The following is a 115,343-nucleotide window of genomic DNA, read 5'->3' as shown; positions in this document are numbered from 1 at the left end:
TGTTCTGAAGCATTGATGATATATTCATTCGGCTCAAATCGTTTCAGACCCGCTGTAGCGATTTGGTTAAATGTTTTGATGTGATACATTATTCTCCTCCTCAAATGCTCTCATGACGTCGACAAGGCGCACAGCACCTTCTTTTGGCATCGCGTTATAAAGACTCGCCCTCAGACCACCGACGGAACGATGACCGCCGAGTTCGAGTAATCCGCGTTCAAGGGCAAATTGTTCAAAGCCCATGTCTCGATTACGGTCACCCGTCGTGAACGGGATGTTCGTTAAGGAGCGGCGTTCTCCCGATACGAGAGAAGAAAATACATTCGATTGTTCAAGGAACGAATAGACCGTATCGCTTTTTTCACGATTCAGTTGCTCCATCGCCTCGACACCTCCTTGATCTTCGACCCACTTGAGGACACGTTCTGCCGCATACATACTGAACGTCGACGGCGTATTGAATAACGTATCGACATGAGACGCGTAATGAAGATAACTTGGTAGCTCGATCGACTGAATCAAGTCGCGGCGTATGATGACGACCGTCAGTCCTGCTGGACCAATATTTTTCTGGGCACCAGCATAGATCATCCCGAAGCGCTCAACGTCGATGTGCTCGGCAAGAATGTTCGAAGAAGCATCCGCAATGAGTGGGACATCCGTTTCGGGTATAGTCGTGAATCGGGTTCCTTCAATCGTATTGTTTAATGTCACATGTAGATAGTCGACATCTTGAGCGAGTCTCGGTTCAAATGACATCCCACCCGCCTCATCTATGAGTGGATGGATGACGTCGACCTGCCCGAAGTGCCTAGCATCTTCCATCGCTTTTTTAGACCAAATCCCTGTATCGACATAGGCGAATCGATTTCGATTCCGTAAATTCATCGGGATCATGGAAAACTGCAGTGTCGCCCCACCTTGCAACCAAAGAACGGCATAGTTCTCAGGAATATGCATGAGTCTTCTGAGTCTTGCCTCGAGCGAGTCGACCACTTGTTGGAATGACTCTGAACGATGACTCGTTTCGATAATCGAGACCCCTTCATATTCGAACGTCAGGAGATGTTGTTGAATCTCTTGCATCACTTCTTTTGGTAGCATGCCGGGACCCGCAGAGTATGTATACGTCGACACGGTGTTTCCTCCTCTTTTGTCTGTCTAAGGGTGTACTCTTCCTTAAAAGAAGTGCCATTTCCTGCCTAAACAAAAAAATCACCCCGATTCGAACATCAGGGTGATTCAATCCAATTATTCTTCGTCCATCGATAGAACGGACATGAACGCTTCTTGCGGGACTTCGACAGACCCGACCATCTTCATGCGCTTCTTACCTTCTTTTTGTTTCTCAAGGAGTTTTCGCTTACGCGAGATGTCTCCCCCATAACATTTAGCCAAAACGTTTTTACGAAGTGCTTTGATTGTCGAACGTGCGACAATTTTTGTTCCGACGGCAGCTTGTACCGGGACTTCGAACTGCATCCGCGGGATGAGTGCTTTCAACTTCTCGACGATCACTTTTCCGCGCTCATACGCAAAGTCACGGTGAACGATGAAGCTGAGGGCATCGACCACTTCGTTGTTGAGCAAGATGTCCATCTTCACGAGACGTGATTGACGATAGCCGATCAACTCATAATCGAGAGACGCATACCCTTTCGTGCTCGACTTCAATTGATCGAAGAAGTCATAGACGATTTCACTCAGTGGGATCTCATACGTGATTTTGACGCGTGTCGTGTCGATATACTGCATATCGATGAACGTCCCACGTTTCTTCTGGCAAAGTTCCATGATGGCCCCGACATAATCGTTCGGTGTCATGACGGCCGCTTTGACGTAAGGTTCTTCAATCGATTCCACTTTTTGTTGTTCCGGCATCTTCGATGGGTTATCAACGTGGACGACTTCTCCTGAAGTTGTCGTCACGTGATAGATAACCGATGGTGCCGTCGTGATCAAGTCGATCCCGAACTCACGCTCAATCCGTTCTTGGATGATTTCCATGTGAAGCATCCCTAGGAATCCACAACGGAAACCGAATCCGAGTGCCTGTGACGTCTCAGGTTCAAACTCGAGCGCGGCATCAGAAAGTTGAAGCTTTTCGAGTGCCTCACGAAGGTCGTTGTAGTTGGCTGCATCGATCGGATACAATCCACAGTACACCATCGGGTTCATTTTACGGTAACCCGGAAGCTGACTCGTGGCAGGATTTTTCGCAAGTGTGATCGTATCCCCGACACGAACATCTCCGACTGTTTTGATTGATGCAGAAAGTGTTCCTACATCACCGACGTTCAATTCTTTGACCGAGACAGGTTTCGGTGTCGATACACCGAGGTCCGTTACTTCGAACGTCTTCCCTGTCGCCATCATTTGAACTTTATCTCCTACTTTGACCGAACCGTTGACGATTCGAATCGATGCGACGACACCGCGGTAGGCATCATAGTATGAGTCGAAGATCAAAGCTTGTAACGGTTCTGACGGATCACCTGTCGGAGGTGGTACGAGTTCGACGATTTGCTCGAGAATCTCTTCGATTCCAATCCCTGCCTTGGCAGAAGTCGGGACCGCATCGCTTGCGTCGAGACCGATGACGTCTTCAATCTCTTGACGGACGCGATCGACATCCGCTGACGGCAAGTCGATTTTATTGATGACCGGAATAATTTCGAGATCGTTATCGAGTGCTAAGTAAACGTTCGCAAGAGTCTGCGCTTCAATTCCTTGTGCCGCGTCGACGACGAGAATTGCACCTTCACATGCCGCAAGCGAACGCGACACTTCATACGTGAAGTCGACGTGTCCTGGCGTGTCAATCAAGTGAAGAATATACTCTTCTCCGTCTTTTGCCGTATAGTTCAATTTAACAGCGTTCAATTTAATTGTAATTCCACGCTCACGCTCTAAATCCATCGCGTCAAGCGTCTGCTCTTTCATCTCACGAGCCGTGAGTGCACCAGTTTTCTCAAGAATCCGGTCAGCGAGTGTCGACTTTCCATGATCGATGTGAGCGATAATCGAAAAGTTACGAATCTTCTTCTGACGATTCTCTAATTCTTGTTTATTCATATATGGGTTCACCTATCCTTCTCATGCATACCGTGTCATTATATCAAAATCCTAAAGTAATGTGTACGACCTACTACAACAATACCACATATAGTTTTCAGAATAATCATCAAGTGGTTGCTTTTCATATAACCGTTTGCTACAATTGTGCTTGTTCTGTTGAATGATTACTTGAAGTAATAAGAACATACACTTTCTTGTTTCAGGAGGTGACAAACAATGGCAAACATCAAATCAGCAATCAAACGTGCAAAAACTTCTGAAAAACGTCGTGTTGCGAACTCTCAAGAGAAAGCGGCAATGCGTACAGCAGTAAAACGTGTTGATGCTCTCGTACTCGAAGGAAACAAAGAAGCTGCTCAAGAAGCTTTCGTCCTCGCTACGAAGAAGCTCGACAAGGCTGCATCAAAAGGCCTTATCCACAAAAACAAAGCAGGTCGTGATAAATCACGCCTCGCAGCTCGTATCGCTGCTCTCTAATTAGAGACCAAACGAAACAGCCGCCTCCTACTCGGAGCCGGCTGTTTTTTTGTATACCATGACATAGTGAGGACCAATTCCAGGAATATCGAACGGTTCACCAATTCGTTCGAGACCATTCCGTTCGTAGAAGCGAACGGCCACTTCTCGGGCGTTACACCACCACGAGCTATCTAACTCTTCATGTAACGCCTGTAAGAAATGCGACCCGATTCCTTGTCCGGCTAGATCCGGATCCGTCGCCATTCCCCGAAGTTGATACGGCACCGACTCGCCTTCGATTTCTCTTGATGACAACATGACAGTCGCGACCGATTGCACGTGCTCTCTTTCGACCCAAGCAAAATGACGTGTCGTCGACGACTCGTCCCCTTCAAAATAACAAGTCTCAATCCCTTTACCTGGTCTGAGTACAATATGTCGAAGTGGAATCACATCTTGTAGTAATACTTGTTTCAATCCCATATTCTCACCTCACAATAAAGCCAGTTGACAAACGAGTGTATCGAATACGATTTGTTTATCACCACGACCTGTTTTCATCGCTTCATCTGCATCTGCAATCAACGTCAACGCTTGCGCGAGCTGCGCTTCTGAAAAATTACGACTCGCTTGTGTTGCTAGTTTGACGGTATATGGATGAGCACCAATTTTTGAAGCGATTTGTTTTTCTCCGTACCCCGCTTCTGTCAACTGCTTTGATAGATACATGTTTCGGTATTGCCTTGCTAACAACCCGAGAAGTCCAATCAGTTCTTGTCCTTGCTTCTCTAAGTCACGTACTAACCGAAGCGCCGTATCTGCGCGTCGTTTGACGAGGAGCTCGGACAGCTGAAACACATTATCTTCTAGCGTACGTGGTACCAAATCATTCACGATGTCAATCGGAATCATCGCTCCTGTTCCAGCATATAACTGTAGCTTTTCTAATTCTCGGACTAATTTTCCCCAGTCATCCTGACATAAGAACAACAGTCGCTCCATGGTCGCACGTTCCATTTTTTGTTGTTCCTGACTAAGCGTATCATTCACATAACGCATCAATTCTGCTTGGCTCGGCTTTTTCGCTTCAAGTACGATGGCCCGTTCTTTCAATCGTTTTACGATTTTTTTACGTTCATCGAGTTTTTCTGACTCGACAATGAGGACGAGGACCGAGTAAGTCGCAGGCTGAACGACATATTCGGCGAGACGGTCGACGTTATGCTTTTGCTTTTCTTTCGCTCCCGTCAAAAATTGGGCATTCTTGACGATGACTGTCCGAAATTCACTGAAAAAAGGGACCGTTTCCGCTTCATCGAGCGCAGTATCTAATGACGTCTCTTGGAGATCGAGTTGCATGACATCAAATTGATCACCGGATGGGTTGGCCGCCTTCACGATTCCACGTTCCCAATTCTCTAATAAATACTTTTCAGTTCCATGGAGAACATAGACGCTCGCTAGTTTACCATTATGTAACCACGGTTCATTCAAAACACACACCACTTTCACAATTTATTCTCATCTAAACATAGATTATCTTCGCATGATTCGCTATACTTATAAAGGAAGTATGATAAGGAGGGACCTAATATGCAAATCAACTCTGTACGCCCACCGAGTGAAAACCCGTTTGAAAATGACGTTCAATGCAAACGTAATGACGCGATCGACTCTGCGATCGGCTTCATCGTCCCATTTGGCTTTTTCTTCACGATTTTCTTCATCGGTGTCATCATCAAGTTCTTAAGCCTATAAGTTTTCAAACGATTGCCCCGGGGGAGCAATCGTTTTTTAGTGTATCATATTTATTCACGTGCTAGTCGATGATCCCCCGACACATTCTTTTTTCACAGATGATCATCCCATCGAGATCCGTTCGCAACAAGCGACGTCCGAAAATCCGGTCTAACGTCTCCTGATGTGGGTGGCCATAACGATTGTTCGCTCCGACGCTCGCAATCACCCATTCCGGATCGATTCGCTCGAGTAGCTCTTCCCCTGACGACGTATTCGATCCATGATGCCCTAACTTAAACACGTCGACATCCACCGTCGGTAAGTTAGTCTCTTCTTCTATAGGCAAATCCCCTGTCAATAAGTACCGCATGCCACCTACGTTCATATAGAGGCTGATCGAATGATCATTTTCATCTTCATGCACTTTAGTCGGTGAGACAATCCACATCCAAGACATCGGTCGATTTCCTGCCTCGAGATAGCGAATGGATGCCCCGTAATTCGTCGCCAACTGAAGAATCTCCTCACGCTTCTCCGCATTCGCCACTTCTTTCGATAACCAAATCTCCTTTACATGCACGAGCTTCAACAATCCTTCTAAACCACCGATGTGGTCATGGTCCGCATGCGTCAAGAGAACAAAATCAAGTGCACGCTCCCCACGCTTCCATATATATGGAGCCACAACGTCTGCTCCCGGGTCATACACTGTCCGTTTTTGCTCGTTGGGATCCTGAAAGACGCCGCCGACATCAATCACACCGATTGTGTCTCCTGACTCTACAACAATCGCATCGCCTTGACCGACATCTAAAAATGTCACCCGTGGAGACTCTGCCCATTCGGCCCAACCGGCAACGAGGATACACGTCAACATGGCCATACACCATCCGAACCATCGCTTCCGTTGGACAAGAAGTAAACTTCCCCAAATCCCAATCCATAAAGCGACTTGCTGCGGAAATGTCAATTCATGCAACGGTAGCCATGGTCGATTCATATCATGCATGGAAAATATTCCGTTGATGGCGTCTAGGATCACCATGAATATCGGTGCAATTTCTGGAACGACCCAAACAATCAGTGCGAGCGGCATCATCACCCATGAAATGCAAAACGCCATGATGATATTGAAAAGAGGTGCAGCGACGGATAGAATCGGTTGAACTTGCCAAAGGACAAATAATCCAAATAGTTGGGCAAACACGGACAACTCCAACAACCCGGTCCACAGTTGTCTCGTGACCAACAAGAAGAACGTCATCCCGACCGTTAACTGAAACCCTAAGTTTGAGAGAAGGTGTGGTTGAAAGGCAAGCATGGCAGCTGCGCACCAACTTAAGAGACGAATCGGGTCCCTTACCGATACACCAAATAAAGAAAGGATGAGCAACACATCTGCCACGAGGACAGCTCGTGCGACCGGTGGTGAAAAACCAGTCAGCCATCCGAACACCGTAATCGTCAATAGAATCAATACCGTCTTCGTCTCTCGTCGAATCGGGATTGGCCGAAACATTGCTCGAAGCGAGACAATCAGCATGGCGATATGCGAACCTGAGATGACGAGAAGATGCAGGAGACCCGTCACTCGATATGAGAAAGAAGTCTGTTCGTCGAGCATCCGGCTCTCACCGAACAGTAAGGCCTCTATGTATAGCGCGACATCGGCGCGATATTGTTGTTCAATCTGTTGGAGACGTCTTTCTTTCCACCTCAACATCCAACCGTCCATCCCCGCTGTCGGACGGCACTCGTCGATTCTCTTGATCTTTCCTTTAAAGGATAAGTCCGCGCTAGCCGCCCATTTCTGTTCGCCAAATCCCCCGATGTTCCGTAACGGCTGAAACGATTTCTACGAGACACGTCTCACCAGGTCTACCAATCGAGAGCTCTCTCCCTCGCAACACACCTTGATGAGTCCCCACGTTCCCATATAATCGGGTCGTCTTCCCATTCTCTTTACGACTCTCAATCGAGAACACGATTGTGTCTGTCGGTGTCCATTCTGCCGAATCGGCATGTAGCCATGCAATCAGGATGAGGAAAATGACACCGAGTTTCGCATATAGATGTTGTCCACCTCGAGACGCGACATATAACACACCGGAAACGATTGTGACGAGGTAGATTCCTTCAGTTAATCCGGTCACCATCACTATCGCAAATAATGGAAATAACGGCATCTCATGGTACCAATAAGTAAGGTTTCATACTTTCTAATGTTTTCTCCCCAAATCCTTTCACATCACCTAAGTCCTCGTATGTTTTAAAGGGACCATTCTCTTTCAGGTGGTTCAAAATCGCGTCTGCTTTTGCAGGACCAATACCAGGGACCGACATCAACTCGTCTTTCGTGGCACTATTCACGTGTACCCCATTTGCTTCTAACTCTGTGCTAGGTACCTCTTGTGCAATCGGCGCTTCTCCTTTTTTCGGTACGATGATTTTTACACCGTCCACGAGTAGTTGTGCCAAGTTCAATTGTTCCGGGTCGGCTTCATCAGTTAATACGGCCAATGAGAGAACATCGCCGACTCTGGCACCTTCTGGTACGGTATAGACGTTCGGAGACTCGACTGCGCCTGTGACATAGACGACGATTTCTAATCGTTCTACTGTCTCAGCCGGAACTACTTCTTCTGATTCTACGATGAATTCATCGACGACACGTTCATCTGGCTCTTTACTATAAAATAAATAACCAACACCTAAAAACAGGACGACGACAACACCGATGATGACCTGCTTCCACTTTTCCAAGACGATTCTCCCCCTGTTTCGACTATTGTATCTAGTATGCCGAATCCAGCGTGACTGCACTTGTCCCGTTCCAGGTCTTAATCCATTCTCAACGGAGTCGTTTGCTTGCCTGCAACGTACTTGACCTTCATACAATCTGAAAGATAATCGCTCATTTTCTTGCGACAATAGAAGAAGGGGCCCAACATTCGAAACAGCAAAAAAACCGAAAACCAATGGGTGGTCTTCGGTCCTTCTGCATGAGGATCATTACTCTTCCTCGAAATGCTGAACTTGGTCAGCGAGTGCCGCAGCCTGTCCTTCTAGTTCTTGCATCAACGTAAAGATTTGATCAAAGCTTGCTTGTTGTTCTTTCATCGAGGCCGCCACTTCTTCATTTCCAGCTGCCAATTCTTCTGTCACGCCCGATACTTCCTCGACACGACGCAACACGTTGTTCACTTCACTACTAGATGTGCGCATCTCTTGCTCAATTGTACGGACGAACGAGGCGACATGGTCTGTACGTTCATGGATGCGGTTGAACGCTTCCTTCGTCAAACCGAATGCTTCAAACTGTGCTTCTTGTTCGCGTTTTGATTCGTTCACCGTTTCTGTCAATCGTACGACTTCTTGTTGAATCGTCTCCACGACATGGAAAATCGAGCGGGTTGCCTTATTGCTCTCTTCGGCCAACTTTTTAACCTCGCTCGCCACGACCGCGAATCCACGTCCTGCTTCACCGGCACGTGCCGCTTCAATCGCTGCGTTCAAGGCGAGTAAATTCGTCTGGGCCGCCACGTCTTCCACGAGCTTCGCCATCGATTCGATCTCCGCCGTCTGTCTAGCAAAATGATCCATCCTCGTGACAAGCACTTCATTTCGTTCGCTCGAGCGATCAAGGATGTGTTCCTGATCCGTCAACGTCTCAATCCCGGCCGCCACTTCTCGTGTCATCTCAGTCGTTTCTTCTGTCGTCTGTTTCGTTTGATTCAAGCTCGTCTCGAATGACGTCGCCATCGTATGGACCGAGCTGAGCGTCTCTTGCAATTCATTGGCGATGGACTGCGCACCATGCGCCATTTCATCCACTGCGTTCGTGATGTTTGACGTCGTGCTGACAACCGCTTCATTTTCAGCCGCTGCCGTTTCCGTCATCCCATTCACCTTCATCGATGTCACACGAATCGAACCGATAACCGTTTGCAGAGATGCTGTCATCTCGCGCATCGCGCGTTCAAGTCGTCCGATTTCGTCATTGCGATTCGATTCTGGCAATGTAACAAGACGTCCTGAAGCGATGGCTTCTGCGACTTTCACGTTGCGCTCGAGCGGACGTGTGATAGAACGCGCGAAGAAGAAGTTGTAAATGCCTAGCGCTAAGACAACGAGAATCGTTAACAAGATTGAGATGAATAATAGACGCTCTGTTTCATTTGCCGCCTCTACTTGAAGTGCCTCGTAGAACGAACCGTTCTTAGCAATCAGTGTGTTGATATCATTTAACAACCCTTCGAGCTTGGCAGCTTGTATCCGCGCTCCAATCCCACCTTCTAATGCAGACTCGACATCGTCGTTCACTTGTTCATACTTCGTCGTGGCACGTTCTAGATGATTCGAAAACTCTGGAATCAAGTAAGACTGTTTTAATTCATCAAACGTTTTCGCATTCGATACACGGATTCGCTCAAGTTGGACGAGTGTTGATTGATTCGATTGTTCGCCAAGCGACGTCCAGAGCGACTGTTCTTGTAAGAGTGACGTCTCAAGCTGAGACAATTCAATCATCTGACTCCCGTACTGTTCATTGTAAGTCTGCAGACGGTTCAAGGTCGACAAGACATAACTCATCATGAGAACGATCAAGACGACGGTGAACACCGTTGAGAAGATAAACCGTTTACGTAAACTCATTTTAGTGTCCCCTCTTTCAGTTGACGTTCGACCGATTCATACTGAGTTGTCTCATTCTCATCCCATTGAATGCGACGAAGTGGCGCTAAGCCGACGCCTCCTTCTTCAATACCAAGGATGACATGATCGTTGAACGGCTGTGTCGTCACACGACCTGCGATTTCAACGATCGCCAAATCGACTTGTTTCAACATCGAAGTCACGACCGCATCAGGTGCAATCATCGATTGATCGCTATCGACTCCGATTGCCTTAATCCCATACTTTTCAGCAGTCTCCAATACCCCGACTCCCGTTAGGCCAGCTGCCGCATAGAGAACGTCTGCGCCCTCTTTGATTTGTTTCTCAGCTAGTTCGCGTCCAAGCTCGGGTGAGGCAAAGTCGTTCGAGAAATCAACGAGCATCTCGACATCCTCGTTTACGGATTTTGCTCCACGCTCAAATCCTGCCTCGAATTTCTGAATGAGTTCAATATCCATCCCACCGATAAAACCGATTTTATCCGTCTCTGTCTCAAGACCAGCTACCGCACCCGCGAGCGCACTGCCTTCTCCTTCTTCAAACGTGACATTTAAAACGTTCGGTAACGCTGACACGCCATCAATGAGGGCAAATTGTTGATTCGGATGTTCTGCCGCCACCGTCTCAAGATCTTCCTGACACGCAAAACCGAGACCGACAATCACATCATGTCCCTCTTTGACCAACTCTTCAAACCCTGCCTGATATGTTTCTGTCTCGGATAACTCACGATAGTCGACGAACCATTCGCCCGTCTCACGTAACTCCCCCATGCCACGCATCGCCGCATCACTGAACGATTGGTCCCCGAGACCAACATCCGATAGGACGACGCCCATCGTCTGACGTTCTTCAACAGCGGCAGTCGGGTCATCGATGACCGACTGACAACCGGACAACCACAGTGAAAAAGCTGTGATTGTACTGATGATTATGCTTTTCTTCATGTATTCCATACTCCCTCTCTCTATTGGTCTGACAACTCTTTTATCGACAGAGAAGACACGATTCTCCATCGTTATTTTTAAAAGTTGTGGGAATAAAATATCGGGATATCTGAGAATGTCAGATGTTTCAAAAGGGAATTTTTTCTAATTGTTGAATACACATATGAATGACTTTGATGACAAATCCGAAAGGAAGATAAAGGAAATGATAGAAAAGATCATTCGACATAGTTGGAACGTCATATCTGGATTATTTGTTCTCTTGTTGTCACTTTGGTTGAGTGGTCCTGGTATAGCAGAGACAGACACCCCACAATATCGTTGGTATTTCATGCTTTGGTTTGTACTATGGACGGTCGGTTTGATCTTACAGTTCAGACCACGAACGAAATGGTTCGGTCTATTCATCACGTTCGTGCCGACATTGTATTATTTTATTGCCGTCCTAAAAGCATTTGAAGTCATTTCATACTAGTCAATCATGTACAAAAATCAGAGCCATAGACGATGTCTATGGCTCGTGTCAATTATTCTTTTGATGCAGCGACCGTCGTATCCGCTAACTCTCGCTCCGGTGCAGGTGCCTTCGCGACATTCCCTTTACCGGCAAAGTTCTCGAGCAAGTCTTTCATATCGATACCCGAAGAGGCTTTCAACGTTTGTTGCAATGAAGCCATAAGGTCCGTTGCATATCCCGTCACTTTCCCTGCTCCACCGTTTTGACCACCGCCTGTGTCGACGACCGTAATTTGATCGATGTTGCCAAGTGGTGCCGCAATTTCCTTCGCATAATCCGGAAGCATTTTGACGACCATATCGAGAATCGCTGCCTGCCCATATTGAGCGAACGCCTCGGCGATTTTCTCTTTCGCTTCCGCTTCCGCGAGACCCGTCAAGCGAATGATTTCAGCTTCCGCTTCACCTTTCGCGCGTTCAGAATCGGCTTCAGCAAGACCAGCCAAACGAACTCGTTCCGCATCCGCTTTCGCTTGTGCTTCGATGCGATATTTCTCGGCATCTGCGCTTGCGATTTGACGTGCTTTATCCGCAGCGGCCGATTGTTCGATTGAGTAACGGTCCGCATCGGCTTTTTTCTTCACTTCTGAATCATACTGTTTCTCACGACGCATGATTTCTTTCTCTTCGAGCTCGATTTGCTTTTGACGCTCGATGATTTGAACTTGCATTTGTTGTTCTGTAACTTCTTGTTTCGCACGTGCTTCCTCGAGCTCGTACGCTTGGTCGGCCCGGGCTTTGGCAACGTCTTGCTCGCGACGGTATGCCGCAATCCGGAGCTGATTCTCTTTCTCTGCTTCTGCGATTTCTGATGCTCGTTCTAACTCTGCTTTTTTCGCATCTTTCATCGCTTCCGCCTGTTTGATGCGCGTTTCTTTATCCGCTTCCGCTGTGGCGATATCGGCATCACGCTTCACTTGCGCGATACGAGGTTTACCGAGTGATTCTAAATAACCATTTTTATCTCGAACATCTTTGATTGTGAAGGAGACGATGACAAGTCCCATCTTCGCTAAGTCTTGAGAGGCGACGCGTTGGACTTCTTGAGAAAACTTGTCTCGGTTTTTGTAAATTTCTTCTACCGTCATCGAACCAAGAATAGATCGCAAATGACCCTCTAATACTTCTTTCGCCTCGTTTTCTCGTTCAACTTTCGGTTTTCCGAGGAACTGTTCTGCGGCTGTCGCAATTTCACTGATTGACCCGCCGATTTTAATGATGGCCGTTCCGTCCGCCATGACCGGTACACCTTGTTCGGTATACACTTCAGGCGTTGTGACCTCTAGCTTGCTAGAGAGTAAACTGAGTGGTTCTGCTTGTTGGAACACTGGGAGGACGAACGTTCCTCCACCACGAATGATTTTGACACGGTTACCCGAGGTGTCGCTATGTACATTTTTCTTGCCTAAATAACTACCTGTTACAATCAACGCTTCGTCAGGTCCGACCGTACGGTATTTCAAAACGAATACAAACACGAGTGCGAGGATGATGACCCCGACGATGATGCTGACTAAAATAGCCGTATTCATAAGTTATTTCTCCTCTCGAATCGTAGGTTCGTCATATGTCATGACGATGGCGATATTACTTTTCACTTCAATAATAATGACGCGATGGTCCGTGGAAATCGATGTCCCATCTAAACTTTGAGCTGTCTTCAAAAGGGACCCGGTCACTGTCTCAATCATAACTTCACCGTATCCGCCTTCTGGGATCGGTACTGTCAACCGTCCGATTTGTCCTACCAACGCTTCATCTGTCAATCCGATTGACTCTTCAGCATTGGATAATGGTAACAACACGAACAAATAGAGAAGTGTTGTCAGAGCGAGCGACCCGACCAATGCGACAGCAAGTCCAATCACCGGTGACACGTGCGCCAATGCGTTTAAAATGAGTCCGATTCCAGCACCGAGTGCTAAAAACGATAAAATAACTGCAGGGTTAAACCAGCCTTCAAACATGTCAAAAGCATCAGAGAACATCATATAGATGAAGGTTCCAAAACCAGCGATGATCAACACCCACCAGTACAGTTGATCGATTGCCTCCATTACCACCCCTCCTGTCGACGTTGCTGTTCCATAAATAACATACGTCGAAGTTGTTCGACTTCAAGGGCGAGCTGATCCTCAATCTTATCCCATTCGGATAGGGACGACGTGGATAGATCGTTCGCTTCCCGAACTCGACCAATCGATTGTTCAATGCGCCGTCGATTATATACATCGACGAGTTCTTGACGTTCGAGTCGCATCCGGTTTAAAAAATATTCAACTTCTTTTTGAACCTGAACCACTTGATCCGTCACGTCCTCAGAAGAATCTTGCATCAGCAGCCGACGCACTCTCACTTGATGAGCCACTAATTTGGCAATTCTCGCTTCGAGTTCGAGAATGTGCTTGTACAATTCCTCTACCTCATCTTGATTCGTGTCATCGCGCCACCACACGTCCATCTCACCTCACTTTACTCTAATCACTTTCATATACGATAAAACCTCATCATCGGTTTCAAAAAATCATAAAAAAATGTAAAATGAATTTGCCAGACAGAAAGGAAGTGCTCATTTTGGGCAACCAAGTCATCAAGCTATCAACTGCTAATCAAGAAAAACTAAAAACCATGTATCACAAGTATGCAGTCACCCCGCCTCCTTACGCGACTTTCAGTGCAAAAACACCTGGATTTGTCGTCACGATTTATCAATCGGGTAAAGTGATGTTCCAAGGTAAAGATGCAGATTCCGAGGCAGTGAAATGGGGAACCCCTGCCAAGAAAAAACAAGCGTCTCCACCGAAGACGACATTACCTGAAGGCTTTTCGAATTGGTCTGTCGTCGGGAGCGATGAAGTCGGAAAAGGGGATTATTTCGGACCACTCGTCGTCGTTTCCGCTTTTGTATCACGCGACCAGATCGCACTCGTCAAAGAGCTCGGTGTCAAAGACTCAAAACAGCTATCTGATCCTGAAATCATCCGAATCGCTAGAGATTTACACGCAACCATTCCATATCAAAAGGCGACACTACACAACCCGACGTATAATAAGATGCAACGCACGATGACACAAGGCAAAATGACCGCCATCGCACATAACGCTGCACTTCATGCCTTGCTTGAAAAACTGGAACAGAAACCTGACGCCATCCTGATCGATCAGTTTGCCGAAAAGTCGGTCTACTATCAACATCTACGGGCAGAGCGCGATGTCGTCCGTGATGACGTCTACTTTTCAACAAAAGCGGAAGGACTACATGTCGCAGTCGCCGCCGCTTCCATCTTAGCCCGTGCCTTTTTCTTAAAAGAGATGGACAAACTAAGTAAACAAGCAGGATTGACCCTTCCGAAAGGGGCAGGGGCAAAAGTCGACCAAGTGGCCGCTCAGATCATCCGACGTCATGGACAGGAATATTTACAAAAGATTGCTAAAGTCCACTTTGCCAACACAAAAAAAGCAATAAACTTAAACGAACGTCGTCTGTAGAGGTTCGATTTCAAATATGATATACTCATTTTATGGTTAAATGAACTTAAAATTTTTGGAGGATAGCGTTCATGTTGCATTATAAAACCTATACAATCAGCGATGACCATCCTTGGGTCGTCTTCATTCACGGAGCCGGTGGAAGTTTGTCGCATTGGTATCGTCAACTTCGCCCATTCCGTAAGAAATATAATGTGTTGCTCGTCGATTTACGTGGACACGGCGGTTCATACGATGCCGAACAATCGCTCAAACAACCGTTGAACGCCTATACGTTCGATGTCGTCGCAAAAGACGTCATCGAGGTCATGGATCACTTAGGTATCGAAAAAGGTCATATGGTCGGACTTTCTTTAGGTACGATTGTGATTCAGGCGATGTTTGAACATTATCCGGACCGGATTGCGTCGGTCGTCCTTGGAGGTGCCATCGTCAAGTTCAACGTTCGTTCGACACTGCTCATTCGACTCGGTAGCCTCGTTCAAAATTTCGTACCCTATATGTGGTTATACAAATTGTTCGCTTGGATTTTACTGCCGAAAAAACGGCATAAAAAATCACGGATGATGTTTGTTCGTGACGCTGCGAATTTGTGTCAACGCGAATTTATTCGCTGGTTTAAGATGACTGAGAACATCAATCCATTATTAAATCAAATCACTTCGATTCAAACGAACGTCCCGATTTTATATATCATGGGCGATGAAGATTATATGTTCCTCGAAGCTGTGGAACGGACCGCAAAACACCAACCGACTGCCAATGTCGAAATCGTTGCAGACTCTGGTCACGTCGTGAATGTGGACCAACCCGAGCAATTCAATTCGTTGTCGATGAAATTCATCGATGATCAAATTCAAGCACGCTCTCTACAAATGAGCTGATTCAGGATGCCACCATACATCCTGAATTTTTTTCAGTTTATTTTCAGAAAATATTGATTATTACAAAAATAGGTGGTATTCTTTAGCAAATCCAACAAAGAGGAGATGCTTGAGATGTTCAAACCCGTACATATGAACAGCCTGCTGATTATTATTCGACTGAGGGACTGAAATCGTTTTGTTTTTGAAAAACGACTTTTCAGGCCCTTGTTCCCGTGGTAATCGGACAGGCGCCTGCACACGTAACTCGCGCCTATCCTAATTGGATAGGTTTTTTTATTGGCACATAGACAAAGAGGAGATGATGGAAGTGAAGCAGTATATGATGGATCGAATGGTAAAAATTTCAGCAGGGATGGCAAACGCCGTACTCGTCACGCTCGGTGTTGGTCTATTGATTGAGACGATCGGTAATTTGACCGGGATCGCGATGCTCGTTCAAATTGGGCAAGTTGCGAAATCTTTGTTGGCACCAGCACTAGGAGCCGGCGTTGCCTTTCAACTCGGTGGGAACACGCTCATCTTGTTTAGCGCCATGATTGCCGCAACGATTGGCGGTGCTGCTTTAAAAGCGACCGAAAGTGGACTCGTCCTCGTTCCAGGTCAACCGATTAGTGCATTGATTGCAGCTGCAGCATCAGTATGGCTCGGTAAACGCGTTCTCGGAAAAACAAAGTTCGACATGATGGTCGTACCCGTAACAGCCGTTCTCGGAGGTGGAATCGTCGGTGTTGCCGCAGCGGCAGTCACGACTCCTCTCATCAACTCCATCAGCCAAGGAATCACAGCGTCCGTTGAAACGTCACCAATCGCGACATCTCTCGTCATCGCCCTTGTCTTCAGTGTCATGCTCATGTCACCTGCTTCATCGGCCGCACTCGCCATCGCTCTTCAATTAGACCCTGTCGCCAGTGCTGCCGCATTGATTGGTTGTTCTGCTCAGTTTGTCGGATTTACATTGATGGCGTATCGTCAAACGGATCCAGGTGGTTTGGTCGCTTCCTTCTTTGTCACGCCGAAAGTTCAGTTCCCGAACATCATCAAAAATCCGCGAATCGTCGTTCCACCATTCATTGCAGCGATGATCTCAGCACCGATTGCCACGTTAATGTTCTCATTACAAGTGCCGTATGAAATCGCCGGTCTCGGACTCAACTCTCTCATTGCCCCGCTTCAAATTTTAGCAGTACAAGGAATGGACGCGTTTCTCATCTTCACGATGACGGGTGTTGTTCTTCCCGCACTCATTACCTGGGCACTTTATCGTGTCACGAGCCTCGTCGGTTGGACGAAGTTCGGTGACCTTGCCCTTGAAATTCAATGAAATAAGGAGCGCTGTCCAAATCGGACAACGCTCCTTATTTTTACGCTCGTACTTCAGCGCCGTGTGCTGCACGGACCGCTTCGACGATTGTTTCATATGCTGCTGTTACTTCATCATCTTGTAACGTTCGTGACGGGTCTTGGAACTTGAGTGAGAAGGCAATCGACTTCACTTCTGGTCCAACATTCTCCCCTGTATATACGTCAAACAAGACGAGGTCGATCAAGAGTGGACCTGCCGCTTCACGGATTGTTTGCTCCACTGTGCCAGCCGGAATCGAACGTGGCAAGACGAGTGCCAAATCTCGTGAAATCGATGGATAACGTGGCACGTCTTGATATAGAAGCATCTCTTCCCCATTAAGTGCCAATAGGTCGAGTTCAAACACATACACTTCTTTCATCCCGTAGACTTCTTTTGACGTTCCTGGATGCACTTGTCCAACATAACCGATGACGTCACCGTTCATCAAAATGTTCGCCGTGCGACCTGGATGCATATCCGGCATCGATACCGCTTCATACGTGACGTCAAGACGAAGTGTTTGAACCAACGTGTCGACAATCCCTTTCGCAACAAAGTAGTCGACCGGAATCCGAGTGCCTTGTGAACGATGATCCATCCAAAGACCTGTGACAACTCCCGCCACCCGTTCTTTTTCACGTGGTAACGTATCACCTTGCTCTGTATAGACACGCCCTGTTTCGTAGAGTGCGACGTTTGATTGTTGACGCGCCGTGTTATAACGTGCCGCCTCTAACAACCCAGGGATGAGTGATGTACGAAGTACAGAGCGCTCTTCACTCATCGGCATAGCTAGACGGACGAGTTGATCGGCTTGACCACCAAAACGTGTCGCATGTGCCTCACTCGTTAATGAATAGGTGATCGCTTGTGATAATCCGACACCTTGTAACATGCGGCGTGTCTTTCTGCGCAACACGTTGATTGCTGGTAAATAGCCTTTCGACTGAGATGCAGGTAACGTCGACGGGAGGCTGTCATATCCGTATAGACGCGCAACTTCTTCCGTGATGTCAGCTGGCAGCTCTAAGTCCGGACGACGAGAAGGGATATGGACACTCAATACATCATCGCCTTCTGTAGCTAGACCGAGACGTTCTAGAATACGTTCAATCGTTTGACGATCGAGTGTCATCCCTAAACGTTTATTGATGTAATCGATCGAGACTTCGATTTGACGAGCGCGTGACTCCTTTTCACCAGAAACAGTCGCTTCCCGAATCTCGCCTCCACCGAGCTCCACAATCAATTGAGCGGCACGGTCGAGCGCAAGCATGACACGTTCCGGGTCCACACCTTTTTCAAAACGAGCGCTTGAGTCAGAACGAAGACCGAGCGTACGGCTCGTCTTACGAACTGAAGCCGGATCAAAGTATGCTGACTCCAAGACGATATCTGTCGTAGAGGCGTCCACTTCAGTGTTCGCACCACCCATGACACCTGCGATTGCGACCGGTGTCTGACCATCTGTGATGACCATCATCGAAGCGTCGAGCGTACGTGTCACATCATCCAGTGTAACCATCTCTTCCCCATTCTCAGCCTGGCGGACCACAATCGATTGACCGAGTTTTTTCGCATCGAATGCGTGGAGCGGTTGACCAATCTCAAGCATCACGTAGTTCGTCACATCAACAATGTTATTGATTGGGCGAACGCCCTCTGCAATCAAGATGTTTTTAAGCCATTGTGGAGATTCTGCGATTGTGACTCCTCGTACTTCACGCGCCGCATAGTACGGGCAGTTCGGTGTAGCGAGTTCAATCGACACTTCAGACGCAGAAGAGGACGTGACATCTGCTTCTGGTAACGTGTACGGACGTTCTAGAATGGCCGCCACTTCATGAATGATTCCATAAAGGCTCAAACAGTCCGAACGGTTCGGCGTCAGGCCAAGCTCGATGACCTCATCATTTAAGTCGAGTAAGTCGAGTACGTCCGCTCCAACTTGGACATCTTCACGGAATGTGTGAATTCCGTCTTGCTCATCTTCTCGAATTTGCTTCTTCTCGAATCCGAGTTCCTCGAGCGAACAGATCATTCCTTGAGATTCGACACCGCGAAGTTTCGCCTTTTTAATTTTTAATCCCGGTAAACGTGCGCCAACTTTCGCCACGATGACGTGTTGACCTTCGCGTACGTTCGGTGCGCCACAGACGATTTGAACGGGATCACATTCGCCGATGTCTACTTTTGTCACGTTCAATTTATCCGCCTCTGGATGCTTCTCACATGAAAGCACACGACCGACGACAATCCCGGAAAGTCCTTCTGCACGGTTTGTGACACTTTCCACTTCAATCCCGTTTTTTGTGATCAAGTCGCCAAGTGTTTCTCCGCTCAAATCTGACACATCAATATATTGATTCAACCATTTTTTTGATAGTAACATCTGTCTTCCTCCTTAGAATTGCTCGATGAAGCGTAAGTCGTTTGTGTAGAAGTGGCGGATGTCATCGACACCGTGTTTGAGCATCGCCATACGCTCAACACCGATTCCGAATGCGAATCCTGACACTTTTGACGAGTCATAGCCTGCCATCTCTAACACATGTGGATGTACCATCCCGCCTCCGAGAATTTCAATCCAGCCGGTTCCCTTACAGACGTTACAACCTTTTCCTCCACACTTGAAGCATGAAATATCAACTTCAACTGACGGTTCCGTGAATGGGAAGAAGCTTGGGCGAAGACGAATTTCACGTGCCTCACCGAATAATTGCTTCACGAACACTTCAAGCGTCCCTTTTAAGTCTGCCATCGAAATCGACTCATCGACGACTAACCCTTCGATTTGCATGAATTGATGCGAGTGCGTCGCGTCATCTTCATCACGACGATATACTTTTCCTGGGCAAATGATGCGAATCGGTTTCCCGTTCGCCTCTAACATCGTCCGTGCTTGTACAGGTGACGTATGTGTACGGAGCAACGTTTCCTCGGTAACATAGAACGAGTCTTGCATATCACGTGCTGGATGGTCTTTTGGCAAGTTGAGCATCTCAAAGTTGTACAAGTCCGTTTCGACTTCAGGACCTTCTGCAATCGTGTAACCAAGTCCGACGAATAAATCTTCCATCTCGTCGATGATCTGTTGCAAGAGATGACTGTGCCCTGGGGCCGATGTACGTCCCGGGAGCGTCACGTCAAGCGTTTCCGCTTTTAACTTCTCTTCTAGCTCGATTGCCTTCACTTCTTCGATTCGAGCGTCGAGCGTCGTTTGAATCGACGTACGGACCGTGTTCGCCAATTCACCAATGACTGGACGTTCCTCTGCGGATAACTTACCCATCCCACGAAGTACCTCGGTCATCGGACCTTTTTTCCCTAAATATTTGATGCGGACGTCATTTAATGATTTTTGTGTGGATGCTTCTTTGATTTCTTCAAGTGCTTCCATTTGTAACTGTTCTAATTGCTCTTTCATGTGTTCACTTCCTCCTCTACATAAAAAAGTCCCTTCAGTCGTTGACTGAAGGGACGAATCATCGCGGTACCACCCTACTTGGCCAATAGTTGGCCCACTTGAGAGCATCGTTATCGAGATGCCAAACCGGTGTTGTCTCCAACACGACTCCAGAGTGAATTCAGCGACGATTCCGGCTTAGGCTCTCAGTCACGGCCCATGCTCCCTGAACGGAATCGGTCATTCGCTTACTATGTTCTTTCAACGTCATATCATATTCATCGATGTGTTTAACCTATCACGTTTTTCACGTGCTGACAAGATTATTGTAAAGCGATCCGATACATTAAAATACCAGCAGCGACCGCCGCATTGAGCGATTCTGCCTCACCGAGTACTGGAATATGGACACGTGTGTCGCACAGTGCCAACACATCGGCATGTACACCTTGTGCTTCATTTCCGATGACCAAAGCTACTTTGTCTTCAAATGCCACCTGCTCATACGATGTCGCTTTCGAAAGGGCTGTTCCATACACATGGAAACCATCTTCTTTCAGTTCAGGTAGTTTTTCAAGCAAGTCAACCGAAGTCACGTTCACGTGAAACAGGGAACCTTGAGTCGCACGAACGACTTTGGCATTGAACGGATCGACCGTCCCTTTCCCGAGGAGCACCGTATCAAATCCGGCTGCATCTGCCGTCCGAATCATCGTACCTAGGTTACCTGGGTCCTGTACCCGGTCTAACACGAGAACTTTCTTCATCTTACGCTCTACCGGTGTCATCTTCACGACAGCAAACACACCTTGTGTCTTTTCTGTCTCAGATAACAGGTCAGCGACATGATCAGATAACTCGAGCACCGGCATGTCCTCGATGCGCCACGTCTTTTTCGGTACGTACGACTCTGCCATGATGAGTTGTACGAGACGACCTGCTCGGATTGCCTCATCCACCAAATGCTCTCCCTCTACAAGGAATTGCCCGGTTTCTTGGCGTCCTTTTTTCGTCATCAATCGTTTTAATCGTTTAATCGTCTCGCTCTTCGTAGACGTTATCTTCGTCATATTATCCCTCTTTCAACCATTGGACCGTCTCGTGGTCTAAGCGTTTCGTTAATGCGACAACGAGTTCAATCGCTGCTTCGTAGTCGTCTTTATGGATGATTGACACGTTCGTGTGTAAATAACGAACAGGTACTGTCAACGCGATCGCCGGCATTCCAATCCCAGACAAATGGAAACGTCCTGCGTCTGTTCCGCCACCTGGTGTCAAATCAAGCTGATATTTGATGTCATTTTCTTTTGCTACCTCAACAATGAGGTCGACGAGACGTGGATTCGTCACGGTTGTTGCATCAAAGAAGATGACTTGAACGCCATCGCCGAGTTTTGACAACCCTTCTGCCGGTGTCATTCCTGGCGTATCACTTGGAATTCCTGTATCGACAGCAATCGCCACATCCGGTTGGACCAAGTTAGCCGCTGTAACCGCTCCACGCAATCCAACTTCTTCTTGTACCGTCGCACCTGTATAGATGACACCTGGGAATGCTTCTTCTTTCAGGCGTTTTGCAGCTTCAATGGCAATGGCACAACCGATTCGGTTATCCCAAGCTTTCGCCATCAAGAAGTTCTCATTTTTCATGACCGTGAATTCACAATGCGGGACGACCGTATCACCCGGACGAATTCCCCATTCGGCGACTTCGTCTTTTGATGTCGCTCCGATATCTAAGAACATGTCTTTGATTTCAACTGGTTTTTTACGTGCTTCAAGTGGAAGGACATGTGGTGGTTTCGCACCAATCACTCCCGGGATTTTTTCACCAGAACGCGTCACCACATCCATCCGTTGTGCCAATAGGACTTGGTTCCACCATCCACCAAGCGCTTGGAAACGTAGGAAACCACCTTCTTCCACACGCGTGACCATAAAGCCGACTTCATCCATGTGGCCTGCAATCATGACACGAGGACCTTCTGATTTTCCAGTCACTCGACCAAATAAACTTCCGAGACCGTCTTGTTCAAATGATTCGACATGTGGTTCAAGGTATTCACGCATTAATTGACGGACTTCCCCTTCATTTCCCGGGACGCCAGTTGCGTCTGTCAGACGTTTTAACATATGTAACGATTCATTCATACCAATCCGCTCCTTTTCCTTAATAGCCTAATTGTTGTCGCTCATGGTTCACTTCATTTTTGTTCATATACGCCATAAAAATGAGTTGTTCATTGAACCCAAGCGTATAGCCAAGTTCAAGATACGCTGCCATCAGCGTCTCGTACATCGCTTCTGTTTTCGAAAGACCAAAGTTCGTCACTTTTCGATAAATATCTAAAAAAGCATCAGTCGCATCAAGATATGAGCTCCCCGCAGGAAACGCGTCTCGTTCATATCCAAGTGCAAGGCCGAGTGACAGTAAGAAATGAATGCCGTCTACATATTCTTCTAAGATCACATCTTGAGGCGACGGTCCTTTCTTCGACCAAAACTTAAAGCTACGTGTTTCGTTAGCCAGTTCACCGAGTTCGACAAGCAGCGCCAGTAACCGTTCATCGAATTGATTGCCGGATAATCCATGTTGTGCTTTGATCCGCTCGTCTAATTCGCGCTGCCGATCAAACAATGTTGTCCAGTTCACCGGATGTTCCTCCTCTATCTCCACTTATAGCAGTACTAAAATCATTAAAGACCAGCCTACCGCTAAAATCAATACTTGTAATTGGAGCAGTTTTGGGGCATGAACGGTCTTTTTACGTGTCAAATGGAGACCGAACAAGGCACCGATGGCTCCTCCCGCATAGGCGTATAGCACATTGAAATCACCTTGGCCATGCGTATAACGTTTTGCCTGGATATAGGTGTATACGTTCAAGACGATCAGCGCAAGGGCAACGATGGCGACAACTGATTGATTCATACGTCCTCCTCCTTCTCTTAATTCTAAGAAATTCTGAAGAAAAAAGAAAGCGCCGAGAGAGTGTCTCGGCGCTGTCGATTGAACGATTACGCGTTCAATTTTGATTTAGCTGTTTCAGCGAGTGACGCGAATGCCTGTGCATCTGTCACAGCAAGCTCAGCAAGCATCTTACGGTTGATGTCGATTCCTGCAAGCTTGAGGCCGTGCATCATACGGCTGTATGAGAGACCGTTTGTACGTGCTGCCGCATTGATACGTGTGATCCAAAGACGACGGAAATCACGTTTCTTCTGACGACGGTCACGGTAAGCGTACATGAGTGACTTCATGACCTGTTGTTTTGCTACTTTAAATAGAATGTGTTTCGAACCAAAGTATCCTTTGGCAAGTTTAATTTGCTTTTTACGACGTTGACGAGTCGTATAACCGCCTTTTACGCGTGGCATATGGATTCCCTCCTAATTGTTTCTGTATTACTTCGCGATCATGTTGCGAATGCGTTTGAAGTCTCCAGCTGATACGATAGCGCCTTTACGGAGCTTACGTTTCGCTTTAGTCGATTTGTTTGCGAACAAGTGACTTGTGTAAGCGTGTGAACGCTTGAGTTTACCTGATGCTGTACGTTTGAAACGTTTTGAAGCACCGCGGTGCGATTTCATTTTCGGCATGAGTATTTCCTCCCCACTGAGAATCGATGATTAATCTTCTTTGTTCGGAGCCAGCACTAAGAACATGCTGCGTCCTTCCATCTTCGGCTTTTGTTCAACTGTTGCCAAATCGGCACATTCCGCTGCCATTTTGTCCAAAACACGTTTCCCGATTTCCGAGTGTGTGATGGCACGTCCGCGGAAACGAATCGAAGCCTTCACCTTGTTTCCTTTTTCAAGGAACTTGCGTGCGTTACGCAATTTTGTTTGGAAATCGTTGTCCTCGATTGTTGGACTGAGACGTACTTCTTTCATTTGGATGACTTTTTGGTTTTTACGCGCTTCTTTCTCCTTCTTCTGGAGTTCGAAACGGTACTTCCCATAATCCATAATTTTAGCGACCGGTGGATTCGCTTTGTCCGCGACTAAGACTAAGTCTAGTTCCGCTTCTTCAGCTAAACGTAACGCATCGTTACGCGATTTCACACCGAGTTGTGCGCCGTCTGCGCCAATGAGACGTACTTCACGGGCACGAATGTTTTCGTTGATAAAGAGCTCTTTGCTAATGGTTAGCACCTCCATCGTGCGATTGCACGAGATTTAGATTGACAAGACAACATGGCAATAAAAAAAGCGTCGGCAGTTTCCCACCCACACATCAGTTGAGGTCATAAAACGGCAGACGATGCCGATTGAACCAAGAACTTGATGGACCTGCCTGATGACTCTCAGACGAGGTGAAAAGCGGGTGCTTCTGCTTTGTTGTTTTTAATCACTATGTCATCTTAGCACTAGCAGGAAAAGATGTCAAGATATCGCGCATGAATAATTGGTAGCTCACACTTTTATGATGATACCAGTCATTCTCTCGTTTCGCAATACCTTTTCAAAGGGAATAATGAATTATCAAAGGAGGGATTTACATGAACTGGCGAAAAGACGTCTCGCGCGAACATGACTATCACGACCAGGTTCAGCAGATCGTCAGTAAAACGATGCAGGCGCATGGCTTAGAAGATGAAAAGTTGCAGGCAGTATTAACGGACTTATTAGAAGAGATGAATCGTATCACATTAAAGATTGTCGATGATCACGAGTCGGCTCAAAACTATATTCATAAACGATGGTACTAAATAGTGAGGAATTCTGTCTTTCTTATGTACCATGTAAAAACGTCCAGTTCCACATCAATGGAATTGGACGTTTATTCATGTTTACTGTGCGTAAACCATCTGTCCCCCGAGGTGCCCGGCGTATGCAAGAAGTCCCGCTCCCACGAGCGCAATCACAAAACTAAGTGTGATCCATAGCTTCCCTTTCGCACGATATCCAATGGCAAGCAAGACAACAGTGATGCCAAACGCGATCAAGCTGTACAAGGCAAAATGTTCATGGTTTTCAATCATCGCCTCTGTGACCGAAGGAAGGTTTGCTTCCGCATACTCCTCGGCACTGTCACCCGATAGAAATGCCACTCCGCCCGATATTAATCCAGCAACGAGCGTGACGAGTGCAAACAGTCGAAAACTTGTCCATTTGAAGCTAATCAAAATCAAAAGCGTCCCAAACAGTAGAAGACCAATCGGAGCGTGCACGAGCAATGGATGTAGCGGAACACCACCGAGCATAACGATTCCTCCCTAAGATTAAGATAATGGATGAAAGTTATTTACTTCGTGAGACGATTTTTTTACCCTGTTTTCCTTCTTTTCACAATGACACACAATTAATTCGTGAGCGACTTGAAGAAGTTACTGATTGCTTCAAACAATCTTGCGAAAAATCCTTGGACTTCCTCTTGTTCAAGGAAAGCCTGTACGTCTTGTCCTGCATCTTTTAATCCGTTACTGATCGCAGACCAATCCAGATTTGCTTGTTGCATGTTTTCAAATAGTGTCGTCAATTGGTCGAGTTGTCCTTCAGACAGCTGGACGTTGTTTTGATTCAACACTTGAATGACGATATCGCGAATCTCAATATTCGTCTCCGGCATTTGATTCGCGATTTCCGCTTTAATTTCATTCATGAGATCGGCTACATCCTCTTGACCGATCGTCTTTCCGATTTCAGACGTCACTGCCAACTCTTCCTGTGCAAGTTCTTTTCGTTCATCCGAAAGTTCAATCCCGGTTTCGGCCGCCGTTTGGTCATACGCTTTCATAATCCCTGTCAAAGCAGACGTACCCGTCACGTTGATTGGTGACGTGATATAGATGTCCGCATCCGTCACACCTGCTGTGACCAATGCGTTCGCATACATATCTTTCGTGACCCATGTCACATTTTCAGTTTGAATATCAAGACCTGTCCCGTCCGTCAATTTGATTCGTGCGGACGAATACATACCTCCCCCACGTTGCGCCTGTGGGACAGAATCTCCTAAATATTTTTCTTCATCCGCTGCCGTCGTGATAATCGGTTCGATTCCTTCTGGCGCGTCCATCCGTTCAAGTACCCATTTTTGTTGTTCTGAAGAGAGCGATTCCCCGAGCGTCACAATCGTGTCATTGACGATTGCCTCTGCCCCGACTTTCGGAAGTGCTCCTGTAAATGCGACTGCTCCAATAGTAAGTGCCAATACTGGCTTCATATAATTCATGAATCATCACTCCTTATTGTTTACGATACGTGCAGACGACAAAATACACATCCGTCTTTAGACCGAAAAAAGCCACCTTTCTAGATGGAAAGGTGGCTCCTTGCTTAGCGTGAACGGTTCGCGATCTCTTCTGTGAGTGATGCGATGAATTCGTCAAGTGATGCTGATACTTGTTCTTGTTGACCGTAACGGCGAATGTTGACCGCACGCTCATCACGTTCCTTGTCCCCAAGTACGAGCGTCATTGGAATCTTCTTCATTTGCGCTTCACGAATCTTATAGCCGAGTTTCTCGTCACGAAGGTCCGTTTCGACGCGAACCCCACGCTTGACGAGTTCCGCTTTGACTTCAGCGACATACTCATCATGGACATGTGATACCGGAATCAATTTCACTTGTACCGGTGCGAGCCATGTTGGGAATGCGCCTTTGTATTCTTCGATCAAATACGCAACAAATCGTTCCATCGTCGAAACGACACCACGGTGCAAGACGATTGGACGATGATCTTTCCCGTCTGGTCCTGTGTACGTCAAATCGAAACGTTCTGGGAGTAAGAAGTCAAGTTGAACAGTCGAGAGCGTCTCTTCTTTCCCGAGCGCCGTGCGTACTTGCACGTCGAGTTTCGGTCCGTAGAATGCCGCTTCTCCTTCTGCTTCAAAGTATGGAAGTTCGAGCTCGTCCATCGTTTCTTTCAACTGGCTCTGTGCCATTTCCCAAATTGCATCATTATCGAAGTACTTCTCTTTATCGGCAGGATCGCGATACGAGAGACGGAAACGATAATCTTTGATGCCAAAGTCAGCATACACTTCTTGAATCAAGTGAACGATGTCTTTGAACTCTTGTTTCATCTGTTCAGGTGTCACGAACGTATGCCCGTCGTTCAAGACCATGTAGCGGACACGTTGAAGTCCTGTGAGCGCGCCTGACATCTCGTAGCGGTGCATCCCACCAAGCTCAGCGATTCGGAGTGGAAGCTCACGGTATGAGCGTGGCTCATGTTTGTAGATTGTCATATGGTGCGGACAGTTCATCGGACGAAGGACGAGTTCCTCATTGTCCATCTCCATTTTCGGGAACATGTCATCTTGATAGTGGTCCCAGTGTCCAGATGTCTTATACAAGTCGACCGACCCAAGCACCGGTGTATATACGTGTTGATATCCGAGTTCGAGCTCTTTATCGACGATGTATCGTTCGACCGTACGACGAATCGATGCACCTTTAGGCAGCCACATCGGAAGTCCTTGACCAACTTCTTGTGAGACGAAGAAGAGGTCGAGTTCTTTTCCGAGTTTACGATGATCGCGTTCTTTCGCTTCTTCAAGAAGTCGCAAGTGCTCGGCGAGTTGTTCTTTCGTCGCCCAAGCCGTCCCGTAAATACGCTGTAACATCTTGTTGTCAGAGTCACCACGCCAGTATGCTCCAGCCACGCTCATCAATTTAAAGATTTTCAACTTCGAAGTCGATGGAACGTGCGGTCCGCGGCAAAGGTCGAAGAATTCCCCTTGATGATAGATTGTAAGTGTCTGATCGGCAGGAATGTCTTCAATCAACTCGATTTTGAGCGGGTCTCCCAGCTCTTTATAACGGGCGAGCGCTTCGTCACGTGAAACGACTTCACGAGTGATTTCTAAGTTTTCATCGACGATACGTTTCATCATTTTCTCAATCTCAGGAAGGTCTTCCTCATTGATTCGGCGGTCCATTTCGATGTCGTAATAGAATCCGTTCTCGATTGTTGGTCCAATCCCGAGATAGATGTTATTTTCTTCTCCATATAGACGCTTGATTGCCTGTGCCATCAAGTGCGCTGACGAGTGACGCATCAGATCGAGTCCGTCCTCTGAATCTGGCATGACGAGCTCGATTTTGCCGTCCTGTTCAATCGGACGACGGTAGTCGATAAGTTCTCCGTCTAGTTTTGCTGCGATTGCTTTTTTGCGAAGTCCCGGGCTGATTGAGCCTGCGACGTCTTCTGCCGTGACGCCGGCATCAAATTCTTTTACCGCGCCATCTGGAAATGTCAATTGAATCATGTACATCTGTCCCCTCTCAAAAAATGAATATAAAAAAAGCCCATCCCTCAAAAAGGGACGAGCTTTGATTCTCGTGGTACCACCCTCGTTCCCAAGCATCACGCTTGGCTCGAACACACGATAACGAGTGTGAATCGCCGCACGATTGACCCGTACGGTGCTCTGAGGGAGTAAATGCATCGTCGTCGTTAGGAAGCTTCCACCGCCCTTCCCTCGCTAAAACTCGTCTCGATGATTCATATCCTCTTCTATGCATCACTTATATGGTTATTAGTATAGTCAACTCATCCGAGAAAAACAATCCTTTACCGACGGCGATTTTCACCCTTCAGTTCGATTTGTGTCGTCGTCGTTGAAATTCGTTGCATGAGACGCTGCGCTTTCATTTTATTTTGCGCGGACCCATCGATTGAAAAGTGAGTCTCGAGCTCTTCTCCGCTAAAGTTCGAACTATATAGCGTCGGCAATCGATGCATCATCCGATATTGGAGAATGATGCCGAACAGTTCGTCGCGCACCCACGGGCTGATTGCCTCAGCACCAATGTCATCAATCAACAAGACAGGCACATGTTGAAACGACGTCAAAAATGAATCAAACGATTCGGTGCGAATTTTGCGTTTTGCCTCCGATACGAATCCAGGGGCATGAACTAAAATCGTCTCGATATCCGCCACTTTCAATTCATTGGCAATGGCGGCGAGCAAATACGTTTTCCCGACACCGAAACTCCCGTGTAAATAGAGTCCGTTTACTTTTTGTTTGGACTTCATCCCCGTTACGAAACGCATCGCTTCCCGAAGTGCGATCTTGCGTGCATCGTCCGCCCAATCAAATGACTCAAAGCTCGCCTCACGGACTTCTTCCGGTAAGAACAAGCTCTTAAACTTACGGTCCATCTCTTTTTGGCGTCTAGCTTGTCGATGAGCGACCGTCTCTTCATAGCGAATGGCGATCTGCCCAAGATCGACATAGAGCACCGGTTGATGACCCGGGATGACGGCTTGTTCTTCGATGAACGTCTTCCCATCCATCTGCTCGGCATACTCACTCAGCTTTGTGAACCCAATTTCAATCGCTTTCTCTTCTAACTCAGGATGAGCGTTCAAAAAGGCGATTACTCCCGGATGATTGAGCGTTCGTCTGCGAATCGACTCATACGCTTCGCGGACTTCTTTTCGATTCATCAACTGCGATAACGACTGGTTGATTCGTTCCATCCCCTCACCCCTTCTCTTTCAATTCATTTAATAGTTTTACAAGTTCCGCATCATCTGGAACGGAAGATTCCAATTCTTTCTTCCTCGCTTGATCATACGATCGCTGTTGTTTCGCTTCATCTTCGAGCCATTTCGGCATCTCGCCTTGTTGGGGTTTCCGACGTGAACCGACAGTCGTCCGCTGTACATTTTCACGTTTTTGTTGCTTCTTCTCAATGAGCGCATCTTGTGACGCTTCTTGCTCTAACGCCTCTTTCGCGTTCGTATAACCAGCCGTCTTCCAACTCGTCGCGATGCGAAGGACATAATTCTCGTTCAGACGAGTCTGTTTCTTCACTTCAATACAATAATAGAAGAGTGCGTTGATCACGCCCGGTGCGAGACCGAGTGTATCGACGAGTTCGATGACCAACTGTTCGTCACTTTTCGACAGCTGAGGCGTCTTCCGAAGTGTCGATACGTACTGATGGGGGTGGGCTGCTTCCATTACCGCTGGATCATGTAAATCTCCTAGTTTGGTCTCTTCGAGCTCCACCGTCTTCTCTTTTCGATGCCGCGTTTGCTTTTTCTTCAACTGAAGTACCATCTGACGACATCCGTCTCGCTTCTCCTGCTCACTGAGCGGAAGATAGGCTTCGTGAACAAAATATTCTTTCAACATCTCCGCCATCGTCTCTTCGTCGAGTTGAGACACATAGGCCAATTTTGTGATGGTTTCGTCTAATTTTTTTGTGAAAAACCCGACTGGGAAATTCGTCAGTTTCTTCACAATGTCCATATCGAACGAATAGTTGATTTCAATCTTCGCACGATCTGGTTTTTCGTAGTTCTTTTGCGTGAACGCTCGATGATTGACACCTTTGACATCAAACACTTCATTAAAGTCTTTCGTCACCTCGACGATTCCCGCTGGCAAAGGGTCAATTGTGAAACGCCCCTGAAGTTGTTTAAAGCGCACTTCCCCTACTTTATAGAAGAGAAAGCTCGATAACAGTCCATCGTTTAAAAACGTATGCGGCGCGAGCGGCACACGCAACTGATAGACGTATTGCGTCAACCGAGCATCTTTCGTTTTGTACGTCCGTACTAATCCGATTGCTTCGAGGCGAAATAGATTATCCGTCAATTCATTGATGGAGTACTCCAACATCTCACACAAGGCACTATGAGACATATAGTTCGATTTCATTTTGCCTGGTTTCAATTCACTCCACAGCGTCTGATACAGCGCGAGCGCTTTGACACCGATGACAGGCTGATATAAGTGGTAAAGGGACTGATACGATTCGCGGTCAACAAGACCTGTACTCATAATGAGCAGTTCGTCCGTCCCAAAGATTGTACGTTCTTTCTCCATAGCTCTCTCCCCTGAAAAAGGGCGACCAGCAGGCCGCCCTTTAGTTGGTCGAATTTTCTTGCTTCATTAAATCTTCAAGTTCTTTAAAGAACACAGTGATATCTTTGAATTGGCGATAAACCGATGCAAAGCGGACGTATGCGACTTCATCGACACGTGCGAGTTCATTCATCACCAACTCACCAACCTGCTCACTCGGTATTTCCGATTGTGCGAGGGCGCGAAGTTGTTGTTCGACTTTTGTCACGACCCCTTCAAGCTGTTCAAGCGTGACTGGTCGTTTTTCACACGCGCGAATGATTCCACGAAGCACTTTTTCGCGGCTAAACTCTTCACGGTTTCCATCTTTCTTCACAATGATGAGAGGTGTCTGTTCCACCGTCTCAAACGTTGTGAACCGATACCCACATTTTTCACATTCACGACGACGTCGAATCGAATAATGGTCTTGCACCGGTCGGGAATCGAGCACTCTCGTTCCATTATGATCACATTTCGGACAACGCATGCTCAAGCCTCCTTATCGTTCGACAGATTTATTTCCGATAGCACGAAGCGGGAATTGTTGTGTGAGCGCCTCGTAATAGTGAGTAATGATTTGTCCAAGGTCTGCCCCGAGTCGCTGTTCGCGGTTCAGTGTAAAATCGACCGCTGTACGACCACCATCCACTTGCACGATCGTAATGAGTCCGTCCCATCCTTCACCAATGAATGAGAGTTCGCCACGATTCGAGTCGATTCGACGGACCGTCTGACCATTTGACTGAATCTGACTTTCTAACCATTGTAAGATTGCATTCGGAGATGCCGCATAGTAACGTGTCCGAAGCGATTCATTTTTATGTGTATCTTTCGTTTCAATATGTGTTTGTAACTTATCTAACAGTCCCATAATCCACCTCAACGCCTGAGTTATATACGTTAAGCATATCAAAATTAAGGCAACAACAAAACAATTAAAAGGGCTGACCGTTAAACGGCCAGCCTCAAAAGGTTCTTCAGAATTATTTAGTTAGTGCAACTTGTGCTTCCGGAACACGAATTGGTCCCATTCCACGTTCAAGTTTCACATCTTCACGTACTTTCGCATCCAATCCTTCGGCGATGTATTGCGATGCCGTAGCTGGATCGATTCGATCTCCACATGTGAACACGTCAACCGACGCGTAGCCATGCTCTGGGAAACTGTGAATCGTTAAGTGCGATTCTGAAATGATGACGACTCCACTCACACCGTGTGGCGCGAATTTGTGGAAAGCGACTTCGCGGACTTCAGCGCCCGAACGAAGAGCAGCATCGACGAACAAACGCTCGATGTAGTCGATATCATTTAATTTGTCGGGATTGCACTCCCAAAGTTCTGTAATAATGTGACGTCCCATAGTATCCATATTAGTGGATCCCCCTTTACATCAATGGTCTCAAAGTAGTTGATGATCACTCACTTTGTGCCTGAATCGCCCACAACCACGGGGGCAAGTTAGTCCTAAGAGGTCCTAACCCTTTAAGTTGCGTTTGTCAGACCAATTGAAGTTCACGAAACTGAGTGTAACGTGTTTGGGACGTCGTTACAAGAGATTTGTTTAAAAAAATCAAAAATATTTTTTAGACCGTAATATTTTTTTAGGCGTGTGTTTCTTGTTGCCCGATTTGAAGGTAACTCGCCACCATGTCTAACAAGTCGACGACACGGCACGAATAACCCCATTCATTATCGTACCATGCGAGTACTTTTACATGATTTCCGCCAAGTACCATCGTCGAATCCATATCGATAATCGACGAACGGTCGTCTCCATTGAAGTCAATCGATACGAGCGGTTCATGGGAGACACCTAACACGCCCGTCATCTCTCCAAACGCCGCACGTTCAAACGCTTCATTCACTTCATCAACCGTTACGTCACGATGAAGTTCAACAACTAAGTCGACGAGTGATACGTTCGGTGTCGGGACGCGGAGTGCCATTCCGTTTAATTTTCCTTGAAGCTCTGGCATGACAAGCCCGATCGCTTTAGCCGCTCCTGTTGAAGTCGGAATAATTGAACTGCCACAAGCACGCGCCCGGCGTAAGTCCTTATGCGGGTTATCAATGTTATTTTGGTCGTTCGTGTACGCATGAACAGTCGTCACTAAACCAGTTTCAATACCGAATGTCGAGTGTAACACCTTCACGACCGGTCCTAGACAGTTTGTCGTACACGATGCATTTGAAATGATGTGGTCTTCTTCCGGGCGATAGTCTCGATCGTTGACCCCCATCACAATCGTGCGTAAATCCCCTTTCCCTGGCGCAGTTAAAATTACTTTTTTTGCGCCTGCATCTAGATGAAGTTTCGCCCCGATATCCGAGTTAAACTTCCCTGTCGCCTCGACCACGATGTCGATGCCAAGGTCTGCCCACGGTAAACGTGATGGATCACGTTCTGAAATGAGTTCGATTCGCTTTCCATCGACTTCAAGCGCATCCCCTTGCGCTCGAACCGTCAATCCGAATGGACCGTGAATGGAATCATGTTTGATGAGATGTGCGAGCGTTTCCGCTGGATAACTCGCATTGATTGCCACGACTTCATGACGTCCCTCAAGCATCAATTTTCGGAATACCATTCTCCCGATTCGACCGAATCCGTTAATCGCAACTTTTGTCCCCATGCTAAATCCCCCTTTTTCTACATTACGGTTTCATTATAACGGATAGCTGTAAGCGTTTTCACTATGATTCGTCACATTTTTTTCATTTTTCTTTGTTTATTTTTTGAAAATGAGGGAAATTTCTTGTCGTGAAGCACAACAGAAAGGAGGCGTCACCATGTTTGATTGGGGAGATATCGATAAGTTCTTCATTTCGTTTTTCATCATCTTACCGATTGTGACGTTGATTCATGAGTTCGGACACTTCTTTTTCGCAAAGTTGTTTGGAGGCTCGCTCGACATGCAAATCGGCACAGGAAAAAAACTATTTAAAGTGGGACGTCTTCAAGTGAACCGCGTCTATTTTTATGATGCGTGGTGCCAGTTTACAGATTTAAAATGGAGCAACAAGGTCACCCGCACGCTTGTATATGGCGGTGGAGCCATTTTTAATCTGGCGAGTATCTTAATTGTCAATGCGTTTATCTTAAGACGAGAGATTGAACCGACGTTGTATACGTATCAGTTCGCCTACTTTTCGTTTTACTATATTTTCTTTTCACTGTATCCCATCTATTATTCGAACGGTCACCCAAGTGATGGACGTGCCATTTATGATACGTGGAAGAAAGGATCACCCGAATCCGATCCATTAAACTAACCAAACGAAAAGAAGGCGAATCATCATTCGCCTTCTTTTTCAATCGTCTTAAATTGTTCGACCAAACGGTCAATTTGTGGTGGTAAGTCACCGAGTGAACCGTTGTTATTGACGAGAAAATCGGCCTGATGCTTTTTCTCCTCGATTGGGATTTGAGAATGAATACGAGCGAGCGCCTCTTCTTTCGTCAATCCATTCCGCTCCATGAGACGCATCAGTTGAATCTCTTCGCGACAATAGACGACGACAGAATAATCGACGAGGTCGAGCATTGTCCCCTCAAATAGGAGAGGAATATCAAAAATAACGACAGACTCGCCGGATGCTTCATAATCACGCATCTGTTCCTTCATCTCTTCACGAATCGCTGGATGCATCAGTTGATTGAGGTGTTGTCGTTTCGTCTCATCATGAAAGATTTCACGCCCTAGCGCGGGACGGTTTAAGACATCGCCGTCAAAACATTTTGGAAATGCCGCTTTTACACCCTCAATCGCCTTCCCTCCAGGTTCGACGACCGTCCTCGCAATCAAATCGGCATCGATGATCGGAATCCCCTTTTTCCGAAATAGTCGAGACACCGTGGACTTCCCGGTTGCAATCCCACCCGTCAATCCAATTTTCAACATAACGCCCACTCCTTAACGTTGTTGACAGCGTGGACAATAATGCGTGCCACGACCGCCTAGTTTCATCTTTTCAATTTCTTGTCCGCAACGGCGACATGGTTCACCGGCTTGTCCGTATACATAAAGTCGTTCTTGGAACGTTCCCGCGGCTCCGTCTGGATTCGTATAACTCCGAATCGTACTTCCTCCACGTTCAATGGCTTCATTTAGCACGGCTACCGCTTCAATGCGTACACGCTCCACTTCTTCGTGCGTCAAACTATCAGCTGGTCGTGTCGGATGCACACCGGCACGAAACAATGTTTCATCTACGTAGATATTCCCTAATCCGACGAAAATGGACTGATCAAGAAGCGCTGTCTTGATAGCGCGCGTTTTCATCCGCTCTAGGCGCTTATGCAACGCATCAGTTGTCACACGCTCGTCAAACGGTTCGTATGCAAGTAGTGACAGTGGCGGTGTCGTATGAACCGCCTCATTCGTCCGCAACTCCATCGTTCCAAACTTCCGCACATCGTTATAATGTAGGGTCGATTGGTCCGTGAAGTTGATGACGACATGCGTATGTTTAGCCGGTGCTGTGATTGTCTCATAAGGGAAGAACTTCCCTTCCATCCGGAGATGGGAGACGAGATATCCGTTCGTTAATTTGAATAAAATAAATTTCCCTCGACGTTCTACATCTGTAATAGTCTCTCCAATCAAATGGTGCACCCATTCTTCTGGCTCGAGTCCTCGAATGATTTTAGGGTCGTGCACATCGACAGACTGAATCGTCTTTCCGGAAACTGCAGGTCGTAATCTGCGACAAACCGTTTCGACTTCTGGTAATTCTGGCATACTGATTTCCTTTCTATCTTCTTATTTCGTATCGAACCACGTCGTTCCAACGGCTCCATCCGCACGTAACGGAACGTCGAGTGTCACCGTATGCTCCATCGCTTCCGTCACCAATTTTTCTAATGCTTCCATTTCTTCAGCCGGACCTTCAAAAATCAATTCATCGTGTACTTGTAATAACAACTTAGATTGAAGTTGCGATGATTGAAGAGCATGATCGACGTCAATCATCGCTTTTTTGATGATATCGGCTGCAGTTCCTTGAATCGGCGTATTGATGGCCGTACGTTCGGCGAATCCACGCAAGTTGAAATTACGAGAATGAATGTCCGGGATATTACGACGTCGTTTTAACATCGTCTCGACGAACCCATGCTCACGAGCTCGTTCAATCGCAGCATCCATGAACGTCTTCACTCCCGGGAATTGTTCAAAGTACGTATCGATAAACGTTTGTGCTTCTTTTCGTGTGATACCTAGGTTTTGCGAGAGCCCATAATCACTGATTCCATATATGATTCCGAAGTTGACGGCTTTCGCCTGACGACGCATGAGTGAAGTGACTTCCTCATTTGCGACTTTGAACACGTTCGCCGCCGTCGACGTGTGGATATCCTCATCATGTAAGAAGGCCGCCATCATTTTCTCATCTTGTGACATATGCGCCATGATCCGAAGTTCGATCTGTGAGTAATCGACCGCATAGAGTACCCAGCCCGGCTCGCTTGCGGTGAACGCCTTACGGATTCGACGTCCTTCCTCTAACCGGATCGGAATGTTTTGTAAGTTCGGGTTGACCGACGAGAGTCGTCCCGTTTGCGTCAATGTTTGCGTGTACCGGGTGTGAATCTTGCCATCTTCCTTCACAACTTTCTGCAATCCTTCTACATAAGTCGATTGTAGTTTCCCGAGTTCTCGATAGTGCATGATCTTCTCGATGATCGGATGAAGCGGCGCCAACTTCTCAAGGACATCCGCCGCAGTCGAATAACCCGTCTTTGTCTTCTTCACAGGGGGAAGCGCTAGTTTCTCAAACAGGACGACCCCTAGCTGTTTCGGCGAGTTGATGTTGAACGGTTCGCCGGCCAATTCATGAATCGTTACTTCAAGCGCAGAGAGGCGCTCTCGAAGATCTGTCTCCATGTGTTGAAGTGTTTCAACGTTTACATGAATGCCTGCCCATTCCATCTCGGCTAACACCGAGACGAGCGGTTTTTCAAGCGTCTCATATAATTCCGTCTGTTCGTTGTCTTTCAACTCTGAAGCGACACGTTCGAACAACGTCAAAATCGCATGTGCTTTCTCCGCGAGATGGGAATGGAATACTTCCTCATCTGGGACTTTTATTTTTGCGCCTTTCCCATACACCATTTCATCTTCTTCAAGAGGGTATGCGAAATGAGAAGCAATCGAGCTGAGTGACGTTCCACCAGATAAATTCAACAAATATCCGGAAACGAGTAAATCTTCGTAACCGCGAAGGGATAACTGATGACGTTTCAACTGAATGATTGTTTGTTTAGCATCGAGACAAATCGTCGTCTTCGATTCGTCTTCAATCCATTCCTTGACTCGCGCATCTTGTAACAGTGTCACGTCACCGACGGTCACGCCACGATCTGATGCGATTGCAACCCCAACGATGCCTTCTTCGAAATAGTCATCGTGTAGTTGCTCAAGAAACAGGACAGCTCGAGACAAATCTTGTTCAGAAAGGTCGATGGTTGACCGCACTTCTTTTTCGACCGTTTCTTCTGTAGAGCTATCCGCTAATTTTCCAATCAACGACTTGAATTGAAGTTCCATGAACAGAGGTTTTACGACAGAAGCGTCATAAGGTTTAAAGACGAGATCATCAACGGTCACATCAAGTGGCACGTCCGTATAAATCGTGGCCAACTGTTTTGACATCTTCGCCTCTCGCTCGTTCGCTTCCACTTTTTCTTTCTGTTTCCCCTTTAGTTCATCCGTATGTTCATAAAGGGACTCGACGGTTCCGTATGTTGAAATCAACTTGAGCGCCGTCTTTTCTCCGACACCTGGGATACCTGGAATATTATCCGATTTATCCCCCATCAACCCTTTTAAGTCGATCATCTGAATCGGTTGTAGTCCCTCATAACGTTCCTGGAATGCCATTTCGTCCATTTTTTCGACATCTGTGATGCCTCGTTTCGTCAAGTAGACGGTCACGCGATCATCGATCAGTTGCAGTAAATCTTTATCTCCTGTCACAATCGTCACTTGATCGTATGATGTATCCTTCGAGAGCGTACCGATGATATCATCCGCCTCATATTGATCGAGCTCTAGGACAGCGATACCAAACGCACGACAGACGTCTCGCACGAGCGGGAACTGTTCGCGTAATTCCCCAGGAGTCTTTTGACGCCCTCCTTTATAGTCAGCAAACGTATCGTGACGGAACGTCTTTTTTGACGCATCGAAGGCAACGGCGAAGTGCGTCGGCTGCTCATCTTCCATCAATTTCAACAACATCATCGTAAAGCCGTACACCGCGTTCGTATTTCGACCTGACGCGTCCGACATCGGAGGCAGTGCAAAAAACGCACGATATGTTAAGGAGTTCCCATCTAGGACTAGTAGTTTATTCATTCAATCGACCTCCATTCTTCTCTTTATTCATCATACCATACGGGTACATGCGTTCGAAAAAAAAGACCCTTTTCTACGAATAGAAAAGGGCCAAATTCTCGACCGTGTGGAGATGAGCACCGATCGAGTCACGAGATGATGAAGAGGTCTCATTCATAAGAATAGCAAGCTTTTGTAAAGCAAATATGAATGGAATGGCAAGGTTTTGTAAAATGATTAATCACACGTGAGGTAAAGGAATTCAAACTGTTGGGAACGTGATGGTGAACGTAGTCCCTTTACCTTCGACGCTATCGACATCGATTGTCGCATGATGGAGATCGATGATGTGTTTCACGATAGCAAGACCAAGACCCGTACCACCTGAGTTTCGGCTTCTTGCTTTGTCAACACGATAGAAGCGCTCAAAGATTCGACTGACTTCTTTTTCAGCAATCCCGATTCCATTGTCCTTGACGCGTAACTTGTACGCATCCTCATTCGCCTCGACAGAAATTTCGACACGACTTCCTTCCGGAGAATAGTTGATGGCGTTTGCGACGAGGTTCATGATGACTTGCTTCATCCGATTCAAATCGGCCTGTAAGACGGCCGTCCCATGATGCTTCGCCTCTAGATGAATCGACTTTTTGTCCGCTTTCTGACTGAGCAAGAGACATACCTCATCGACGAGCTGGTTCAAGTCGACGGATACCAGTTCCATCTGGAAATCATCACGTTCTAATCTCGACAGCTCAAGCAAATCTTCAACAAGCATCTGCATCCGCGTCGCCTCTTTTTGAATGATGTCTAAGAACTGGTCGCGGAGTTCAGGCACTTCTTTCGCCCCGTCGAGTAATGTCTCACTAAATCCACGAATCGAGGTGAGCGGGGTCTTGAGTTCATGACTGACGTTCGCGACAAAGTCTTTCCGCATCTTCTCGAGTCGCTTCAGCTCCGTGATGTCGTTGAATAGTAGTGTCGTTCCACGAAGCATTCCCGTATCACTGAAAATCGGTGCGGCAGACACCATATATGTCTTCTGATTGAAACCGGTCCGGATCGATAACTGACGACGATGAACTTCTTCCGTCAAATAGACGTCTTCGATCAGAGTCTCGACATCAGGACTCGGTAACATTCCATGATAAAATTGTCCAATCGACAAATCATCGTATTGGAACATCTCGCGATACGAACGGTTGACTAATGTGACGATGCCTCGCTCGTCCACGAGAAGGAGCCCTGCCCCCATATATTCGATGAGTGATTCGAGTCGTGCTCGCTGAACCGATTCTCCGAGTGAAATTGACTCCAAATTTCGGGCGAGGACGTTGATTGATCCAGCGAGACTTCCGGTTTCCTCGTCATTTCGCAGTTCGTAAACGCGAGCCCGATAATTACCATCGGCGAGTTCCCGTAAGACGATGGTCGCTTCATCGATTGGTCGTATGAATTGGTTCGTCAGATGCTGAAGGACGAATAAGATGATGAAAAATGAAAAGAACAGCGCGAGCGCAATCGTTAACCAAATTCGATCATACACACCTTCAAGGTCTGACACGTAACGGATGAACGTTAAATAGACCGTCTCCCCTGTCGCAAGTTCAATCGGTTTTGTGAACTGAATCAGTTCATCTTCGTCTGCTTCACCAAACGTTCCGTCTTCAGGCACCAGACTCGGTTCAATCTTATAATCGATTGACCCGACACGAAACGGCGTCCCGGCGATGACTTCATTCCTGCTATTGAGAAGCAGTATGTCAAAGCTACTCCCGTCATCGATTTGACCGACATATCCTCGAATTTCGTCTAGCTCTCCTCCTTCAAGGTACAAAGCGGCGAGCTGAGCATCCTCTTTCAAGCGGTCACGTTCAGAATCCAAATAAAAATCTTTGAACAGTTGGCCAAGCACGATGCCAAGCGTCAAAAGCACGCCTGTGACGAGAAGAATGAGCGTGGTCATGAATCTAGAGCGATACGTCTTCATTCCGAAGTCGGCTCCTCCATTTTATAACCGAGTCCACGAATCGTTTTAATATATGTCGGCTTCTTCGTGACCGGTTCGATTTTTTCACGGAGATGACTGATATGAACATCGACGATTCGCGTGTCACCGACGAAATCGTAATTCCAAATAGCGGATAGCAATTGGTCTCGTGTCAGCACACGTCCTTTATTTTTAGCCAAGTATGCTAACAGTTCAAATTCTTTCGGAGTCAATTCGAGACGTTCGCCTTGTTTGAACACTTCGTAGTTCGACGCGACAATTTTTACGTCACCGATTTGAATGACATCCTCCTCTACCGCGGTTTCTTGTGGCGCCGAGCGTCTTAGAATCGCTTTGACACGTGCCACGACTTCGCGCGGACTGAACGGTTTCGTCAAATAGTCATCTGCACCGAGCTCGAGTCCGAGAACTTTATCAAACTCATCATCTTTCGCCGTGAGCATCAAAATCGGTGTGTTGACTTTTTGTTGACGGAGTCGCTTACACACTTCAAGTCCGTCCATTTCCGGAAGCATTAAATCGAGCACGATTAAGACGGCATCTTTCTTTTCAGCCAGTTCCAATCCTGTCTTTCCATCATGTGCGGTTTCCACCTCGAAACCAGCTTGTTCTAAATTGAATTTTAATAACGTCGCAATCGATACTTCGTCGTCGACAACAATTACTTTATCAGCCACACTACTTCCTCCTCTTAATCCATCAAATGTCACTCTCTATTTTACAAATCAAAGCTTGCAACGACCAACCTCAAAGCAAATCTTTACAAAAACAAAACAAATCCACTTTTAGTGTAGCATGCCCCACATGATGGAAACCGCAAAAAAGTGCTTCCCACAAAATTGCAGGAAGCACTTTTGACTTATAAGACGCCTAATACGGAGCGGACCGAGTCGGCAGAACGTGAAAGTGCTGCTTTCTCCTCATCCGTCAAGTCGAGCTCAAGTACTTGCTCGATGCCATGTTTCCCAAGAATCGTCGGGACGCCAAGATACAAATCGCTAAATCCGTACTCGCCTTCTAGATAAGCAATAGCAGGTAAGATGCGACGCTGATCTTTTAAAATCGCCTCGACCATCTCTACGATTGCGGCAGCTGGCGCATAATACGCCGAGCCGTCACCTAGCAGTTGAACAATTTCACCGCCACCTTTACGTGTCCGTTCGACGATTTGCTCAATCCGCCCATGTGGTATGAGTTTTTCAAGCGGGATTCCCCCGGCGTACGAGTAACGCACGAGAGGCACCATATCGTCACCATGTCCTCCAAGAACAAACCCGGATACATCTTTGACAGAAACGTTCAATTCTTGAGCGACAAACGTCCGGAAACGAGCCGTATCCAGCACACCAGATTGTCCGATGACGCGTTCTTTCGGGAACCCTGATTCTTTAAATGCCGCATAGGTCATCGCATCCACCGGGTTGGTCAAGACGATTAAAATCGCTTCCGGAGAATAGCGAGCAATCTCTTTGACGACAGATCGCATGACGTTTGCATTGGTTGCAACGAGATCGTCTCGACTCATCCCTGGCTTACGCGCGATGCCCGCCGTGATCACGACGATGTCCGAATCAGCCGTATCGGCGTAATCCGATGTTCCTGTGACCCAAGCGTCAAACCCTTGAATCGGAGCCGTTTCTTGCATGTCGAGCGCTTTCCCTTTCGTCGGTCCAACTTTTTCTTCCATATCGAGTAGGACGACATCCCCTAGCTCACGTTGAGCCAGGTATAGTGCAGTGGTTGCACCGGTGAAGCCACTTCCAATTACAGAAATTTTGTTACGACGAATCATGAGCTCTCCCCCTCAATTGGCGACTTATTCGTTTGAATTACATGTTTTTGATCAATTCATCCGCAAATTCAGAACACTTCACTTCTGTCGCGCCGTCCATGAGACGTGCGAAGTCATATGTGACAACTTTCGAAGCGATTGTTTTCTCCATTGAGTTGATGATGAGGTCAGCCGCTTCGTTCCAGTTCATGTGGCGGAGCATCATCTCACCTGAAAGGATGACTGAAGATGGGTTTACTTTATCGAGACCCGCGTATTTCGGAGCTGTACCGTGTGTCGCTTCGAAGATTGCATGTCCTGTGATGTAGTTGATGTTTGCACCAGGTGCAATCCCAATTCCACCTACTTGCGCAGCAAGTGCGTCTGAGATGTAGTCACCGTTCAAGTTCATTGTCGCGACGACATCGAACTCACGTGGGCGTGTCAAGATTTGTTGGAGGAAGATATCAGCGATCGAATCTTTAACGATAATTTTTCCTTCAGCTTCTGCTTTCGACTGAGCTTCGTTCGCAGCTGCTTCGCCAGACTCTTCTTTAATGCGGTCATACTGTGCCCATGTGAACACTTTGTCACCGTATTCAGCTTCAGCGAGTGCATAACCCCAGTTTTTGAATGCGCCTTCTGTGAACTTCATGATGTTCCCTTTGTGTACGAGCGTGACAGATTTACGATTGTTCGCAATCGCATATTCAATCGCAGCACGGACGAGACGTTCTGTCCCTTCAGAAGAAACAGGCTTGATGCCGATTCCTGATGTCTCTGGGAAACGGATCTTATTCACGTTCATTTCATCTTGCAAGAATTTAATGAGTTTTTTCACTTCGTCGCTTCCTGACGCGTACTCGATTCCTGCGTAGATATCTTCTGTATTTTCACGGAAGATGACCATGTCTGTATCTTCAGGACGTTTTACTGGTGAAGGAACACCTGTGAAGTAACGAACTGGACGAAGGCACGTGTATAAGTCGAGCTCTTGACGAAGGGCAACGTTCAATGAACGAATTCCACCACCGACCGGTGTCGTAAGTGGTCCTTTGATTGCAATCAAGTACTCGCGAATTTGATCGAGTGTTTCTGTTGGGAGCCACTCACCTTTTTCGTTATAAGCTTTCTCCCCAGCGTATACTTCCATCCATTCGATTTTCTTGTCGCCGCCGTATGCTTTTTCAACTGCAGCATCGAATACACGAACAGCCGCGTTCCAAATATCAGGACCTGTTCCGTCACCGATAATGAATGGTACTGTCGGAACGTTTGGTACGTTCAATACACCGTTTTCAACTGTAATTTTTTGTCCTTGTGTCAACATAATGAATCCCCCTAAGTACATTACTGTAGGTCGACGCGTACGCCGACCTACGTCACTTGTTAGTTTACCAAACTTTTGTCTAAAATGTGTCTCGAATTAACGTTCGTTCACAGGAACATATTTACGGCTCGTTTCACCGACATATTCCGCACGTGGACGAATCAAGCGGTTATCCGCATATTGCTCGAGAATGTGCGCGATCCAACCTGACATCCGTGATACGGCGAAGATTGGTGTGAATAAGTCTTCTTCAAGACCGAGCGCATAGTAAGTTGATGCCGAGTAGAAGTCGACGTTTGGTTTCAATCCTTTTTCTGTTTCAACGAGATGATCGATTTTCTCAGACATCTCATACCATTTCGGCTCGCCGATTTGAGCAGTCAACTGGCGGCTCATTTCTTTCAAGTGCTTCGCACGCGGGTCGCCGTCTTTGTAGACACGGTGACCGAAGCCCATAATTTTTTCTTTGCGTTCGAATTTACCACGTACATATTCTTCAACACGGTCGACCGAGTCGATCTCATGAAGCATTTTCATAACCGCTTCGTTTGCACCACCATGAAGCGGTCCTTTGAGTGCTCCCATTGCCGCCGTCACACCAGAATACATATCAGAAAGCGTCGCCACACAGACACGGGCTGTGAACGTCGAAGCGTTCAATTCATGGTCTGCATGAAGGATAAGTGCTTTGTCGATTGTCTTCTCTGCGACTTCGCTTGGTTCTTCTCCATTCAACATGTATAAGAAGTTTGCTGCATATGAAAGACCTTCTTTTGGAGCGACAGGTTGCTCGCCTTTACGTAGACGTGCGAATGCCGTCACGATTGTAGCAACTTGTGCTTGAAGACGAATCGCTTTACGCATGTTTGCCTCGTCACTCATATCTTCAGATTCTTCATCATATAGAGCAAGTTGTGAGAGCGCCGTACGAATCGTCGCCATTGCATTGGCTGATTTCGGTGCACGAGCTAACGTATCAATCACTTCTTCTGGCAACGTCGCTTCTTTCACGAGTGCCTCTGAGAGCGCTGTCAATTCCTCTGCATTTGGTAAGCGATCATTCCACAATAAGAATACAACTTCTTCAAATGTGGCGTTGTCCGCTAAATCATCAATGGTGTATCCTCCATAAGTCAATTGTCCGTCAATAATTGAGCTGACTTTTGAGGCTGCTGCCACAATACCTTCTAACCCTTTTGTCGTTGACATTCATAACTCCCCCTCAGTCTTGTTTGAAAGTAGTCGACCGTAAAAACAGTCTGTGTATAGGGAATAAGGATACGGGACGGGCTTCTCCCCTGCATTCACCCAGTCTCCGTTTACCCTGTCCTTTATATAGTATAAACAATTTATTGCAAAAAAGAAATGTAAGCGGCTTCAGTTGTCAGAAAATATCAAAACCATTTTTCAATGACTTGATATCCACCTAAAATCAAGGCTGCAATTCCAGCCCCAATCAACGGTCCAACAGGTACACCTTTCATGAATCCAACCGCTAGAATCGTGCCTGCGAGAAGCGCCGTCGTGACGACTGGGTCGACGCGCATCAATTGAACGCCTTGCGCCGCAGCTAAGGCTACAAAGATTCCTGAACCAAATGCAACGATTCCAACTGGACCACGAATACTATTCCACAATTCTTTAAAACCGATATCACCGGTCGCAATCGGGACGAGTACGGCGATCGTAATAATCGTCACACCCCAATTGATTCCTTTCGATGCAAGTGTCGGAAATAATTGATCACCAAACCCTAATGCTTTAATGATGAGTAACGCACTGCTTGCGATAATGATTGACTGGTTTTGTGCAATGACACCAATTAGCACCAATAGAATTAAAAATAGATATGCACTCATACGTATTCCTTTCTTCGAACGGAAAAAGAACCGACCTTTGTAGAAGGCCGGTTCGATTGTCGTTCAATTATGCGTTGTAGATTTTACCTGTGAGTGGGTCGATTGAAATCATCTGACCGTCACGAAGTGAAGTTGTAGCTGTGTCTACACCTACGATGACTGGCTTACGGAGTGATGGTCCAACGATACCAGCATGGCTCGTCAATCCGCCGTCTTCCGTGATAATTCCAGCCGCTTTTTCGATGGCAGGCATCATTTCTTTATCTGTGAATGGCGCCACGAGAATCATGCCGTCTTTCGCTTTCGCGTTTGCTTCTTCCGCATTTTTTGCGACAACGACTTCTCCAACAACACCGCGCTCACCGATTCCACGTCCGTCTGCGAGAGCATGACCGACGATGTGGACTTTCATCATGTTCGTCGTACCAGCTGTCGCTGCAGGAATACCAGCTGAGATGACAACGAGGTCACCGTCAGTGACGAATCCAGCGTGACGTGCTGCTTCTGATGCTTGAACCAACATTTCATCCGTGTTGTTTGGCATCGTCTCAGCAACGATTGGGTATACGCCCCAAACGAGGTTCAATTGACGAGCAACGCGCTCTGATTCAGTGACTGCAATGATGTTCGCTTCTGGACGGTATTTCGCCGTACGAGCAGCTGTGTATCCTGATTGTGTTGGCGTCAAGATCGCTTTCGCGTTCAAATTGATTGCTGTGTGAGCAACCGCTTGTGAGATTGCATCCGTTACCGTATGCTCACTGCGCTTCTGACGATCTTTCAACAAGTTTTTGTAGTCAAGCATGCGCTCAGTGCGCTCTGCGATTGCAGCTTGCATTTGAACTGACTCGATTGGGTAGTCCCCTGCAGCTGTTTCACCAGAAAGCATGACTGCATCTGTTCCGTCCAAGATGGCGTTTGCTACGTCAGATGCTTCCGCACGTGTCGGACGTGGGTTACGTTGCATCGAGTCGAGCATTTGCGTTGCCGTGATGACCGGCTTACCGAGGTCGTTACACTTCTTGATGAGTTCTTTTTGAACAGGTGTTACTTCTTCTGTCGGGATCTCGATACCGAGGTCACCACGAGCAACCATCAAGCCGTCAGAGATTGCCAAGATTTCTTCGATGTTATCCACACCTTCTTGGTTCTCGATTTTCGGGTAAATCTTGATGTGTGACGCGTTGTGTTTTTCAAGAAGTTGACGAATTTCTACCACGTCAGACGCACGACGTACGAACGATGCTGCGATGACGTCGATGTCTTGCGAGATACCGAACTCGATGTCTGCGATATCTTTGTCTGTGAGGGCAGGAAGGTTTACCTTGACGTTTGGCAAGTTAACACCTTTCTTCGTCTTGATGATTCCTTCGTTTTCGATTACACAACGGAGGTCGCGGTTCGGAAGTTTTTCAACGACACGGAGTCCGATGAGACCGTCGTCGAGCATGATGTGTGAACCGACTTCTACATCTTCGTAAAGACCTTCATACGTCACAGAGAAACGATCTTTCGTTCCAACGATTTCTTCGCTTGAAACGATTGTGACTTCTTTCCCTTTTTCAAGAAGAGCTTTTCCATCTTCAAACGTATGTGTACGGATTTCTGGACCTTTCGTGTCAAGAAGGACTGTGACCACTTTCCCAGCTGCTTTCGCCGCTTCACGGATGTCACGGATACGAGCGCCGTGCTCTTCATAGTCACCGTGTGAGAAGTTGAGACGGGCAACGTTCATTCCAGCTTCAATCATTTCAGGAAGACGCTTCTCAGAAGCCGGTCCAATCGTACATACAATTTTCGTTCTACGCATAATATAAAAACCTCCTAGGGGATATAGTGCAACTTACATACAGAAAACGGGGGGCCATAGACCTGATCCCGTCTCTGCAACTTCTAAAATCGTTTAGATTGACAATTGGTTGACGAGGTCAATCAATTGCATATCGATTGTGTGCTTGTTGTGGTCGAGCGCCTCATCGATATCAAGATCCATCATCTGGTTATTGCGAATCCCGACGACGCGGCCCGCTTTCCCTTCAAGAAGAATCTCAACAGCGTATGCACCCATACGACTTGCAAGTACACGGTCTGCAGCAGTTGGGGAACCACCACGTTGAATGTGTCCGAGAATCGTAACACGTGTCTCTGAGTTCGTTTTCTCAGCAATCAACTTGCCGATTTCTTCAGCACTTCCGGCACCTTCAGCAACGATGACGATCGAGTGCTTCTTACCGCGGGCAATCCCGTGATTGATCCGTTCCACGATTGCATTCAACTCTTCTGGACGTTCTGGGACAAGAATCGACTCCGCGCCACCAGCGAGACCAGAATAAAGTGCGATATCACCAGCATCGCGACCCATTACTTCAATCACATACGTACGTTCATGAGATGAAGCTGTGTCGCGAATTTTGTCGATTGCGTCAAGCGCTGTGTTGAGCGCTGTATCGAAACCGATTGTCGCATCCGTTCCCGGAATGTCGTTATCAATCGTACCAGGAAGGCCGATTGTTGGGAATCCGAGTTCCGTCAATTTTTGAGCTCCGCGATAAGAGCCGTCTCCACCGATGACCACGAGGGCATCGATATTGAACTTCTTCAACTGTTCTACTGCTTTTGCACGTCCTTCTTCAGTTCTGAATTCAGGACAGCGTGCAGAGCGAAGGAACGTACCTCCACGTTGAATGATGTCGCCGACTGATCCAAGGTTTAATTCGACTAAATCACCTTCGATTAATCCTTGGTAGCCGTTATACACACCGTACACTTCAAGACCTTCGAAAATCGCTTTTCGGGTCACGGCACGGACAGCAGCGTTCATTCCAGGAGCGTCTCCTCCGCTCGTTAATACCGCAATACGTTTTAAATTCACGTCACTCACCTCTTATGTGTTTTAACGAAATCTGAAAATAAAATACCATGTCTGACCTTTGTTTTACAACACAAGTATGTGAAAAAAATGCATAGGGTATGTTACAAAGCAGTCACTTGATGAATGAATAACTCTATATTCAAAGCCATTGTTACCGTTTTCACTCACTAATTGTGCCAATTTGATGATATTTGGTCGCACGTCCTTGAATAAGCTGAGAAGTCGACAGATCGAGCAACTCGTTCATGTGCTGTAATAATACAGGTTTCAAGAGTGATGACTGTAATGACACATCGACATGCGCGCCTCCATACACTTCACCTGCAACTTCATCCACGATCCCTAGGTTGAACAAATCTTGTGCTGTAATTTTCATCGTTTCTGCTGCACGCTCTGCTTGTTTGGCATCTTTCCACAAAAGTGCCGCTGCACCTTCTGGCGAGATGACCGAGTACGTACTATTCTCAAGCATCAACAATCGGTCGCAAACACCAATCCCAAGCGCACCACCAGAACCGCCTTCTCCGATAACGACGGAAACGATCGGTACTTTCAACGTCGCCATTTCAAACAAGTTTCGAGCAATCGCCTCACTTTGACCTCTCTCTTCAGCGGCTTTCCCTGGATAAGCCCCTTTCGTGTCAATGAATGTCAAAATCGGACGGTTGAACTTCTCGGCTTGCTTCATGAAACGTAGTGCTTTTCGGTATCCCTCAGGGTGTGGCATCCCAAAATTCCGCTTCATGTTTTCTTTCGTATTCCGACCACGCTGATGCCCGATGATGGTTACCGGAACACCTTCGAATGTCGCAAGTCCCGATACGATTGCCGCATCATCATACCCGTGACGATCGCCATGGAGTTCCATGAAATCAGGGAACATGTGATGGATGTAATCGAGTGTTGTCGGGCGTTTCGGGTTTCGCGCTAATTGTACGCGGTCCCACGGTTTCATATTCCCATAAATATCTTTTTCTAATCGGTCGAGCTTCAACTCCAGGTGACGAATCTCACGTGATAGGTCAATCCCTTTCGTTTCGGCTGTCTCACGCAATTTGTTTAACTGTTCGGTCACTTCTTTGATTGGGTCAAACATGTCGAACACCCCCATCGTGTAATCCGATCATTTTCTTCAAGAACGAACGCATCTGTTCACGATGGATGACCGCGTCCAATTGTCCAGACTCGAGTAAGAACTCTGCCGTCTGGAAGTTTTCTGGAAGTTTTTCCCGAATCGTCTGTTCGATGATTCGTCTTCCCGCAAATCCAATAAGCGCACCGGGCTCTGCGACGTTTAAGTCGCCAAGCATCGCAAAACTTGCTGAAACCCCACCTGTCGTCGGATGTGTCAAATAGGCGATGTAGAGAAGGCCCGCTTCATCATGTTCTTTTAAAGCGATGGACGTGTTCGCCATCTGCATCAAGCTGACCATCCCTTCTTGCATGCGTGCGCCACCTGACGCTGTGAATAAGACGACCGGAAGACGACGTGACGTCGCTTGGCGAACAGCAGAGGCAATCGCTTCCCCTACGTAAGCACCCATCGACCCCATTCGGAATCGAGCATCCATCACGCAAACGACGAGTGGTAGTCCATCAATCGTCGCTTTTCCGCAAACGACCGCTTCTTCAATCCCGGTCCGTTCACGGTCTTTATTCAACTTTTCTTCATAATCAGGAAAATCGAGTGGATTCGCTTTGACGGAAGGTCCCGCAAACCGTTCGAAAGAACCTTCATCGACGAGCATGTCGATTCGTTCCTGTGCATGAAGCGGAAAATGGTAGCCACAGTCACATACCTTATGGTTTTCGTTTAACTGTTTTGTATAATGCATATATTTACAAGATGGGCACTTCGTCATCAATCCCTGTGGAGCGTCAATTTTTGGTTCTCGTTGACGCAACGGCATATATCGTTTCGGTTTCTTGAAAAAAGCAGTCATCGCTTCCCCCTCGTTCATTCCGGCATCCCCATTCCACGCCACGTCTCGACAAAACGCTTACGTTCTTCGAGCGTATATAACTCCCCAACATCTAGTCCCTCGAAAAATCGGTTCACTTCGCTCCAAATCCTGATGAACAACTCATTCTTCAACTGAAAAATGAGTTGCTGACGAAACGTTCGATCCTCTTCGATCACTGCCTCTAATTGAGTCAGTCGCTCCTTCGTCGGCTCTACTTCCGAAAACGCCATTCGCTCTAACAGTTTAAGCATTTCGATGATATCGGTCGCTTTCGTCTGTTTCGTGACGATGAACTCCGACAAAATCTCGATGTAGCGATGCCGGTCTTGTTCACATAGGAAAGTACCACCACCGCGCCTTGTCTCAACGATGCCTAAAAAGCTTAACGCGCGTAGCGCTTCTCGAACGGAAGCGCGACTAATGGATAGCGTCTCCGCAAGTTCACGTTCGGATGGAAGCCGGTCTCCCGGAACCAACGACGATTGGACAATTAATTTTCGTATCTTTGAAATATTCTCGTGAAATGTGGATGCGTGTTTTTCATGCATCTGACCGTTCAACTCCCTTATTTGGATCACTTATCAATTTTAAGTGGTCAGACCAATTAGTGCGATTATATCACTTTTTAGGACTTGGTACTAGTTTCTGGACCAACCATTTTCATATCGACTCGTTTTAAGACAACATTCTCTTCTCCGAATCGTCTCTTCGCCTCTGCAACATATTCCTCATTCGGGTTGATTGAAAAAGCGGATGCCAGTTGTTTCACTTCTTTTGAATCCGTGAACCGACAGACGACCGGAACATCTCCTTGTGCACGCTGAATCCAGTCTTCTAGTTCAGAGAATCGATCTAACGTTAGCCTTACGAACAAAGCTTGACCATGTAATGGGCGCACTCGTTCGACAATCAATTGTTTGCGTCCATCCCGTTCGTTCGAATGAACTTCAAGCAACAAAATGTTACCTACGTAGAGGGAGCGACTGAACTGGGCAAAGGTTCTTGGAAAGACGACGACTTCTTCTTGCGTCATCCCGTCATCTACCATCATGACACCCATTCGTTCTTGCTTTTTCGTCATGAACGTACGCACGTCATCCACATACACGACCAGATACCCGTTCGTCCCGTGCATAACGTCTTCAATCGCGGAAGGCTCGATGCCCACATCAGGAATCGACGTAAGCGGAGAGTGCACAACCCATGTTCCGAGTGCTTCCCGCTCTTCTTCAGACCAGTTTGGCTCTTTCGCTTTTTTCTGCTTAAGCCCGAGTGATGACAGTTCATCTGGTAAGAAGTGCGTACCGGCCTCTTCACGTAAACGTTCGACTGCTTCAAACGCACTCGACCGATCACCGTGATACATGCGGTCAAGCGCCCCAGCTCCTAGCAAACGTCTCAACTTGAGTTGATCTTTACTCTTCCATTCCATCGCTTCCTGAAGAGTTCGGACGTCTTTTAACTGTCCATTCAGCTCGATAAGTCGTTCTACGTCTCGTTTCGTCAGTCCTTGAATCGCTTTAAGCCCGAGACGGACACCAGGACCTTCGAGTGTCGCTTCGGCATGTCCGTGCAATACGTCGGGCGGATACACAGGGATTTTGTCTTTACGCAATAGTCTTACGAGTTGACTTGTCTTTTCCGATGTCACGACATGGAAGACACGAGGATAGTGCGCTTTGACGTAAGCCAATCGATAGCTGATCAAACTGTAGGCGACCGCATGGGAACGGTTAAATCCATACCCTGCAAACTTTTCAATCCAAGAGAAGATTTGTGACAAGACATCTCGAGCACCACCTTCGGATTGACGTAAAAATCGCTCTCGTTCCCGTTCAATCGTACCGGTATCTTTTTTGGCAATCGCTCGTCTGACCAAATCCGCCTCGGCATATGAATATCCACCGAGTTTTCGAAGAAGTCGCATGACCTGTTCTTGATAAACGAGCACGCCATATGTCGACTTCATGATTTCTTCAACGTCCGGGTGAATCGGTTGATATGGCATACCATGTTTTCGTTTTGCATACGTTTCAATAAACTGCATCGGTCCTGGTCGATAGAGCGACATCGTCACGACGATATCCTCAAACTCCGTCGGTTTGACTTGACGCAACGCCTGTTTCATACCCGACGACTCAAACTGGAAAATCCCGTCCGTCTCTCCTCTTGCTAACAATCGGTACGTCCGGGCATCATGTAAGGGAATGGTTTTTAAGGAGAACATCGCGTCACTCTCACGGACCAATTCCTCCATTTGACGAAGGCGAGTCAAGTTTCGGAGCCCGAGCAAATCAATTTTCAGTAGCCCGATTCCTTCCAAATCCTTCATATTATATTGGGTCACATGATCCTCGAGTTCGGGTTGAAGTGGAGTCACGTCTTCAATCGGTTGACGACTGAGTACAACCCCAGCGGCGTGTATGGATGATTGACGTGGCAACCCTTCTAGCTGTTTCGCAATCCGAATCAACTGTTGACGCTTCTGGCTACCTGCGAACCATTTCATCTGTTTTGGATTCGCCATCAATTCGTCCAACCCACCTGATTTCACTTGTTTACTTGCAGCCTGCCCCTCTTCTAACGTCATGCCGAGCGCCCTCGCGACGTCACGGATGGCTGCCTTTGCCCCAAAGGTTGCGAGTGTACCAATTTGCGCCGCATGAGTCTCCCCATATTTCGATAGCACGTATGAAACGACTTCTTCCCGACGCTCATCTTCAAAATCTAAGTCAATATCCGGCATCGAGACGCGTTCCGGATTGAGGAACCGTTCAAATAGGAGACCATAGCGAACTGGGTCGACTTCTGTAATGTGCAGTGCAAAACTGATGAGCGAGCCGGCCGCCGACCCCCGACCTGGACCGACCTCGATCCCGGACTCACGGGCGAATCGGATGATATCTTCGACAATCAGAAAATACGAAGAAAACCCGGTCTTGGCAATGACGTCAAGCTCAAACTTCGCTCGTCCGATATACGGTTCTTTCATCAATTCCATCGCTTTTAACCGTTCACCGACGAGCTGCTTCAACTTTTGATCAGCGTCCGGTAACTCTGGAATCGCGCCTTCCGCTTGTGGAAGTTGCTCGAGTTGAATCAGTTCTTCAAATCGCCTAAGCTCGCCCAATTCTTCTGAAGTGAACCAGTCGTTCATCTCGCTTGGTAGCCGGACATGCAGACCTTTTTGACGTACATCCTCCTCTGACATCACTTCGCCTTCTCGAATGGCAGAGATTGCCCGGAAACCCTCCACATCTTCAGGTCGCATATATCTCGTTTCAGGGACCGGAATCAGTTGGACGGCGAGTTCTTCTTTCATCATGCGAAGTTGCTTTAACAGTTGTACCTGTTCTGTCGTCTGCGGTGCCGGGAGACCGAGCCATAGTCTGTTCTCGTCTACAAAAGACAGCAGTTGATGATAAAGACGACGTCGATGGACCGGGTCGCTCGCTTTCCAGTTTTCCGGTAGGACAATGAGTGGCATCGTCGTGCGTTCATCGATCCCGCCTTTCTTGATGATTCGATATTGCTCTTGTAGTTCTGCTTCGTTCGATGCATACGCAAGTACCGAAACATCGAGCCCGTCTAGTCGAAGGACGGTTCTCAGTCCGATGAGCGGCTTCACCCCATAGCGTTTGCAGTAGGATAGAAACGATGGAACACCATAAAAGGCATCGTCTGCGATGGCGACCGCGCGACTCCCCCGCTCTGTCATCTGCATCACATATTGCTCTAGTCGAATCGTGCTTTGTAGTAAGCTAAAAGCAGTTCTGACATTAAGATGAATCATCTTCGTCCTCCTTTCTATTTAATGATATTGTCAAACTCAATTCTCCACTTCTCTGATACAATAATTATAGACAAAACTCACGACAAAAGGGGGCAAAAGCGTATGATTATCAATCGGGGACAAATTGCGCGCGATAAGTTAGAAAAATTACAGAACGGTCAAACCGTCTTTGCGGACAGTCCTGAAATCATCGACCGACTTCGAAAGTATATTGCAGAATATCAACTCGATGTCGTCGAAGATGTGACCGACCGCGGCACGTGGTTTATCCCACAAGAAAACGGAGACAAATGAAGAGAGCTGACCGCGGTCAGCTCTCTTCATTTTCTTCAAACGTGAACTCTCCTGCCACTTCATTCAGAGCAGCAATGACGTCATCCATTTCATCCCACGTATCAATCGTGGCACCCGACGCCATCGGATGGCCACCACCACGATAACGCTTCGCCACTTCATTGATGACAGGTCCTTTCGACCGAATCCGGACACGAATCTCTTCTTTGTTTTCGACAAACATGACCCAACATTTCAATCCTTCGAGGCCAGAGAAGCTATTGACGAGTTGCGATGCCGCTTCCGGGGACGCATGGAACGTCCGGAGCACATCTTTATCAATCTTCACATACCCGACGCCTTCTTCTGTGACATTGACGTGCTGTAACACGTACCCTTGTAACTGTAGCGTCGCTAAGTTGGTCTTATACATGTGTCGGTACAGTTTGTTCGTATCGATGCCTTTGTCAATCAATCTCGAAGCAATCTCAAACGTACGTGCCGTGGCATTACGGAACTGGAAGCGCCCCGTGTCACCTACGATACCGGCATATAATAAGAAGGCCGCTTCTTGATCGATCGGATAATCCCAAATGTTCGCCAACTCCACAATCATTTCGGACGTCGAACTGACCGTGGTGTCCACGATTTGTGTCATCGCATACGGGTCTTCATCAGGGTGATGATCGATTTTAATGATTGTTTTTCCTTTTAACGCATATGGTCCATCGATTCGTTCCTGATTCGCTGTATCTAGAATCAAAACGAGCGCATCCTTATACATTTCTTCCTCAACGTGTTCCATCTTTCCTAAAAATTCAAGGTCGGGCACCATACCACCGACTACATAGATCTTTTTATCCGGATGAACCGACTTTAAAATACGTTGGAGTCCGAGCTGGCTCCCCAATGCATCGGGGTCTGGTCTGACATGTCGATGAATAAAAATGGTGTCAGCCGCCTCGATTTCTGTTTTGATTGAATCCGCTTTCGCCCATGCCCACATGATGATTCCTCACTTTCCTACACACTATTATGGTATGATGATAACAGATTACGAGAAAGAAAGGGGTTCCTTCACTTGCAACTTGTCATGATTGGACTCATTTTGTTCGCGCTCGGAGCGTACCTTGTCTTCAAGCGTCGTGCTTTTTTGACAAAGACGCCAAACCGTAAAGCCTTGTTCAATACACAAGCTTTAATCTGGTTAAGTTTATTCCTCGCGCTATTCGCCGCGAACCAAATGGTTGGTGGATTCGGTTTGAATTCATCGGTCGGTTGGATTGTCAGTATCGTCATGTTGGTCGTCGGCTTAGGCAATGCGGTCGTTGGATTTATCCGTTACCGGAAAATCTATCCGCTCGCCGCAGAAGAACCGACGAATACGCCTTCATAAAAAGAGAGCACCCGCTACTCGTGTAGCCGGTGCTCTTTTAAGTTACCGATCAATCAACTGTGCCGTGACAAGCGCCTTGGCGACAAGTTGTGTACCTTGTGTCATCTCCACATCAACTTTCCCGAACTTCCGCCCAAGATCGAAGACGTTTGCCGACACTCGAATCTGACTCTCAATCTGAATTGGTTTCATGAAATAGACGGTAATGTTCTCGACCACCAAATCCCCTTTTTTCATATGACGCAGACTGCGTGTCGCCCCTTCGACTAACAAAGTCGTCAACACACCTGATGACGCGGTCCCCATATGGCTCGTCATTTGCGGAGCAACCTCGACAGTAAACGCCGTACCGTTCGACGTGGGATCTTCTTTCAATTGGTTCGTGATCATGTTGTCGAACGTTTCACCGACTTGCGGCTGACGATTCGCAAGCTGCAACGCCTTCAACACATCTTGACGACTGATGATTCCGAGCAAGCGACCATAGTTATCGACGACAGGGAGCATCTCAATCCCTTCCCATACCATCTGGTGCGCAGCGTTGGTCACGCTCGTCTGGACGCCGACAGTAATCGGGCTCTTTGTCATGACTTTCTCGATATCATAGTCGTGCGATTTGTCGATGACATCTTTCGCAGTGATCACCCCGACCACCTTCATCTGCTCATCGATGACTGGATAACGATTATGCTTCGTCCGCTCATTCAATTCGTGCCAACGTTTCACCGTGTCATCTGATTTCAAATAAAACGTGTCGTGAAGCGGAATGACGATGTCTGAGACAAGAAGAATCTCTTTCTTGATGAGTCGATCATAAATAGCCCGGTTAATCATCGTTGCGACGGTAAAGCTGTCGTAAGAAGTCGAGATGACGGGCATATCATACTTATCCGCCATTCGCTTCACTTCATCCGTCGTATCAAATCCCCCTGTGATCAACACGGCCCCGCCGGACTGCAAGACGAGTTCATGCGCTTTCTCCCGGTTTCCGATGATGACGAGTGAATCGACATCGATATAACGCATCATCGCTTCCAATTTCATGGCTCCGATGACAAATTTAGATAATGTCTTATGCAAACCATTTCGTCCACCCAACACTTGTCCATCGACAATATTGACGACTTCGGCAAATGTCAGCTTCTCAATATTCTCTTTTTGTTTACGCTTGATCCGAATCGTCCCTACACGTTCGATGGTAGAGACGAAGCCCAGGTTCTCAGCTTCTTTGATGGCCCGATAAGCCGTACCTTCTGATACAGCTAACTCTTTGGCGATTTGGCGGACCGAAATTTTTGACCCAACATCGAGTGACTCGATATGTGCTATGATCTGTTCATGTTTTGTGGTCATACGCGGAGTCCCTTCTCTCAATACATTTTCTACTCTTTCTAGTATACTGTATCAGTCAAACTTGTTCAAACTGTACTAATCAAATTGCAACATTTCCTTTCTGTTTTCGAAACAGCTATAATAGACGAGTAGTCAACGTAAGAGTGAGAAGGGAAGGGATTCATCTTGAATCAACGCACCAATCAAATTGCACAATCTTTAGCGACAAAAGGATTAGACGCAGCATTCGTCACGTCAAAGGCATCTGTATTTTACTTCTCGGGAGTATACGCAGAAGCACACGAGCGGCTGATTGCCATCCTCGTCCTAAAGAATGGGACAACTGCCATCATTTGTCCTGCCCTTGAAAAAGGAATTGTCGAAGCGAGTGACTGGACAGGTGAAATCGTGACGTACATGGACCACGAGAATCCGTGGGATAAGATCGTCAAGTTGTTCCTCGATAACCAAATCGTTCCTGAGCGTATCGGGATTGAAGGTGAGCATTTGACATTCAATCGTGTCGAGCAACTCCGCGCTGGTTTTGCAGGATTGTCGATTATCGATTTGACAGACGAACTCCAAACGTTACGTATGATCAAATCACCGGATGAAGTACGTACAATGAAACGTGCCGCTGAACTTGCAGACATGGCAATCGAAGCAGGAATTCGTTCACTTCGTGAAGGTGTAACCGAGCTCGAAGTCATCGCGGACATCGAATATGCAATGAAACAACAAGGCGTTCGTGAAATGTCATTCGACACACTCGTATTGTTCGGTGAAAACAGCGCTGACCCTCACGGTGTACCAGGCAACAACCGTTTGAAGAAAGGCGATTTCGCCTTGTTCGACCTCGGTGTCGTCTGGCAAGGGTATTGCTCGGATATCACTCGAACGGTCGTCTTCGGTGAAGCGAGTACGAAACAACGTGAAATTTACGAAACAGTATTACAAGCAGAAGAAGCAGCGATCGAGATGGCGAATGTCGGTACGACGCTCGGAGCGATCGATATCGCAGCCCGTCAAGTCATCACGTCTGCTGGATACGGTGAGTACTTCACGCACCGTATCGGTCATGGAATCGGAATCGAAGTTCATGAACATCCATCAATGGCGGCGAACAATGATATGACAGCTCAAGTCGGCATGACATTTACCGTCGAACCAGGTATTTATCTACCGGGTGTCGGCGGGGTCCGTATCGAAGATGACCTCGTCATGACGGAGAGCGGTCCGATTGCATTGACGAGTTATCCGAAAACACTTCAAGAGATCGTATAAGAAAAAGGTGGGGTCCAAGGACCTCACCTTTTTACGCACTCTTCAATAGAACAATCGGAACATGACGTCGCGTTGCGGAACTTCATAACGTTCCATTTTCTCTAGAAATATTCGTTTGTCATAAGGGACAGCCCGCAGATCAATCTGCATCCTTTTTTCCCCGTCTGACAAAATCGCGAACCGCGCAAGTTCATCTCGTGCGACACCGAGCGCACCCGGATTGACGTACCGCTTCTTCTCGTCTTCGAATAGGTGAACCGGGTGGTGATGCCCAAATAAGATGATATCCCCATCGTACTCTCCATACAACCGTTGCATGTTTTCAAGTGTCGGTTCGAGAATGTCATGGAACGGTTCATCAACGATGGTGGCTTGACGCTTTTCGCTCGGGATATGGTAATGGATACCGAACGCTTTCTGACTAGCCATCTCACTCGTAATCGTTCGTGGAAGAGACTCAAGAACATCCACATATCTAGAATCGAGATGACGTGCGACCCATTCGTGATGCGGTCGCGTATGCGCATAGCTTTCTGGGTGACCATGTCCGGATAGGAGCGAGACGACCGCTTCATCGTGATTACCTGAAATCATGTGTGCCCCGCGGTCAATCAATCGCTCCATGACCGCGTTTGAGTCTGGTCCCATCGCAATCATGTCACCAAGTGACCAGATCATGTCGACCTGCTCTGTATCTAACGCATGAAGGACTGCCTCTAGCGCCTCTAGATTTCCGTGAACGTCAGTCACAACGCCAATCTTCATCGCTCTCCCCCTCACTTTCGATACTGATGGACAACGTTGACCCCGCCGGTCACATCGATGACGGCGCCCGTAATCATATCTGATTCCTCATGTAATAGGAAGGAAATGAGTCGTGCGATATCCTCTCCAGTTCCGTGTCGTCCGACTGGAGTCCCTTCATCGATTTCCGCTTCCTCGATACGCATCTCTTTTTGAGATCCGACGATGTTTCCTGGATTGACCATATTTGCCGTAATCCCAAAAGGCGCTTCCTCAAGAGCGACCGATTTCGTCAAACTGACGAGTGCCGTTTTTGCTGCTGCGAACGCTGAACGGTGAATCCATCCGGGAGCTGATGCACTTTCCGGAAACCCGTATGAGATGATGCGCCCGAAACGATTCGAGCGCATCGAAGGAATCGCGCGACGCATCAACCAAAACGAGGCGGACAGGTTACCTGTCACCACTTCATCCCACTCTTCATCTGTCAATTCAACAAGCGGTTTCCGTTCAAAAATGTATGGACCCGCATTTAAAATCAAAGCATCCGGTTCACCAAACCGCTCGACCGCTTCCTCATAGGCCGAGAGCAGCTGTTTGCGATCCGTCAACCCTGCCTCGATCATATGTATCCGCTCATGTTTCCAATCAATCGGATTCCGCTGTAGAATACTGACGTGCCATCCATCTTGCAAAAGACGCTCTGTCACGACACGGCCAATCCCTTTCGCACCAGAAGTAATCATTACATGTTTCATCGTCCAACCTCCTCCGCCTTATTTTACCCGTTCTTTCACGTGAATTCCAAACTTGGACATGTCGTGAACAATTCCATGAAAAAATTCACTCCTTTTCATGACGAAAAAGCGTGAAATTCGAAAGAAGTGGTATACTATATATGTAAGCCGAACGTATATTTCGAGCGAAAGGTTGGGATTTACATGGCAATTGTATACAAACACATTCTATCTGCCGTTGACGGCTCTAAAGAGGCGGAACGTGCATTCGAAACTGCAATCGATGTCGCTATTCGTAACGAAGGGAAACTTTATGTAGGTCACGTGATTGACACGCGTACATTTGCGACAGTTGAAGCCTACGATCGGACGATTACGGAACGCGCAGAAACGTATGCCAAAGAGTTACTCGAAGACTATGTGAACCGCGCGAAAGAACGTGGCGTGAAAGAAGTCGAGACCGTGATCGAATACGGTTCTCCAAAAGTGACAATCGCTAAAAAGATTGCTCCTAACCATGATATTGATCTTATTATTTGTGGCGCGACTGGGTTGAACGCTGTCGAACGCTTCTTTATCGGAAGTGTTTCAGAAAGCATCGTCCGCTATGCGAAGTGCGACGTGCTCATCGTCCGTCAATAATCATTTATTCTCGAAAAAGGGGTCTTGCGCAATCGCAAGACCCCTTTCTTTATTACAACACCTTGACCGTAACCGTTTTACGACCGAATTGAATCGCCGCACTGTGCGAATACATTAAGATGTCGATTTTATTTCCTTTGATGGCGCCGCCAGTATCTGCAGCCGTATACGTTCCTAACAATTTGCTTCCTACGTATACTTGAACTTTCGTTCCAAGTGGAATGACACGCGGGTCGACCGCAATCACATTACGTTTTTGTTTACGAACGTCCCAACCAAGAGCCGTCTTTCCTGAACAACCTTTGCAATAAGGTGTATACGCCGACGCTTTCATCGTGTACGTTTTGCCCACAGACTGTTTCTTCGCTCCTGTTGTCGTGACATAACTTGTCGCAACCCATGCTTTTTTCTTTTTATAATAAACTTGTGTCCAGGCTCCTTTTGAACCTAAACGTTGCAATTTTTGACCTTTGTTTAACTTACCTAAAATTTTTGTACCCATTCGTGCATCTGAACGGATATTTAAATCGTTCACTTTACTGACGACATAAACTTTATTTGAAGAGGCAGCTTGCACTTGCGATTGTGGCAGGAAAAGCGTTGAAACTAAAATCGTAATTAGCATCATCCATCCTAACTTTTTAAGCATGCAATCGTTCCTCCCTTAGTTCAAATCGTGTCATCGATGATTTGTACATCGAATGTTTCGTCCAGATAACTATATGATGAAATATGTAGCAGTGCCGTTACACTTACAGTTCATTTGAATGTCACGAACGTTACAACTTGATGTCAAAACAACCGATTATTTGCTTTAAATTGCACCTTTGAAACGAAGTAGAGATATTTATATAAATACTCATCCAATATATGGTTCTTTCATGACTCAAATGTTACAAAATGATATAAAACATGCAGCTAATGTTACAAAGCGAAAAATCATTAGTCCCATTCATTCTCTAGCACGTTAGGAAAAAAGGCTCAAAAAAACCCACGTTACGCAAAGTAACGTGGGTTTGAGTGATTCTTATGCGTGCTCTTCAACGAGGTTTGCAATGCGAACCGTATCGCGCGCGATGACCAATTCTTCGTTCGTCGGGATGATGATGACCTTAACTGGTGAGTGTGGGTAGTTGATGAACAACTCTTTGCCTCGTGCACCATTGTTAAGTGAAGGATCCCAGTAGACGCCCATGAATTCGAGACCACGGAGGATACGCTCACGGATGACATCCGAGTTTTCACCGACACCCGCCGTGAAGATGATGGCGTCGACACCATTCATTTCAGCGGCATATTGACCGATGTAACCGTGAATACGGTTTGAGAAGATTTTGAGAGATACTTCTGCACGGTGGTTTCCTTCTGCAGCCGCTTGCTCGATGTCACGTAAGTCACTTGAAATACCAGAGAGACCGTAAACACCAGACTCTTTGTTCATGACGTTCAAGACGTCTTCAGCAGACTTCCCTGTTTTTTGCATCAAAAATGGGATAAGGGCTGGGTCAAGCGAACCTGAGCGAGTTCCCATCGTAATTCCTTCAAGCGGTGTGAAGCCCATTGTTGTATCGATCGAACGACCACCTGCAACGGCTGCGATTGACGCACCGCTACCGAGGTGACATGAGATTAAACGCAAGTCTTCGAGCGGACGACCGAGAAGTTCTGCTGCACGTTGTGTCACATACTTGTGGCTCGTCCCGTGGAAACCATATTTACGTACACCGTGCTCTGTATAGTATTCATACGGAAGACTGTACAAGAAGTTCTCTTCTGGCATCGATTGGTGGAATGCCGTGTCGAATACCGCAACTTGTGGAACGTTTGGCAAGATTGCTTGGAAAGCACGAATCCCAGTCAAGTTTGGTGGGATGTGAAGTGGTCCGAGCTCTGTGAAAGACTCGATGTTCTTCATGACTTCGTCATCGATCACAACCGAATCCGCATACAACTCTTTCCCGTGTAACACACGGTGACCTACGCCAGAAATCTCATCGAACGATTGAATGATATCAAGTTCGATCAGTTTCTCTAACGTCAATTCAACCGCTTCTTTGTGCGTGTGAAGTGGTGTGACCACGTTGAACTTCTGTCCTTCACCGTACTTGATTGTAAAAATTGCATCTTCTTTCCCTACACGCTCAACCAATCCAACTGCGAGCAACTCTTCCGTTGGCATCTCGAGTAACTGGAACTTGAGCGATGAACTACCAGCATTGACTGCCATAATTTTCGTCATGTCATACACCTCTTACCTTTCGTTTTAAACGCGTTTCTTTATCTGTTCAATTTAAAACTGATAACTGTATCATAATGAAGATACTTGATTTTGAATACCTTTTTCAAGTATTTTGTCTATTATTTTTGCGTTGTTTTGAACCAATCATCAATCTGTTTCACTACATTGGCAACAGCTCGAACGTCTGTGAACGACGGAAGCTCAACGAATAAGGCTTGTTTCGGGCGTGTGACGCCTTCCCCTACTTTTTGTAGAAGCAACAAACTTTTTGCATAGCGTTCATCTTTGAACATCGTCGTCGGAAGTTGGATCACACCTTTGACAACCGCTTCACGGTCCATCCATTGTTTTAATTTCCCTTCATCATCTTGTTCAAACAAATTGTTCGGAATGACGAACAATCCGTGTCCACCTGGTTTCGTATGGCGGATCGCTTGTTCCATCATCAAGAAATGAGAATAGGCATGCCCTTCATTACGTTTCATGTCGTATTCGACCGCGACTTCATCATTTGGGTAGTAACCGATCGGTAAATCCGCAAGTGACAAATCACTCGGTTCGACAAACAACGGGGCGAGCGCGTCTTGATGGAAGTATGAAACCGGCTCTCCTAATAAATTGCTGATCGAATAAGAGAGACGAAGCAACAATTCATCGACTTCGACCGCTTGTGCCGTTGCTTCTTTCAATTGCGAGAGGACCGCATGTGTCAATGTGCCTGTTCCGCTCCCAAGATCGAGAATCGTCGCACCATCTTTAAGGAGCTTCGTTGCCAAGTAGCCCATGAACAAACTGACCGCATCCGGAGTCGGTTGGTTGTTCGGTGGGAGTTGCGTCGTTTCTTCAAGCACGAGTAGACTGACAGCTTTCCGCACGTCATCCATCTTCTCATTTTCGATGTCGACATGGTCAAACACTTGTACTAGTGCCTCAATCGGTAATACATCAAGGTCGTTGACAAGTTTTTTCGCTTCTTTCTTCCAATCACGATACAGTTGTTCAAAACGTTCCATTTTCGTTCATCCTTTCCATACAAAACCGGCCCCCCATAAGAGGACCGGTCGGTTCACGTACTAGTGTAAGCTATTTTAATCAATTTCGCCAAACGAATCAATTCGCTTGTTCGAATGCCTGAAGCGCTGCTTCGAAATCGACTTCGTCCGTCATTTCATCCATATATTGAACGTACTGGACGACACCGTTTGAATCGACGACGAACACAGAACGAGCGAGAAGACGCATTTCTTCAATTAATACGCCGTACGCTTTCGCAAATGATAGATCACGGTGATCAGAGAGTGTGACCACGTTGTCTAGACCTGAAGCCGAGCACCAACGACGTTGTGCGAATGGGAGGTCGTTCGACACAGTCAAGACCGTTCCGCCAAGTGATGATGCTTTCTCATTGAATTCACGCGTTTGTGCGTCACATACGCCTGTATCAATTGAAGGAATGACACTGATTAATTTTTTCCCCGGATAACTTGCTAATGTCACTTCTTCTAAAGCTGTCGTCAACACTTGGAAGTCAGGAGCTTGGTCTCCCACTTTTACTGGATTTCCTTGTAATGTCACGTTGTTCCCTTTAAATGTTGGCATGAACTCATCCCCTTTGTTGTAGTTACCTTCTCATCATATCGATGAAATTGAGCCTTTGACAAACTTCCTGCTTTTGGCTCTGTTTCAGTTTTCCCTATATTGGTTGAAGGAAACACGTTATAATAAAGGGGACACCATTGACAAAGGGGATGACTCAGATGAGAAATAACGTCTATTTGTACCATCGTAACGTCAACGAATTCACGAAAGAAGTGAAAAAGCTAAAAGAAATCGGGGAAAAACACGGGTTTAACATCGTCAATCAACCAGAAGATGCGAATATTATCGCTGCGGTTGGTGGAGACGGTGCCTTTTTACAGGCTGTTCGCTATACAGGTTTTCGTCAGGATGCTATCTACGTCGGATTCGGCCGCGGATTGAACGAGTTTTATTGTGACTTTGACATACATAAACTCGATGAAGTCGACCGCCTCTTCTCTGACAACTCGACGCGAATCGAAGAAGGTCTCGAAGTACGCAAATATCCACTTCTCTCCGCATCGATCAACGAATCGACACCGCTTCTTTGTTTAAATGAAGCTTCCATTAAATCGAGTATCATCAAATCACTCGCGATCGAGGTCTATATCGACGACTTGCACTTTGAGACATTCCGTGGGGACGGAATGGTCGTGTCGACTCCGACCGGTTCGACTGCTTATAACAAATCGTTGAGCGGCGCGGTCGTCGACCCACTCATCCCATGTATGCAAGTCAGCGAGATCGCTTCGGTCAACAACAACCGTTATCGTACCCTCGGCTCATCGTTTATCGTCCACGAATCGCGCAAGTTATCGCTTCGCATCGTCGAGGACGGAAACGATTACCCGATCATCGGTATGGATAACGAAGCACTCAGCTTGAAGTACACTGATCGGATTGACATCGAACTTTCTGATAAAGTCATCAAGACCGTCAAACTTCGGACGAACTCGTTCTGGCATAAAGTACAACGTTCATTCTTCTAATCAAGAAGAGGAGCCGGTTGACCCTAATTGAGATCAATTGGCTCCTCTTTTATTTACGATGTGACGACTTCCGCCTCATATACCGGTTTTCCTTCGACAACCGTCATGACTAAACGATTGTGAAGAATCTCCTCCCCTTGTAATTGGAAGAAGTCCTCGTCCCACACGGTGAAGTTCGCGTTGTAACTTTGAATTAACAACCCGTTTCTTCCGTGAGTACCGGTTGCGACATGAGGTGAATACGTGAAGCTGCGAAGTGCCTCATACATCGATAAACGTTCACTCGGGTTTAACGTGCCCGAACCTTTAAACGACTGTCTCGCTACCGCTCCGAACAACCCTTTCCGAACATCGACGGATGAAATCGGGGCATCACTTCCCCCGAGCAACAACGCTCCCGTATCAAGAAGTGACTTGAAGCGATACACATCATGAGCGCGTTCATTCCCTAACCGTTCAAACAACATATCTAAGTCGTCAGAAAGAAAGACCGGTTGCGCATCGATTAGAACAGGCAGGGATTTGATACGCTTGATCAGTGAATCGTTCAACAAGGAAGCATGGATAATCCGGTCCCGCGTTCCTTTTTTAGCTGGATATTTCTCAAGCAGACTGACAAACTGTTCGACGGCCGCATCCCCAATCACGTGAGCCGCCACGTTCATCCCGTACGTACGCGCCTTTTTCACAAGCGCTTCTAGATGATCCGGCCGATGTACTTCGATACCACGCTGAGCCAGGTCATCAGCATACGGTGCTGAGAGCAGTGCTGTCCGCCCCCCGAACGAGCCGTCTACGAACAGTTTCATCGCCCCAAAGTCAAACCGTTTCCGTTTTGTCATCGCATCATGTTGAATGACACGGTCCACCACTTGTTCATGAACGAGAAGATGCGCTTGGAACGGTAATTCATCTAGCACGTCCTCATACGCTTGAATCGTCTCTAACGGGTCACCATGATAAAACAAGTCCTCGGTGTGGGCACCAACAATCCCGTGTGCGAACAACGAATCGATGGCACGTCGGAGTGAGGCAGCATTTTTCTTTCGATTGCCACTCAATTCTTTATATAAGAGGTCGAGCGCGGCATCATACAGGACACCATTCAACTTTCCTTCCTCGTCCCGGCCGAGTTTCCCGCCTTCGATAACCGTGTGATGAATCAGGCCGAGGCGCTCGAGTCCTTTCGAGTTCACGACCGCCACATGACGGCAGACACGCTTCAAGACGACGGGACGATCCGAGATGACGTCATCAATCATGTCTCGCGTCGGCATTTCACCGAGTAGTCGATCATCAAATCCCTCTGCGACCACCCAATCATCATCTGAACCTTGTTGTTTCATCGTTTCAAGTAATTCTCGAAGGTTGGTTGCCTCGCTTGCATCGACACGATCTAACGCTTCTCCGTAACCGACAAGGTGAATGTGTGAGTCTGTGAAGGCAGGATAGACACTCTTTCCTTCTAAGTTCACAATCTCTTCAATCCGACCGGCGTATGTACGACGGAGATGACCCTCTTCGCCCATTTTTAAGATACGTCCATGCTCCACGAACATGGCCCGCATCATTTCACCCGGTTTATTCAACGTATAGATGTTTCCATTAACCCATAACGTACCCATCTGACGATTCCTCCTTGATTGAAAAAAGATTGACGTCTACGTTTTTCCCGTTTCCGTCAATCTTCATGCATCGTTTATTTTTTTAGCAGTTCTTGCTGTTCTAACCCTTGATCGACGCGTCGACGAATCTCATGCGCGCCATCTTCTTCGAAGCGGCCGAGCACACGCTCACCGATTTCAACGGCAGTACCATACTCCCCGTGTAGAAACTTGTTCTCTGCAAGCGTCAAAGCGATGTGTACTTCGTTGTCACGACGACGGAATCGGTTGGCGTATTGTAACAACTGTTCAGCATACGTCACTTGACGAATAAGCGCATGGACACGGTCGCGGAAGTGATCCATCATTTCTTCTACATCATGACTGAGTCCGACGATATAGGTCATATTGAATGGCGCTTTATCGAACTGTTCATCTAGAGACTGGACGCCTTTTTGAAGTTGACGTAAGTCGTTGGATAAATCGTTTGGGACGACAGGCATCGCGCTTTTCGCCAAAAGGCGGCGGTGCGCAGACAATTCTTTCTTCCACGTTTCGAGCTTATGTCGTACTTCGAGTTCTTCTTTACGTAACGAATTCGTGTCCTCGATGAATCGCTCATGCATGGCATTGAATTGATCGAGCGAACGTTTCGCTTCTTGGACTTTCGATTTAATCATGCTATACGGCAACATTTGGGCGACGAGCGCTTGCTCGATATCAAGTACATTCGCCGTGAGCGTCGTCCGTTCGCGTTCTAACTGTTCAAACTCCTCGCCGACGCGAGCGTTAATCTCATAGTTACTGACGAGTCGAGACATTTCTGTTTGCAGGTTGCCCATGATTTCGGAAGACTGACGTTCACGCTCCTGAATCGTCGCAAATTCCTTCTTCACATATTGGCGTGCATCGACTTCCGTTCGGAACGCTTCAAACAGCTGGTCGATATCGGAACTCAACTGTTGCATGTCCTCTTCGAAATGATCAAATTCCAATCGTTCGATGCGAGCCATCAGTTCCTCACGACGTTCTTCCGCTTGATCGATTTCTTCCATTAATCCGAGCGGTTCGAGCGCATACCCGTCCATCTGCATTTCTTTATGTCCAGCCCGTAACTGTTGAAGTTGTTGTTTCAACTCCACTTGGACCGTACGTACGAATTGCGGAATGATCCGAATCAATTCACGGATATGACCGACTTGGTCCGATAGGGATTGTCCAGTCTCGAACGCCTCAGAGACTTGACCGACTTGTTTCAAGTTGATCATTTCACTGCGCTTCGCCTCAGCGGCGGCAATCTCTTGCTCGACAAGCGCATACGTCGGGCCGAACGCATGATTTTGTGAATTCAATGTTTTGCGGAACTGATACAATTCTTTCTCGTCTTGCTTCACGATGTCCATGAGCGAAGTGTGGTGTGTCGTGAACTCATCCATCTCATCGAGCATGGCGTGTACCATCGTCTCGAGTTCTTCGATAAGTTGTTCTGTCGCATTCAAGTCCGCCTTCACTTTCATAAAGCGATATTTGTCCAAGTCTTCCTCGGCTCGGTATAGCGCTTCATCGATTTGACCTGCATGCACACTGACCAACTCATCCCAAGATTGATGCCAACGATCGAACTTTTCTTTCGTTTCCCCTTCCATTGGCCATTGCTTGAACTTCTGAAGTTCAACCGGGATGCTCGCGCTGAGCACACTCTGTTTCCTCATATCTAAGTCATCGATTTTTTGGTAAAAATTCCTTCGAATGAGCATACTCCCCAACATGCCGCCTAATACGACGACGATGATTCCAATGATTAACCCATAAATTCCGTAATCCATCTTTGTCACAACCTCCAAGCCGCTTTCGTGGACTTATGTACCTTATATAAAAAAGAAGTATTTTATAAGAATAGATATACCTAATCATATTATAGAACCAATGATTTGCATAGGTTTTCCAATGGTTTCAGTGGAGATTGTTCATTTTTTCTGAACTTTCACGCAAGACAAATCCGAAATTAGCGTGTACCATAATGCTAAATTCTAAAAACAAGAAAGATGGAGGGGATTCAATATGTTCCAAACAACATCCTATTCAGGTGATTTAGCTGCCGGTTACGATCTATTAAATAAACAACTCGCTGCTCTATTAGAAGGCGAAACAAATGCGGTCGCCAACCTTGCCAACGCAAGTGCTTTACTGAACCAATTTTTAGATCGAATCAACTGGGTCGGTTTTTATGTGACAGACTCTGAGGACAGCCTCATTCTCGGTCCTTTCCAAGGTCTTCCAGCTTGCGTGCATATCGCATTCGGAAAAGGCGTTTGTGGAACAGCGGCAGCCACTCAAGAAACGCAACTCGTCGCTGACGTTCATCAATTCCCAGGACATATTGCGTGTGACGCGGCTTCAAACTCTGAAATCGTTGTACCACTCGTACGGGATGGGAAGACAATCGGTGTCCTCGATATCGACAGTCCAGAATTCGATCGTTTCTCCGAAGTCGATCGTGTTGGACTCGAACGTTTTTGTGAGACGCTACTTCGCTTTATTTGATTGACAAGCATTTACTTTCATCGTATACTCATTTTTGTGCATGAAATGACGATAGCAGTCATAGACAAACGTATCCACCTTTCGGGCCTCGACTTAGTCGGAGGGGCATCTCGTAGCTTCGCTATCAAGTGAAGGTGCTTGCACCTTGAAAGGGGCGTTACTCGTCTTTGACACCGTTGTTCTTTTGTGCAAAATACATGAACAACAAGGAGGAGTCCAATCATGGCTCGTTACACAGGTCCAGCTTGGAAACTCTCGCGTCGCTTAGGCATCTCGCTTAGCGAAACGGGTAAAGAATTAGTAAAACGTCCTTACGCACCAGGTCAACACGGAAATGGTCGTAAGAAAATCTCAGAATACGGTCTTCAGCTTCAAGCGAAGCAAGCACTTCGTCACATGTATGGAGTGAACGAGAAGCAATTCCGCCGCATCTTCAACGATGCTGGTAAAATGCCAGGCATCCACGGTGAGAACTTCATGTTCTTGCTCGAATCACGCCTTGACAACCTCGTTTACCGTTTCGGTCTCGCTCGCACACGTCGTGGAGCACGCCAACTCGTCAACCACGGTCACATCACAGTTGACGGATCACGCGTAGACATCGCGTCTTACCGCGTAAAACCAGGTCAAGTTATCGCAGTTCGCGAAAAGTCGAAAAACGTGAAAGCAATCGCTGAAGCTCTTGAAGTAGCACCAGCTACAAAAGACTTCGTATCGTTTGACGCTGAGAAACTCGAAGGTACATTCGTACGTCTCCCAGAACGCGCTGAACTCAACGACCAAATCAAAGAGCAACTTATCGTCGAGTACTACTCACGTTAATGCTTTTAATCCCCTTCTTTGCGAAGGGGATTTTTTATTTCTTTAAGATTTCTTGTCGTATACGACCCATCTGCGTATCGAGGGCATCGGCCATCCGTGACGCTTCAATGAGTTCCTCTTTCGACGACTCCGGTACCTCGTGCTGATATTTATATTGAAGTTTATGTTCCGTAGCCGCCCAAAAATCCATGGCAAGCGTACGAATTTGAATTTCAGCCGGTACCCAGATGATCCGCTCGGCCAAATAGACTTTTGTCTTCACGATGAGATGTAAACTCCGATACCCGCTCGGCTTCGGATGTTCGATGTAATCTTTAATTTCGATGATGTCCAAATCATCCCGTGCCTCTAAATGACGCAAGATCTCATAAATGTCATCACGGAAGCTCGTGACAATCCGAATCCCCGCCACATCATGGACGTGTTCCCAAAGTGCAGACACCTCTAGAGGTAAGTCTTTCCGCTTCATTTTGCGCACGATGGACGGTAACGTCTTCATTCTCGTCTTCACGTGTTCAATCGGTGAATAACCGAGTCGCGTCTGCCAATCCAAGTCAATGATCCCGAGATCGCTCTCGAGCTCCGTGATCGCCATTTCATAATATCGAAAGTGTTCGCGCCATTGATGGAACTGGTCGCCGAAAAATTCTTCAATCTCCATCGTCATCCCTCCTATCTCCTTATTTTATCAAATCCGAATAACATAGAATGTACAAAAAACGTCCATTCCCCAACAAATGAGGAACGGACGTAATGATTATACGTGACGAATCACAAAGTACTTTTTCTTACCGCGACGAATGATTGTGAATTCACCGAGCGTGTCTTCGCGCGTGACGACTTTATCAAGCGCTTGTTCGCGTCCGCCGTTCAAGTAAATCGCTCCGTTCGTCACATCTTCACGTGCCTGACGTTTCGATGGTGAGATCTTCGCCTCGACGAGGAGGTCGACGATGTTGCGCTCACCGTCAAGCTCGAATTGTGGCATTCCTTTGAAAGCATCTTCCATATCTTCTGGTTGAAGCGACGTCAAATCTCCGCTAAAGAATGCTGTCGTGATGCGTTCCGCTTGTTCAAGTCCTGCTTCACCATGGACGAGCTTCGTCATCTCTTCTGCGAGACGGCGCTGCGCCACACGCTTCTCAGGTGCTTCTGCCACTTCAGTTGCAAGTGCTTCAATCTCTTCATGCGACATGAATGTGAAGTATTTGATGAACTTGATGACATCTGCATCGTCGACGTTGATCCAGAACTGGTAGAACTCGTAAGGTGACGTCTTGTCAGCGTCTAACCAGACCGCACCGCCAGCTGTCTTCCCGAACTTTTGTCCGTCCGACTTTGTGACGAGCGGAACGGTGAGACCGAACGCTTTTTCTGAATGGCCGAAGCGACGAATCAATTCAAGACCTGCCGTGATGTTCCCCCATTGGTCACTTCCACCGACTTGAAGACGACATTTCTCTGTCTCGTATAGTTTTAAGAAGTCGTATGATTGAAGCAACATGTATGAGAATTCTGTGTATGAAATTCCGTTCTCCAAGCGTGAATCGACAGAATCTTTCGCAAGCATGTAACTGATTGGGAAGTGCTTCCCGATGTCGCGAAGGAAATCGATGATGGACATCTCTTCCGTCCATTCGTAGTTGTTGCGAATCGTAATCGGGTTCTCCCCTTCAAGTGGAAGGAATCGGCTCAACTGATCTTTGATGCGGTCCGAGAAGAGTTTGACCGTATCTAACGTGTTCAATGAACGTTCATCCGAACGACCTGACGGGTCTCCAATCATACCTGTCGCCCCACCGACGAGCGCGATGACCTGGTGACCTGCTTGTTGGAAACGTTTCAGCGTCAAAATCGGGAGCAAGTGCCCGATATGAAGCGAGTCAGCTGTCGGGTCAAATCCCGTGTACAACGTCGTTGGTTGTTTCAGTTGTTCTTTCAATCCTTCTTCATCTGTCATTTGGTTGACAAGCCCTCGAAACTCTAAGTCTTTTAATAGTTCCATCTGTTCCACTCCTTCAATTGACATAAAAAAACGTCCCTTCTCATATGAGAAGGGACGGAGATTCCGCGGTACCACCCTACTTGTCGCAATTTGCGACCGCTTGAGCGAGAGATAACGGTCTCGAACCGGCCTAAAGGCACGCTCTGAAAGTGTAATTCATCGTTTGGCATTGGCTAGTTCACAGCAACCACTAGCTTTCTGGACAAGAGACCCACCGACTACTTCGCTTTCTTCATCGCGTCATGATATCGTTGACTATGCTATTCATTTTATAAGCATCGTTTTCAACTTGTCAACTCCCATAATGAAACTTGCACGAGACTTCGGTTTCAAGGTAAGGTGTAGGTTGAATTGTGCTATAATCGAATATATTACTGTCTAAAATAGTTTTACACCATATTAAGGAGGCTGTCATGCTGCAGAAGATTCGAGACTTATGGAATAATCCGACGTCCATGAAAACACGTCGCTATGCCAATGTGATCTATGATGTGTCGTGGAACGTCTTACTCCTCACCATCATTTCTGTTGTACTAATCGGATTTTTAGGTGCCGGAATCGGTGTCGGATATTTCGCATCCCTTGTCAAAGATATGCCGACCCCTGCCTATAAAACGATGACGTCACAAATCAATACGTACACGTCGACGTCAAATATTTATTTCGGGAGCGGAGAACGGATCGGGAACTATACGACCGATGAAGTCCGAGTTCCAATCCCTATGGAAAAAGTATCACCCTATGTGGTCGATGCGCTTCTCGCGACTGAGGACGTTGAATTCTATGAACACGATGGAGTCGTGCCGAAAGCGACGCTCCGTGCCATCTTACAAGAAGCGACAGGGTCTGAAGATCGTACAGGTGGTTCGACCTTGACGCAACAATTGATTAAAAACCAAATGCTGACGAACGAAGTATCGTTCGAACGGAAAGCAAAAGAAATCCTACTTGCCCTTCGTCTTGAAAAAGCAATGGATAAGGATGAGATTTTAAATGCCTACCTAAACGTCGTCTCATTCGGTCGTAACTCGATGGGACGTAACATTTCAGGAATCGAAGCCGCCGCAAACGGCGTCTTCAACACATCTGCCGAGAAATTGACGCTTCCACAAGCAGCATTTTTAGCAGGTATTCCAAAAAACCCATTCTTCTATACGCCTTACTATCAAGGTGGGGTCATTAAAGAAGATGTGTCAGGTGCGGTCAACCGAATGAAGACCGTTTTGAATCGGATGTATGTCGCTGGGAAGATTACACAAGAAGAGTATGACGCAGCGTATAACTACGACATTACACAAGACTTCATGAAGACGCAGTCGAAACCACGGGATAAGTATCCGTACGTCGTGCAGTGGGCGGAAGATGAGGCTCGCTTGATTGTACGTGATCACTTATTGGCACAAGACGGGGTAGACGTCAGCGAACTGAACGCCGAGGACCGACAAGAAGTACTCAGTACGTATGCTCGTCGTGCGCATAACGCCCTTCGTCAGGGTGGTTACAACATCAAGTTGACGCTAGATAAAGGGATTTATGAGGCAATGCAAAAACCAGCGAAAAACGATGGAAACTTTGGTCCAAACAATGTAAAAGACCCTGAAAATGGACCAGAACAAACATCGTCAATCATGCTTGAAAATAAAACCGGAAAAATTCTTGGTTTTGTTGGTGGACGCTATATAAATGGTAAGACAGATGATTTTAACCGCGCTCACCAAATGGAACGCCAAATCGGTTCTACTGCGAAATCAATCCTTGTATATCCAAACGCAATAGAACAAGGATTAGTCACGCCAGCAACAGTTGTCGTGGACGAAGAATATAAGTACCAACACGGATCTGAACCAAATACAGTTTCTGTCGGTAACTACTATTTTAATCCCCCTTATCGCGGTGCGATGACTGTACGAGAAGCACTCAAAATTTCAAGTAACGTACCTGCCGTTAAAATTTATGAAGAACGGGCTGCCTTTAGACAAGATACTGAGAAGCTGATTCAAATGGGTATCGATGTACCTGAAGAAATGCGTGATGCTCCGTCAATGGCACTTGGTGTTAACTCAGTAAAGCTTAAAGACCTTGCTTCTGGTTATGCCATGCTTGCAAACCTTGGTGAACACGTTGAACCTTACATTGTTGAGAGTGTCGAGTATCAGGGCGAAGTCATTTACCAACATGAACAGAAAAAGACAAGAATTTATCAAGACCGAACTGCTTATCTCGTTGTTGATATGCTTCGGGATGTCTTCAAATCAGGTACCGCAACGTACGCAAATTCATTGTTAAACGTACCAGGAGACTGGATGGGTAAAACTGGGACAACACAGGATGTACGAGATTCTTACTTTGTTGGTTCGACTCCAGGTATCACACTCGCAGTGTGGACAGGATACGACCAAGAAGCTAGATTAAATGAAAAGTATCCATATGGTGGAGCTTATCAACGTACACAGAATATGTGGTCGCAACTTATCAATAATGCATATGGTGCAAATCCTGAAGTATTTGAAACCAACGCTCGTTATAAACAACCTTCTAGCGTAACTGCGAAAGACTTCAAAGACTCCGGTTCATTCTCTGAGAAGAAGAAAGTAGAAGAGAAAGAAAAAGAAGAGGAAGAGAAGAAGAAGGAAGAAGAAGAGAAGAAACGAGAGGCGGAGGAAGCGAAGGAAGAGGCTGAAGAGAAGAAACAAGAAGCCGCTGCCGATGCTGCCGCTAAGAAAAAAGCTGAAGAAGAAGCTAGAGCTAAAGCCGAAGCCGAGGCAAAGAAAAAAGCCGAGGAAGAAGCGAAGAAGAAAGCTGAAGAAGAGGCACAACAAGAAGCTGAGCCACCAGCTGAAGAGAATGCCGATTCGGACGGTGCATAAACAAACGGTCGACACATTGCGTGTCGACCGTTTTGTATATCTCAATCTTCCATCGTCGAGAGGTCACCTGTCTCCAGATTCAACTCCCAAGCTTTCAAGACGCGACGCATGATCTTACCACTTCGCGTTTTCGGCAACTTGTCTTTGAATTCAATTTCACGGGGTGCCGCATGCGCAGCTAATCCCTCTTTGACGAATTGCTGGATTTCTTGTTTTAACTCATCTGACGGCTCATAGCCTTTCCGAAGCGCGATGAACGCTTTGATGATTTCGCCGCGGATCGGGTCCGGTTTCCCGATGACACCTGCCTCAGCGACAGCCGGGTGCTCTACGAGTCGGCTTTCGACTTCAAACGGACCGACGCGTTCTCCAGCCGTCATAATGACGTCATCCACACGTCCTTGGAACCAGAAGTATCCGTCTTCATCCATGTAAGCCGAGTCGCCCGATACGTACCAATCTCCCCAGAAATAGCTCTCATACTTAGCATCGTTCTTCCAGATCTTCCGCATCATCGATGGCCAAGGCGTTTTGAGTGCCAAATTCCCCATTCGGTGTGGCGGAAGTGGTTGACCGCGGTCATCCAAAATGGCAGCTTCGCAACCTGGAATTGGTTTCCCCATTGAACCAGGTTTAATGTCCATCGTCGGATAGTTACAAATCATCATCGCGCCTGTTTCTGTCATCCACCACGTGTCATGGATCCGGAGGTCGAACGCTTCGTGCCCCCAACGAATGACTTCAGGATTCAACGGCTCACCGACTGATAAAATGTGTCGTAATGACGACAAATCATACTTTTCAAACGCCTCATCACCCGCACCCATGAGCATGCGGAACGCCGTCGGTGCACTATACCAGACCGTCACACCGAATCGTTCGATGACCGAATACCAGAACTCAGGGTTGAATCGGCCCCCAACGATGACATTCGTCGCCCCGTTCAAGAACGGTGCAAAAATCCCGTAGCTTGTCCCGGTTACCCAGCCCGGGTCAGCGGTGCACCAGTAAATATCGTCCGGCTGAAGGTCAAGCACCCACTTACCGGTCATCATATGTTGAATCATGGCGTTATGAACGTGAAGGACCCCTTTTGGCTTCCCTGTTGATCCTGATGTATAGTGTAAAATCAGACCGTCTTCTCGATCGACCCATGTTAACCCGAGTTCTGTCGTCGCCCCGTTCGCCAATTTCCGATAGTCGAGCACTTTCTCCGACTCTTCGACGTCGTCACCGACGAGCAGAATCGTCTCGAGGTGCGGCAACTGGTCGACCGGTACACGCGGCAACAGTTCTTTCGTCGTCACGATCACTTTTGCTTCAGAGTCGAGCAATCGATCGTGTACCGCCTGTTCCATGAACGCCTCAAACAACGGTCCTACGATGGCACCGAGTTTGATGGCACCGAGTAAAATAAAATAAAGTTCTGGTTGACGTGGCATAAAGATAAAGACACGGTCGCCTTTCTCCACACCAATCGACTTCAGAACATTTCCAGAACGATTACTTTCTTGCTTCATATCCGCATACGTGTAGCGCTCTTCCCGATCCCCATCGAAATAGAGCAATGCCACTTTCGTCGCCAATTCACTTTCCGCATGACGATCGATTGCTTCGTATGCCAAATTGACCTTCCCCGTTAAGTTCCAAGAAAATAAAGCTTCTGCTTGTGTCCATTCAAACGACTGACAAGCCTCTTCATACGACGCTAATTGATGTTCCCCTGTTAACGCTTTCAATTTTTCCATCGCTAAAGATTCGCCTCCCCTGTACAGATTGGTATAACCACTTTCAGTATAGTGTTAAAATTATGACAAATCAATGAATTTCCAATTTCATCAAAACAGGATGATTCCTACTTGATGAAAGCGCTATAATAAGAGGTGGAAAAGGTGGTGACCCAATGGAAAAACAATATCATTCAAAAGTGTGGCAGACCTCACAAGGTGACGTCACGATTGACGGTCCGGTTGCGCCCGACGTGCTGCAGACGTATCGTCTTGATGAAGGATTGACGGCTTTTCGTGAACCAGAAGATCAGCACGAGGCTCTTGTCGATATTGCTGGGTTGAAAGAAGGAAGAATTATTGTCGCTAGACAGGATGATCTTGTGATTGGTTACGTGACATTTCTCTATCCTGACCCATATGAGCGTTGGAGTGAAGGAAATGACCCATACATCCTTGAACTTGGGGCAATCGAGGTGAGTCCCCGCTTCCGTGGTCAACGAATCGGGAAACAATTACTCGAAGTATCGATGATGGACCCACATATGGATGATTTTTTAATTTTGACGACCGAATATTATTGGCACTGGGATTTGAAAGGCAGTGGACTCTCGATTTGGGATTATCGAAAAGTCATGGAGAAGATGATGAATCACGGTGGACTTGTCTTCTTCCCGACAGACGATCCTGAAATCGCCTCTCATCCCGCCAATTGTTTGATGGCTCGCATCGGAAAAAACGTGCGCCAAGAATCCATCGACCATTTTGATTCGCTACGGCTACGCCGGCGATTTATGTACGACTAAGGAGGGGATTTCATGCTAATCGAACAGATGATGAATCGACATGTTGTGACGATTCAACCGACCAATACGATCGCTCATGCCGCTAAATTGATGCGTGAGCATCGTGTCCGACATTTGATTGTGACAAATCCGGCCCGCCAAGTCGTCGGGATCGTCGGACAATTTGAGATGAGTGGTGCGACGAGCGTCTTTCATCCCGAAAGTGAAAATGCAGACTTTCAAAACCCTGTATCGAGTATCATGCGTTCAGAGGTACCGACAGCACATCCTTTCGACTTCTTTGAAGATGCTGCTGCTTTGTTTTATGAAAACCGGCTAACCTGTCTCCCGATCGTCGAACGAGGGAAACTCGTCGGTGTATTGACAGAGACCGATTTATTACGTTATTTCGTACAATTGACCGGCGCACTCGAACCAAGTTCGCAAATTGAGATCCTCGTCGAAAATACGACCGGTACACTCGAAAAAGTAACCCGACTCCTCGCCAAAACAAACGTCAATATCATCAACGTCTTCGTTCATCCGACGAGCGATCCGTATAAGCGCATCATCTCGTTCCGCGTCCAGACGATGAACCCGCTCCGAATCATCGAACGGTTGAAGCGTGAAGGCTATGATGTCCTCGGTCCGGAGATGTCACGATGAGACCGATTTACATATTTGGCGAAGACGAGACGTCTTATCGCTTTCATGAGGACCATCCGTTCAATCCGCTACGACTGGAATTGACGACATCACTTTTGATTGCAGCCGGAAAACTTTCCAAATCGGAATGTGTGTCTCCTCCACTCGCCTCGGTTGAAGAGTTAGCGCTCGTTCACGACCTCGATTATATCGAAGCCGTCCAAGCTGCGGCTGCGGGAGAACTTTCTACGCTGAAAGCGAATAAGTTTGGTCTTGGTACGGAAGACACACCTATCTTTCCGACGATTCATGAGGGAGCCGCTCGGCTTGTCGGCGGGACGATTCATGCGCTCGATTTGGTCGCGAGCGGGAAAGCGGAGCGCGCCTTTCATGTCGGCGGCGGTTTACATCATGGCATGCGACGCAAGGCATCCGGATTTTGCGTCTATAACGATGCAGCTGTCGCCATCGCACATGTGCGAAAACAGTATGGCTCTCGCGTCCTTTATGTGGATACGGATGCGCATCATGGGGACGGCGTTCAATGGCTCTTCTATGACGATGATGACGTGATGACACTGTCGATTCATGAGACGGGACGTTATTTGTTCCCCGGCACCGGAATGGTGACAGAACGAGGGAACGGCAAAGGATACGGCTACAGTTGGAACGTACCGGTCGATGCGTTCACCCAGGATGATTCATTCTTGACGTGCTATGAGACCGTCTTACGCGAGGCGTGCGAATGGTTCAAACCTGATATCATTTTGACTCAAAACGGTGCAGACGCCCATGCCTTTGATCCGCTCACCCATTTGGCATCAACGATACGGACGTTCGAACAAATCCCGCAGATCGCCTCACGCCTGGCCGATGAATATACAGATGGCCGTCTCGTCGCCCTTGGTGGCGGTGGGTATGACTGGTATCGCGCCGTACCACGCGCTTGGGCTCAAGTGTGGGCTGGATTGACGAGGGAAGTGCCCTATTCTGGAGATATCCCGCACGAGTGGATTGAGCAATGGTCAGGTATCGCCGGACAACCGTTGCCTAATCGATGGGACGACTCTCTATATTCGTTTGACCATATCCCACGTCGTCAACAAATCGAAGAAAAGAATTGGGAAGTCACGAAACGAGCCTTTTGGCCGTTTATCTCAAATGACCGAAAATCAATTTACCTATAAAAATAAGCCTCCCCTTTCCCTCACGTGACGTGACGGATGGGGAGGCTTTTGATTAGTCTTGGCGAAGCGAATCACGACGCTCGATCCGGTGAGGAAGCACGACGTTTTTCTCTTCGATTTCTTCTGCGTTCAAGATCTTCGTCAAGAGACGCATCGCGACGGCTCCGATATCGTACATCGGTTGAACGACAGTCGTCAACTTCGGACGAATCATCGTCGCAAGACGCGTGTTATCGTGACCGACGACTTCAAAGTCGTTCGGAACCGAGAAGCCTGCATCTTGAATGGCATGGATGACACCGAGGGCCATCTCATCAGTCCCAGCAAAGATCGCTTTCGGGCAATCGTCTCGCTGCAACATTTTTTGCATCGCTTCAAGACCTGATGCGTATGTGTAATTCCCGAGAATCATATCGTTGTCGTGGAACGGAAGACCTGCATCTTCAAGGGCGCGACGGTATCCTGCGAATTTCTTCTCGCCGTTGATCTGTTGCTCGAGTGGCCCAGTGATGAATCCAACACGGTCATGCCCATGGTTGATCAACATCTGAGTCGCGTCATATGCCGCTTGCTCATAATCGATGTTGACGGCCGGGAGGTCATATCCTTGGTTCAATGTCGCTGCGAGAACGATTGGAACCGGTGATTTTTTGAACTCTTCGACGAGATCTTCATGTAAGCGCCCACCCATGAAGATGATGCCGTCCACTTGTTTCCCTAAAAGTGTATTCAATAAATGGATTTCTTTGTCACGACTTGAATCCGAGTTTCCAAGGATGATGTTGTATTTGTACATCGTCGCCACATCTTCAATACCTCGTGCCAAATCGGCGAAGAAAATGTTTGAGATGTCCGGTACAATGACACCGACCGTCGTCGTTTTCTTACTTGCTAGTCCACGTGCGACGGCGTTCGGACGATAACCGAGACGGTCAATCGCATCTTGTACTTTCTTACGTGTCGTTGGTTTGACGTTCGGGTTTCCGTTGACGACACGAGAGACGGTTGCCATAGACACCCCGGCTTCTCGTGCGACATCGTAAATCGTTACGTTGTTACTATTCATAAACTACTCCTCCTACAAGTCATGATTTTCAAAAAGTTTTCATAAAACGTCTTAAAAAAGGAAGACAGGTATCTGTCATCCATTTACCCTGTCTTCATGCGATATAAAACGTTTCCATTTGGAAAGCTTACTTTTTCACCAAATCAAGTTGAGGAAACTGGACCGTCAGTCCTTCCACAAATTGATCGAATTGATCGAAATCCAATTGTTGTTGCGCATCCGATAAGGCGATGGCAGGATTCGGGTGTACTTCGACCATGACACCGTCTGCCCCGATGGCAAGCGCTGCTTTTGCAGCCGGCAACAACAAGTCACGACGACCTGTCGAATGGGTGACGTCTACCATAACCGGTAAATGCGTCTCTTGTTTCAAAATCGGCACTGCCGTGATGTCTAACGTATTGCGAGTCGCACGCTCATACGTCCGAATCCCTCGCTCGCACAAGATGACTTGGCTGTTCCCACTCGCCATAATGTACTCTGCCGCATAAATGAACTCTTCGATTGTAGCGGATAATCCACGCTTCAACAAGACCGGTTTGTCTGTCTTACCGACTTCTTTCAACAAATCAAAGTTTTGCATATTCCGGGCACCAACTTGAATGATATCGACATATGGCAAGGCCGACTCGACTGCTCCTGGTGTCATGATTTCCGTGATGACTCGTAAATCATGACGGTCCGCTGCTGCCTTCAGCATTTTCAACCCTTCAAAACCTAAGCCTTGGAAGTCATACGGCGATGTACGTGGTTTGTATGCTCCACCTCGCATCACTTTCACTCCAGACAACGCGAGCTTCTCTGCGACCGCGTTCACTTGTTCGAACGATTCGACGGCACATGGCCCCGCAATCAGCTGCGGACGCCCATTCCCAATCGTCACGTCCTTCACATGGACCAACGTATCTTCCGGTTGACGTTTACGCGAAACGAGCAACGTCTTATCCCGGTCTTCGCCTTGTAGTTCAGCAGACGCTTTGAATACTTCTTTAAAAATATGTTGAAGACGTGACGTTTCGAACGGTCCTTGATTCGAAGCTGCGATGAAATCGAGCATCTCTCGTTCCCGGACCGGATCGTATCGTTCGACGCCTTGAAGACGTTTGATCTTTCCAATTTCGACGGCAAGTGCACCACGCCGACTTAGCAAGTCGAGCATTTCATGGTTCAATTCATCCATTTCTCGACGTAATCGATTCAATTGATCTTGTGGACTCATTCGTTTCCCTCACATTCTTAAGCCGTTCTTTCCAGAAACCTAATTATATCGAACTTTGTGCGCTTTGTCATAAGGAAACCTTCTACGTCACAAAATCACCAAAAAAGGACCGAATGCGTTCGGTCCTTTCTACTTTATTCTTCCTTCTTAAGGTCTTTCTTCAAATCATTGAGTTCTTTTTTCGACTCATCATCGAGCATCTCATTGACAGGTGCTTCGAGTGAATCGTCCGACTCAGATTCAAGTGATGAGTCCGTCGTCTCTTCTTCAGCCGCGCGGTCCATCTGTTCTTTCACTTCAGATTCCGCTTCCGCGACGAGTTGATCCGCTTTCTCCATCGCCTCTTCAATTGAGAGGTCATCCTCGTCCATCTGTTGTTTTAACTCGGCAGCTTCACGCGCCTTATCTTTCACGATATTGAGGACCGGCGCCGCTTTATCGCTCGCCACTTTAATCCACTCGCCGACGACTGGTTCTGCCTTCTCACGCATTTCCTTCGATTTGACAGTCAATCGTTCACGCGATGTAGATGTCTTTTCGTCTAGGTATGTTCTTACTTCCCGTCCGCTTTTCGGTGATGTCAATAGTGCGACAGCCGCTCCGACGATCCCTCCGAGAATGACACCCGTTAAAAATCCACTACTTGATTGATTCTGTTCTGTTAGTTGTTTTTGGTCTGTCATGTGTGAGTTCCTCCTCGATGTATCGTTATTTGATTGTATCGTCCGTGTTAATCATGTCGGGCGATACAGGTGCTTCCTCTTTCTTTTCGCGTCGCGTGCGACGACGTGGACGTTCTTTCGTAGTTGATGATTCTGGTTTGTTTTTCTTGAACAGTTCTACCGCGACCGATCCCCATCGAACCGCTTGAGCAATTTGTTCTTTGTTTTCATCCGCTGCCGAGTGGACAGAAGTTGAGACGGTACGGACCGATTCAGTTACCTCGTTCAAGGATGTACCTAATTCATCGAGTGCATGGGCAACAGGTGCGAGCAACTCTGTTTTTTCTTCCACGTTGTCGACGAGACGGTTCGTCTTATGTAAGAGCGCCGTCACTTCCATTGTGATTCCGTCGAGCTGGCGTTCTAAGTTTTCTGTCGTATTGGCGACGCTACCGAGTGTACGGTTTACATTCGATAAGACACGTGCCAAGAAGATGACGAGTACGACAAACGCGAGGGCCGCAATCAGGCCAGCGATGCCTCCTAATGTGATTTCCATTCAATCCATTCCTCCTATTCAATCGTTTCTTGTTTCATTATAGCACCATTATGACTGAAAAGATTTGCTACAACCGTTTTCGCCATTCGGTCTGATTATTCCTTTACCCGTTTTTATGTTTTCGATTACACTAAAATAGAAATTCATAAAAAAAATTAGGGGTGGTCGTGTGAGAGATCCAAGAATTACACAATTAGCAGACGGTTTAATCAATTATTCCGTCAAGTTACAACCGGGGGAAAAAGTACTGATTGAGAATTTTGGCGTAGAGGAATCGCTCGTCGAGGCACTCGTCGAAAAAGCATATGAGGCCGGCGGACACCCATTCGTCTTGTTGAAAGAAAGTCGCATCTTACGTAAATTGTATACGGGAGCAAGTCGTGAGCAACTCGAACTCATGGCTGACATCGAACGGAAACAGATGCAGGCAATGGATGCGTACATCGGCTTACGTGCCGGTGATAACATTAACGAACTCTCTGATGTGCCGAGTGAGCAACAAAAACTCGTCGGTGCCACACTCGGTAAAATGCACACGGAAGACCGCGTCAAAGGGACGAAATGGGTCGTACTTCGTTACCCTTCTCCATCAATGGCACAATTGGCAGGTAAATCAACCGAAGCGTTCGAAGACTTCTACTTCAATGTATGTACACTCGACTACGGCAAAATGGACCGTGCAATGGACGGATTAGTCGAATTGATGAACAAGACGGACCGTGTCACATTGAAAGGACCAGGAACGGACCTCTCGTTCTCTATTAAAGATATTCCGGCAATCAAGTGCTCTGGTCAAATGAACATTCCAGACGGTGAAGTGTTTACGGCACCGGTAAAAGATTCGGTCAATGGCGTAATCACGTACAACACTCCATCTCCATACCAAGGATTCACGTTCGAGAATGTGAAGTTGACGTTCAAAGACGGCAAAATCGTGGACGCGACGGCCAATGATACAGAACGAATCAATGAAGTATTCAATACAGATGAAGGAGCTCGTTACGTCGGTGAGTTCGCAATCGGTGTGAACCCATACATTCAACATCCGATGAAAGATATCCTCTTCGATGAGAAAATTGACGGCAGCTTCCACTTCACGCCAGGTCAAGCGTATGACGATGCCTATAATGGCAATAATTCGTCAGTTCACTGGGACCTCGTCAACATCCAACGCCCGGATTATGGTGGTGGTGAGATCTGGTTCGATGATGTCCTCATTCGTAAAGACGGACGTTTCGTCATCGATGCGTTGCTTCCACTCAATCCCGAAAACTTGAAATAATATAAAATGGTGCGCCTGTCGAAGGCGCACCATTTTTGTGGTTACAATTTTGTTTTTTTACCGAGTGCGGCAGACATCATCCAAATTTCTTTTTCGAGTCGCTCGATATGAGAGACGAACGTATCTTCAATCGCTTCATCCCCGTCTTCAAAGTTTTCCATCGCATCTTGCATCTCTTGGCGAATTTGTTTGAAGTCGTTGATGATATCTTTAATCATCTGATCCGTTTCCGCATGACGATCACCTTCTGTCAGCGTCGAGTGCTCCAAATACTCTTTCATCGTCGCAAACGGTTCACCGTCATTCATAAGAAGTCTTTCCGCTACGTCATCGTAGAGTTCCGCCACTAAGTTATAGAGCTCTTCGAGTTTCTCATGATACGTAAAGAAGTGAGGACCGCTAATGTACCAATGATAATTATGCAGTTTCACAAACAGTAACCCATAGTTTGCGACTTCCTTGTTTAACGTATTGAGTGCACCTTGACTAGCCATTCCAAACATCTCCTTTGTCATATTCATCGATACTACTATTACCGAGATTTTGGTTGGCTAAACATAAAAAAGGAGAGACATTCGTCCCTCCCCCGTCTTATGCTTCAAGTTTTACGATTTCTTCATATTCGCGCTGGTACGTTTGGATGTCACCTGCACCCATGAACAACAGTACTGCCTTGTCATGGTTGCGTAAGACGCTCGTACCACCACGTTTCAAAATATGCGCACCGTCGATTCGTGATTGAAGGTCCTCGATTGTGACAGTCCCTTCTTGTTCACGGGCTGAACCGAAAATATCACAAAGATAGACCGTATCTGCTTCAGCCAATGCTGTTGCAAAGTCATCCATGAATGATTTAAGACGTGTGTACGTATGCGGTTGGAAAATCGCAACGACTTCCCGCTCTCCATACTTCTTCCGAGCCGCTTCGACCGTCGCACTAATCTCACGTGGGTGGTGTGCATAATCGTCAACGAGTACTTGATTGTTAAGCGTTGATTCACTAAAACGACGCTTCACCCCGTTGAATGATGCAAGACGCTCTTTCACCAACTCTTTAGGTAAGTTTTCGTAATCACACGTAGCGATGACAGCAAGTGCGTTCAACACGCTATGGTCGCCGTATCCAGGAATGCGGAACGTTCCGTAGAAATCATCACGTAAAAAGACATCGAACGTCGTTCCGTTCTCTGTAGAGGTAACGTTTTCCGCACGGAAATCGTTATGCGTCCCAAACCCGTAATAAACGAGTGGAACGTTCGCTTGAATATGCTGAAGATTCTCATCATCCCCACAGGCAATGATTCCTTTCTTCACTTGCTTCGCCATCTCCTGGAATGCATCGATGACATCGTCTAAACCAGAGAAATAATCTGAATGGTCAAAGTCGATATTCGTCATGATGGCATAGTCCGGACGGTAATATAAGAAGTGACGCTTATATTCGCAAGCCTCGAAGACAAAGTTCTTCGAATCGGCAACACCTTCACCTGTTCCATCACCAATCAAGAATGATGTCGGTTCGATTCCACGCATGACGTGTGCAAGCAAACCTGTAGTCGATGTTTTACCGTGTGACCCTGTGATGGCGACACTTGTGTAATGATTCGCGAGCTCACCTAAAAACTCGTAGTACTTATAAATCGTCAATCCGAGTTCACGCGCGCGTACGATTTCTGGATGATCGTCGCTGAACGCATTTCCTTGTACGACGATTTGATCTTCAGAAATATTTTCAGGGTCGAATGGCAAAATTTCAATCCCTTTTCGTTTCAATGCTTCTTCTGTAAAAAATGCTTTTTCAACGTCCGATCCACGGACCTCATTATTCATATCAAATAAAATTTGAGCTAAAGGACTCATGCCCGTTCCTTTAATTCCGACGAAGTGATAACGGTTCATCTGTAAATAGCCCCCCTAATTCATTGCGGCTCGTCAAAATGCGACAAACCTTTGTCATTATAGCAAAACTCACTGAGTCGTGCTATTACAGATTATTGTTTTTTTGCGCAAGTCGTCGGCTACGATACATCGCCATGCGATCTTTTGGCGTCATCATCACGTTTACAGGCGGTTGGTCGGCTTTAAACGAAACTTGAACAGCCGGTGTCAATTCGGTGTCAGCCGGTAATTCTTCTTGTTCAGATGGCGTTTGTAATTTTTCTGCAATCTGCTCAATCGATTCCCCGATTTGTTCCACAGAACCGTCGATGTCTAAACTTTCATCTGGCGCTGCATGTTGCTGAACTTCCACGACCTCTTCTTTTTTCGAGCGGGATAAGTCCGTCGATTGCATAAAAACGGATGAGAAACCGTTATCTAAAATCGAAACCTGACCGAGAATCGATTTTTCTTCTTCGATTGTTTCCTCGGAAATGTCTTCAACATGTTCTGCGTCTATTTCAGGACTAATCGCATTAGTGGTCTCTTCATCTTGAAGTGACTCTTCTGGCAGAACCACTTCAGATGCTGTGCTCATTTCGAGCGGTTCTCTCGTTTCAGGAGAATGCTCGACCGGTAGAACAATCTTCGGTTTCGGACGTGCATATCCATAAATCGGTGAAGGAACATCGGTCGGAATGAATTCATCGGTGATATCTACCTTCGGAGGTGGTGAGACCGGCTTTCCTTCTCTCGACAGCTCTCGTTTGATTCGATCTGCTTGTTGTTTCAATGAACGTTCATATGCATCCATACTTGATTCCTCGCTTTTTCACTCAATCCATATTTAACAAAAAATCGGTCGAGTTTAGCGACCGATTTCAAATGCTGTACCTACTTCATATTCGTTATCTAATACTAAAATCCCTTTTTCTTGCGGGGCATTCGGAAGATTTAATTCACGCGCCGAGCAAATCATGCCATGCGAGCTCTCTCCGCGAAGTGCCGATGGTCGAATAATCAAACCGGTCGGCATGACCGCTCCTGGTTTGGCTACGACTACCTTTTGTCCCGTCGCCACGTTTGGTGCGCCACATACGATTTGCACAGTGCCTTGGTCGATTTGAACTTGGCAAACGGATAACTTATCCGCATCCGGATGTTTTTCCGCACTTTCCACATAACCAACGACAAACTTCGGTGTCACATCTACCCATGAGAAGTCTTCGTCAATTCCATTTTCCTTCAAGACAGCTTGTATCTGTTCAACCAATTCCGTCGTCAAATCAACTGGACCGTTCCAACCTGTGACGTCAAAGTGCTCACTTGCTTGAAACAAATTATATCCGTTGACGGCTCCGTCTTCAGATTTGACGATGGCAACGTCACCTGTTCGTTCTACAGATTGATGGTGACGTTCTCCCTCTTTCAATAACACCATGAGTACATCGCCGATTCCTTCTCGGTTATAAAACACATTCATTTGCATACGTTCCTACGTCCCTTCTTTCAAACTCATCTCACTTATTTTATCAGATTATGTGTTCGATGGCGGGGTCTTTTTTCCGACAATAAAAATCGGCTCAAGTTGCCCTGCCTCATAATGAAAGGCGAGTGCAGTCACTGGGACACGACCATTGGTAAAGAAGTCAAACATCAATTGTTGCATCGCATCATACCCTTGGTCGTTTCGGATATCGGCGATGATCATCACATCTTGATGCGGTACACCGACGAGCATATCCCCTTCGACTCGGCGCTCCATCATTCGAAGAAAATCATCGTTTAAAATGCGCGATGCCTCGTAGCCGTCTCGCGTCGATAAAAAGTAGAATGGGTTGCCGGCAACTTCATCTTGTTTCATCTCGGTCGGGAGTTTTTTGACGTTTTCCCGGGCAATGCGTTCAATCGTTTCAAGCGTCAAATCACCGGATACATGCTTCTCCTCGATTAAACGATAGCCGTTCCCGCGATCGAGCGCGTAAAAGATGGCGGTCTCCGCCGTATGCGGACTGAAAATTAGCGGTTCCCCACTTTTCGTCGTCTTTGCGAACGAGTTCGAACGAATGACCGGATAGATGGCATCTAATTTTCCGGCGAGTGAGATGTGATCATCTGCCTTCATTGCCGACTCGATGTATTCAATGACTTCATCGACTGCCACTTTGCCCCGCGTTTTCGCTTTCGCGACGATTGGTGCGAGTCGAATATTCACACCAAAGCGATCAGTTTTCCGTTCGACGCGCAACACCTCATTCTCGCGGTCATAAGATGTGCGATAGTCCTCTTTAAAATTCGCTTCTAAATAGCGTCTTAACTCATTCCGTTCCATACAGGCTCACCCTAATCCATTCAAGAATGCTTCGACCTGTTCCGGCGTCTTCCGTTCGCGACCGACATAGCGATCGATTTCCTTACCATTTTCAAATGCGACAAAGCTTGGGATACCAAAAATATCGAGCTCTTGCGCAAGTTCCATAAACTCGTCACGATCGACATAATAAAACGTCCAGTCTTCAAATTTCTGTTCGATTTCAGGCATGAACGGGTCGAGGAAACGGCAATCTCCACACCATGTTGCCGAGAACATGAAAATACTTTTCGATTCTTTTGCTTCTGTATATTCTGCCATTGTTGATAGTTGTTTCATGATTAACCACTCCTGTTCGTTTTTTCCTCACTTATAATAGCATAAGTCCTGTCACACATTCTGCTCTGCTGTTTGTTATAATCAAAGCCGAAACTAGTTGAAACAGGTGAAACCATATGAAATTGACACGAGAAAAATTGAATCCTGAAATGAAACATCCGCTCGAACAGATGGTCGGCGTCTTTGGCATGCTCGCCATTTTGCGATATGGATATTTATTTATTGATACCGATAAAACGAGACTCGAGATTTTGATTTGGCTAGTTGTGGGCTTTGCCGTCATTTATGTCCTCGAAAAGTGGCTCAAGCAACTCGCCCGTCATTTACCGATTGTACGAAAACGATATTTGATCCCAATCTATGTAATCGTCCTTTTACTGTTCCTCATCAGCTTCCGCGTCCCTCGCGAGACGGTGGATTCTGTCAAAGTCTTATTCGGTATCGGATGACATGAAAAAGCGCCGTTTGCTTCAAACGGCGCTTCTTTTAATAGTCAATTTTCATATCGTTCGGTTGAATACGTCCAGTCCTTTTCAATACAGCATAGACCGCATAACTTAACAGAGCAGGTCCAATGACTAGGAAGCCGAGGACAATGATAAAGGTGTACCAACTAAAGCCCATCGTTTCAAGCATGACAATCGGTCCGACGAGTCCACTCGTCCCCATCCCTGCCCCGGCTGCCACACTTTCTAATTCAAACAATAGAATCGCAATTGGTGCGAGGACAGCCCCAGCTAATGTAGGGGGTAAAAGAATCCACGGATTTTTCACGATATTCCCGACTTGGAGCATCGACGTACCGATTCCTTGCGCAATCGCTCCGCCGACTCCGTTATCGCGATAACTGGTAATCGCAAACCCAATCATTTGAGCTGCACATCCGACCGTCGCGGCACCAGCCGCAATACCATTCAACCCGAGCATCAAAGCGATGGCCGCACTCGAAATTGGCGCAGTCAATGCCAATCCCATGAGTGTCGCTACGACGACTCCCATGAACAATGGTTGTTGCTCCGTCCCCCACTCAATCCAACTACCGAGCTGCGTCATGAACATCCCCACATATTTTCCGATATATGTCGCTGTGAAAAAACCGCCTGCGATTGTCGTAAACGGCGTCACCAAAATATCAAGCTTCGTCGATTTCGATACAAGTTTTGATACCTCAACAGCTAAAAGTGTGGCGATGTAACTACCAGCAGGTCCGAATTCGTATCCGAACGTCCCGACAACGAGTGCAGAAAATAGAATAAGAGGCGGCGCCTCAAGGGCATAAGCAATCGCAATCCCGATCGCTGGACCCGTCAGACTCATCGCCACGTCCCCAATTTGAACGAGCGTCGCGCTTATTCCCGCAAGTGCGGTCCCTTCAAGCTGACCACCAATCGTCTTCATAATCAAACCGATGATCAACGTACTGAACAACCCTAATGCCATATAACTAAGTGCCGTCACAAAATAAACAGACGGGCTAAGTGAGATTCCTTTTTTCTTGAACATATGAGATCCTCCTTACAATCATACAGATGTCTTTACACAAGTAAAAAATATGTATAAACACCTCTATCAGTATAAGGCGTTTTCTTAAAATAGCAAGAACATCTACACAAAAAAACCGTCCACTCAACATCATGAGTGAACGGCATGTACGTTTAGCGAGACGGACGGAGTGTTTCAAGCGTCGAACGGTCAAGTCGTTTGACCAACGCTTTCAGTAATGCTTTCGCCGCATCGTAGTCGTCTGTATGAAGAATCGAAGCATGTGTATGAATGTAGCGTGATGCGACACCAATAACGGCTGTCGGTACACCTTCTCCACTCATATGCACGCGTCCAGCATCCGTACCGCCTGGCGAGACGAAATACTGCGTCTTAATATTTTCATCAGAAGCCGTGTCGAGCAAGAAGTCACGCATTTCAGGCGACATGACCATGACCCGGTCTAAAATTCGAATCAAGGCACCCTCACCGAGTTGTCCAAACTCCGTCTTACTTCCAGATGCATCGTTCGCCGGTGAAGCATCGAGTACGAGTGCCACATCTGGCTGAATCAATTCAGATGCCGTCTGCGCTCCACGTAGTCCAACTTCTTCTTGTACGGTAGCACCCGAGAACAAGATGTTCGGGTGATCTGCTTTTGTCGTCTCTTCTAACAATTCGACAGCCAGACCGACACCGTAACGGTTGTCCCATGCTTTCGCCATAATTTTTTTCGGGTGATGGAGTGGTGTAAAAGCGCTCGATGGTACTGCAGGAACACCCGGACGCACTCCCCATGATTCTGCTTCTTCTTTTGAATCGGCACCGATATCGATGAACATTTGTTTGATGTCCATCGGTTTACTCATCGCATCTGGTCCGAGTAAGTGAGGCGGTGTCGACGCGACGACACCTGGGATTTTCCCGTTCGAAGTGATGATGTCAAAACGTTGTGCCATGAGCACTTGGCTCCACCATCCGCCGAGCGGTTGTATGTATAACATGCCATTCTCCGTGATGCGTGTCACCATGAAGGCAACCTCATCCATGTGACCGGCTACCATTACTTTAGGTCCCGCTTCGTCCCCGACACGTTTCCCAAAAATTGATCCGATGCCATCTGTGACGATTTCATCTGAGTGTGGTTCAATTCGTTCACGTACGAACTGACGAACTTCTGACTCGAACCCAGGAGCACCTGGTAGTTCTGTTAACGTCTTAAATAAATCTCTCGTCTTTTGATCCATCTTTTATCATCCCTTCCTAACCGTTCTTGTCTCATTATATACAAAAGTTTTGATAGGATGCGAATGCTTTTCATTCCATTCGGGTACAGGTTTTGGTACGATGTACATGATAGCCATAGTTCAAGGGGAGGTAGTCATATGAAAAAAAGGTATTGGTTTATTGGAATCGGGGTTGCCGTCATTGCCGCACTTATGACGAAAAAGGCTTTAGATGAACGTAGCTTATCTGCAGAAAACGCGTTGGAATACACGAAACGTGCTTTCTCAGCGAAAGGTCATGTCCAAGGGGCATGGATCTCTGCATCACCTGAGATTTATACGTATGACGGTCGTGAATACGATGTCTACAAAGGTGGAATCTCAGTTCTAGAGAATGACGAAGAAAAAACGTATGAGTTCACAGTCGACTCTGAGACTGGCGCTTTACTCGAATATGCATGACACGAAACCGACGAATGATTCGTCGGTTTTTTTGTTTAGTTACAGCGAAAGAGTGGAAAATTGAAATTGGTAGTTTTCAATTTAAAAAAGGAGTGATCTCGCGTGAAAAAGCTAATCGGTGAGGCAAGTGAACTCGTGTCGCAAATGGTAGAAGGAATGGTCCATGCCCATCCTGAACTGTACGGTCGTGTCGAAGGATTCAATGTCATCTGTCGGGCGAACGGTGCAAAATCCGGTAAGGTCGGGCTCGTCTCGGGTGGTGGTAGCGGACACGAACCGGCACACGCCGGTTATGTCGGAGACGGCATGCTCGATGCGGCAGTTTGCGGGGAAGTCTTTACATCCCCCACTCCAGACATGGTGCTTGAAGGAATCAAAGCAGCCGATGGTGGCAACGGCGTTTTGTTGATTGTCAAAAATTACTCGGGGGATGTCATGAACTTCGAACTCGCCGCCGAATTGGCTGAAGGAGATGGGATCAAAGTCGACCATGTTGTCGTCGCCGATGATGTCGCGATTTCAAACAAGGAAGACCGTCGTGGTGTTGCCGGTACCGTCTTCGTTCATAAAATCGCAGGTGCCGCTGCAGCAAGCGGTAAATCACTCGAGGAAGTTAAATCCATTGCGGAAAAAGTCGCATCACACGTCCGCTCAATGGGGATGGCGGTAGAACCTTGCTACATGCCAGTGAGTGGAAAGCCTGGTTTTGACTTGAACGAGGAAGAGATGGAAATCGGGATTGGTATTCACGGGGAGCGCGGTGTCGAACGTAAACCAACGAGCGATGTCGACCAAATCGTCGATGACCTTCTCAGTCATTTGAAAAAAGAAGTTGAGCCTGGCGAAGTCGCCGTTATGGTAAATGGAATGGGCGGGACTCCATTATCCGAACTATATGTGACGTATCATTTTGTCGCGCAAAAACTCGAAGCAGCTGGATATACGTTGAAACGGAAATATGTCGGTAACTACATGACGTCACTCGAGATGCACGGATTCTCGATTACCCTGTTACCGCTTGATGATGAGATGACCACTTATCTAGATGCTCCATCAGAAGCACTTGGATTTAAACTTTGATAAATGAGGTGTTTGTTTTATGTTGACGATTGATCGGATGAAGCAAGCGTTACGCGACACACAAGTCGGGATTGAAGACCAAAAAGACACACTGACAGATTTAGACCGTGCCATCGGGGACGGAGATCACGGAATCAACATGTCCCGTGGTTTCGACGCGGTCTCTTCCATTTTAGACGAGGAGTATGACTCTCTCGGAGCGCTCAGTAAAAAAGTAGGCATGACTCTGATGTCGAAAGTAGGCGGTGCGGCTGGTCCATTATATGGCTCTGCTTTCGTCAAGATGGCGACCAAGTTCGGGGATGCGACCGAAGCTGACTTTGATCTTCTCAAAGAAGCACTCCAAGAAGGTTCCGATTCGATTAAAGCGCGTGGAAAGTCAGAAGTCGGTCAGAAAACGATGGTCGACGTTTGGGACCCGTTCCTCGAACATGTGAAACAAGGGGACGACTACAAACAACAGTTAGACGAACTTGTGCAAAAAACGGAAGATATGGTGGCGACGAAAGGTCGAGCTTCCTACTTCGGTGAAAATTCGCGTGGGACGGTCGACCCGGGTGCCCTCTCCAGTTCGATTCTGTTAGCCGCGATTATGAAGGAGGTCGATTGACATCGTTGAATTGATTATCGTCTCGCACAGTGCAAAAATTGCGGAAGGGATCCAAGATCTCATGAAAGAGATGGCGCCATCCGTCCCTATCCATCTAGCCGGCGGTCTCGAAGACGGTTCGATTGGAACAGACGTCACGCGCATCTTGGAGGCACTCGACCAAGTCGAAGGGGAAGCGCTTCTTCTCAGCGATATCGGTTCGGCGACGATGAACGCCGAACTTGCCATCGACATGTACGAAGGAAGTAACGAGGTCGCATTTTTCGACGGTCCGATTGTCGAAAGTGCATTCATCGCTTCGGTTTCCTCAGGAAACGACATGTCTCTCACAGACATCGTCGACCAGTTGAAGCAACAATGAAAACACCCCGTTCAAGAGAACGGGGTGTTTTTATGTCTTAACGTGGGTTGTCATTCTTTTCATATACGGCATTCATATATGAGCTTGTTGAATAGAAACGTGGTACGACCAAGAACAAAATGAGTGCTGGAATCGCAATCAATAGAAGCAATACCAATACCGGCAACCAGTAGACAATTTTTTGACCGAGCATATCGATGTTCGCATCTGCGAATTCGGCTGCTCCTTCAACTTCTACAAGGTCTGCTGATGAGAGGATTTTGTTGTCTGTCGCATCAAAGTAATGGTACTCGGTTTTACGTGTGATGAAGATCCCATCACGAATCGTATCGAGTTCTACGACAGCCGCGATCACTTCGTTGCCATTTGAATGGCGAAGCGTCTCTTCTTTGATGATTTCAGCTGTTCCTTCTTTATAATCGTAATGCGTCGCTTTCAAATCCTCTTCGAGTGCGTCCAAGAACGCTTCGTTCGCTGAGGTATTCATTGGTGCGATTGTTAGAATGAAGATTACTGCAAGCAGGCTTGCCCATGCTTTTTTCAACATCCCCATGTTCCCCCTTCTCTTATTCCAGTTTAGCGTCATTCCTATTGTACCAAGAAGAAAGAAAAAAGTGTGAAGAAAATACTATTAAAATAAGAAAAAAGCGTGTCAATTTTTTGGACGGAATACAGCTTCCATTCGATAAATCGGCTGACCGAGCGCACTGAAGCGCTCTTCATACTCTGTTCGAATATTATCTTCCGGTTCATTTACATGCAAATCAAGTGAAATTTCTGTGAAGAACATCCCGTATTGACTCATGCTTTGAAGAGAATATTCAAAGAGTCCACGGTTGTCCGTCTTGAAATGAATCTCCCCTGCTTTCGGAAGAATTGCTTCATATGTCGCTAAAAATGTCTTGTACGTCAAGCGACGTTTCGCATGGCGTGTTTTCGGCCAAGGGTCCGAGAAGTTTAAGTAGACGCGGTCGACTTCCCCAGCTTCAAAATATTCGACGAGTCGCTTCGCATCAACCGTCAGTACTCTCACGTTCGGCATCGGTGTCTCGACGAGCTTTTGAACGATTGAGACAGCTACGCTTTCAAATAGTTCGATTGCGATAAAGTTCACGTCCGGATGTTGTTTCGCCATCCCTAAAATAAACTGTCCTTTCCCTGAACCGACTTCGATAAAGAGCGGGTGGTCATTGCCGAACTCGGCGTTCCACTTCCCTTTTAATTGTTCAGGATGTTGAATAAATACGTGTTCTTGAGCTTCCATATATTCTTTTGCCCAAGGCTTATGTCGTAAACGCATGAAAATCCTACCTTTCGTTCATCAAATGTTCAAGTTTAATGGGAATATGCACGTTACGTACGAGCAGTCCTCTTGCGATTATACACGAAATCATAGTTTAATGAACGTGAATCATCCTTCACAAGGAGGTTAGATACGATGAGTACATTAGATCAATTCTTAATTTTTTATGCGGCTCCACTTACGTTTTTCGCAGGCGTCATCGCAACGTTCGTTTGGGCTTACTTCATGAATCCAGACGACATCTAAACACATTCAAAAAGGGGTGGCACTCAGCCATCCCTTTTAATTGATTCGTTCATACGCCTCATCGATCAATTCGCGCAGTACATGAAAACCTTCTGTTCGTGCTGCATCGTTCCGTTCCCCATAAATCGTTAAAATCGTTTGGGCAATCGCATACCAATGCATTCGATTATGAAGCTCACTCGAAACCTCGACCCCATAATGCGTGAACCAACGCTCCCATTCCGCCTCTTCGACATAGCTATAGACTACCATCGCCAAATCAAAGGCACGGTCTGCGATGATCGCATCGTCCCAATCCGTCAAATAGAGAAGACCGTTTTCATCTTCAATCCAATTGTTGTGATTTAAATCAGAGTGACATACGACGAACTCTTGCTCGTCGACTTTCGGCAAATGGTGTTTTAACCATTGAATCGCCTCTCCAATCGTAGGATCCGTCTCATCTTGTTCATATGCTTCACACTGACGAAGCAACAAGTGCGGCGTCACCGGTGTGTGATTTAATTGTTGTAACATAAATAATAGCTCTTTCGAATCATGAATCTTTCCGAGTTGTGCCGCGACATCTGGTCGCTTCATATCTTCTGGTGAAAGTTCGCGGCTCTCAATGAATTGCTGGGCACTTAATACGTCCCCGTTAAACATCCGCTTTGTCCAAAGAAGTTTCGGAACAATTCCTTCCGCTGAAAGAATCGCCAAGAATGGAGAAGAGTTTCGTTTCACAAAAATCTTCTGTTGGCGCGTCGTCGCTACATACGCTTCGCCCGTAATACCTCCGGCAGAAGCGACTGTCCACTCTTTACCGAGCGCACCGACTATATCTGAATACATATTCATCACGCTCAAATCTTACTTGAATTAAAGAGATACAATCAACATCTTAACACGCGAGAATCGTCATTGACAACGACTCGACTTGAATGTGTGACGGGTTTCTTTCAATCGGGACGAGGCTAGAAGTCTCCCCTTGAACGTAGACGTTCCATTTCGTATCGCTCTCGAATGACAATTTTTCGAACGTTCCATTAATATATACGCGTACCCGCTGCCAAGCATCATACGAGTGGCTCGCCGTCAGTTCATAAATGATGACGCCAGGCGGCGACGGCAGGAATGTGAAATGGTCGATGACTTCCTGACGTGAATCGTAACGGAAGCATGTATGCAGTCGTCGCAGTTTCAAAAGCGTCTTCACATACTCGATCTCATTGATTCGCGCATCGCGTAAGTCCCAATCGAAGTGATTAATGTGGTCTGGTGAATTATAGCTATTCTCTACGCCATGCTTCGTTCGACCGAACTCTTGACCCGCATGGATAAACGGAATCCCTTGAGACGTGATGACGACCGCATTGGCGAGCCGCTGCATTGCGAGGCGAGTCGCTTCATCAACCCCTTCACACGACAACTGTAATTTGTCATAAATCGTATAATTGTCATGGGCTTCGGCATAGTTGATGGAATACGTCGGACTCGGGAAACGTCCAACCGTCACGTTCGGTATATGGACGGCCCCGGTCAGACATTCACGGAGCTCCCATTCTCGCCACTCATTTCCTGAAATGAATCCACGTTCTCGGTCATTGAAGGTCGAACCTTTTAGGGCATCTCGAATCATATCGTTGAAGTGTCCGATTCGAGGCATTCGGGCTGCATTTAGCGAAGTCGCCTTTAAGGACTGTCCGAGCGGTGTCGCCAAGTCCCACCCTTCTCCATACACAAGGATGGACGGGTCAACTTTATCAAGGGCGGCTCGCACTTGATTCATCGTCTCGACGTCATGAATCCCCATCAAGTCGAAACGGAATCCGTCCACTCGATAAGTTGTCGCAAAGTATGAGACGAAGTCGACAATCATTCGCCGCATCATATAACGTTCCGATGCCGTATCATTCCCGACACCGGTCCCGTTTGCGACCGTTCCGTCATGCTCATAACGAAAATAATAATAAGGAACGAGAGCCTCGAGCGGAGAATGTTCACGAATATAGATGTGATTCATCACGACGTCTGTGACGACACGGAGACCTGACCGGTGAAGATCCGCGACAAGTGACGCGAACTCGAATACCCGACTCATCGGTACATCCGGGCTAGAGGCGTAACTTCCTTCAAGGCTGAACCAATGAATCGGATCGTAACCCCAGTTATACGGCGTGCGTGTCGCTTCATCGACACTTCCAAAGTCATGGATAGGGAGCAACTGGACATGCGTCACGCCAAGTTCTTTTAAATAGTCGAGTCCGGCACTATTGCCTGCTTTCGTCCGAACTCCTTTTTCAGACACCCCACCGTACAGTCCTTTCAATTGACTCAACGATGAGGGGTGGCTTGTAAAGTCTCGGATGTGCAGTTCATAGATGACGGCATCGGTCGCTTTCCAAAGAGGTGGACGCGGAGCTTGTTCGACTTGTTCATTCACAAATCGTTCCACATCCATCAATACCCCGTACTCTCCATTCAAGCTAACGGCTCTCGCATAAGGGTCAACGACTTGTCTTGTATCGACGGGCGTCTTTACTTCTAAACGATATAGCATCCCTTCGAACGCTTTTGGCACTTCTCCATTCCATTCCCCGCGAGAACCGCGATGCATATGGAAGCGTTCGAGTTCACGGTGGTTCATGTCGTCATGGACGGTAATCCACATCGAGAGTGCGACAGGCGACCATACGGTCACTTCCATCCCGTGTGGTGTAAATGACACACCGAGTGGTCCATCATATGAGAACCGACGCTCGAACTCTTCGGAGCGTACAATTTCTCGTGGAACGATGACCGTCGTCTTTTGTCCCGGATGAAACACCGTATACATCATCTCTAAAGAAATAGGTTCATATAGTCGCAGAATTTGTTCAATCATCCCTGATTCGGTCACATGTTGTTGTTCGACCATGTAGTCGATCGGGCGTCCATTCTGTTCAATTTGTACTGGAACGGATTCATATTCGCGCACAATCTCAAGTTGTATGGTCTCAAATGATACGAAAGACGCGCTCTCAATCGTTACATGCGAGGCCGTCTTTTGATCTGGTGTATGATGCATATGCGTCCCTTCCTCTCAATCACTGATCCATAAATTGACGAAACGGCATCTTGGCTGTCACTTCTAACAATGTAGCGACATCGCGAACTTGCTGCGCTTTTACAATCGGTGCGCGCCCATTCACTTGTTTCATCCATTCTTTATACTCATTTCGTCCCACATAATGCGTCGTTCGAACGCTCGGAACATTATCAAAATAACCATCTGCTGCAATGACGACTTTTTGAAGGACACCCGCATAGTTCGGTACAATTTGTCGAACAAGTTCTTCGGTTCGTGTCAACGCAATGAGCGGGTTCACTACACGAGTATTTTCCCCTTTCAGCGGTTGATGAACCCACGTCTTCTCTTTCGATATGTGATAGATGCTTCTGTCTCCCTCGAGCCACTCTATGATATAGAGATGCGTCGGACCGACAAGGACATGACTTAATTCAACGGTCGCACCGTTCCACTCAATGACGGGACGATAAAAGAAGAAGTGTCGTTCATTCCATTCGGAACGCATCACGCGATATGCAAAATCTCTCGTGAATGCCAAATGTGGTAAATCTGCCTCAAGTACCCCTTCACAAGCAAATTGCAGTTTTTGAATGTGTCGGCGCTCTCGAAGTAATTTCTGATACTGTGATTCGGCGAGTGGTTTCGGTTCTAGTTCAATCCGTTCCGACTTCGCCCAAAATTTCCACCACGGCCGATCGATCTCAAGCACTTCGACTGGACTCAGTCGATTGTTTTCATGAAGACGCTGCAATCGGGCCGTATCGGATTCTACATATTCTAAATAGCGATTGTATTGATCTAATACATCACGTTCATATTTTGAGATTACGTCAAAAATTTTAACCGGGATTGCCATATGTCCTCCTCTGGCCGTCTTAACGGAAATACTTCAATCGCCCTATAGGACGGAGTATGATTCGGCTGCACTTCATACAGGATCACTTCTTCCACCGACTCGGTTACGTTGAACTCGGGTGGGACGTAAGCAATCCGTTCCCCTTTGTCCCACTTTTTTGCGAGAGTGACATGAGGGACGAATGTTTTTCGGTCTAAATTCGGAATCAATGCGACGAGCTCTTTACGCAGCGCCGTCGCAAATCGCTGAAGAGCATCTGACGCATCAGGTACAATCGTCAACACGCGTGGACGGTCCGCTCTCCCGAAATGGTCGATGGCATGAAACGTCAACGTGAACGGAAGGGTTTCTTGACTGATTCTTCTAGTGATTTCTTTCACTTCATCCAGCTCTTCACCATCGATCCCCCCTAAAAATTGTATCGTCAAATGAAACTCGTCCGGTCGATAAATTCGCCGATACGAGTAATACGGTAAGATGGCTTGTTGTACAGCGGCGAGTTCGGCCGCTTCGATTGGAATCGCAATAAAATAATGCGTGCTCATCTGATTCATCCTTTCAGTGCACGACGTGACAGTCCAATCCAAATCACTGCCCCGATTGCCGTGACGATCGTATACATCCAAAATACGCCGATGATGTCATCGAGTTCGATGATTGTACCACTCAACTTGTTGAATCCCGCTGTCGCAAGTCCCGAAGTCAACGCCATGTAAACACCGATTGCCGTTGAAGAGACTTGACGGTCGACAAGTTTCCGGACGAACTGAAGCGCGACCGGAATTAAAAGTCCGACGACGAGACCTTGTGCAATCGCCAGAAGCCAAACGACCCAAATGGGCGGCTCCAATGCAAGGATTCCATTTCGCATGGCCGAGATGGCTGCCGCCCCGACGAGTACCGGGACACTGCCGAAGCGTTCTACAAATTGTGATGCCACTTTCATGAAGGGAATTTCAAACAAAACCGCGACGAGGAATAGTGTTCCGACGAGCGTCGTCGATCCCCCGCTACTTGTCACGTACAATCCAAAATAATAGTTGTTCGCATAAATTGGTCCGAAGACGAGCATACCCCCGAGCAGAAAGAATAAGAAGGACTTATTCCATACAGCTGTCCATGAAATCGGAGCTAACGTGACGTCACGAATCGAGCTCTTTTCCGGAATCATTCGGACAAACACACTTCCGAGGATAAGTAAGACGGCACTTAATACGAACGTACTAGCAAGGCCCCACGTCGTATCGGAAATCCACCCCATCGCAAACACCGCGATGGCAAAACCTGCCGACCCATATAGACGAATTGCACCGTAGTCTACTTTGGAACGGACCGTATAGTCGAGTGTCATCATATCAACGAGCGGAATGTGTGCACATTGGAACACCGACCAGATGACCATGAGCACCACGATCCATACGTAAGAAGTCGCCACTAAAAAAGTAAACGAAATGAGGGCTGCGCTTAACATCGCTAACATGAGCCACGCCTTCACCCGCCCGGTGCGATCGGTCAACATTCCCCAAAGTGGTTGTACACCAATCGAAAGAATGGGAAGAATGGCCACGATATTTCCGACCTGACTAGGACTCAGTCCGAATTGATCTTGTGAAAAATATAAAGCCATGTAAGGGATCAATGCCCCTTGTGCGAAGAAAATGGCGACATATACAGATTGAAACAATCTTTTTTGCGAATTCAATGATAACTTCCTTCCTAAAGGACAGAGAGCCGACTACATCAGTCAGCTCTCCATAGTTCTTATTTAGCGAGCTCGTAAATCGCTTCAGCATAAATCGCTGCTGCGCGTAATAAATCTTCTATCTCCATATATTCATCGACCTGATGCGCCACATCTTTAGCGCCTGGGAACAATGCACCGAATGCGACCCCCGCCTCGAGTGAACGGGCGTAAGTTCCCCCACCGATTGCCATCAAGTTCGCATGCTCCCCCGTCTGACGTTCGTACACACTCGCAAGCGTCTTCACGAGCGGATGATCTTCAGCCACGTGATGTGGTGGCATATGTTGACGCGTCTTCAATTCGAAACCGAGCGACAACGCGATTTCACGTAGGTTTTGCAACCGCTCTTCAAACTTCGCCGTATAAGGGTAACGAATGTTAACCGTTGCCGTGCGCTCGTCATCGTTGTAACGGAACACACCACCATTGATCGTCAAATCACCTGTCTCGTCACTTGCCTCAATCCCGAGCGAAATCCCACGAGAATCTGCAAATACGTGACGAACAAGTTCAATATAGCGTTCCCCTTGAATATCGAGAGGAAGGTGCAACAAGAATCCAGCGAGGACGTAGGCCGCGTTGATCCCGTTATCTGGTTCCATCGCGTGCGCCGCTTTCCCTTTCATCGTGAACGTATATGTGCCACGGTCATACACGCACGTCCCGTCCGCTTCATACTTTTCAAGATAAGCCTCGAATTTTTCTTCGAGTACCTCGTCTGTCTTCAATTCAGCTTTCGCGAAGTCCGGCACCATATTCGGACGCTCTCCACTCGTGAATGAGAGAAGGTGATACGCCGACTCTGGTGCGCGTTGAATCGGAAGTTGTGTCAATACACCGTCATATAGCCCTTTCTCCGCGTTAATGATTGGGAAGTCCGCGTCTGGTGCAAAGCCGTATGTCGGCATCTGTTCTTGTTTAAAATATTCGCGGACACAGCGCCATTCGCTCTCCTCGTCGCAACCTGCGATCAGGCGGACACGTTTCGAGAGCGGTAACCCGAGTTCTTTTACGATCCGTAGACCATAGTAAGCAGCCATCGATGGTCCTTTATCATCATTGCTTCCACGAGCGACGATTTTTCCGTCCGAGGTAATCGTCGGATTGAACGCACCATACGTCCACCCTTCGCCTGCAGGAACGACGTCAAGGTGACATAAAATCCCGACGATGTCCTCACCATCCCCATACTCCAAATGTCCTGCAAATCCACCGACGTCTTTCGTTTTAAAGCCATCTCGCTCACCAATCTCAAACATGTAATCGAGCGCTTTTCGAACCTCTGGTCCGAATGGCATGTTCGGTGCGGCTTTTGATTCATCGAGCACGCTAGGGATTTGTAGTAATCCTTTTAAATCTTCTAAAAATGCATCTTTACGATTGTCGACTTCTTGTCTCCAATTCATGTTCATCTCCCCTTTTGCGAATGTTCTCTCCCTTACTAGTATATCCAAATGAATGAAAGACGAACATTCATTTAGAAAAGTTTTTTTCGTTCGTGTTTGACCTCGTTTTAAATACAAAAAAACAATCTTCATTCGATATTTACGTTCATAATCAAATCTTTACAAACAGATTGTTCGTGCTTTCTACTTGCATTTTTGTACAGGAGCGGTATACTAAAGGTGTAATTTTAGAAAATAACAATTTTATATTTCATTTTGTCGTCTGTAGGTATGGTTTATCATTATTCTACACATTGGGAGGTTATCCAATGAAAGGCTCAACAGATCGGATGTTAACGCGCATCAAGTCCATTTATTTGTTCATCAATGAAAGGGAGACAGTTACCACTTCAGAACTAGTAGAAGAGTTCGGCATCACGTCGCGCACTGTGCAACGTGATTTGAACGTACTTGAGTACAATAATCTTGTGGAGAGCCCTAGCCGTGGCACGTGGACTTCATCGAAACGTTCACTCAAGACGGCAAATTGAAACGTATATGTAGATTCAAGAGACCTGACATCCAGGTCTCTTTTTTATGAATGAAGGTCTCGTGGTTTTAGATTGTATCAATTGTTCAAGATGAGGTGATGATGTGAAAGAAGAAATAATGAAGTATATAGATGACAGTTTTCCAAACTTATCTGGAGAAGTCCATCTAAGATTCGAACTCGGCGAACCGTATAAAAACGGAACAGATGAGAGAATAGAGCAAGTAGTTGCGAGAGTGACAACATTGTTCGAGGAAGTGTTTCAATCTGATGATTACATCCATATCTTTATCAAGGATTGGAACGAAACAGAGGACATCATGTTCGGGAATACCACTCCCGAATATTTGTATGGTTTATTCATGAAGCAACAGATTGAAGAAGAAACGTTATTCGAATTAAATGAAAATATAGACGAAAAAACAGGGGGAATTATAGAAATCAAACATGAATATAAAGCGAAATTCGTATCCTCGCAGATAAAGTCAATCCCTTACGAGAAAATCCTTAGAGGTATAGGAAATTACGAGCAAGGAAGAGACCCTTCGATTGGACAAACTGTATACTTTATAAGCACCGAAAAGAACATCGTTTTTTATATGTACGATGATCGAGGTTGTATCATAAGTTCAAATGAAGTTGAACCACTTGTCCTTTTGTATCATAAATATAACGATTGGTTGGTTGACTCTTGGCGTGATGATTTTGATGACATTTTCAAAAAGATATGATCGAAAATCAGAGCTTTTTACGCAAAAAAGAGAATCCGTCCCATCGGACAGATTCTCTCTCACCTCATTAATTATTGGAGAAACAGTTGAACTTCTTCTTCCGTCAATTCACGATATGCCCCGAGCTCAAGCGTCTCATCGAGTTCTAGCTCCCCGATTTGAACACGCTCTAATCGCTCGACGTGTTTGCCTACCGCCGCGACCATTCGTTTCACTTGGTGATATTTCCCCTCAGACAACGTGAGACGAATGACCGACCGACGCCCGCTCCGACTCAAAATCTCGAGTCGGGCCGGTTTCGTCGTATATCCATCCTCTAATTCGACGCCGTTCGCGAATGCCTTGATGTCGTCCACGGTCATCTCCCCATCGACTTCGGCGATATACACCTTGTCGACATGTTTACGTGGTGACATGAGCGCATGGTTGAACGCACCATCGTTTGTAATGAGGAGAAGGCCCGTCGTATCTTTATCGAGCCGTCCGACCGGGAAGAGGTCGTAATGGGCATACTCCGGATCAATCAACTCGATGACCGTCGTCTCGACTTGATCTTCCGTCGCACTGATGACCCCTTCCGGCTTGTTCATCATGAAATAGATGTAGGGCCGATATTCAACGACTTCCCCGAACACGGTGACCCGTTCTGATTCTGGGTTAACGTGCTGTTTCGCATCTTTTACAGGGACATCATCGACTCGTACTGCCCCTTGTTTTAATAGGATTTTTACATCTTTTCGTGAACCATATCCCATGTTCGATAGTAATTTATCAATTCGCATTATCCGTTCCTCCGATATTCAAAGCGTTTCCCTAATAATTTCCCTGCAAGATGGCTGCGCCAGCCGAGATATCCGTATACGAGAATCCCGACAATGACACCGACGATTGTCGCAAAGATATCATTTCCCCAACTCGCTTCATCTTGCAACGTGACGAGAAGGGAAAGGTAAACAGCCGCAAACATCGCCGCCCCCATCAAGAACATTAAGATGGTCCGACGAAGCAATTGCTTATACGGGAAGTGAAGAGAGCGCTGAATCATCCATACCATGAGCACAATCGCCACAATGTATCCAGCAATCGTCGCATAACCCGCACCGATACCACCGAGCCAATAGACGAACGGCACGTTCAGGGCAAGTTTCGCCAACAGACCCATCGATGTAGCAAAGATGGTGAAGTACTGACGGTTAATCCCTTGGAGGATTGCAGCCGCGACCGAGTAATAGGCTAAGAAGAAAGCACTCGGTGCGTAATGAAGTAAATATACCCATCCTTCACGGTCTCCCGGGAACAACGTCCCAAACAACGGCTCCGCGAGAGCCACGAGACCGATGACAGCAGGAATTGTCACGAAGAACGAGACTTGGAAAATATGATTGACTTGATTTCGTACCTTCAGCATATCTCCTGTCGTGAAGGAACGGGTCACGAGCGGGATGGTCGCCATCGAGACACTCGCCGCAATCGACACGGGGATCAATACAATTTTATGTGCGTTTCCGGTTAAGAATCCATAGGCCGAAGTCGCTTCGGATACGGTCGCACCCGAACTGAGTAACGTATTGACCATCGTCAACTGATCAATCAGCTGATAGAGAGGGGTCGATACCCCGACCATCACGATTGGGATCGAGTAGCTGAGCAACTCGAGTAATAACGACTTCATCGAACGGACAGGTGTGCCCGCTGGATTATCTGTCTGACGATGGATGTCTTTTCGACGCTTCCAGTACATCATGAGTACGACGAAACTACCGATTGCCCCAACAAAAGCACTGAACGTCGCAATCGTGACGGCAATGACTTTCAATCCATTCAGTTCAGTCGTCTCGACGGATTGCGTTCCCCCAAGAGCGTTCGCGATTGGTCGAATGAAGTCAGAGTCCGCAAAGACGAACAAGACGAGCATCGTCCCGCTGAGAAGGAATAGAATGCGCACGATCTGTTCGACGACTTGTGAGATTGCCGTCGGAGCCATGTCTTGATGTCCTTGGAAATAACCACGAACCATACTCATCGCTGGGATGAGTAGTAACGCAAAACTGACGCTTCTCGTCACGAGTGTGAGCGAGTCAATGTATTGCTGATTGTTCTCCGAATTTCGGACCATCAGCTCGGATAGCCATGGTGCCGCAAAAAAGAGTAATAAAAAAGCGACGACACCGGTCGCAAGCATCAGCTTCATTCCTTGTCGGAACAATCGTTGACTCGTTCCGTACTCTCCTAGCGCATTGTATTTGGCGATAAATTTCGAGACGGCAACAGGAATCCCTGCCGTCGATATGGAGATCATGATTGCGTAATACGTATATGCAGCTTGATACAACGTCACTCCGGCAATCCCGACCATCGCTTGGAACGGGAATGTATACAACAGCCCTAACATCCGGGAAATCAAGTTTCCCGCTGATAAAAGAAGCGTTCCTTTGACGAAGGAGGCTCTTCCAGAATCTTGTTTGGCGCTTGATGACATGAGGCACCTCCATCTATAAATCAACTATTCATATGAATTCGGTTTTACAAAACAACCGCTTCTCATTATACTCTTACTGTTACGGATAATAAAGTTACGATAATTTTACTAATCATATAGATGAAGAAATGAGGAGATTTTACATGAAGGATGTCATCGTCATCGGCGGAGGTCCAAGCGGACTTATGGCCACGTATGCGGCTGCAAATAGCGGCGCATCGACCTTGTTAATTGATAAAGGGTCTAAACTCGGTCGGAAATTAGCGATTTCAGGTGGAGGGCGTTGTAACGTCACGAACCGAAAACCAATCGATGAATTGATTCAGTTCATCCCTGGGAATGGCCGCTTCTTATATAGCGCCCTCGCTCAGTTCGACAACCAATCGATCATCGACCTGTTCACAGGATTCGGCATCCCGCTGAAAGAAGAGGACAACGGGCGCATGTTCCCAGTGACCGATAAGGCACAAGACGTGGTCAACACGTTGCTTCGTGCGATTGAAGACCTCGGTGTCGAGATTCGAAAAAAAGCAGAAGTTAAAACGCTACATTTTAATGAAGAAAACGAGTTTCACGCGGTCGAGCTGATGGACGGAGAAATGATTGAAGCAAAAGCTTGTGTCGTCGCGGTCGGCGGACAATCCGTGCCTCACACTGGTTCGACGGGTGATGGTTATCCGTGGGCACAGAAAGCCGGGCATACGATCACGGAGCTATTTCCGACAGAGGTGCCGATCAAGTTGAACGATTCGTTCATCGGAACAAAACAACTTCAAGGACTATCGTTACGTGACGTCGCGTTGACGGTGCACGGCAAAAAAGGAAAAGCTATCAAGACGCACCAAGGCGACATGATCTTTACCCATTTCGGGATTTCAGGTCCAATCGCACTCCGTTGCAGTCAGTACACGATTAAAGAACGGAAACGCAGCAAAGAACAAGTCGTCCTCCTATCACTCGACTTCTTCCCGGACACGTCACGAGATGCGCTCATCCAGGAATTGTGGAACCAAGTACAGGGTCAACCGAAGCGTGCCGTCAAAAACGTATGGAAAGGCTATATCCCCGAGCGACTTCTTGACTTGTTGCTAGAAGAACTCGCATTTGGTGAAGAAGACGCGAGTCAGTTGAAGAAGCAATCCGTCATTGATTTCGCAACGCGTTTAAAAATGTTCGAGATGCACGCCGTCGGGACGCTCGACTTTGACAAAGCGTTCGTCACAGGTGGTGGCGTTTCGGTTAAGGAAGTTGCGCCACAGACGATGATGTCGAAGAAGGCACCAGGTCTCTTCTTTGCCGGTGAAGTGCTCGACATTCATGGATACACAGGCGGCTACAACATCACGGCCGCTTTCACGACAGGACATTGCGCCGGATCGCACGCAGCTGCACTGGCCACAGAGCGGTAAAAGCATTTTTTATAAAGCAATGCACATGCGTCTCATCGTAGTGATTTAATGCACAATCAAAAGGCTTGACCCCTGAATGAGACAGGGTCAAGCCTTTTGACATTCATTTTAACTTAATTCCCCAATTTCATAACGCCTTCATACTTATAACCTTCCAAAATCTCGTGGTCTTCTTTAAACGTCCACTCAGAAATCGACAGCTCTGGGTGCGCCGTCAAATATTCATGGAGCACATCCCTACCTAGAATATAGTTACTCCAACGCGGAATGTCTTTTTGATTATTTCCCACCACAAAATCGTTAAAGGATGTTTCATAATCATTCACTCGACTCGCGATATGTTCCATGGTCGCATCATCGATTGGTACATACCATGGTGGAGTTACCCCTTTGACAATGCGGTCGGCAAACGCATCCGCTTTCCCTTCGATGATGATAGACTCGAGAATCGAACTAAGGTTATATTCGTTTTGATCACGAAGGATCAGGTGATGGTACTCGTGAGCCGTCGAATGAGCTAGCACACCTTTGTCATAATCTGTATCGAGAAACAAGATGAAGGCGTCTTTATAAGCTGAGGCTCCTACTCCTTTCATCGGCCCACTATCGTAGAAGAATTCAGGATTATACGGTGCGATAAACACGGTACTTTTCTTTTTAGGAAGGACTTGATTTGAATCCGCGTATGTGGAAGTAATAATTTCTTTAATCTCGTCATGTTTATCAATTAACGTATCAAGTTGCTTTAGCAATTGTTGCTTATGAGGCGTCGGCTTCAGAGAAAAGTTTGTTTTGATGAGGGATGTATCGATTTTTTCTTCCTCTCCGACCTCTCCTATGTAATCTAATACATATTTCTTGAAGTTCTGTTTGTTCTCCTCCGCATCGGTTGTTTCAAGGGATGCATTCAAATATTGTTGGTATTGGGTGTAGAGTGGGACGATTGTCAATTCATTCTCTTCGTTGATTTTTATCGTTTCGATTGAAACGTCAGGCTCAGACGTTTTAGATTCTGACGTTTTTTCATCATTGCTACATGATGCTAACAGAAGTACTGAACTACAACATAGAATACCGAATAATTTTTTCAGTTAAATAACCTCCATCTCAATGATTAATATCCCTCACTTGTTTACTTATGTTAAATTATACCATAAATTACTCTTATGACCTTTCAGATACCATCTAGTATCATGATGTCGTCACGACCACAACAAAAAAAACGACTCGAACCCTTTCTAATGAGGGCTCAAGCCGTTTGTGATTATTCTTTCCCTGCGATTTGACGACGCACTTCTTTTTCGAGCTCCGGCTCCGGCGGCATCCATCCTTCAGGTTTCATAACTTTATTGTCCGACTCGCGTAAAATCGGTTTCCCATCCGGTCCAAGCTTTGCCATATTGGCACGCTGGACGATTTCAAACAATGGCACCGGGTCGAGGCCAAGTTCAACGAAACTTCCCATCACAAAATATAACGCGTCCGTTAACGCATCCCCTTGACCGACGAGGCGTTCCACATCATCTGACGGCGGTGCGTCTTGTAATGATTTTTGGACCGCTTTTTGGAAGCCTTCTTGGAATTGCTCGATGGCCTGTAAGAACTCTTCTTCAGTCTGTGACGATTGGTGTAAAAATTCAACGACCGCTTCCTCTGCCGTCCAAACCGATCGTTTTGTCGCACGATCAAGTGTCAACGGTTGCGGAGATTTTGCTCCTGGATGTCCGAAAGTCTCGTGGAATTGTTTCACTTCTTCAAAAAAGTAACGTTTGCTCATCTGTTCTTCCCCCATTGTTAGTCCACGGAAACGAATGCATCCAAATCGAATACTTCCGGGTGGACGATTGCAAAGATTTCATTGTCTTGTAAAAACATGCCGGTCGAGTCATACACGCGAGGTGTCACCATCTGACCGTTGATGGTACCTTCTTCCGGGTTGACCGTATAGAGGACGAGCTCTTCCGAGTCGAGCACGTATATTCGGCCTTGTCGCTCGACAAGCCCAACGCCTTCGAATCGCTCAAACTTTTGCTGGATTGAGGCGCTCATCCCGTCAGCCGATAACGCTTGACGCGAATCGAGCATCCATTCCGTTTCCGGTTCTTTTTCCTCGACTGCCTCATCTGGCGTATCCTGTTCATTCTCAGGTGCCTCTTCTTCCGCAACGGCTGTGTCACTAGAGACACCGTCACTCGTCGAAACGTTTTCTGTTGTCGTTTCTTCTGTTGATTCTTCAGTGCCTTCAACATTATCATCAGATTCTGTCGATTCTTCTAACTCGTTTTCCGCAGGCGCTTCCGGTTCAATTTCACGCTCTTCGATATAGAGGAGCTCAAGGTCCGGCGTGTCTGCTAATCGATTCATCATGAACAGACGATTCGATTCTCGGTCATAGCCGAGACCAAAGATTCGGTCTTCCGATACGAGACCTTTGATTTGTTTACGTGGTTGTTCGACCCAACGCCCTTCTTCCCGTTCAATCGTGATGAGCGTCCCGTTTGCTGTCACCGCATATACGAGGTTCTCTTCGACCATCCGCATCCCGATAAAGTCATCGAGACGCGCCTGTCCCGTATTTTCGAGTTGAAGCACTGAGTTGACGCGTGTGCCGTTCCCGCTCACTTCGAAAAATTCAGCCTGCTCGGTAAGCACAAGATAGGCCCCGATCGTATCGCTATAGTACACTTCATCGATCTGGTTGATTTGCTCGAGCGCATCGGTCGTATCAATATCTTCGTCATCTTGCGCTGCCTCCACAGGTGGGAGGGATGCCGTTTGATGACTCGTTTGAATGTCGATTTTTTCAAATGTCGAGGCGACCTGTCGCTGAATCTCTTCGTCAGAGAAGACAAAGACATAGCAAAGAATCACGCCGACCACGACAGCACATAGTGTCGTGTATAGCACATAAGAACGTTTCATGGACATGTCGTCCCCTTCTACTTCAGTATCGCCCTTTAGTGTATCAAAACCAACCGTAAAAGAAAATGACCTCACCAAAAAGAAAAGAATGTGCGACAATGTCACACATTCTTTCGATTATCCAACTACGATATTGACGAGTTTTCCAGGAACGACAATGACTTTACGAACCGTCTTGCCTTCTGTGAACTCTTGGACACGCTCGTTGCCGAGTGCCTCCGCTTCAAGCGCTTCTTTTGATGCGTCACGCGAAACGTGCATTTTCGCACGAAGTTTCCCGTTCACTTGGATGACGACTTCAATCGTGTCACTCACAAGTTTTGATTCATCGTACGTCGGCCAAGCCGCATACGTCAACTCTTCCGTCATGCCCATCTTCTCCCACAACTCTTCAGACAAATGCGGAGCAACAGGTGAAAGCATCTTGATGAAGTCGACCATTTGCGATTTTGGCAACGTCTCTTGTTTGTTCGCTTCATTGACGAAGACCATCAACTGAGAGATTGCTGTGTTGAAGCGAAGTGCTTCATAGTCTTCAGTGACTTTTTTCACCGTCTGATGATACGTACGTTCAAAGTCGGCAGTCGGTGCCACGTCCGCAAAGTTCGTTTGATCGAACAAACGCCATACGCGGTCGAGGAAGCGACGTGCCCCGTCAAGACCATTCGTTGACCATGCGATTGCCGCGTCAAGTGGGCCCATGAACATTTCATAAAGACGGAGTGTATCCGCGCCGTGTGACTTCACGATATCGTCTGGGTTGACGACGTTCCCACGAGATTTTGACATCTTCTCGTTGTTCTCACCGAGGATCATCCCTTGGTTGTAGAGTTTTTGGAACGGCTCGTTCGTTGGGACGACACCGATATCGTAAAGGACTTTATGCCAGAAACGTGCATAGAGCAAGTGAAGAACGGCATGTTCCGTACCACCGATATACAAGTCGACTGGAAGCCAACGTTTGAGTTTTTCAGGGTCCGCAATCATTTCTTCGTTATCTGGATCGATGTAACGGATATAGTACCAGCAGCTACCTGCCCATTGTGGCATCGTGTTCGTCTCGCGACGACCTTTTTCCCCTGTGACAGGATCTGTGTACGTCAACCACTCTTCTGCGTTCGCAAGTGGCGACTCACCCGTACCAGACGGTTTGATTTCATCGATGATTGGAAGTTCGAGCGGAAGCTCTTCGACCGGTACCGTCTTCATCGTTCCGTCTTCCATGTGGACGACCGGAATCGGCTCTCCCCAGTAACGTTGACGGCTGAACAACCAGTCACGAAGACGGTATGTCGTCTTCGCACGACCCGTACCCGCAGCTTCGAGTTCTTCAATGATCGTCTTGATTGCATCGGCTTTATTAAGACCGTTCAAGCTACCTGAGTTGACGTGCTCCCCGTCTTCGACATAAGCCGCCTCTTCCAAGTTTCCACCTTTGACGACTTCACGAATCGGGAGGTCGAACGTTTTTGCAAACTCATAATCACGCTCATCGTGTCCAGGAACGGCCATGACTGCACCTGTCCCGTATGTCGAGAGGACATAGTCTGCTGTCCAAATCGGAAGTTTCTCACCGTTTACCGGGTTGATCGCATAAGCGCCCGTGAAGACTCCTGTCTTCTCTTTAGCGAGGTCTGTACGCTCAAGGTCCGTCTTCTTCGAAACTTCCTCGATGTATGCTTCTACTGCCGTTGATTGTTCAGGCGTTGTGATCACTTTCGTAAACGGATGCTCTGGTGCGAGCGTCACATAGGTCGCTCCGTGAAGTGTGTCCGGACGTGTCGTGAAGACCGTGACAATCTTGTCGTGACCGTCGACTTTGAAGTCTACCTCGGCACCGACCGATTTCCCGATCCAGTTGCGTTGCATCTCTTTGACGCTCTCTGGCCAGTCGAGACCTTCCAAGTCTTCAAGCAAACGCTCCGCGTATTCTGTGATGCGAAGCACCCACTGTTTCATCGGGACACGGTATACCGGGTGATTCCCACGCTCTGACAAGCCGTCGATGACTTCTTCGTTCGCAAGGACCGTGCCAAGTGCAGGGCACCAGTTAACGGCAACTTCGTCGACGTATGCGAGGTCACGCTCGAACAATTGCGTGAAGATCCATTGTGTCCATTTATAGTATTTCGGGTCCGTCGTGCTGATTTCACGGGCCCAGTCATACGAGAAACCGAGTTCTTTCAACTGACGGCGGAACGTCTCGATGTTACGCGCTGTGAATTCGCGTGGGTCGTTCCCTGTGTCGAGCGCGTACTGCTCGGCAGGAAGACCGAACGCATCCCAGCCGATCGGGTGAAGGACGTTATATCCTTGCATCCGCTTCATACGGGCGATGATATCCGTCGCCGTGTAACCTTCCGGGTGACCAACGTGAAGACCGGCACCTGATGGGTATGGGAACATATCAAGGACGTAGAAACAATCCTTCTCCGGGTCTTCTGTCGTTTTGAATGCGTCTTTCTCTTCCCAACGCTTTTGCCATTTCGGCTCGATTTCTTGATGTTTAAAATAGCTCAATATTCTTCCTCCTCTGCATAATAAAAAGCCTTCCGTCCCCGAAAATGGGACGAAAGGCTTGAAAGCTCTCCGCGGTACCACCCATGTTGCATTGCTGCCACTTGAGACGCCGATAACGAGGCGTAACCCCGGTTTTCCCTACTCGGTTCAGGAAAACAGCTCCAAGGCGAGTTCACGACCTCCATTTATCGATTCACACCAACCATCGACTCTCTTTGAAACGGAACGTTCGCTACTAATCCTCTTCATCGCTTGCTATTCATCGTAGTCTATTTTAGCCCATTCTGAAATTCAACGTCAACTTGATTTTTCAGCGACGCGAATGTCTTTCATGATAACGAATAGAGTAAGGGCGAACGTAGCGAGCAGAAGAAGCATACCGAAGACCGCAGTAATGCCGAACATGTCATAGACAAATCCAGACAATGTTGGCCCAATCATACGACCGACAGATGCTGCGATATTGACGAGCCCTTGATACTGTCCCGCCTTACCAGGAGGGGCAAGTTTCGCCGCAATCGTCGGGACTGCTGGCCAGACGAACATTTCCCCGATTGTCATGACGACCATCGCGACCATGAACATGCCAAATCCGCCTGCGAACGGCACGATCAAGAAAGCACCGAGGAAAATCGAGGCTCCGATAATCAGTTGACGTTTCAAGTCGTCCTCAAATTGTCGCAAGACACGGTTGAGTAACGGCTGTGCAAATACGATCATCGCCCCGTTCACCGTCCAAAGCAGTGAATATTGGCTGATCGTGACACCAAGGTCTTTCGAATGAACGGCGATCGTCCCTTGCCACTGAACGTAAACGAACCAAAGCACGGCGTAACCGACGGCGACATACCACATCGACTTCATCGTTGCGCTCGAGAGCGTCGTGGCGGCTGCCTCTAACTGTGATTGAACGACAGGACGTGCCGGGTTTTTCAAGTAACGAAGTCCAAATAAAAGGACCACGACAAATAAGACCGACAAGAAGAAGTTCGCATAAAAGATCCACTCGATGTTAAAACGCGCGATTTGACCACTCATGGCCGTACCGAGTGCGACACCTACGTTTTGCGCAACATAAATCGCGTTGAACGAACGGCGTCCACCTTCTGGCCAGATGAGTCCTGCAAACGCGTAAACGGTCGGAAAGACGAGTCCACCTGAGAACCCAATCATACCGAGCCACACCAAATAGCCGAAGAACGTGGCGTGGAACAGTAAAAATCCGAGTGAGCTCGCAAGCAACAAACCGACAGAAATCATGAGCGTCATCTTTCCACCGATTCGGTCGAATAATGTCCCTCCGATGTAGTTTCCGACGATTGCGAGTGCGGAGTTCACAAGAAGTGCCACCCCAGCAAGTGTCATCGACTCACCTAAAAAATCATGAATATACAGTGTGTTAAATGGCCATAAAAAAGACGCCGCCGTTGTATTGAGCGCCATCGCAATGACTAGAATCCATACCGAAATTGGCATTTTATTGTTCACACCAAGTCCTCCTTTCATTCCTCTTTCACATCAAAAAAAATCGGCACAAATGGCCGAATCGACAAGATTTCCTTATCAAACCTAAACGAATGCCAAAGAAGTGTCAAGAAAAATTACTTATTATGAAGTTTTGTCATTTTTCATTTGTGATAGCATGAGCAAAGAAGGAGAGATGTTGAATGAATCCATTTGGTCAAAACCGATATCACACGTTGAACGAGGCGTATCGCCGAGAATATGGAGGAAAGGTGTTCAAGGTCCCGCTCGATGGTGGATTCACCTGCCCAAACCGTGACGGGCGCGTTTCAAAAGGAGGATGTACGTTCTGTTCAGACGACGGGAGTGGTGACTTTGCAGGAAATGCTTGCGATCCGATTCCCGTTCAATTTGCCGAAGTAAAGGCTCGTCTTCACCGAAAGTGGAA

Annotated in this window: 116 protein-coding genes and 2 other annotated features (2 of these 118 cut by a window edge); of the genes, 30 read left to right on the top strand and 86 right to left on the bottom strand. The window is 47.1% G+C overall.

Annotation, left to right across the window (positions count from 1 at the left end; all coding sequences use genetic code 11):
* The 3 genes from KNP62_RS00855 to lepA all read right to left on the bottom strand — a co-directional run.
* Positions 1-89: the beginning of a phosphoglycerate dehydrogenase gene (locus tag KNP62_RS00855; protein ID WP_214782265.1), read on the bottom strand. The gene continues 1,075 nt to the left of window position 1, outside the view; 89 of the gene's 1,164 nt are visible here — the first part of the coding sequence; it begins with the start codon at positions 87-89; the stop codon falls past the left edge of the window.
* Positions 67-1,137: a 3-phosphoserine/phosphohydroxythreonine transaminase gene (gene serC / locus KNP62_RS00850; protein ID WP_214782262.1), complete on the bottom strand. Its 1,071-nt coding sequence runs from the start codon at positions 1,135-1,137 to the stop codon at positions 67-69. The genes KNP62_RS00855 and serC overlap by 23 nt, the downstream gene beginning before the upstream one ends.
* Before the next feature lie 114 nt (positions 1,138-1,251).
* Positions 1,252-3,075, bottom strand: a complete 1,824-nt coding sequence (gene lepA, locus KNP62_RS00845) for a translation elongation factor 4 (RefSeq protein WP_214693159.1) — start codon at positions 3,073-3,075, stop codon at positions 1,252-1,254.
* Between the two features lie 219 nt (positions 3,076-3,294).
* Here lepA and rpsT point away from each other — a divergent pair, with 219 nt between their 5' ends.
* On the top strand, positions 3,295-3,555 hold the full coding sequence (gene rpsT / locus KNP62_RS00840; protein WP_012726675.1) for a 30S ribosomal protein S20: 261 nt from the start codon (positions 3,295-3,297) through the stop codon (positions 3,553-3,555).
* A 27-nt stretch (positions 3,556-3,582) separates the two neighbouring features.
* Here the strand turns inward: rpsT and KNP62_RS00835 are convergent, their stop codons facing one another.
* Entirely contained in the window at positions 3,583-4,020 is a 438-nt protein-coding gene (locus KNP62_RS00835) for a GNAT family N-acetyltransferase (RefSeq protein WP_214782259.1), read from the bottom strand.
* 9 nt (positions 4,021-4,029) lie between these two features.
* The gene (gene holA / locus KNP62_RS00830) at positions 4,030-5,040 is read right to left on the bottom strand and encodes a DNA polymerase III subunit delta (protein ID WP_353047509.1); all 1,011 of its coding nucleotides are present in this window, start codon (positions 5,038-5,040) and stop codon (positions 4,030-4,032) included.
* 90 nt (positions 5,041-5,130) lie between these two features.
* On the opposite strand from holA, the gene KNP62_RS00825 reads away from it, so the two are divergent.
* Positions 5,131-5,295, top strand: coding sequence for a YqzM family protein (locus KNP62_RS00825; protein WP_012726678.1), 165 nt, complete (start codon positions 5,131-5,133; stop codon positions 5,293-5,295).
* 61 nt (positions 5,296-5,356) lie between these two features.
* On the opposite strand, the gene KNP62_RS00820 is transcribed toward KNP62_RS00825, so the two are convergent.
* The 5 genes from KNP62_RS00820 to KNP62_RS00800 form a co-directional block, all read right to left on the bottom strand.
* A complete protein-coding gene (locus KNP62_RS00820; protein WP_214784006.1) occupies positions 5,357-7,108 on the bottom strand; it encodes a DNA internalization-related competence protein ComEC/Rec2 in 1,752 nt (583 codons plus the stop codon).
* Positions 7,074-7,463 (bottom strand): hypothetical protein, encoded by a 390-nt coding sequence (locus KNP62_RS00815; protein WP_214782253.1) that lies wholly within the window; start codon positions 7,461-7,463, stop codon positions 7,074-7,076. The genes KNP62_RS00820 and KNP62_RS00815 overlap by 35 nt, the downstream gene beginning before the upstream one ends.
* 1 nt (position 7,464) lies before the next feature.
* Positions 7,465-8,040, bottom strand: a complete 576-nt coding sequence (locus KNP62_RS00810; RefSeq protein ID WP_214782250.1) for a helix-hairpin-helix domain-containing protein — start codon at positions 8,038-8,040, stop codon at positions 7,465-7,467.
* 249 nt (positions 8,041-8,289) lie between these two features.
* Complete coding sequence (locus KNP62_RS00805; RefSeq protein WP_214782247.1) at positions 8,290-9,933, bottom strand: methyl-accepting chemotaxis protein; 1,644 nt, start codon at positions 9,931-9,933, stop codon at positions 8,290-8,292.
* Complete coding sequence (locus KNP62_RS00800; RefSeq protein ID WP_214782244.1) at positions 9,930-10,901, bottom strand: BMP family lipoprotein; 972 nt, start codon at positions 10,899-10,901, stop codon at positions 9,930-9,932. Before KNP62_RS00800 ends, KNP62_RS00805 begins: the two co-directional genes overlap by 4 nt.
* A 205-nt stretch (positions 10,902-11,106) precedes the next feature.
* Between KNP62_RS00800 and KNP62_RS00795 the strand changes: the two genes are divergently transcribed.
* Positions 11,107-11,376 (top strand): hypothetical protein, encoded by a 270-nt coding sequence (locus KNP62_RS00795; RefSeq protein WP_214782241.1) that lies wholly within the window; start codon positions 11,107-11,109, stop codon positions 11,374-11,376.
* A 52-nt stretch (positions 11,377-11,428) separates the two neighbouring features.
* On the opposite strand, the gene KNP62_RS00790 is transcribed toward KNP62_RS00795, so the two are convergent.
* Genes KNP62_RS00790 through KNP62_RS00780 form a run of 3 tightly spaced genes read right to left on the bottom strand, consistent with a single transcriptional unit; the run spans position 11,429 to position 13,878 of the window.
* Positions 11,429-12,949, bottom strand: coding sequence for a flotillin lipid rafts scaffold protein FloT (locus KNP62_RS00790; protein WP_214693180.1), 1,521 nt, complete (start codon positions 12,947-12,949; stop codon positions 11,429-11,431).
* Between the two features lie 3 nt (positions 12,950-12,952).
* Complete coding sequence (locus KNP62_RS00785) at positions 12,953-13,474, bottom strand: NfeD family protein (protein ID WP_214749289.1); 522 nt, start codon at positions 13,472-13,474, stop codon at positions 12,953-12,955.
* A complete protein-coding gene (locus KNP62_RS00780; RefSeq protein WP_251125544.1) occupies positions 13,474-13,878 on the bottom strand; it encodes a hypothetical protein in 405 nt (134 codons plus the stop codon). Before KNP62_RS00780 ends, KNP62_RS00785 begins: the two co-directional genes overlap by 1 nt.
* A gap of 113 nt (positions 13,879-13,991) precedes the next feature.
* Here KNP62_RS00780 and rnhC point away from each other — a divergent pair, with 113 nt between their 5' ends.
* The 3 genes from rnhC (at position 13,992) to KNP62_RS00765 (ending at position 17,114) form a co-directional block, all read left to right on the top strand.
* Complete coding sequence (gene rnhC, locus KNP62_RS00775; RefSeq protein WP_214782238.1) at positions 13,992-14,906, top strand: ribonuclease HIII; 915 nt, start codon at positions 13,992-13,994, stop codon at positions 14,904-14,906.
* 71 nt (positions 14,907-14,977) lie between these two features.
* Positions 14,978-15,790 (top strand): alpha/beta fold hydrolase, encoded by an 813-nt coding sequence (locus KNP62_RS00770; RefSeq protein ID WP_214693189.1) that lies wholly within the window; start codon positions 14,978-14,980, stop codon positions 15,788-15,790.
* Positions 15,791-16,091: 301 nt separating this feature from the next.
* Positions 16,092-17,114: a PTS sugar transporter subunit IIC gene (locus KNP62_RS00765; protein ID WP_214782235.1), complete on the top strand. Its 1,023-nt coding sequence runs from the start codon at positions 16,092-16,094 to the stop codon at positions 17,112-17,114.
* Positions 17,115-17,154: 40 nt separating this feature from the next.
* On the opposite strand, the gene pheT is transcribed toward KNP62_RS00765, so the two are convergent.
* The 9 genes from pheT to infC form a co-directional block, all read right to left on the bottom strand.
* Positions 17,155-19,530: a phenylalanine--tRNA ligase subunit beta gene (gene pheT, locus KNP62_RS00760; RefSeq protein ID WP_214782232.1), complete on the bottom strand. Its 2,376-nt coding sequence runs from the start codon at positions 19,528-19,530 to the stop codon at positions 17,155-17,157.
* A gap of 12 nt (positions 19,531-19,542) precedes the next feature.
* On the bottom strand, positions 19,543-20,565 hold the full coding sequence (pheS, locus tag KNP62_RS00755) for a phenylalanine--tRNA ligase subunit alpha (protein ID WP_214782229.1): 1,023 nt from the start codon (positions 20,563-20,565) through the stop codon (positions 19,543-19,545).
* 302 nt (positions 20,566-20,867) lie between these two features.
* Positions 20,868-21,614 (bottom strand): TrmH family RNA methyltransferase, encoded by a 747-nt coding sequence (locus KNP62_RS00750; RefSeq protein WP_074033405.1) that lies wholly within the window; start codon positions 21,612-21,614, stop codon positions 20,868-20,870.
* A 1-nt stretch (position 21,615) separates the two neighbouring features.
* Positions 21,616-22,695 (bottom strand): M42 family metallopeptidase, encoded by a 1,080-nt coding sequence (locus KNP62_RS00745; protein ID WP_214782226.1) that lies wholly within the window; start codon positions 22,693-22,695, stop codon positions 21,616-21,618.
* Positions 22,696-22,714: 19 nt separating this feature from the next.
* Positions 22,715-23,197, bottom strand: a complete 483-nt coding sequence (locus KNP62_RS00740; protein WP_074033407.1) for a dUTP diphosphatase — start codon at positions 23,195-23,197, stop codon at positions 22,715-22,717.
* 24 nt (positions 23,198-23,221) lie between these two features.
* Entirely contained in the window at positions 23,222-23,476 is a 255-nt protein-coding gene (locus KNP62_RS00735) for a hypothetical protein (RefSeq protein ID WP_214693206.1), read from the bottom strand.
* Positions 23,477-23,562: 86 nt separating this feature from the next.
* Positions 23,563-23,922: a 50S ribosomal protein L20 gene (gene rplT, locus KNP62_RS00730; protein ID WP_012726696.1), complete on the bottom strand. Its 360-nt coding sequence runs from the start codon at positions 23,920-23,922 to the stop codon at positions 23,563-23,565.
* A gap of 27 nt (positions 23,923-23,949) precedes the next feature.
* Positions 23,950-24,144, bottom strand: coding sequence for a 50S ribosomal protein L35 (rpmI, locus tag KNP62_RS00725; protein WP_012726697.1), 195 nt, complete (start codon positions 24,142-24,144; stop codon positions 23,950-23,952).
* 30 nt (positions 24,145-24,174) lie between these two features.
* Positions 24,175-24,705, bottom strand: coding sequence for a translation initiation factor IF-3 (infC, locus tag KNP62_RS00720; protein WP_074033409.1), 531 nt, complete (start codon positions 24,703-24,705; stop codon positions 24,175-24,177).
* A 341-nt stretch (positions 24,706-25,046) separates the two neighbouring features.
* Here infC and KNP62_RS00715 point away from each other — a divergent pair, with 341 nt between their 5' ends.
* Positions 25,047-25,256 carry a hypothetical protein gene (locus KNP62_RS00715; protein ID WP_012726699.1) on the top strand — a complete coding sequence of 70 codons (210 nt, stop codon included), beginning with the start codon at positions 25,047-25,049 and terminating at the stop codon, positions 25,254-25,256.
* An 81-nt stretch (positions 25,257-25,337) separates the two neighbouring features.
* Here KNP62_RS00715 and KNP62_RS00710 read toward each other — a convergent pair whose 3' ends face one another.
* From KNP62_RS00710 to KNP62_RS00670, 9 genes are all read right to left on the bottom strand, one after another.
* Positions 25,338-25,751: a DUF2231 domain-containing protein gene (locus tag KNP62_RS00710; RefSeq protein ID WP_214749313.1), complete on the bottom strand. Its 414-nt coding sequence runs from the start codon at positions 25,749-25,751 to the stop codon at positions 25,338-25,340.
* Between the two features lie 98 nt (positions 25,752-25,849).
* Positions 25,850-26,722, bottom strand: a complete 873-nt coding sequence (locus KNP62_RS00705; RefSeq protein WP_214782223.1) for a DUF1002 domain-containing protein — start codon at positions 26,720-26,722, stop codon at positions 25,850-25,852.
* 104 nt (positions 26,723-26,826) lie between these two features.
* The gene (thrS, locus tag KNP62_RS00700) at positions 26,827-28,770 is read right to left on the bottom strand and encodes a threonine--tRNA ligase (protein ID WP_214782220.1); all 1,944 of its coding nucleotides are present in this window, start codon (positions 28,768-28,770) and stop codon (positions 26,827-26,829) included.
* A gap of 299 nt (positions 28,771-29,069) precedes the next feature.
* Positions 29,070-29,984 (bottom strand): primosomal protein DnaI, encoded by a 915-nt coding sequence (gene dnaI, locus KNP62_RS00695; protein WP_074033411.1) that lies wholly within the window; start codon positions 29,982-29,984, stop codon positions 29,070-29,072.
* A gap of 4 nt (positions 29,985-29,988) precedes the next feature.
* On the bottom strand, positions 29,989-31,341 hold the full coding sequence (locus KNP62_RS00690) for a DnaD domain protein (RefSeq protein WP_214693215.1): 1,353 nt from the start codon (positions 31,339-31,341) through the stop codon (positions 29,989-29,991).
* 40 nt (positions 31,342-31,381) lie between these two features.
* The gene (gene nrdR / locus KNP62_RS00685; RefSeq protein WP_012726705.1) at positions 31,382-31,849 is read right to left on the bottom strand and encodes a transcriptional regulator NrdR; all 468 of its coding nucleotides are present in this window, start codon (positions 31,847-31,849) and stop codon (positions 31,382-31,384) included.
* A 12-nt stretch (positions 31,850-31,861) separates the two neighbouring features.
* Positions 31,862-32,233, bottom strand: a complete 372-nt coding sequence (locus KNP62_RS00680; RefSeq protein ID WP_214782217.1) for a hypothetical protein — start codon at positions 32,231-32,233, stop codon at positions 31,862-31,864.
* 112 nt (positions 32,234-32,345) lie between these two features.
* The gene (gene speD / locus KNP62_RS00675; RefSeq protein ID WP_026825618.1) at positions 32,346-32,732 is read right to left on the bottom strand and encodes an adenosylmethionine decarboxylase; all 387 of its coding nucleotides are present in this window, start codon (positions 32,730-32,732) and stop codon (positions 32,346-32,348) included.
* 232 nt (positions 32,733-32,964) lie between these two features.
* Positions 32,965-33,996: a glyceraldehyde-3-phosphate dehydrogenase gene (locus KNP62_RS00670; RefSeq protein WP_214760153.1), complete on the bottom strand. Its 1,032-nt coding sequence runs from the start codon at positions 33,994-33,996 to the stop codon at positions 32,965-32,967.
* A 157-nt stretch (positions 33,997-34,153) separates the two neighbouring features.
* Here KNP62_RS00670 and KNP62_RS00665 point away from each other — a divergent pair, with 157 nt between their 5' ends.
* Positions 34,154-34,636, top strand: coding sequence for a site-2 protease family protein (locus KNP62_RS00665; protein WP_214782214.1), 483 nt, complete (start codon positions 34,154-34,156; stop codon positions 34,634-34,636).
* 23 nt (positions 34,637-34,659) lie between these two features.
* Here the strand turns inward: KNP62_RS00665 and coaE are convergent, their stop codons facing one another.
* From coaE to dnaE, 15 genes are all read right to left on the bottom strand, one after another.
* Positions 34,660-35,265: a dephospho-CoA kinase gene (gene coaE / locus KNP62_RS00660; protein ID WP_214693225.1), complete on the bottom strand. Its 606-nt coding sequence runs from the start codon at positions 35,263-35,265 to the stop codon at positions 34,660-34,662.
* Positions 35,266-35,277: 12 nt separating this feature from the next.
* A complete protein-coding gene (gene mutM, locus KNP62_RS00655) occupies positions 35,278-36,105 on the bottom strand; it encodes a bifunctional DNA-formamidopyrimidine glycosylase/DNA-(apurinic or apyrimidinic site) lyase (RefSeq protein WP_214782211.1) in 828 nt (275 codons plus the stop codon).
* A 21-nt stretch (positions 36,106-36,126) separates the two neighbouring features.
* Complete coding sequence (gene polA / locus KNP62_RS00650) at positions 36,127-38,721, bottom strand: DNA polymerase I (protein ID WP_214782208.1); 2,595 nt, start codon at positions 38,719-38,721, stop codon at positions 36,127-36,129.
* Between the two features lie 241 nt (positions 38,722-38,962).
* Positions 38,963-40,690, bottom strand: a complete 1,728-nt coding sequence (gene pnpS / locus KNP62_RS00645; protein ID WP_214782205.1) for a two-component system histidine kinase PnpS — start codon at positions 40,688-40,690, stop codon at positions 38,963-38,965.
* Entirely contained in the window at positions 40,687-41,388 is a 702-nt protein-coding gene (locus KNP62_RS00640) for a response regulator transcription factor (protein ID WP_074033421.1), read from the bottom strand. Before KNP62_RS00640 ends, pnpS begins: the two co-directional genes overlap by 4 nt.
* Positions 41,389-41,570: 182 nt before the next feature.
* Entirely contained in the window at positions 41,571-42,503 is a 933-nt protein-coding gene (mdh, locus tag KNP62_RS00635; protein WP_214782202.1) for a malate dehydrogenase, read from the bottom strand.
* Between the two features lie 37 nt (positions 42,504-42,540).
* On the bottom strand, positions 42,541-43,809 hold the full coding sequence (icd, locus tag KNP62_RS00630; RefSeq protein WP_214784003.1) for an NADP-dependent isocitrate dehydrogenase: 1,269 nt from the start codon (positions 43,807-43,809) through the stop codon (positions 42,541-42,543).
* 99 nt (positions 43,810-43,908) lie between these two features.
* A complete protein-coding gene (citZ, locus tag KNP62_RS00625) occupies positions 43,909-45,021 on the bottom strand; it encodes a citrate synthase (protein WP_214693233.1) in 1,113 nt (370 codons plus the stop codon).
* Between the two features lie 185 nt (positions 45,022-45,206).
* On the bottom strand, positions 45,207-45,671 hold the full coding sequence (locus KNP62_RS00620; RefSeq protein ID WP_074033425.1) for a DUF441 domain-containing protein: 465 nt from the start codon (positions 45,669-45,671) through the stop codon (positions 45,207-45,209).
* 67 nt (positions 45,672-45,738) lie between these two features.
* The gene (pyk, locus tag KNP62_RS00615) at positions 45,739-47,481 is read right to left on the bottom strand and encodes a pyruvate kinase (protein WP_214782199.1); all 1,743 of its coding nucleotides are present in this window, start codon (positions 47,479-47,481) and stop codon (positions 45,739-45,741) included.
* Positions 47,482-47,574: 93 nt separating this feature from the next.
* Positions 47,575-48,543 (bottom strand): 6-phosphofructokinase, encoded by a 969-nt coding sequence (gene pfkA / locus KNP62_RS00610; protein ID WP_214693237.1) that lies wholly within the window; start codon positions 48,541-48,543, stop codon positions 47,575-47,577.
* Between the two features lie 160 nt (positions 48,544-48,703).
* Positions 48,704-49,654, bottom strand: coding sequence for an acetyl-CoA carboxylase carboxyltransferase subunit alpha (locus KNP62_RS00605; RefSeq protein ID WP_214782196.1), 951 nt, complete (start codon positions 49,652-49,654; stop codon positions 48,704-48,706).
* Entirely contained in the window at positions 49,632-50,486 is an 855-nt protein-coding gene (accD, locus tag KNP62_RS00600) for an acetyl-CoA carboxylase, carboxyltransferase subunit beta (RefSeq protein ID WP_074033936.1), read from the bottom strand. The genes KNP62_RS00605 and accD overlap by 23 nt, the downstream gene beginning before the upstream one ends.
* Positions 50,487-50,500: 14 nt before the next feature.
* On the bottom strand, positions 50,501-51,055 hold the full coding sequence (locus KNP62_RS00595) for a FadR/GntR family transcriptional regulator (RefSeq protein ID WP_214782193.1): 555 nt from the start codon (positions 51,053-51,055) through the stop codon (positions 50,501-50,503).
* A gap of 77 nt (positions 51,056-51,132) precedes the next feature.
* The gene (gene dnaE, locus KNP62_RS00590; protein WP_214782190.1) at positions 51,133-54,300 is read right to left on the bottom strand and encodes a DNA polymerase III subunit alpha; all 3,168 of its coding nucleotides are present in this window, start codon (positions 54,298-54,300) and stop codon (positions 51,133-51,135) included.
* A 102-nt stretch (positions 54,301-54,402) separates the two neighbouring features.
* Here dnaE and KNP62_RS00585 point away from each other — a divergent pair, with 102 nt between their 5' ends.
* A complete protein-coding gene (locus tag KNP62_RS00585; protein WP_074033430.1) occupies positions 54,403-54,594 on the top strand; it encodes a YtzJ family protein in 192 nt (63 codons plus the stop codon).
* 16 nt (positions 54,595-54,610) lie between these two features.
* Here KNP62_RS00585 and KNP62_RS00580 read toward each other — a convergent pair whose 3' ends face one another.
* Positions 54,611-55,579 (bottom strand): DHH family phosphoesterase, encoded by a 969-nt coding sequence (locus KNP62_RS00580; protein ID WP_214782187.1) that lies wholly within the window; start codon positions 55,577-55,579, stop codon positions 54,611-54,613.
* A gap of 75 nt (positions 55,580-55,654) precedes the next feature.
* Here KNP62_RS00580 and KNP62_RS00575 point away from each other — a divergent pair, with 75 nt between their 5' ends.
* Positions 55,655-55,969, top strand: a complete 315-nt coding sequence (locus KNP62_RS00575) for a YtpI family protein (RefSeq protein ID WP_074033432.1) — start codon at positions 55,655-55,657, stop codon at positions 55,967-55,969.
* A gap of 42 nt (positions 55,970-56,011) precedes the next feature.
* On the opposite strand, the gene KNP62_RS00570 is transcribed toward KNP62_RS00575, so the two are convergent.
* A complete protein-coding gene (locus KNP62_RS00570; RefSeq protein WP_214782184.1) occupies positions 56,012-57,322 on the bottom strand; it encodes a DRTGG domain-containing protein in 1,311 nt (436 codons plus the stop codon).
* A 165-nt stretch (positions 57,323-57,487) separates the two neighbouring features.
* Here KNP62_RS00570 and KNP62_RS00565 point away from each other — a divergent pair, with 165 nt between their 5' ends.
* Complete coding sequence (locus KNP62_RS00565; RefSeq protein WP_214782181.1) at positions 57,488-58,585, top strand: M24 family metallopeptidase; 1,098 nt, start codon at positions 57,488-57,490, stop codon at positions 58,583-58,585.
* A gap of 42 nt (positions 58,586-58,627) precedes the next feature.
* On the opposite strand, the gene KNP62_RS00560 is transcribed toward KNP62_RS00565, so the two are convergent.
* Together KNP62_RS00560 and KNP62_RS00555 are read right to left on the bottom strand one after the other, a co-directional pair.
* The gene (locus tag KNP62_RS00560; protein WP_214782179.1) at positions 58,628-59,350 is read right to left on the bottom strand and encodes a metallophosphoesterase family protein; all 723 of its coding nucleotides are present in this window, start codon (positions 59,348-59,350) and stop codon (positions 58,628-58,630) included.
* Positions 59,351-59,361: 11 nt separating this feature from the next.
* A complete protein-coding gene (locus tag KNP62_RS00555) occupies positions 59,362-60,087 on the bottom strand; it encodes an SDR family oxidoreductase (protein WP_214782177.1) in 726 nt (241 codons plus the stop codon).
* Between the two features lie 183 nt (positions 60,088-60,270).
* Here KNP62_RS00555 and KNP62_RS00550 point away from each other — a divergent pair, with 183 nt between their 5' ends.
* Positions 60,271-60,708, top strand: a complete 438-nt coding sequence (locus KNP62_RS00550) for a universal stress protein (RefSeq protein WP_012726732.1) — start codon at positions 60,271-60,273, stop codon at positions 60,706-60,708.
* A 52-nt stretch (positions 60,709-60,760) separates the two neighbouring features.
* On the opposite strand, the gene KNP62_RS15625 is transcribed toward KNP62_RS00550, so the two are convergent.
* The 4 genes from KNP62_RS15625 to tpx all read right to left on the bottom strand — a co-directional run bounded on the left by KNP62_RS15625 (position 60,761) and on the right by tpx (position 64,546).
* Positions 60,761-61,357, bottom strand: a complete 597-nt coding sequence (locus tag KNP62_RS15625; RefSeq protein WP_214693259.1) for a 3D domain-containing protein — start codon at positions 61,355-61,357, stop codon at positions 60,761-60,763.
* A 378-nt stretch (positions 61,358-61,735) separates the two neighbouring features.
* On the bottom strand, positions 61,736-62,947 hold the full coding sequence (locus KNP62_RS00540) for an acetate kinase (protein WP_214693261.1): 1,212 nt from the start codon (positions 62,945-62,947) through the stop codon (positions 61,736-61,738).
* Positions 62,948-63,066: 119 nt separating this feature from the next.
* On the bottom strand, positions 63,067-63,960 hold the full coding sequence (locus tag KNP62_RS00535) for a class I SAM-dependent methyltransferase (RefSeq protein WP_214782175.1): 894 nt from the start codon (positions 63,958-63,960) through the stop codon (positions 63,067-63,069).
* Between the two features lie 97 nt (positions 63,961-64,057).
* The gene (tpx, locus tag KNP62_RS00530; RefSeq protein WP_074033440.1) at positions 64,058-64,546 is read right to left on the bottom strand and encodes a thiol peroxidase; all 489 of its coding nucleotides are present in this window, start codon (positions 64,544-64,546) and stop codon (positions 64,058-64,060) included.
* A gap of 149 nt (positions 64,547-64,695) precedes the next feature.
* Here tpx and KNP62_RS00525 point away from each other — a divergent pair, with 149 nt between their 5' ends.
* Complete coding sequence (locus KNP62_RS00525) at positions 64,696-65,514, top strand: NAD kinase (protein ID WP_214694006.1); 819 nt, start codon at positions 64,696-64,698, stop codon at positions 65,512-65,514.
* Between the two features lie 53 nt (positions 65,515-65,567).
* Here KNP62_RS00525 and KNP62_RS00520 read toward each other — a convergent pair whose 3' ends face one another.
* Positions 65,568-67,139 carry an amidohydrolase gene (locus KNP62_RS00520; RefSeq protein WP_214782173.1) on the bottom strand — a complete coding sequence of 524 codons (1,572 nt, stop codon included), beginning with the start codon at positions 67,137-67,139 and terminating at the stop codon, positions 65,568-65,570.
* Between the two features lie 74 nt (positions 67,140-67,213).
* Positions 67,214-68,944, bottom strand: a complete 1,731-nt coding sequence (ezrA, locus tag KNP62_RS00515) for a septation ring formation regulator EzrA (RefSeq protein ID WP_214782172.1) — start codon at positions 68,942-68,944, stop codon at positions 67,214-67,216.
* A gap of 235 nt (positions 68,945-69,179) precedes the next feature.
* Between ezrA and KNP62_RS00510 the strand changes: the two genes are divergently transcribed.
* Positions 69,180-69,662, top strand: a complete 483-nt coding sequence (locus KNP62_RS00510; RefSeq protein WP_214782169.1) for a GAF domain-containing protein — start codon at positions 69,180-69,182, stop codon at positions 69,660-69,662.
* 222 nt (positions 69,663-69,884) lie between these two features.
* Positions 69,885-70,484, top strand: a complete 600-nt coding sequence (gene rpsD, locus KNP62_RS00505) for a 30S ribosomal protein S4 (protein WP_074033444.1) — start codon at positions 69,885-69,887, stop codon at positions 70,482-70,484.
* 34 nt (positions 70,485-70,518) lie between these two features.
* On the opposite strand, the gene KNP62_RS00500 is transcribed toward rpsD, so the two are convergent.
* Entirely contained in the window at positions 70,519-71,145 is a 627-nt protein-coding gene (locus KNP62_RS00500; protein WP_214693273.1) for a GTP pyrophosphokinase, read from the bottom strand.
* A gap of 96 nt (positions 71,146-71,241) precedes the next feature.
* Positions 71,242-72,489 (bottom strand): tyrosine--tRNA ligase, encoded by a 1,248-nt coding sequence (gene tyrS / locus KNP62_RS00495; RefSeq protein ID WP_214782166.1) that lies wholly within the window; start codon positions 72,487-72,489, stop codon positions 71,242-71,244.
* A gap of 47 nt (positions 72,490-72,536) precedes the next feature.
* Positions 72,537-72,734 (bottom strand) — a binding site (T-box leader).
* 168 nt (positions 72,735-72,902) lie between these two features.
* Here tyrS and KNP62_RS00490 point away from each other — a divergent pair.
* Positions 72,903-75,356 (top strand): transglycosylase domain-containing protein, encoded by a 2,454-nt coding sequence (locus tag KNP62_RS00490; protein WP_214782163.1) that lies wholly within the window; start codon positions 72,903-72,905, stop codon positions 75,354-75,356.
* Positions 75,357-75,397: 41 nt separating this feature from the next.
* On the opposite strand, the gene acsA is transcribed toward KNP62_RS00490, so the two are convergent.
* Entirely contained in the window at positions 75,398-77,104 is a 1,707-nt protein-coding gene (gene acsA / locus KNP62_RS00485) for an acetate--CoA ligase (RefSeq protein WP_214746421.1), read from the bottom strand.
* A gap of 155 nt (positions 77,105-77,259) precedes the next feature.
* On the opposite strand from acsA, the gene KNP62_RS00480 reads away from it, so the two are divergent.
* Genes KNP62_RS00480 through KNP62_RS00470 form a run of 3 tightly spaced genes read left to right on the top strand, consistent with a single transcriptional unit; the run spans position 77,260 to position 79,700 of the window.
* Positions 77,260-77,889 carry a GNAT family N-acetyltransferase gene (locus tag KNP62_RS00480; protein WP_214693289.1) on the top strand — a complete coding sequence of 210 codons (630 nt, stop codon included), beginning with the start codon at positions 77,260-77,262 and terminating at the stop codon, positions 77,887-77,889.
* Positions 77,890-77,901: 12 nt separating this feature from the next.
* Positions 77,902-78,534 (top strand): acetoin utilization AcuB family protein, encoded by a 633-nt coding sequence (locus tag KNP62_RS00475; RefSeq protein ID WP_214746420.1) that lies wholly within the window; start codon positions 77,902-77,904, stop codon positions 78,532-78,534.
* Entirely contained in the window at positions 78,531-79,700 is a 1,170-nt protein-coding gene (locus tag KNP62_RS00470; RefSeq protein WP_214782160.1) for an acetoin utilization protein AcuC, read from the top strand. Before KNP62_RS00475 ends, KNP62_RS00470 begins: the two co-directional genes overlap by 4 nt.
* A 52-nt stretch (positions 79,701-79,752) precedes the next feature.
* Here the strand turns inward: KNP62_RS00470 and ccpA are convergent, their stop codons facing one another.
* The 4 genes from ccpA to KNP62_RS00450 all read right to left on the bottom strand — a co-directional run bounded on the left by ccpA (position 79,753) and on the right by KNP62_RS00450 (position 83,206).
* On the bottom strand, positions 79,753-80,766 hold the full coding sequence (ccpA, locus tag KNP62_RS00465; protein ID WP_214782157.1) for a catabolite control protein A: 1,014 nt from the start codon (positions 80,764-80,766) through the stop codon (positions 79,753-79,755).
* A 127-nt stretch (positions 80,767-80,893) separates the two neighbouring features.
* Complete coding sequence (locus KNP62_RS00460) at positions 80,894-81,985, bottom strand: bifunctional 3-deoxy-7-phosphoheptulonate synthase/chorismate mutase (protein WP_214741397.1); 1,092 nt, start codon at positions 81,983-81,985, stop codon at positions 80,894-80,896.
* A gap of 134 nt (positions 81,986-82,119) precedes the next feature.
* Complete coding sequence (locus tag KNP62_RS00455) at positions 82,120-82,668, bottom strand: YtxH domain-containing protein (RefSeq protein WP_214782154.1); 549 nt, start codon at positions 82,666-82,668, stop codon at positions 82,120-82,122.
* A gap of 25 nt (positions 82,669-82,693) precedes the next feature.
* Positions 82,694-83,206 (bottom strand): DUF948 domain-containing protein, encoded by a 513-nt coding sequence (locus KNP62_RS00450; RefSeq protein ID WP_214782151.1) that lies wholly within the window; start codon positions 83,204-83,206, stop codon positions 82,694-82,696.
* Positions 83,207-83,375: 169 nt separating this feature from the next.
* On the opposite strand from KNP62_RS00450, the gene KNP62_RS00445 reads away from it, so the two are divergent.
* Positions 83,376-84,488: an aminopeptidase gene (locus KNP62_RS00445; protein WP_214746407.1), complete on the top strand. Its 1,113-nt coding sequence runs from the start codon at positions 83,376-83,378 to the stop codon at positions 84,486-84,488.
* A 41-nt stretch (positions 84,489-84,529) separates the two neighbouring features.
* Here the strand turns inward: KNP62_RS00445 and KNP62_RS00440 are convergent, their stop codons facing one another.
* The 6 genes from KNP62_RS00440 to KNP62_RS00415 all read right to left on the bottom strand — a co-directional run bounded on the left by KNP62_RS00440 (position 84,530) and on the right by KNP62_RS00415 (position 89,016).
* Positions 84,530-84,982, bottom strand: a complete 453-nt coding sequence (locus KNP62_RS00440) for a Dps family protein (protein WP_214693309.1) — start codon at positions 84,980-84,982, stop codon at positions 84,530-84,532.
* A 97-nt stretch (positions 84,983-85,079) separates the two neighbouring features.
* Entirely contained in the window at positions 85,080-86,387 is a 1,308-nt protein-coding gene (gene murC, locus KNP62_RS00435; RefSeq protein WP_214746404.1) for a UDP-N-acetylmuramate--L-alanine ligase, read from the bottom strand.
* Between the two features lie 85 nt (positions 86,388-86,472).
* The gene (locus KNP62_RS00430; protein ID WP_214782148.1) at positions 86,473-87,180 is read right to left on the bottom strand and encodes a hypothetical protein; all 708 of its coding nucleotides are present in this window, start codon (positions 87,178-87,180) and stop codon (positions 86,473-86,475) included.
* A gap of 54 nt (positions 87,181-87,234) precedes the next feature.
* Positions 87,235-87,849: a YtpR family tRNA-binding protein gene (gene ytpR / locus KNP62_RS00425; protein WP_214784000.1), complete on the bottom strand. Its 615-nt coding sequence runs from the start codon at positions 87,847-87,849 to the stop codon at positions 87,235-87,237.
* A 54-nt stretch (positions 87,850-87,903) separates the two neighbouring features.
* Positions 87,904-88,698: a DUF1444 family protein gene (locus tag KNP62_RS00420; RefSeq protein WP_214782144.1), complete on the bottom strand. Its 795-nt coding sequence runs from the start codon at positions 88,696-88,698 to the stop codon at positions 87,904-87,906.
* Between the two features lie 6 nt (positions 88,699-88,704).
* Positions 88,705-89,016, bottom strand: coding sequence for a thioredoxin family protein (locus KNP62_RS00415; protein ID WP_074033461.1), 312 nt, complete (start codon positions 89,014-89,016; stop codon positions 88,705-88,707).
* 116 nt (positions 89,017-89,132) lie between these two features.
* Between KNP62_RS00415 and KNP62_RS00410 the strand changes: the two genes are divergently transcribed.
* On the top strand, positions 89,133-89,465 hold the full coding sequence (locus KNP62_RS00410; protein WP_214693325.1) for a hypothetical protein: 333 nt from the start codon (positions 89,133-89,135) through the stop codon (positions 89,463-89,465).
* A gap of 37 nt (positions 89,466-89,502) precedes the next feature.
* Here the strand turns inward: KNP62_RS00410 and KNP62_RS00405 are convergent, their stop codons facing one another.
* Together KNP62_RS00405 and KNP62_RS00400 are read right to left on the bottom strand one after the other, a co-directional pair.
* The gene (locus KNP62_RS00405) at positions 89,503-90,519 is read right to left on the bottom strand and encodes a PTS sugar transporter subunit IIC (protein WP_214782142.1); all 1,017 of its coding nucleotides are present in this window, start codon (positions 90,517-90,519) and stop codon (positions 89,503-89,505) included.
* A gap of 152 nt (positions 90,520-90,671) precedes the next feature.
* Positions 90,672-91,745, bottom strand: coding sequence for a M42 family metallopeptidase (locus tag KNP62_RS00400; RefSeq protein WP_214782140.1), 1,074 nt, complete (start codon positions 91,743-91,745; stop codon positions 90,672-90,674).
* Positions 91,746-91,883: 138 nt separating this feature from the next.
* Here KNP62_RS00400 and KNP62_RS00395 point away from each other — a divergent pair, with 138 nt between their 5' ends.
* The 4 genes from KNP62_RS00395 to dhaM all read left to right on the top strand — a co-directional run bounded on the left by KNP62_RS00395 (position 91,884) and on the right by dhaM (position 94,237).
* Complete coding sequence (locus KNP62_RS00395) at positions 91,884-92,186, top strand: PepSY domain-containing protein (RefSeq protein ID WP_012726763.1); 303 nt, start codon at positions 91,884-91,886, stop codon at positions 92,184-92,186.
* A gap of 102 nt (positions 92,187-92,288) precedes the next feature.
* Positions 92,289-93,266, top strand: coding sequence for a dihydroxyacetone kinase subunit DhaK (dhaK, locus tag KNP62_RS00390; protein WP_214693331.1), 978 nt, complete (start codon positions 92,289-92,291; stop codon positions 93,264-93,266).
* Positions 93,267-93,285: 19 nt separating this feature from the next.
* Entirely contained in the window at positions 93,286-93,876 is a 591-nt protein-coding gene (dhaL, locus tag KNP62_RS00385) for a dihydroxyacetone kinase subunit DhaL (RefSeq protein WP_214693332.1), read from the top strand.
* 10 nt (positions 93,877-93,886) lie between these two features.
* Positions 93,887-94,237, top strand: coding sequence for a dihydroxyacetone kinase phosphoryl donor subunit DhaM (gene dhaM / locus KNP62_RS00380; RefSeq protein WP_285800602.1), 351 nt, complete (start codon positions 93,887-93,889; stop codon positions 94,235-94,237).
* Between the two features lie 37 nt (positions 94,238-94,274).
* Here the strand turns inward: dhaM and KNP62_RS00375 are convergent, their stop codons facing one another.
* Together KNP62_RS00375 and trmB are read right to left on the bottom strand one after the other, a co-directional pair.
* On the bottom strand, positions 94,275-94,784 hold the full coding sequence (locus KNP62_RS00375; protein WP_251125541.1) for a hypothetical protein: 510 nt from the start codon (positions 94,782-94,784) through the stop codon (positions 94,275-94,277).
* 105 nt (positions 94,785-94,889) lie between these two features.
* The gene (gene trmB / locus KNP62_RS00370) at positions 94,890-95,537 is read right to left on the bottom strand and encodes a tRNA (guanosine(46)-N7)-methyltransferase TrmB (RefSeq protein WP_214782136.1); all 648 of its coding nucleotides are present in this window, start codon (positions 95,535-95,537) and stop codon (positions 94,890-94,892) included.
* Between the two features lie 138 nt (positions 95,538-95,675).
* On the opposite strand from trmB, the gene KNP62_RS15770 reads away from it, so the two are divergent.
* A complete protein-coding gene (locus tag KNP62_RS15770; RefSeq protein ID WP_012726769.1) occupies positions 95,676-95,786 on the top strand; it encodes a hypothetical protein in 111 nt (36 codons plus the stop codon).
* Between the two features lie 36 nt (positions 95,787-95,822).
* Here KNP62_RS15770 and KNP62_RS00365 read toward each other — a convergent pair whose 3' ends face one another.
* Genes KNP62_RS00365 through pepV form a run of 6 tightly spaced genes read right to left on the bottom strand, consistent with a single transcriptional unit; the run spans position 95,823 to position 102,841 of the window.
* Entirely contained in the window at positions 95,823-96,617 is a 795-nt protein-coding gene (locus KNP62_RS00365; protein ID WP_214782134.1) for a phosphotransferase family protein, read from the bottom strand.
* A 49-nt stretch (positions 96,618-96,666) separates the two neighbouring features.
* The gene (gene pulA, locus KNP62_RS00360; protein WP_214782132.1) at positions 96,667-98,832 is read right to left on the bottom strand and encodes a type I pullulanase; all 2,166 of its coding nucleotides are present in this window, start codon (positions 98,830-98,832) and stop codon (positions 96,667-96,669) included.
* A gap of 19 nt (positions 98,833-98,851) precedes the next feature.
* Positions 98,852-99,691: an NERD domain-containing protein gene (locus KNP62_RS00355; protein ID WP_214782130.1), complete on the bottom strand. Its 840-nt coding sequence runs from the start codon at positions 99,689-99,691 to the stop codon at positions 98,852-98,854.
* On the bottom strand, positions 99,661-100,236 hold the full coding sequence (gene thpR, locus KNP62_RS00350) for an RNA 2',3'-cyclic phosphodiesterase (protein ID WP_214782128.1): 576 nt from the start codon (positions 100,234-100,236) through the stop codon (positions 99,661-99,663). Before thpR ends, KNP62_RS00355 begins: the two co-directional genes overlap by 31 nt.
* A 5-nt stretch (positions 100,237-100,241) precedes the next feature.
* Positions 100,242-101,393 (bottom strand): MFS transporter, encoded by a 1,152-nt coding sequence (locus KNP62_RS00345; RefSeq protein ID WP_214782126.1) that lies wholly within the window; start codon positions 101,391-101,393, stop codon positions 100,242-100,244.
* A gap of 59 nt (positions 101,394-101,452) precedes the next feature.
* Complete coding sequence (gene pepV, locus KNP62_RS00340; protein ID WP_483299200.1) at positions 101,453-102,841, bottom strand: dipeptidase PepV; 1,389 nt, start codon at positions 102,839-102,841, stop codon at positions 101,453-101,455.
* Positions 102,842-103,149: 308 nt separating this feature from the next.
* Between pepV and KNP62_RS00335 the strand changes: the two genes are divergently transcribed.
* Positions 103,150-103,371 (top strand): DeoR family transcriptional regulator, encoded by a 222-nt coding sequence (locus tag KNP62_RS00335; RefSeq protein WP_074033475.1) that lies wholly within the window; start codon positions 103,150-103,152, stop codon positions 103,369-103,371.
* A gap of 103 nt (positions 103,372-103,474) precedes the next feature.
* Positions 103,475-104,101 (top strand): DUF3885 domain-containing protein, encoded by a 627-nt coding sequence (locus tag KNP62_RS00330; RefSeq protein ID WP_214782120.1) that lies wholly within the window; start codon positions 103,475-103,477, stop codon positions 104,099-104,101.
* A 71-nt stretch (positions 104,102-104,172) separates the two neighbouring features.
* Here KNP62_RS00330 and KNP62_RS00325 read toward each other — a convergent pair whose 3' ends face one another.
* Together KNP62_RS00325 and KNP62_RS00320 are read right to left on the bottom strand one after the other, a co-directional pair.
* The gene (locus tag KNP62_RS00325; protein WP_214782117.1) at positions 104,173-104,883 is read right to left on the bottom strand and encodes a pseudouridine synthase; all 711 of its coding nucleotides are present in this window, start codon (positions 104,881-104,883) and stop codon (positions 104,173-104,175) included.
* Positions 104,883-106,580: a putative polysaccharide biosynthesis protein gene (locus tag KNP62_RS00320; protein ID WP_214746358.1), complete on the bottom strand. Its 1,698-nt coding sequence runs from the start codon at positions 106,578-106,580 to the stop codon at positions 104,883-104,885. The genes KNP62_RS00325 and KNP62_RS00320 overlap by 1 nt, the downstream gene beginning before the upstream one ends.
* 143 nt (positions 106,581-106,723) lie before the next feature.
* Between KNP62_RS00320 and KNP62_RS00315 the strand changes: the two genes are divergently transcribed.
* Positions 106,724-107,989, top strand: a complete 1,266-nt coding sequence (locus tag KNP62_RS00315) for a BaiN/RdsA family NAD(P)/FAD-dependent oxidoreductase (protein WP_214782114.1) — start codon at positions 106,724-106,726, stop codon at positions 107,987-107,989.
* 113 nt (positions 107,990-108,102) lie between these two features.
* Here the strand turns inward: KNP62_RS00315 and KNP62_RS00310 are convergent, their stop codons facing one another.
* The 5 genes from KNP62_RS00310 to KNP62_RS00290 form a co-directional block, all read right to left on the bottom strand.
* Positions 108,103-108,939 (bottom strand): DUF2268 domain-containing putative Zn-dependent protease, encoded by an 837-nt coding sequence (locus KNP62_RS00310; protein WP_251125540.1) that lies wholly within the window; start codon positions 108,937-108,939, stop codon positions 108,103-108,105.
* Between the two features lie 314 nt (positions 108,940-109,253).
* On the bottom strand, positions 109,254-109,766 hold the full coding sequence (locus KNP62_RS00305; protein WP_214693364.1) for a pyrophosphohydrolase domain-containing protein: 513 nt from the start codon (positions 109,764-109,766) through the stop codon (positions 109,254-109,256).
* A gap of 17 nt (positions 109,767-109,783) precedes the next feature.
* Positions 109,784-110,911, bottom strand: coding sequence for a hypothetical protein (locus tag KNP62_RS00300; protein ID WP_251125539.1), 1,128 nt, complete (start codon positions 110,909-110,911; stop codon positions 109,784-109,786).
* Positions 110,912-111,028: 117 nt separating this feature from the next.
* On the bottom strand, positions 111,029-113,431 hold the full coding sequence (gene leuS / locus KNP62_RS00295; protein WP_214782110.1) for a leucine--tRNA ligase: 2,403 nt from the start codon (positions 113,429-113,431) through the stop codon (positions 111,029-111,031).
* 42 nt (positions 113,432-113,473) lie between these two features.
* Positions 113,474-113,689, bottom strand: a binding site (T-box leader).
* Between the two features lie 39 nt (positions 113,690-113,728).
* Complete coding sequence (locus KNP62_RS00290; protein ID WP_353047500.1) at positions 113,729-114,919, bottom strand: MDR family MFS transporter; 1,191 nt, start codon at positions 114,917-114,919, stop codon at positions 113,729-113,731.
* A gap of 179 nt (positions 114,920-115,098) precedes the next feature.
* On the opposite strand from KNP62_RS00290, the gene mnmL reads away from it, so the two are divergent.
* Positions 115,099-115,343: the beginning of a tRNA modification radical SAM protein MnmL/YtqA gene (mnmL, locus tag KNP62_RS00285; protein ID WP_214782106.1), read on the top strand. 730 nt of this gene lie beyond the right edge of the window; the window shows 245 of its 975 coding nt (coding positions 1-245); it begins with the start codon at positions 115,099-115,101; its stop codon lies off the right edge, out of view.

It is taken from the genome of Exiguobacterium sp. s183 (assembly GCF_018617655.1).
GTDB classification, from domain to species: Bacteria; Bacillota; Bacilli; order Exiguobacteriales; family Exiguobacteriaceae; genus Exiguobacterium; species Exiguobacterium aestuarii_A.
This window is presented reverse-complemented; position numbering and strand designations above follow the sequence as displayed.

Coding starts and splice junctions, on each gene's coding strand:
- lepA (WP_214693159.1), bottom strand. CDS start 3,075: ATGAATAAACAAGAATTAGAGAATCGTCAGAAGAAGATTCGTAACTTT.
- rpsT (WP_012726675.1), top strand. CDS start 3,295: ATGGCAAACATCAAATCAGCAATCAAACGTGCAAAAACTTCTGAAAAA.
- KNP62_RS00835 (WP_214782259.1), bottom strand. CDS start 4,020: ATGGGATTGAAACAAGTATTACTACAAGATGTGATTCCACTTCGACAT.
- KNP62_RS00825 (WP_012726678.1), top strand. CDS start 5,131: ATGCAAATCAACTCTGTACGCCCACCGAGTGAAAACCCGTTTGAAAAT.
- KNP62_RS00815 (WP_214782253.1), bottom strand. CDS start 7,463: ATGCCGTTATTTCCATTATTTGCGATAGTGATGGTGACCGGATTAACT.
- KNP62_RS00805 (WP_214782247.1), bottom strand. CDS start 9,933: ATGAGTTTACGTAAACGGTTTATCTTCTCAACGGTGTTCACCGTCGTC.
- KNP62_RS00800 (WP_214782244.1), bottom strand. CDS start 10,901: ATGAAGAAAAGCATAATCATCAGTACAATCACAGCTTTTTCACTGTGG.
- KNP62_RS00795 (WP_214782241.1), top strand. CDS start 11,107: ATGATAGAAAAGATCATTCGACATAGTTGGAACGTCATATCTGGATTA.
- KNP62_RS00790 (WP_214693180.1), bottom strand. CDS start 12,949: ATGAATACGGCTATTTTAGTCAGCATCATCGTCGGGGTCATCATCCTC.
- KNP62_RS00785 (WP_214749289.1), bottom strand. CDS start 13,474: ATGGAGGCAATCGATCAACTGTACTGGTGGGTGTTGATCATCGCTGGT.
- KNP62_RS00780 (WP_251125544.1), bottom strand. CDS start 13,878: ATGGACGTGTGGTGGCGCGATGACACGAATCAAGATGAGGTAGAGGAA.
- KNP62_RS00770 (WP_214693189.1), top strand. CDS start 14,978: ATGTTGCATTATAAAACCTATACAATCAGCGATGACCATCCTTGGGTC.
- KNP62_RS00765 (WP_214782235.1), top strand. CDS start 16,092: ATGATGGAAGTGAAGCAGTATATGATGGATCGAATGGTAAAAATTTCA.
- pheT (WP_214782232.1), bottom strand. CDS start 19,530: ATGTTACTATCAAAAAAATGGTTGAATCAATATATTGATGTGTCAGAT.
- pheS (WP_214782229.1), bottom strand. CDS start 20,565: ATGAAAGAGCAATTAGAACAGTTACAAATGGAAGCACTTGAAGAAATC.
- KNP62_RS00750 (WP_074033405.1), bottom strand. CDS start 21,614: ATGACGAAGATAACGTCTACGAAGAGCGAGACGATTAAACGATTAAAA.
- KNP62_RS00745 (WP_214782226.1), bottom strand. CDS start 22,695: ATGAATGAATCGTTACATATGTTAAAACGTCTGACAGACGCAACTGGC.
- KNP62_RS00735 (WP_214693206.1), bottom strand. CDS start 23,476: ATGAATCAATCAGTTGTCGCCATCGTTGCCCTTGCGCTGATCGTCTTG.
- rplT (WP_012726696.1), bottom strand. CDS start 23,922: ATGCCACGCGTAAAAGGCGGTTATACGACTCGTCAACGTCGTAAAAAG.
- rpmI (WP_012726697.1), bottom strand. CDS start 24,144: ATGCCGAAAATGAAATCGCACCGCGGTGCTTCAAAACGTTTCAAACGT.
- infC (WP_074033409.1), bottom strand. CDS start 24,705: ATGGAGGTGCTAACCATTAGCAAAGAGCTCTTTATCAACGAAAACATT.
- KNP62_RS00715 (WP_012726699.1), top strand. CDS start 25,047: ATGAACTGGCGAAAAGACGTCTCGCGCGAACATGACTATCACGACCAG.
- KNP62_RS00710 (WP_214749313.1), bottom strand. CDS start 25,751: ATGCTCGGTGGTGTTCCGCTACATCCATTGCTCGTGCACGCTCCGATT.
- KNP62_RS00705 (WP_214782223.1), bottom strand. CDS start 26,722: ATGAATTATATGAAGCCAGTATTGGCACTTACTATTGGAGCAGTCGCA.
- thrS (WP_214782220.1), bottom strand. CDS start 28,770: ATGTACATGATTCAATTGACATTTCCAGATGGCGCGGTAAAAGAATTT.
- dnaI (WP_074033411.1), bottom strand. CDS start 29,984: ATGGAACGAATCAACCAGTCGTTATCGCAGTTGATGAATCGAAAAGAA.
- KNP62_RS00690 (WP_214693215.1), bottom strand. CDS start 31,341: ATGGAGAAAGAACGTACAATCTTTGGGACGGACGAACTGCTCATTATG.
- nrdR (WP_012726705.1), bottom strand. CDS start 31,849: ATGCGTTGTCCGAAATGTGATCATAATGGAACGAGAGTGCTCGATTCC.
- KNP62_RS00680 (WP_214782217.1), bottom strand. CDS start 32,233: ATGGGACTGTTAGATAAGTTACAAACACATATTGAAACGAAAGATACA.
- speD (WP_026825618.1), bottom strand. CDS start 32,732: ATGGATACTATGGGACGTCACATTATTACAGAACTTTGGGAGTGCAAT.
- KNP62_RS00670 (WP_214760153.1), bottom strand. CDS start 33,996: ATGGGGACAAAAGTTGCGATTAACGGATTCGGTCGAATCGGGAGAATG.
- KNP62_RS00665 (WP_214782214.1), top strand. CDS start 34,154: ATGTTTGATTGGGGAGATATCGATAAGTTCTTCATTTCGTTTTTCATC.
- coaE (WP_214693225.1), bottom strand. CDS start 35,265: ATGTTGAAAATTGGATTGACGGGTGGGATTGCAACCGGGAAGTCCACG.
- mutM (WP_214782211.1), bottom strand. CDS start 36,105: ATGCCAGAATTACCAGAAGTCGAAACGGTTTGTCGCAGATTACGACCT.
- polA (WP_214782208.1), bottom strand. CDS start 38,721: ATGAATAAACTACTAGTCCTAGATGGGAACTCCTTAACATATCGTGCG.
- pnpS (WP_214782205.1), bottom strand. CDS start 40,690: ATGAAGACGTATCGCTCTAGATTCATGACCACGCTCATTCTTCTCGTC.
- mdh (WP_214782202.1), bottom strand. CDS start 42,503: ATGATTCGTCGTAACAAAATTTCTGTAATTGGAAGTGGCTTCACCGGT.
- citZ (WP_214693233.1), bottom strand. CDS start 45,021: ATGTCAACGACAAAAGGGTTAGAAGGTATTGTGGCAGCAGCCTCAAAA.
- KNP62_RS00620 (WP_074033425.1), bottom strand. CDS start 45,671: ATGAGTGCATATCTATTTTTAATTCTATTGGTGCTAATTGGTGTCATT.
- pyk (WP_214782199.1), bottom strand. CDS start 47,481: ATGCGTAGAACGAAAATTGTATGTACGATTGGACCGGCTTCTGAGAAG.
- KNP62_RS00605 (WP_214782196.1), bottom strand. CDS start 49,654: ATGGGGGTGTTCGACATGTTTGACCCAATCAAAGAAGTGACCGAACAG.
- accD (WP_074033936.1), bottom strand. CDS start 50,486: ATGACTGCTTTTTTCAAGAAACCGAAACGATATATGCCGTTGCGTCAA.
- KNP62_RS00595 (WP_214782193.1), bottom strand. CDS start 51,055: ATGCATGAAAAACACGCATCCACATTTCACGAGAATATTTCAAAGATA.
- dnaE (WP_214782190.1), bottom strand. CDS start 54,300: ATGATTCATCTTAATGTCAGAACTGCTTTTAGCTTACTACAAAGCACG.
- KNP62_RS00585 (WP_074033430.1), top strand. CDS start 54,403: ATGATTATCAATCGGGGACAAATTGCGCGCGATAAGTTAGAAAAATTA.
- KNP62_RS00580 (WP_214782187.1), bottom strand. CDS start 55,579: ATGTGGGCATGGGCGAAAGCGGATTCAATCAAAACAGAAATCGAGGCG.
- KNP62_RS00570 (WP_214782184.1), bottom strand. CDS start 57,322: ATGACCACAAAACATGAACAGATCATAGCACATATCGAGTCACTCGAT.
- KNP62_RS00560 (WP_214782179.1), bottom strand. CDS start 59,350: ATGAAGATTGGCGTTGTGACTGACGTTCACGGAAATCTAGAGGCGCTA.
- KNP62_RS00555 (WP_214782177.1), bottom strand. CDS start 60,087: ATGAAACATGTAATGATTACTTCTGGTGCGAAAGGGATTGGCCGTGTC.
- KNP62_RS00550 (WP_012726732.1), top strand. CDS start 60,271: ATGGCAATTGTATACAAACACATTCTATCTGCCGTTGACGGCTCTAAA.
- KNP62_RS15625 (WP_214693259.1), bottom strand. CDS start 61,357: ATGCTTAAAAAGTTAGGATGGATGATGCTAATTACGATTTTAGTTTCA.
- KNP62_RS00540 (WP_214693261.1), bottom strand. CDS start 62,947: ATGACGAAAATTATGGCAGTCAATGCTGGTAGTTCATCGCTCAAGTTC.
- KNP62_RS00535 (WP_214782175.1), bottom strand. CDS start 63,960: ATGGAACGTTTTGAACAACTGTATCGTGATTGGAAGAAAGAAGCGAAA.
- tpx (WP_074033440.1), bottom strand. CDS start 64,546: ATGCCAACATTTAAAGGGAACAACGTGACATTACAAGGAAATCCAGTA.
- KNP62_RS00525 (WP_214694006.1), top strand. CDS start 64,696: ATGACTCAGATGAGAAATAACGTCTATTTGTACCATCGTAACGTCAAC.
- KNP62_RS00520 (WP_214782173.1), bottom strand. CDS start 67,139: ATGGGTACGTTATGGGTTAATGGAAACATCTATACGTTGAATAAACCG.
- ezrA (WP_214782172.1), bottom strand. CDS start 68,944: ATGGATTACGGAATTTATGGGTTAATCATTGGAATCATCGTCGTCGTA.
- KNP62_RS00510 (WP_214782169.1), top strand. CDS start 69,180: ATGTTCCAAACAACATCCTATTCAGGTGATTTAGCTGCCGGTTACGAT.
- rpsD (WP_074033444.1), top strand. CDS start 69,885: ATGGCTCGTTACACAGGTCCAGCTTGGAAACTCTCGCGTCGCTTAGGC.
- KNP62_RS00500 (WP_214693273.1), bottom strand. CDS start 71,145: ATGGAGATTGAAGAATTTTTCGGCGACCAGTTCCATCAATGGCGCGAA.
- tyrS (WP_214782166.1), bottom strand. CDS start 72,489: ATGGAACTATTAAAAGACTTAGAGTTTCGAGGGCTTGTCAACCAAATG.
- KNP62_RS00490 (WP_214782163.1), top strand. CDS start 72,903: ATGCTGCAGAAGATTCGAGACTTATGGAATAATCCGACGTCCATGAAA.
- acsA (WP_214746421.1), bottom strand. CDS start 77,104: ATGGAAAAATTGAAAGCGTTAACAGGGGAACATCAATTAGCGTCGTAT.
- KNP62_RS00480 (WP_214693289.1), top strand. CDS start 77,260: ATGGAAAAACAATATCATTCAAAAGTGTGGCAGACCTCACAAGGTGAC.
- KNP62_RS00475 (WP_214746420.1), top strand. CDS start 77,902: ATGCTAATCGAACAGATGATGAATCGACATGTTGTGACGATTCAACCG.
- KNP62_RS00470 (WP_214782160.1), top strand. CDS start 78,531: ATGAGACCGATTTACATATTTGGCGAAGACGAGACGTCTTATCGCTTT.
- ccpA (WP_214782157.1), bottom strand. CDS start 80,766: ATGAATAGTAACAACGTAACGATTTACGATGTCGCACGAGAAGCCGGG.
- KNP62_RS00460 (WP_214741397.1), bottom strand. CDS start 81,985: ATGAGTCCACAAGATCAATTGAATCGATTACGTCGAGAAATGGATGAA.
- KNP62_RS00455 (WP_214782154.1), bottom strand. CDS start 82,668: ATGACAGACCAAAAACAACTAACAGAACAGAATCAATCAAGTAGTGGA.
- KNP62_RS00450 (WP_214782151.1), bottom strand. CDS start 83,206: ATGGAAATCACATTAGGAGGCATCGCTGGCCTGATTGCGGCCCTCGCG.
- KNP62_RS00440 (WP_214693309.1), bottom strand. CDS start 84,982: ATGGCTAGTCAAGGTGCACTCAATACGTTAAACAAGGAAGTCGCAAAC.
- murC (WP_214746404.1), bottom strand. CDS start 86,387: ATGAACCGTTATCACTTCGTCGGAATTAAAGGAACGGGCATGAGTCCT.
- KNP62_RS00430 (WP_214782148.1), bottom strand. CDS start 87,180: ATGGATGCATATGAACGTTCATTGAAACAACAAGCAGATCGAATCAAA.
- ytpR (WP_214784000.1), bottom strand. CDS start 87,849: ATGAATGTGTTTTATAACCGAGAAGGAATCGGCGATGTACTCATGGTG.
- KNP62_RS00420 (WP_214782144.1), bottom strand. CDS start 88,698: ATGGAACGGAATGAGTTAAGACGCTATTTAGAAGCGAATTTTAAAGAG.
- KNP62_RS00415 (WP_074033461.1), bottom strand. CDS start 89,016: ATGAAACAACTATCAACAATGGCAGAATATACAGAAGCAAAAGAATCG.
- KNP62_RS00410 (WP_214693325.1), top strand. CDS start 89,133: ATGAAATTGACACGAGAAAAATTGAATCCTGAAATGAAACATCCGCTC.
- KNP62_RS00405 (WP_214782142.1), bottom strand. CDS start 90,519: ATGTTCAAGAAAAAAGGAATCTCACTTAGCCCGTCTGTTTATTTTGTG.
- KNP62_RS00400 (WP_214782140.1), bottom strand. CDS start 91,745: ATGGATCAAAAGACGAGAGATTTATTTAAGACGTTAACAGAACTACCA.
- KNP62_RS00395 (WP_012726763.1), top strand. CDS start 91,884: ATGAAAAAAAGGTATTGGTTTATTGGAATCGGGGTTGCCGTCATTGCC.
- dhaL (WP_214693332.1), top strand. CDS start 93,286: ATGTTGACGATTGATCGGATGAAGCAAGCGTTACGCGACACACAAGTC.
- KNP62_RS00375 (WP_251125541.1), bottom strand. CDS start 94,784: ATGTTGAAAAAAGCATGGGCAAGCCTGCTTGCAGTAATCTTCATTCTA.
- trmB (WP_214782136.1), bottom strand. CDS start 95,537: ATGCGTTTACGACATAAGCCTTGGGCAAAAGAATATATGGAAGCTCAA.
- KNP62_RS15770 (WP_012726769.1), top strand. CDS start 95,676: ATGAGTACATTAGATCAATTCTTAATTTTTTATGCGGCTCCACTTACG.
- KNP62_RS00365 (WP_214782134.1), bottom strand. CDS start 96,617: ATGTATTCAGATATAGTCGGTGCGCTCGGTAAAGAGTGGACAGTCGCT.
- pulA (WP_214782132.1), bottom strand. CDS start 98,832: ATGCATCATACACCAGATCAAAAGACGGCCTCGCATGTAACGATTGAG.
- KNP62_RS00355 (WP_214782130.1), bottom strand. CDS start 99,691: ATGGCAATCCCGGTTAAAATTTTTGACGTAATCTCAAAATATGAACGT.
- thpR (WP_214782128.1), bottom strand. CDS start 100,236: ATGAGCACGCATTATTTTATTGCGATTCCAATCGAAGCGGCCGAACTC.
- pepV (WP_483299200.1), bottom strand. CDS start 102,841: ATGAATTGGAGACAAGAAGTCGACAATCGTAAAGATGCATTTTTAGAA.
- KNP62_RS00335 (WP_074033475.1), top strand. CDS start 103,150: ATGAAAGGCTCAACAGATCGGATGTTAACGCGCATCAAGTCCATTTAT.
- KNP62_RS00325 (WP_214782117.1), bottom strand. CDS start 104,883: ATGCGAATTGATAAATTACTATCGAACATGGGATATGGTTCACGAAAA.
- KNP62_RS00320 (WP_214746358.1), bottom strand. CDS start 106,580: ATGTCATCAAGCGCCAAACAAGATTCTGGAAGAGCCTCCTTCGTCAAA.
- KNP62_RS00315 (WP_214782114.1), top strand. CDS start 106,724: ATGAAGGATGTCATCGTCATCGGCGGAGGTCCAAGCGGACTTATGGCC.
- KNP62_RS00305 (WP_214693364.1), bottom strand. CDS start 109,766: ATGAGCAAACGTTACTTTTTTGAAGAAGTGAAACAATTCCACGAGACT.
- KNP62_RS00300 (WP_251125539.1), bottom strand. CDS start 110,911: ATGAAACGTTCTTATGTGCTATACACGACACTATGTGCTGTCGTGGTC.